109 protein-coding genes (2 of these 109 running past the window's edge) are annotated in these 113278 nt (G+C 71.7%); 70 read left to right on the forward strand and 39 right to left on the reverse strand.

What is annotated here, in order from left to right; translation table 11 throughout:
- From AS850_RS06045 to AS850_RS06055, 3 genes are all read left to right on the forward strand, one after another.
- Positions 1 to 193: the 3' portion of an SOUL family heme-binding protein gene (locus AS850_RS06045; RefSeq protein WP_119868303.1), read on the forward strand. 368 nt of this gene lie to the left of the window's left edge; only the last 193 of its 561 coding nucleotides appear in the window; its start codon lies beyond the left edge, outside the window; the stop codon is at positions 191 to 193.
- A 116-nt stretch (positions 194 to 309) separates the two neighbouring features.
- A complete protein-coding gene (locus AS850_RS06050; RefSeq protein ID WP_119868304.1) occupies positions 310 to 1299 on the forward strand; it encodes a cytochrome b/b6 domain-containing protein in 990 nt (329 codons plus the stop codon).
- A gap of 16 nt (positions 1300 to 1315) precedes the next feature.
- A complete protein-coding gene (locus AS850_RS06055; protein ID WP_119868305.1) occupies positions 1316 to 1729 on the forward strand; it encodes a GtrA family protein in 414 nt (137 codons plus the stop codon).
- A gap of 315 nt (positions 1730 to 2044) precedes the next feature.
- Here the strand turns inward: AS850_RS06055 and AS850_RS06060 are convergent, their stop codons facing one another.
- Positions 2045 to 3019 carry a squalene cyclase gene (locus tag AS850_RS06060; protein WP_119868306.1) on the reverse strand — a complete coding sequence of 325 codons (975 nt, stop codon included), beginning with the start codon at positions 3017 to 3019 and terminating at the stop codon, positions 2045 to 2047.
- 32 nt (positions 3020 to 3051) lie between these two features.
- Positions 3052 to 4011, reverse strand: coding sequence for an EamA family transporter (locus AS850_RS06065; protein WP_119868307.1), 960 nt, complete (start codon positions 4009 to 4011; stop codon positions 3052 to 3054).
- Positions 4012 to 4084: 73 nt separating this feature from the next.
- On the opposite strand from AS850_RS06065, the gene AS850_RS06070 reads away from it, so the two are divergent.
- Positions 4085 to 4648, forward strand: coding sequence for a CGNR zinc finger domain-containing protein (locus tag AS850_RS06070; RefSeq protein WP_119868308.1), 564 nt, complete (start codon positions 4085 to 4087; stop codon positions 4646 to 4648).
- A 60-nt stretch (positions 4649 to 4708) separates the two neighbouring features.
- Here the strand turns inward: AS850_RS06070 and AS850_RS06075 are convergent, their stop codons facing one another.
- Together AS850_RS06075 and AS850_RS16280 are read right to left on the reverse strand one after the other, a co-directional pair.
- Positions 4709 to 6808: a GMC oxidoreductase gene (locus AS850_RS06075; RefSeq protein ID WP_236940848.1), complete on the reverse strand. Its 2100-nt coding sequence runs from the start codon at positions 6806 to 6808 to the stop codon at positions 4709 to 4711.
- Positions 6809 to 6960: 152 nt separating this feature from the next.
- Positions 6961 to 7992: a LacI family DNA-binding transcriptional regulator gene (locus AS850_RS16280; RefSeq protein WP_164088402.1), complete on the reverse strand. Its 1032-nt coding sequence runs from the start codon at positions 7990 to 7992 to the stop codon at positions 6961 to 6963.
- 81 nt (positions 7993 to 8073) lie between these two features.
- On the opposite strand from AS850_RS16280, the gene AS850_RS06090 reads away from it, so the two are divergent.
- From AS850_RS06090 to AS850_RS06110, 5 genes are all read left to right on the forward strand, one after another.
- On the forward strand, positions 8074 to 9681 hold the full coding sequence (locus AS850_RS06090) for a molybdopterin-dependent oxidoreductase (RefSeq protein WP_119868309.1): 1608 nt from the start codon (positions 8074 to 8076) through the stop codon (positions 9679 to 9681).
- 91 nt (positions 9682 to 9772) lie between these two features.
- On the forward strand, positions 9773 to 10150 hold the full coding sequence (locus AS850_RS06095) for a hypothetical protein (protein ID WP_119868310.1): 378 nt from the start codon (positions 9773 to 9775) through the stop codon (positions 10148 to 10150).
- A 153-nt stretch (positions 10151 to 10303) separates the two neighbouring features.
- Entirely contained in the window at positions 10304 to 10918 is a 615-nt protein-coding gene (locus AS850_RS06100) for a PadR family transcriptional regulator (protein WP_119868311.1), read from the forward strand.
- 35 nt (positions 10919 to 10953) lie between these two features.
- Positions 10954 to 11640 (forward strand): ABC transporter ATP-binding protein, encoded by a 687-nt coding sequence (locus AS850_RS06105; protein ID WP_173795215.1) that lies wholly within the window; start codon positions 10954 to 10956, stop codon positions 11638 to 11640.
- The gene (locus tag AS850_RS06110; protein WP_119868312.1) at positions 11637 to 14405 is read left to right on the forward strand and encodes an FtsX-like permease family protein; all 2769 of its coding nucleotides are present in this window, start codon (positions 11637 to 11639) and stop codon (positions 14403 to 14405) included. Before AS850_RS06105 ends, AS850_RS06110 begins: the two co-directional genes overlap by 4 nt.
- Positions 14406 to 14489: 84 nt before the next feature.
- Here the strand turns inward: AS850_RS06110 and AS850_RS06115 are convergent, their stop codons facing one another.
- Positions 14490 to 15296 carry a FadR/GntR family transcriptional regulator gene (locus AS850_RS06115; RefSeq protein ID WP_236940849.1) on the reverse strand — a complete coding sequence of 269 codons (807 nt, stop codon included), beginning with the start codon at positions 15294 to 15296 and terminating at the stop codon, positions 14490 to 14492.
- Between the two features lie 85 nt (positions 15297 to 15381).
- On the opposite strand from AS850_RS06115, the gene AS850_RS06120 reads away from it, so the two are divergent.
- The 3 genes from AS850_RS06120 to AS850_RS06130 all read left to right on the forward strand — a co-directional run bounded on the left by AS850_RS06120 (position 15382) and on the right by AS850_RS06130 (position 18708).
- On the forward strand, positions 15382 to 16290 hold the full coding sequence (locus AS850_RS06120; RefSeq protein WP_119870166.1) for a proline iminopeptidase-family hydrolase: 909 nt from the start codon (positions 15382 to 15384) through the stop codon (positions 16288 to 16290).
- Positions 16291 to 16354: 64 nt separating this feature from the next.
- Positions 16355 to 17770, forward strand: coding sequence for an APC family permease (locus tag AS850_RS06125; protein ID WP_119868313.1), 1416 nt, complete (start codon positions 16355 to 16357; stop codon positions 17768 to 17770).
- Positions 17767 to 18708, forward strand: coding sequence for an acetamidase/formamidase family protein (locus AS850_RS06130; RefSeq protein WP_119868314.1), 942 nt, complete (start codon positions 17767 to 17769; stop codon positions 18706 to 18708). The genes AS850_RS06125 and AS850_RS06130 overlap by 4 nt, the downstream gene beginning before the upstream one ends.
- A 109-nt stretch (positions 18709 to 18817) precedes the next feature.
- On the opposite strand, the gene AS850_RS06135 is transcribed toward AS850_RS06130, so the two are convergent.
- Together AS850_RS06135 and AS850_RS06140 are read right to left on the reverse strand one after the other, a co-directional pair.
- On the reverse strand, positions 18818 to 18997 hold the full coding sequence (locus AS850_RS06135) for a hypothetical protein (protein WP_119868315.1): 180 nt from the start codon (positions 18995 to 18997) through the stop codon (positions 18818 to 18820).
- Between the two features lie 149 nt (positions 18998 to 19146).
- Entirely contained in the window at positions 19147 to 22551 is a 3405-nt protein-coding gene (locus AS850_RS06140; RefSeq protein WP_216819862.1) for a glucodextranase DOMON-like domain-containing protein, read from the reverse strand.
- Positions 22552 to 22789: 238 nt separating this feature from the next.
- Between AS850_RS06140 and AS850_RS06145 the strand changes: the two genes are divergently transcribed.
- Positions 22790 to 23320 (forward strand): hypothetical protein, encoded by a 531-nt coding sequence (locus AS850_RS06145; protein WP_119868317.1) that lies wholly within the window; start codon positions 22790 to 22792, stop codon positions 23318 to 23320.
- A gap of 103 nt (positions 23321 to 23423) precedes the next feature.
- On the opposite strand, the gene AS850_RS06150 is transcribed toward AS850_RS06145, so the two are convergent.
- Positions 23424 to 24638, reverse strand: a complete 1215-nt coding sequence (locus tag AS850_RS06150; protein WP_119868318.1) for a hypothetical protein — start codon at positions 24636 to 24638, stop codon at positions 23424 to 23426.
- An 18-nt stretch (positions 24639 to 24656) separates the two neighbouring features.
- On the opposite strand from AS850_RS06150, the gene AS850_RS06155 reads away from it, so the two are divergent.
- Together AS850_RS06155 and AS850_RS06160 are read left to right on the forward strand one after the other, a co-directional pair.
- On the forward strand, positions 24657 to 24914 hold the full coding sequence (locus AS850_RS06155) for a hypothetical protein (protein ID WP_119868319.1): 258 nt from the start codon (positions 24657 to 24659) through the stop codon (positions 24912 to 24914).
- A gap of 165 nt (positions 24915 to 25079) precedes the next feature.
- Positions 25080 to 25706, forward strand: a complete 627-nt coding sequence (locus AS850_RS06160; RefSeq protein WP_236940850.1) for a G5 domain-containing protein — start codon at positions 25080 to 25082, stop codon at positions 25704 to 25706.
- A 268-nt stretch (positions 25707 to 25974) separates the two neighbouring features.
- Here the strand turns inward: AS850_RS06160 and AS850_RS06165 are convergent, their stop codons facing one another.
- Positions 25975 to 26406 (reverse strand): hypothetical protein, encoded by a 432-nt coding sequence (locus AS850_RS06165; protein WP_119868320.1) that lies wholly within the window; start codon positions 26404 to 26406, stop codon positions 25975 to 25977.
- 577 nt (positions 26407 to 26983) lie between these two features.
- Between AS850_RS06165 and AS850_RS06170 the strand changes: the two genes are divergently transcribed.
- The gene (locus AS850_RS06170) at positions 26984 to 27403 is read left to right on the forward strand and encodes a VOC family protein (protein ID WP_119868321.1); all 420 of its coding nucleotides are present in this window, start codon (positions 26984 to 26986) and stop codon (positions 27401 to 27403) included.
- A gap of 12 nt (positions 27404 to 27415) precedes the next feature.
- Here the strand turns inward: AS850_RS06170 and AS850_RS06175 are convergent, their stop codons facing one another.
- Positions 27416 to 28144, reverse strand: a complete 729-nt coding sequence (locus AS850_RS06175) for a hypothetical protein (RefSeq protein ID WP_119868322.1) — start codon at positions 28142 to 28144, stop codon at positions 27416 to 27418.
- Positions 28145 to 28295: 151 nt separating this feature from the next.
- Positions 28296 to 29732, reverse strand: coding sequence for an APC family permease (locus AS850_RS06180; protein WP_119868323.1), 1437 nt, complete (start codon positions 29730 to 29732; stop codon positions 28296 to 28298).
- Between the two features lie 140 nt (positions 29733 to 29872).
- Between AS850_RS06180 and AS850_RS06185 the strand changes: the two genes are divergently transcribed.
- Positions 29873 to 30391, forward strand: coding sequence for a DUF427 domain-containing protein (locus tag AS850_RS06185; RefSeq protein ID WP_119868324.1), 519 nt, complete (start codon positions 29873 to 29875; stop codon positions 30389 to 30391).
- A 57-nt stretch (positions 30392 to 30448) separates the two neighbouring features.
- On the opposite strand, the gene AS850_RS06190 is transcribed toward AS850_RS06185, so the two are convergent.
- On the reverse strand, positions 30449 to 30907 hold the full coding sequence (locus AS850_RS06190; protein WP_119870168.1) for an SRPBCC family protein: 459 nt from the start codon (positions 30905 to 30907) through the stop codon (positions 30449 to 30451).
- Between the two features lie 155 nt (positions 30908 to 31062).
- Between AS850_RS06190 and AS850_RS06195 the strand changes: the two genes are divergently transcribed.
- Positions 31063 to 31503, forward strand: coding sequence for an SRPBCC domain-containing protein (locus AS850_RS06195; RefSeq protein ID WP_119868325.1), 441 nt, complete (start codon positions 31063 to 31065; stop codon positions 31501 to 31503).
- Positions 31504 to 31509: 6 nt separating this feature from the next.
- On the opposite strand, the gene AS850_RS06200 is transcribed toward AS850_RS06195, so the two are convergent.
- Complete coding sequence (locus tag AS850_RS06200) at positions 31510 to 32034, reverse strand: hypothetical protein (RefSeq protein ID WP_119868326.1); 525 nt, start codon at positions 32032 to 32034, stop codon at positions 31510 to 31512.
- Between the two features lie 93 nt (positions 32035 to 32127).
- Positions 32128 to 33009 (reverse strand): patatin-like phospholipase family protein, encoded by an 882-nt coding sequence (locus tag AS850_RS16925; RefSeq protein ID WP_119868327.1) that lies wholly within the window; start codon positions 33007 to 33009, stop codon positions 32128 to 32130.
- A 147-nt stretch (positions 33010 to 33156) separates the two neighbouring features.
- Here AS850_RS16925 and AS850_RS06210 point away from each other — a divergent pair, with 147 nt between their 5' ends.
- Both AS850_RS06210 and AS850_RS06215 read left to right on the forward strand, forming a co-directional pair.
- Complete coding sequence (locus AS850_RS06210) at positions 33157 to 33672, forward strand: hypothetical protein (protein ID WP_119868328.1); 516 nt, start codon at positions 33157 to 33159, stop codon at positions 33670 to 33672.
- 102 nt (positions 33673 to 33774) lie between these two features.
- A complete protein-coding gene (locus AS850_RS06215; protein WP_119868329.1) occupies positions 33775 to 34695 on the forward strand; it encodes a hypothetical protein in 921 nt (306 codons plus the stop codon).
- A gap of 195 nt (positions 34696 to 34890) precedes the next feature.
- Here the strand turns inward: AS850_RS06215 and AS850_RS06220 are convergent, their stop codons facing one another.
- The 3 genes from AS850_RS06220 to AS850_RS06230 are packed head-to-tail and all read right to left on the reverse strand — an operon-like array spanning position 34891 to position 37620.
- Entirely contained in the window at positions 34891 to 36486 is a 1596-nt protein-coding gene (locus AS850_RS06220) for a long-chain-fatty-acid--CoA ligase (protein ID WP_119868330.1), read from the reverse strand.
- A gap of 49 nt (positions 36487 to 36535) precedes the next feature.
- On the reverse strand, positions 36536 to 36982 hold the full coding sequence (locus tag AS850_RS06225; RefSeq protein WP_119868331.1) for an acyl-CoA thioesterase: 447 nt from the start codon (positions 36980 to 36982) through the stop codon (positions 36536 to 36538).
- On the reverse strand, positions 36979 to 37620 hold the full coding sequence (locus AS850_RS06230) for a QsdR family transcriptional regulator (protein WP_119868332.1): 642 nt from the start codon (positions 37618 to 37620) through the stop codon (positions 36979 to 36981). Before AS850_RS06230 ends, AS850_RS06225 begins: the two co-directional genes overlap by 4 nt.
- Before the next feature lie 101 nt (positions 37621 to 37721).
- On the opposite strand from AS850_RS06230, the gene AS850_RS06235 reads away from it, so the two are divergent.
- From AS850_RS06235 to AS850_RS06255, 5 genes are all read left to right on the forward strand, one after another.
- Positions 37722 to 38915, forward strand: coding sequence for an acyl-CoA dehydrogenase family protein (locus AS850_RS06235; RefSeq protein ID WP_119868333.1), 1194 nt, complete (start codon positions 37722 to 37724; stop codon positions 38913 to 38915).
- Positions 38912 to 40138: an acetyl-CoA C-acetyltransferase gene (locus AS850_RS06240; RefSeq protein ID WP_119868334.1), complete on the forward strand. Its 1227-nt coding sequence runs from the start codon at positions 38912 to 38914 to the stop codon at positions 40136 to 40138. Before AS850_RS06235 ends, AS850_RS06240 begins: the two co-directional genes overlap by 4 nt.
- A 10-nt stretch (positions 40139 to 40148) precedes the next feature.
- Positions 40149 to 41249: an alcohol dehydrogenase catalytic domain-containing protein gene (locus AS850_RS06245; RefSeq protein ID WP_119870169.1), complete on the forward strand. Its 1101-nt coding sequence runs from the start codon at positions 40149 to 40151 to the stop codon at positions 41247 to 41249.
- A gap of 113 nt (positions 41250 to 41362) precedes the next feature.
- Positions 41363 to 42115 carry a 3-oxoacyl-ACP reductase FabG gene (gene fabG / locus AS850_RS06250; RefSeq protein ID WP_119868335.1) on the forward strand — a complete coding sequence of 251 codons (753 nt, stop codon included), beginning with the start codon at positions 41363 to 41365 and terminating at the stop codon, positions 42113 to 42115.
- Complete coding sequence (locus AS850_RS06255) at positions 42112 to 42576, forward strand: MaoC family dehydratase (RefSeq protein ID WP_119868336.1); 465 nt, start codon at positions 42112 to 42114, stop codon at positions 42574 to 42576. The genes fabG and AS850_RS06255 overlap by 4 nt, the downstream gene beginning before the upstream one ends.
- A 42-nt stretch (positions 42577 to 42618) precedes the next feature.
- Here the strand turns inward: AS850_RS06255 and AS850_RS06260 are convergent, their stop codons facing one another.
- Entirely contained in the window at positions 42619 to 44706 is a 2088-nt protein-coding gene (locus AS850_RS06260; RefSeq protein WP_119868337.1) for a S9 family peptidase, read from the reverse strand.
- A gap of 104 nt (positions 44707 to 44810) precedes the next feature.
- Here AS850_RS06260 and AS850_RS06265 point away from each other — a divergent pair, with 104 nt between their 5' ends.
- Positions 44811 to 46664 (forward strand): glycoside hydrolase family 2 protein, encoded by a 1854-nt coding sequence (locus AS850_RS06265; RefSeq protein WP_119870170.1) that lies wholly within the window; start codon positions 44811 to 44813, stop codon positions 46662 to 46664.
- Between the two features lie 39 nt (positions 46665 to 46703).
- The gene (locus AS850_RS06270; protein WP_119868338.1) at positions 46704 to 47249 is read left to right on the forward strand and encodes an MOSC domain-containing protein; all 546 of its coding nucleotides are present in this window, start codon (positions 46704 to 46706) and stop codon (positions 47247 to 47249) included.
- Positions 47250 to 47268: 19 nt separating this feature from the next.
- Here the strand turns inward: AS850_RS06270 and AS850_RS16475 are convergent, their stop codons facing one another.
- From AS850_RS16475 to AS850_RS06280, 3 genes are read right to left on the reverse strand one after another with little or no spacing between them, the layout of a single operon-like run.
- Entirely contained in the window at positions 47269 to 47421 is a 153-nt protein-coding gene (locus tag AS850_RS16475; RefSeq protein ID WP_164088403.1) for a hypothetical protein, read from the reverse strand.
- A gap of 5 nt (positions 47422 to 47426) precedes the next feature.
- A complete protein-coding gene (locus AS850_RS06275) occupies positions 47427 to 48440 on the reverse strand; it encodes an NADPH:quinone reductase (protein ID WP_119868339.1) in 1014 nt (337 codons plus the stop codon).
- A gap of 43 nt (positions 48441 to 48483) precedes the next feature.
- Positions 48484 to 50076: a Na+/H+ antiporter gene (locus AS850_RS06280; protein WP_216819864.1), complete on the reverse strand. Its 1593-nt coding sequence runs from the start codon at positions 50074 to 50076 to the stop codon at positions 48484 to 48486.
- A gap of 106 nt (positions 50077 to 50182) precedes the next feature.
- Between AS850_RS06280 and AS850_RS06285 the strand changes: the two genes are divergently transcribed.
- A complete protein-coding gene (locus AS850_RS06285) occupies positions 50183 to 50986 on the forward strand; it encodes an SDR family NAD(P)-dependent oxidoreductase (RefSeq protein ID WP_119868341.1) in 804 nt (267 codons plus the stop codon).
- Between the two features lie 28 nt (positions 50987 to 51014).
- On the opposite strand, the gene AS850_RS06290 is transcribed toward AS850_RS06285, so the two are convergent.
- Positions 51015 to 51518, reverse strand: a complete 504-nt coding sequence (locus tag AS850_RS06290) for a MarR family winged helix-turn-helix transcriptional regulator (protein WP_119868342.1) — start codon at positions 51516 to 51518, stop codon at positions 51015 to 51017.
- Between the two features lie 74 nt (positions 51519 to 51592).
- On the opposite strand from AS850_RS06290, the gene AS850_RS06295 reads away from it, so the two are divergent.
- Entirely contained in the window at positions 51593 to 52009 is a 417-nt protein-coding gene (locus tag AS850_RS06295; RefSeq protein ID WP_119868343.1) for a hypothetical protein, read from the forward strand.
- Positions 52010 to 52031: 22 nt separating this feature from the next.
- On the opposite strand, the gene AS850_RS06300 is transcribed toward AS850_RS06295, so the two are convergent.
- The gene (locus AS850_RS06300; protein ID WP_216819866.1) at positions 52032 to 52772 is read right to left on the reverse strand and encodes an HNH endonuclease family protein; all 741 of its coding nucleotides are present in this window, start codon (positions 52770 to 52772) and stop codon (positions 52032 to 52034) included.
- 120 nt (positions 52773 to 52892) lie between these two features.
- Here AS850_RS06300 and AS850_RS06305 point away from each other — a divergent pair, with 120 nt between their 5' ends.
- Positions 52893 to 53435 (forward strand): DUF2127 domain-containing protein, encoded by a 543-nt coding sequence (locus AS850_RS06305; RefSeq protein ID WP_119868344.1) that lies wholly within the window; start codon positions 52893 to 52895, stop codon positions 53433 to 53435.
- An 8-nt stretch (positions 53436 to 53443) separates the two neighbouring features.
- Here AS850_RS06305 and AS850_RS06310 read toward each other — a convergent pair whose 3' ends face one another.
- Complete coding sequence (locus AS850_RS06310; protein ID WP_236940851.1) at positions 53444 to 54775, reverse strand: MFS transporter; 1332 nt, start codon at positions 54773 to 54775, stop codon at positions 53444 to 53446.
- A gap of 141 nt (positions 54776 to 54916) precedes the next feature.
- Here AS850_RS06310 and AS850_RS06315 point away from each other — a divergent pair, with 141 nt between their 5' ends.
- The 3 genes from AS850_RS06315 to AS850_RS06325 are packed head-to-tail and all read left to right on the forward strand — an operon-like array spanning position 54917 to position 58514.
- Positions 54917 to 55774 carry a LysR substrate-binding domain-containing protein gene (locus tag AS850_RS06315; RefSeq protein ID WP_119868346.1) on the forward strand — a complete coding sequence of 286 codons (858 nt, stop codon included), beginning with the start codon at positions 54917 to 54919 and terminating at the stop codon, positions 55772 to 55774.
- A gap of 20 nt (positions 55775 to 55794) precedes the next feature.
- Positions 55795 to 56208, forward strand: coding sequence for a DoxX family protein (locus AS850_RS06320; RefSeq protein WP_119868347.1), 414 nt, complete (start codon positions 55795 to 55797; stop codon positions 56206 to 56208).
- Between the two features lie 50 nt (positions 56209 to 56258).
- Positions 56259 to 58514 (forward strand): alpha-galactosidase, encoded by a 2256-nt coding sequence (locus AS850_RS06325; RefSeq protein ID WP_236940852.1) that lies wholly within the window; start codon positions 56259 to 56261, stop codon positions 58512 to 58514.
- Positions 58515 to 58533: 19 nt separating this feature from the next.
- Here the strand turns inward: AS850_RS06325 and AS850_RS06330 are convergent, their stop codons facing one another.
- Positions 58534 to 59745, reverse strand: a complete 1212-nt coding sequence (locus AS850_RS06330; protein ID WP_119868348.1) for an ROK family transcriptional regulator — start codon at positions 59743 to 59745, stop codon at positions 58534 to 58536.
- A 63-nt stretch (positions 59746 to 59808) separates the two neighbouring features.
- On the opposite strand from AS850_RS06330, the gene AS850_RS06335 reads away from it, so the two are divergent.
- Positions 59809 to 61260 carry an NCS2 family permease gene (locus AS850_RS06335; protein ID WP_164088404.1) on the forward strand — a complete coding sequence of 484 codons (1452 nt, stop codon included), beginning with the start codon at positions 59809 to 59811 and terminating at the stop codon, positions 61258 to 61260.
- Between the two features lie 70 nt (positions 61261 to 61330).
- Positions 61331 to 61987 (forward strand): DUF1345 domain-containing protein, encoded by a 657-nt coding sequence (locus tag AS850_RS06340; RefSeq protein ID WP_236940853.1) that lies wholly within the window; start codon positions 61331 to 61333, stop codon positions 61985 to 61987.
- A gap of 27 nt (positions 61988 to 62014) precedes the next feature.
- Here the strand turns inward: AS850_RS06340 and AS850_RS06345 are convergent, their stop codons facing one another.
- Entirely contained in the window at positions 62015 to 62788 is a 774-nt protein-coding gene (locus tag AS850_RS06345) for a tyrosine-protein phosphatase (RefSeq protein WP_216819868.1), read from the reverse strand.
- A 9-nt stretch (positions 62789 to 62797) separates the two neighbouring features.
- Here AS850_RS06345 and AS850_RS06350 point away from each other — a divergent pair, with 9 nt between their 5' ends.
- Positions 62798 to 63367, forward strand: a complete 570-nt coding sequence (locus AS850_RS06350; RefSeq protein ID WP_123955463.1) for a hypothetical protein — start codon at positions 62798 to 62800, stop codon at positions 63365 to 63367.
- 18 nt (positions 63368 to 63385) lie between these two features.
- Here the strand turns inward: AS850_RS06350 and AS850_RS06355 are convergent, their stop codons facing one another.
- Positions 63386 to 64267: an aldo/keto reductase gene (locus AS850_RS06355; protein ID WP_119868351.1), complete on the reverse strand. Its 882-nt coding sequence runs from the start codon at positions 64265 to 64267 to the stop codon at positions 63386 to 63388.
- Between the two features lie 52 nt (positions 64268 to 64319).
- A complete protein-coding gene (locus tag AS850_RS06360; RefSeq protein WP_119868352.1) occupies positions 64320 to 65291 on the reverse strand; it encodes an aldo/keto reductase in 972 nt (323 codons plus the stop codon).
- Positions 65292 to 65392: 101 nt separating this feature from the next.
- Between AS850_RS06360 and AS850_RS06365 the strand changes: the two genes are divergently transcribed.
- Positions 65393 to 65761, forward strand: coding sequence for a TIGR02611 family protein (locus AS850_RS06365; RefSeq protein ID WP_119868353.1), 369 nt, complete (start codon positions 65393 to 65395; stop codon positions 65759 to 65761).
- 21 nt (positions 65762 to 65782) lie between these two features.
- Here AS850_RS06365 and AS850_RS06370 read toward each other — a convergent pair whose 3' ends face one another.
- Positions 65783 to 66355, reverse strand: coding sequence for a hypothetical protein (locus AS850_RS06370; RefSeq protein ID WP_119868354.1), 573 nt, complete (start codon positions 66353 to 66355; stop codon positions 65783 to 65785).
- Positions 66356 to 66445: 90 nt separating this feature from the next.
- On the opposite strand from AS850_RS06370, the gene AS850_RS06375 reads away from it, so the two are divergent.
- On the forward strand, positions 66446 to 67378 hold the full coding sequence (locus AS850_RS06375) for a DnaJ domain-containing protein (protein ID WP_119868355.1): 933 nt from the start codon (positions 66446 to 66448) through the stop codon (positions 67376 to 67378).
- 38 nt (positions 67379 to 67416) lie between these two features.
- On the opposite strand, the gene AS850_RS16480 is transcribed toward AS850_RS06375, so the two are convergent.
- The 3 genes from AS850_RS16480 to AS850_RS06390 form a co-directional block, all read right to left on the reverse strand.
- A complete protein-coding gene (locus AS850_RS16480; protein WP_164088405.1) occupies positions 67417 to 68283 on the reverse strand; it encodes a M15 family metallopeptidase in 867 nt (288 codons plus the stop codon).
- A gap of 2 nt (positions 68284 to 68285) precedes the next feature.
- Positions 68286 to 68993 carry a hypothetical protein gene (locus AS850_RS06385; RefSeq protein WP_119868356.1) on the reverse strand — a complete coding sequence of 236 codons (708 nt, stop codon included), beginning with the start codon at positions 68991 to 68993 and terminating at the stop codon, positions 68286 to 68288.
- Between the two features lie 71 nt (positions 68994 to 69064).
- A complete protein-coding gene (locus AS850_RS06390) occupies positions 69065 to 69769 on the reverse strand; it encodes a hypothetical protein (protein WP_123955464.1) in 705 nt (234 codons plus the stop codon).
- 99 nt (positions 69770 to 69868) lie between these two features.
- Here AS850_RS06390 and AS850_RS06395 point away from each other — a divergent pair, with 99 nt between their 5' ends.
- Complete coding sequence (locus AS850_RS06395) at positions 69869 to 70249, forward strand: VOC family protein (protein WP_119870175.1); 381 nt, start codon at positions 69869 to 69871, stop codon at positions 70247 to 70249.
- An 11-nt stretch (positions 70250 to 70260) separates the two neighbouring features.
- A complete protein-coding gene (locus AS850_RS06400) occupies positions 70261 to 70848 on the forward strand; it encodes a dihydrofolate reductase family protein (protein WP_119868358.1) in 588 nt (195 codons plus the stop codon).
- Here AS850_RS06400 and AS850_RS06405 read toward each other — a convergent pair.
- Complete coding sequence (locus AS850_RS06405) at positions 70812 to 72083, reverse strand: aminotransferase class I/II-fold pyridoxal phosphate-dependent enzyme (RefSeq protein WP_173795180.1); 1272 nt, start codon at positions 72081 to 72083, stop codon at positions 70812 to 70814. The genes AS850_RS06400 and AS850_RS06405 overlap by 37 nt on opposite strands.
- Before the next feature lie 100 nt (positions 72084 to 72183).
- Here AS850_RS06405 and AS850_RS06410 point away from each other — a divergent pair, with 100 nt between their 5' ends.
- The 3 genes from AS850_RS06410 to AS850_RS06420 are packed head-to-tail and all read left to right on the forward strand — an operon-like array spanning position 72184 to position 74741.
- Entirely contained in the window at positions 72184 to 73377 is a 1194-nt protein-coding gene (locus AS850_RS06410) for a N(5)-(carboxyethyl)ornithine synthase (protein WP_119868359.1), read from the forward strand.
- Positions 73378 to 73393: 16 nt separating this feature from the next.
- Positions 73394 to 73798 carry a hypothetical protein gene (locus tag AS850_RS06415; protein WP_119868360.1) on the forward strand — a complete coding sequence of 135 codons (405 nt, stop codon included), beginning with the start codon at positions 73394 to 73396 and terminating at the stop codon, positions 73796 to 73798.
- A 43-nt stretch (positions 73799 to 73841) separates the two neighbouring features.
- Positions 73842 to 74741 (forward strand): NUDIX domain-containing protein, encoded by a 900-nt coding sequence (locus tag AS850_RS06420; protein WP_119868361.1) that lies wholly within the window; start codon positions 73842 to 73844, stop codon positions 74739 to 74741.
- Positions 74742 to 74871: 130 nt separating this feature from the next.
- Here AS850_RS06420 and AS850_RS16930 read toward each other — a convergent pair whose 3' ends face one another.
- Positions 74872 to 76521 (reverse strand): S1C family serine protease, encoded by a 1650-nt coding sequence (locus AS850_RS16930; RefSeq protein ID WP_173795181.1) that lies wholly within the window; start codon positions 76519 to 76521, stop codon positions 74872 to 74874.
- A 175-nt stretch (positions 76522 to 76696) separates the two neighbouring features.
- On the opposite strand from AS850_RS16930, the gene AS850_RS06430 reads away from it, so the two are divergent.
- The 3 genes from AS850_RS06430 to AS850_RS06440 all read left to right on the forward strand — a co-directional run bounded on the left by AS850_RS06430 (position 76697) and on the right by AS850_RS06440 (position 78676).
- Entirely contained in the window at positions 76697 to 77185 is a 489-nt protein-coding gene (locus AS850_RS06430; protein WP_119868363.1) for an FHA domain-containing protein, read from the forward strand.
- Positions 77185 to 77883 carry a transcriptional regulator FtsR gene (gene ftsR, locus AS850_RS06435; protein WP_119868364.1) on the forward strand — a complete coding sequence of 233 codons (699 nt, stop codon included), beginning with the start codon at positions 77185 to 77187 and terminating at the stop codon, positions 77881 to 77883. The genes AS850_RS06430 and ftsR overlap by 1 nt, the downstream gene beginning before the upstream one ends.
- 307 nt (positions 77884 to 78190) lie before the next feature.
- A complete protein-coding gene (locus AS850_RS06440) occupies positions 78191 to 78676 on the forward strand; it encodes a MerR family transcriptional regulator (RefSeq protein ID WP_236940895.1) in 486 nt (161 codons plus the stop codon).
- Positions 78677 to 79285: 609 nt separating this feature from the next.
- On the opposite strand, the gene AS850_RS06445 is transcribed toward AS850_RS06440, so the two are convergent.
- Complete coding sequence (locus AS850_RS06445; RefSeq protein ID WP_119870177.1) at positions 79286 to 80098, reverse strand: ParA family protein; 813 nt, start codon at positions 80096 to 80098, stop codon at positions 79286 to 79288.
- A 111-nt stretch (positions 80099 to 80209) separates the two neighbouring features.
- On the opposite strand from AS850_RS06445, the gene AS850_RS06450 reads away from it, so the two are divergent.
- Positions 80210 to 83608, forward strand: a complete 3399-nt coding sequence (locus tag AS850_RS06450) for a pyruvate carboxylase (protein ID WP_119868366.1) — start codon at positions 80210 to 80212, stop codon at positions 83606 to 83608.
- 91 nt (positions 83609 to 83699) lie between these two features.
- Positions 83700 to 84191, forward strand: a complete 492-nt coding sequence (locus tag AS850_RS06455; RefSeq protein WP_119868367.1) for a peptide deformylase — start codon at positions 83700 to 83702, stop codon at positions 84189 to 84191.
- A 12-nt stretch (positions 84192 to 84203) separates the two neighbouring features.
- Here the strand turns inward: AS850_RS06455 and AS850_RS06460 are convergent, their stop codons facing one another.
- Entirely contained in the window at positions 84204 to 85628 is a 1425-nt protein-coding gene (locus AS850_RS06460; protein ID WP_119868368.1) for an AMP-binding protein, read from the reverse strand.
- 63 nt (positions 85629 to 85691) lie between these two features.
- Here AS850_RS06460 and AS850_RS06465 point away from each other — a divergent pair, with 63 nt between their 5' ends.
- The 3 genes from AS850_RS06465 to AS850_RS06475 all read left to right on the forward strand — a co-directional run bounded on the left by AS850_RS06465 (position 85692) and on the right by AS850_RS06475 (position 88833).
- Positions 85692 to 86642 (forward strand): ROK family glucokinase, encoded by a 951-nt coding sequence (locus AS850_RS06465; protein WP_119868369.1) that lies wholly within the window; start codon positions 85692 to 85694, stop codon positions 86640 to 86642.
- A gap of 64 nt (positions 86643 to 86706) precedes the next feature.
- Entirely contained in the window at positions 86707 to 87396 is a 690-nt protein-coding gene (locus AS850_RS06470) for a lysophospholipid acyltransferase family protein (RefSeq protein ID WP_119868370.1), read from the forward strand.
- 102 nt (positions 87397 to 87498) lie between these two features.
- Entirely contained in the window at positions 87499 to 88833 is a 1335-nt protein-coding gene (locus AS850_RS06475; RefSeq protein ID WP_119870178.1) for a class II 3-deoxy-7-phosphoheptulonate synthase, read from the forward strand.
- An 87-nt stretch (positions 88834 to 88920) separates the two neighbouring features.
- Here AS850_RS06475 and pknB read toward each other — a convergent pair whose 3' ends face one another.
- Positions 88921 to 90867 carry a Stk1 family PASTA domain-containing Ser/Thr kinase gene (gene pknB / locus AS850_RS06480; protein ID WP_442856910.1) on the reverse strand — a complete coding sequence of 649 codons (1947 nt, stop codon included), beginning with the start codon at positions 90865 to 90867 and terminating at the stop codon, positions 88921 to 88923.
- Between the two features lie 91 nt (positions 90868 to 90958).
- Positions 90959 to 92266 carry a muramidase family protein gene (locus AS850_RS06485; protein ID WP_236940854.1) on the reverse strand — a complete coding sequence of 436 codons (1308 nt, stop codon included), beginning with the start codon at positions 92264 to 92266 and terminating at the stop codon, positions 90959 to 90961.
- A gap of 221 nt (positions 92267 to 92487) precedes the next feature.
- On the opposite strand from AS850_RS06485, the gene AS850_RS06490 reads away from it, so the two are divergent.
- Positions 92488 to 92844, forward strand: a complete 357-nt coding sequence (locus AS850_RS06490; RefSeq protein WP_236940855.1) for an Rv2175c family DNA-binding protein — start codon at positions 92488 to 92490, stop codon at positions 92842 to 92844.
- A 261-nt stretch (positions 92845 to 93105) separates the two neighbouring features.
- Here the strand turns inward: AS850_RS06490 and AS850_RS06495 are convergent, their stop codons facing one another.
- On the reverse strand, positions 93106 to 94227 hold the full coding sequence (locus tag AS850_RS06495; RefSeq protein ID WP_119868372.1) for a polyprenyl synthetase family protein: 1122 nt from the start codon (positions 94225 to 94227) through the stop codon (positions 93106 to 93108).
- 110 nt (positions 94228 to 94337) lie between these two features.
- Between AS850_RS06495 and AS850_RS06500 the strand changes: the two genes are divergently transcribed.
- The 18 genes from AS850_RS06500 to AS850_RS06585 all read left to right on the forward strand — a co-directional run.
- The gene (locus AS850_RS06500; protein ID WP_119870181.1) at positions 94338 to 94751 is read left to right on the forward strand and encodes a DUF3040 domain-containing protein; all 414 of its coding nucleotides are present in this window, start codon (positions 94338 to 94340) and stop codon (positions 94749 to 94751) included.
- Positions 94752 to 95000: 249 nt separating this feature from the next.
- The gene (gene mraZ, locus AS850_RS06505) at positions 95001 to 95432 is read left to right on the forward strand and encodes a division/cell wall cluster transcriptional repressor MraZ (RefSeq protein WP_119868373.1); all 432 of its coding nucleotides are present in this window, start codon (positions 95001 to 95003) and stop codon (positions 95430 to 95432) included.
- 101 nt (positions 95433 to 95533) lie between these two features.
- Positions 95534 to 96487, forward strand: coding sequence for a 16S rRNA (cytosine(1402)-N(4))-methyltransferase RsmH (gene rsmH / locus AS850_RS06510; protein WP_119868374.1), 954 nt, complete (start codon positions 95534 to 95536; stop codon positions 96485 to 96487).
- Entirely contained in the window at positions 96484 to 97083 is a 600-nt protein-coding gene (locus AS850_RS06515) for a hypothetical protein (RefSeq protein ID WP_119868375.1), read from the forward strand. The genes rsmH and AS850_RS06515 overlap by 4 nt, the downstream gene beginning before the upstream one ends.
- 93 nt (positions 97084 to 97176) lie before the next feature.
- Complete coding sequence (locus tag AS850_RS06520; RefSeq protein WP_119868376.1) at positions 97177 to 98958, forward strand: peptidoglycan D,D-transpeptidase FtsI family protein; 1782 nt, start codon at positions 97177 to 97179, stop codon at positions 98956 to 98958.
- 46 nt (positions 98959 to 99004) lie between these two features.
- Complete coding sequence (locus AS850_RS06525) at positions 99005 to 100552, forward strand: Mur ligase family protein (protein WP_119868377.1); 1548 nt, start codon at positions 99005 to 99007, stop codon at positions 100550 to 100552.
- Positions 100549 to 101982, forward strand: a complete 1434-nt coding sequence (locus tag AS850_RS06530) for a UDP-N-acetylmuramoyl-tripeptide--D-alanyl-D-alanine ligase (RefSeq protein ID WP_119868378.1) — start codon at positions 100549 to 100551, stop codon at positions 101980 to 101982. Before AS850_RS06525 ends, AS850_RS06530 begins: the two co-directional genes overlap by 4 nt.
- Complete coding sequence (gene mraY, locus AS850_RS06535) at positions 101979 to 103073, forward strand: phospho-N-acetylmuramoyl-pentapeptide-transferase (RefSeq protein ID WP_119868379.1); 1095 nt, start codon at positions 101979 to 101981, stop codon at positions 103071 to 103073. Before AS850_RS06530 ends, mraY begins: the two co-directional genes overlap by 4 nt.
- Positions 103070 to 104611 (forward strand): UDP-N-acetylmuramoyl-L-alanine--D-glutamate ligase, encoded by a 1542-nt coding sequence (murD, locus tag AS850_RS06540; protein ID WP_119868380.1) that lies wholly within the window; start codon positions 103070 to 103072, stop codon positions 104609 to 104611. Before mraY ends, murD begins: the two co-directional genes overlap by 4 nt.
- The gene (ftsW, locus tag AS850_RS06545) at positions 104568 to 105866 is read left to right on the forward strand and encodes a putative lipid II flippase FtsW (protein WP_119870182.1); all 1299 of its coding nucleotides are present in this window, start codon (positions 104568 to 104570) and stop codon (positions 105864 to 105866) included. The genes murD and ftsW overlap by 44 nt, the downstream gene beginning before the upstream one ends.
- The gene (locus tag AS850_RS06550; RefSeq protein WP_119868381.1) at positions 105863 to 106969 is read left to right on the forward strand and encodes a UDP-N-acetylglucosamine--N-acetylmuramyl-(pentapeptide) pyrophosphoryl-undecaprenol N-acetylglucosamine transferase; all 1107 of its coding nucleotides are present in this window, start codon (positions 105863 to 105865) and stop codon (positions 106967 to 106969) included. The genes ftsW and AS850_RS06550 overlap by 4 nt, the downstream gene beginning before the upstream one ends.
- Complete coding sequence (gene murC, locus AS850_RS06555) at positions 106966 to 108396, forward strand: UDP-N-acetylmuramate--L-alanine ligase (protein ID WP_119868382.1); 1431 nt, start codon at positions 106966 to 106968, stop codon at positions 108394 to 108396. The genes AS850_RS06550 and murC overlap by 4 nt, the downstream gene beginning before the upstream one ends.
- A gap of 4 nt (positions 108397 to 108400) precedes the next feature.
- Positions 108401 to 109486 carry an FtsQ-type POTRA domain-containing protein gene (locus AS850_RS06560; protein ID WP_119868383.1) on the forward strand — a complete coding sequence of 362 codons (1086 nt, stop codon included), beginning with the start codon at positions 108401 to 108403 and terminating at the stop codon, positions 109484 to 109486.
- Positions 109487 to 109673: 187 nt separating this feature from the next.
- A complete protein-coding gene (gene ftsZ, locus AS850_RS06565) occupies positions 109674 to 110825 on the forward strand; it encodes a cell division protein FtsZ (protein WP_119868384.1) in 1152 nt (383 codons plus the stop codon).
- 3 nt (positions 110826 to 110828) lie between these two features.
- Positions 110829 to 111515, forward strand: a complete 687-nt coding sequence (locus AS850_RS06570) for a YggS family pyridoxal phosphate-dependent enzyme (protein WP_119868385.1) — start codon at positions 110829 to 110831, stop codon at positions 111513 to 111515.
- A gap of 34 nt (positions 111516 to 111549) precedes the next feature.
- A complete protein-coding gene (locus tag AS850_RS06575; protein WP_119868386.1) occupies positions 111550 to 112110 on the forward strand; it encodes a cell division protein SepF in 561 nt (186 codons plus the stop codon).
- 74 nt (positions 112111 to 112184) lie between these two features.
- Entirely contained in the window at positions 112185 to 112490 is a 306-nt protein-coding gene (locus tag AS850_RS06580; RefSeq protein WP_119868387.1) for a YggT family protein, read from the forward strand.
- A 223-nt stretch (positions 112491 to 112713) separates the two neighbouring features.
- Positions 112714 to 113278, forward strand: partial view of a DivIVA domain-containing protein gene (locus AS850_RS06585; RefSeq protein WP_119868388.1) — the 5' portion only. It continues 296 nt past the right edge of the window; the window shows 565 of its 861 coding nt (coding positions 1-565); the start codon lies at positions 112714 to 112716; its stop codon lies off the right edge, out of view.

Genomic DNA, 113278 nt, shown 5'->3' on the forward strand with positions numbered 1-113278 from the left:
CCTCGTGGCGGCGTCCACCTACTCGGGCCGGTGGACGCAGGCCCGCTACGACGAGCACTGCGCGGACCTCCTCGCGGCAGTGGCCTCGGCCGGGCTCACCACCCTCGCCGCACCCCGCTTCGCCCGCTTCGACCCGCCCTACAAGCCCTGGTTCCTGCGCCGCAACGAGGTGCTCGTCGACGTCGCCGGCTGACCGGGGCCGACGCCTGAGCCGAGGCCCGTGCGGCGGCGGGTACCGAGCAGGGAACTTCGGTATCGTCGTCGGGTGTTCACCGCCCGGCCGACCCCGACCCCGACGCACCGCGCCTCGTGAGCGAAGCGACCCGCCCCGCGGCTCCTGCGGGCACCGAACCGTCCCGCCATCGGAAGCTGCTCTGGCTCGTCCCCCTCGCCGTCGTGGGGCTCGCGCTGATCGTGGTCGCGGCCCGGGCTCTCCGCGAGTCGGGCGGCGGGCAGGCGTTCCTCGAGACGTACCCGGGGCGGTCCGCGCTGCCCTCGTTCGCGCCGGTCGGGTTCCCCGCGTGGCTGGGGTGGCAGCACGGGCTGAACGCGTTCCTGATGCTGTTCGTCCTCCGATCGGGGTGGCAGGTGCGGCTGACGAAGAAGCCGGAGACGTTCTGGATCCGGGACAACACCGGCCGCGTGAAGACGAAGGGCGCTCCAGTCCGGATCACGCTCGCGACCTGGTTCCACATCGCCGTCGACATCCTCTGGCTGCTGAACGGCGTCGTCTTCTACGTCCTGATCTTCGCCACCGCCCAGTGGACGCGCATCGTCCCGACCCGGTGGGACATCGTCCCGAACGCGCTCTCCGCCGCACTCCAGTACGCCTCCCTCGACTGGCCGACCGAGAACGGCTGGTCGAACTACAACGCGCTGCAGACACTGAGCTACTTCGGGATCGTGTTCGTCGTCGCGCCGGTCGCGCTCGCCACGGGCATCCGGCTCGCCCCGGGCTTCTCGGCCCGCTTCCGGCCCCTCGACCGCGTCTTCCCCGTCGCCGCGACGAAGCGCGTGCACTACTGGACGATGCTCGTGTTCGCGGTGTTCATCGTGATCCACGTGACGCTCGTCCTCGCCACGGGGGCGCTCAACAACCTCAACCACATGTACGCGGGCAACAACGGCGTCGGATGGAGCGGGGTCGTCGTCTTCGCCGCCTCCGTCGTCGTGATGGTCGCCGCGTGGTTCGCGCTCACGCCGCGCGTCCTCCGGGCGCTCGCCGGCCGGACGGGCACCATCCGGCAGCGACCCGCGCGGCCGCACCGGCCGACACCGCCCGCGCCGCCCGTCGCGTGATGCGGCGCCTGCTGCCGTGAGGCGGCTCCTGCGCGCCCTCGTCGCCGACGAGAGGTTCCGCTTCCTGGTCGTCGGCGGCATCAACACCGTCGTCGGGTACGGCCTCTTCGCCCTCTTCGAGCTGACGATCGGGCGCGTCGTCGGCTACCTCGGGAGCCTGTACCTCTCGTACGCGATCGCCATCGTGCTGGCGTTCGTGCTGCACCGGCGGTACACGTTCCGGGTGGCGGGGAGCGGTCGTGTGCTCGTGGACTTCCTGCGGTTCTGCAGCGTCTACGTCGTGTCGCTCGCGGTCAACACGCTGGCGCTGCCGCTCCTGGTCGAGGTGGGCGGGCTCGTGCCGCTCGTCGCGCAGGCGCTGATCGTCGTGGTCACCACGCTGATCAGTTTCTTCGGGCACAAGTTCTTCTCGTTCCGTCGTCGACCCTGACGCGCACAGCTCGCCCCCGCCCCGCCCGCCCGCTCCGCCCCCGCCCCCGCCCGGCGCCTCACCCCACCCACCCCGGCGGCGAGTGGACAGTTGCCGACGTTTTCCGGGCGTGAGGCGTCGGTAACTGTCCACTCGGGGAGGGGCTGCGGGGTGGGTCTCAGCGGTGGGCCGCTTCGGCGAGTGGACAGTTGCCGACGTTTTCCGGGCGTGAGGCGTCGGTAACTGTCCACTCGCGGAGGGGGTGGGGGGAATGCGGGGAGGGGGAGTGCGGGGGAGGGCACGGGTGGGGCGGGGGCTAGCGGGGGAGCGCGGGGGCTAGCGGGGGAGCGCGGGGGCGGCGTCGGTCCAGCGGAGCACCCGGCGGGCGGAGAACGTCAGCCATGGCGACGGCTCGCCCGGGGGCACGTCGACCTCGAACCAGACGCGGCCCGGGTCACGCAGCCCCTGATGCCACGTCCCGTCGGGGTGCCGCGCGGCGCGCACCGCCTCGACCGCCTCCGCGAGGCGCGGATCCGGGTCGCCGCCGTCGTGGATCGTCGCCCGCCGGAAGTACTCCGTGGCCCGCAGGACGTCGAACCGCCACCGCTGCGGGGAGGCCAGCCGGGTCGTCCACTCACCGAGCGGCTCGCCGGTGCGGAGGCCCCGCAGGAGTCGCCGCTCCAGCAGGTACTCCTCGCCGGCTCGCCGCGCGGCCCGGGTCGCGGCCGTGCCACCCGTCGCCTCCTCGTGGTCGAGCAGCGCTCGCAGCACGTTCAGCGTCGAGTGGAACGACGACCTCGTCGACCCCTCGACCCACTCGCAGTTCCAGCCGCCGTCCGCCTGCCGGTGCTCCACGAACCAGGTCGCCAGACCCTCCACGTCGGCGCCGAGCCAGAGGCCGTTCGACAGCGTCGACGCGTTGATGCAGCAGTCGACCTCGCCACCCCAGTAGGGCGAGCCGTCGTACTCCCAGCGGCTGCTGGCGGCGAGGCGCTCCGCGGTGCCGTCGAGGGCCGACGCGTCGACGCCCCACTCGCGGAGGGCGTTGAGGCTCCAGGTCGTCGCGGTCCAGGGCTGCCCGGGCTCGGCGCGCGCCTCCTCGTCGTCGAAGAACCCGGCCGGGAAGAAGGCGCCGCCCGCCCACTGGCCATCGGCGTCCTGCAGAGCGAGGAGCCTGGCCCCGAAGCCCTCGGAGGCGACGCGGCGTCGCGTCGCCCGCCAGACCTCCTCCGGCTCGTCGAGGAGATCCCGCTCGACCTGCCAGGCGAGCGACGGATCCGACTCCCTCAGCCAGCGATCGATCGCGTCCATGCCGACACGGTAGCCCCGCCGGGCCGTCCGAGCTACGGCACGTGCTCCGGCAGGGGCGAGCTTCCGGGCGCCTCGACCGGGAGCGACCGACCGCGCGCGAGCCGCACCAGCACGATCCCGCCGAGGATGAGCGCTCCGCCGAGGAGCTGCGGCACGGTCAGCCGCTCGCCGAGCAGGAGCCACGCGTAGAGCGTCGCCGCGATGACCTCCAGCAGCCCGGCGAACGACGCCAGCCTCGACCCCAGCAGCTCGCTCGCGGTGATGTTCGCGGTGTACGCCACGGCGGTCGAGACGATCCCCACCAGGAGGATCGGCAGCCACCACGGTGCCGAGGCGCCGAGCAGCGCGACGTCCCGGGTCGACGTCGTGAACGGCAGGATGCCCGCGGCCCCCGTCACGCCGAGGGCGGCGCCGCCCAGCACCAGCCCGAACGCGGCCAGTGCCACCGGGGGCAGCCCGTCGCTCGGCCGAGCGGCGAGCACGTAGTAGAACGCGCAGCCGACCATCGCGGCGACGCCGAGCAGCAGCCCGAGGGCGTCGAGCGTCGCACCCCTGGCGGGAGCGACCACGAGGACGAGGCCGAGGACGGCGACGACGCTGCCGGCGAGGATCACCAGCTCGGGCCTCCTGCGCGACAGGGCCCATGCGACGGCCACGAGCAGGATCGGGGCCATGTACTCCAGCAGGATCGCGGTCCCGACGGGGATCCGCTGGAGGGCGCCGAAGTAGGCGAGCTGCGTGGCGGCCACCCCGACGAGGCCCATCGCGGCGACCCGGTACCGGCCGCGCCAGAGGGCGTCCCACCGGCCGCGGAGCGACAGCAGGGCGATGGGCATCAGGACGATCCCGCCCACGAGGGCGCGGAGGGTGACCGCTGCCGCGGGGCTCCAGCCGGACTCCAGCAGCGGCTTGACGAGCGCGCCCGAGGTGCCGAAGGTGAACGCCGCGACGACGGCGACGACGAGGCCTCGGGAGGCGGAGGAACGGCGCACGGGGAGCTCCTGGGGAAGGGGTGTCGAGACGAGACGCTCCTGACGCTAGTGTGGTCGCGAGTAAGGAGTCAATTTGCATTTCGCCCCTGACGTCGACGAAAGCCTGGCGTTCGCCGTCGCCCTGGCCAACACCGTTCCCGAGGCGACCGCGAGCGGGGTCGACGAGCTGCCGGATCCTGCCGCCCTGCGAGGGTTCCTCGACGCGCAGGGGTTCTCGGGCCGCTTCGATCGCGACGACGGCGAGCTCCGCCAGGTGCTGTCGGTCCGGGAGGAGATCCGGCGGCTCTGGGGGCTGGAGCGCGATCCGCTGGTCGACGAGATCAACGTGCTCCTCCGCGAGGCCCGGGCCCTTCCGCAGCTCATCCGGCACGACCGCCACGACTGGCACATCCACGCCGTGTCGCAGGAGGCCCCGCTCGCCGTCCGCATCCGCGTCGAGGTGGCCCTGGCCCTCGTCGACGTGATCCGGTCCGACGAGCTCGGCCGGCTGCGGAGCTGCGCGGCGCCGGACTGCGCGGGAATTTTCGTCGACCTGTCGCGGAACTCCTCGAAGCGCTTCTGCAGTGTGCGCTGCGGCAACAGGATGAACATGGTGGCGTTCCGCGAGCGCCGGGGCGCGGCGGACGACGCGCGGTGAGGTACGCGGTGACGCGGCGGGTCGGCGGTGGCCGATCCGGCCGGGCGGGACGCGCGCTCCTCAGACCGCGCGCCAGCCGCCCGCCATGTCCTCGATCGTGCGGAGGGCCGTCGCGAAGACGGTGAGCACCGGGTTCACGCCGCCGTTCGTGACGTGGACCGAGGCGTCGGCGATGCGCAGGTTGTCGTGGCCCCAGACCCGGCCCAGCGGGTCGACGACGCTGGTCGCGGGGTCGGTGCCCATGCGGCAGGTGCCGGCCTGGTGCTGGCCGCCGCTCGGGCCGCCGCCCTGACCGGTGTTCTGGCCGGTGCCCGGGGCGCTCGCCGAGGGCGCGCCCACGGGGACGACGGCACGGGCGCCGGCGGCTCGGAGCCACTCGGCGCTCCGGGCGCTGAGGAAGTCCCGCGCCGCGACGTCCTGGGGGAGGAGCGAACCGCTCAGGTGCGCGACCGGGACCCCCGTGGCGTCCACCACCCCGGGGTCGACCCGGACGCGCGACTCCGCGGAGGTCAGCTCCTGGATCGGTCCCATCAGCCGGATCATCCGCCGGGCGAGGTCGCGCATCCCCTGCTTGGCGACGAGCCCCGAGACCGGCAGGAGCCCGGCCGACGTGAGGTAGCGGTACGTGTTGGCCGGGAGGGGCACGAACTCGTTGGCGATCATGCCGCCGCCCGCGAGCCCCTCGTTGCCGTGCCGGAAGTCGGTCGTGGCGATCGACGGCCCGGGCCCGATCAGCTCCTCGATCTCCTCGTCGAAGACCGCGGTGGCGCCGCCGTAGACGTGCCCCTGCAGGTGGCGCCCGACCTGGTCGCGGTTGTTCCCGACGCCCTGCGGCTCTCGGTCGCTCCGGCTGTTGAGCAGGAGCCGCGCCGACTCGATCGCCCCGGCCGCGACCACGACCTCGTCCGCGTCGACGTCGCTCTGCCACGCGACCCCGTCCACGGAGCCGACGAGCGTCGCCCCCACGATCCGGCCGGCTCCGTCGGTGCGGAGCCGCGCCGCCCGCGTCTCGAGGACGATCGAGCAGAGCCCGGTCTCGAAGGCCCTGGTGAGGAGCGTGTTCTGACTGCCGTTCTTGGCGTCGACGGGGCAGGCGAAGCCGACGCACATCGAGCACTGCGCGCAGGAGCCCCGGCCGAGGTACGGCGTGGAGTTGATGAGCAGGGGCACGGAGACGGTCGACCAGCCGAGCGACGCGGCGGCGTCGGCGAGGCGATCGCGCTGCCGTCCCGCGGGGAGCGGAGGCATCGGGTAGGGCCTCGACCGGGGACCGGCGTTGGGCTCGTGCGGCGAGCCGCTGACGCCGACCTCCCACTCGGCGCGCGAGTAGTACGGCTCGAGGTCGTCGTAGGAGATCGGCCAGTCGGCCAGGGAGCTGTCGTCGGGCGTTCCGTAGGTCGACGCCATCCGGAAGTCCTCGGGCGTGAAGCGCCACGCCTGCGCCCCGTAGACGCGCGTGCCGCCCCCGGCCGTCTGGGCGTTGTTGCTCCAGCCGCCCTCGGTCGAGTGGAGGACCACGCGGGTCCGTCCGTCGTCGAGCACGCGCGGGTTTCCGTCGGCCCGGGGGCCGGACAGCGGGGCGACGCCCCAGTCGGAGCGGGGGTTGCGGAGCTGGTCGGTCGCGAGGATCGCCGTGTCGGGCCACGACCCGGCCTCCACGACGAGGACGCGCCGCCCGGCCTCGGCGAGGCCGCACGCGGCGACGCCTCCGCCGGCGCCCGAGCCGATGACGATCGCGTCGTAGCGGGAGACCAGATCCTGCGGGCCGACGACGGTCCGCGGAGCGGGGGCGACGGGCGTGCCGGCGGGCCAACCGCCCGCGGGGCCGGGGCGCCACCCGATCATGCGCCACGAGGCGGCGTCGTCGTTGCCGCCGTTCGCGGGGTCGGCGTAGTAGCCCGCGGAGACGATCCCGGCGAACCAGTTCCAGTCGGTGCTCGACGCGGGGTCGGCCTCGTCCAGCAGGGCGGCGACGCGGGCGGTCCAGTCCGGGCGCTCGGCGAGGAGGCGCCCGAGGTAGCGCAGGGAGCCGGCCTCGGAGGCGGAGGGGAAGTCGTCGGCGGGGACGACCCGGTCGACGAGTCGGGTCAGCGCTTCGGCGTTCACGTCGAGGAAGGCCCTGACGGTGCCGACGGGGTCTGGGTCGGGGGTGGTGGTCACTCGGGTCTCCGGAGGTCGGGTGCCCGGGGTGTCCTGCACCCGGAGGACACGGGATCGGGTGCAGGGCCTCGAGAGCGGATCAGAACCCTCGAGGCCCTGCTAAACCGGTTTAGCGGTTTCCCGGGAAAAGTAGCACGCGCCGCGCGGACGAGTCAACGATCCGACGGGGGACCGATGCTGGCCCGGGCCTCCAGCACGAGCGCCGGGAGGACGACGTCGGGTTCGTCGCGACCGTCGAGCGTGTCGAGCAGGCGCCGGGTGAGGCTCCGGCCGAAGCCGACGATGTCGTGGCGCAGGGCGGTGACCGGCGGGACGGAGATGGCGCAGAGCTCGCTGTCGACGAAGGAGGCGACCGAGAGGTCGCGCGGAACGCCCAGGCCGAGCTCGTGGCAGGTCGACAGCCCCGCGAGCGCCATCCGGTCGTTGTCGAAGACGAGGAGGGTCGGGGCGGAGTCGCCCGACAGCAGGCGCTTGGCGGCGGCGGCCCCCTGCGCGGGGCCGTAGTCGGTGTAGACGGTGGTCACGATGGCGCCCGTCCGCGCCGCCCAGGCCAGAGTCGCCTCCTCCCGCAGGAGCACGGCCCGCTTGTCGCCCGGGCCGGTGATCCAGCCGATCCGGCGGTGGCCGCCGGCGAACGCGTGGTCGAGAAGGGTGCCGACGGCCGACCCTTCGTCCTGCCACACGGCGGGGACGGCGCCTCGTCCGGGGTCGCCGCCGACGAAGTTGCTCATCGCCGCCACGGGCAGCTCGAGGTCGCGGAGGAGGTCGAGGCGCCGGTCGCCCGCGTCGAACTCGGTCAGGAGCACCCCGTCGACGCGGCGCTCCGAGGCCCAGCGGCGGTAGAGGAGCTCCTCCTCCTCGCGGTCGCCGACGAGCTTCACGACCAGGGCGAGGTCCGTCTGCGCGAGTTCCAGCTCGATGCCGGCGAAGAGCTCCGTGAAGTAGGGATCGACCGACGCGGACTTGCCGCTCTTCAGGATCGCCCAGCCGACGGCTCCGGCCCGGGCGCCCGAGAGGGCCCGCGCCACCCCGTTCGGCGACCAGCCGAGGGCCGCCGCGGCGGCCTTGACACGCTCGCGGGTCTCCTCGGAGACGCCCCGGCGCCCGTTGAGGGCGTGCGACGCGGCACCCTTGCTGACGCCGGCCGCTCGCGCGACGTCGACGATCGTGGTGCGACCCGGCACGCTGCTCCTCCCCGTTCCCTCGATCTTAGGCCGGAGGGGGTGCCCCAGGATTCGCCGTGGTTCAGGACGTAACCTCGCACCATGACGCTTCGCGAGACCCCCGTCGACGAGGCCGCGGCCACCCCTGCGCCGAGGCCGCGCGTCCGGCTGTGGGCCGCGGCGACCGGGATCGTCGCGCTGCTGGCGTTCCTCGGCTCGGCCGAGGTCGCAGCCCTCTTCTTCGGCGCCGCGTCGAGCCCGTTGACCGCGGTCGGCTCGGCCGTGATCGATCTCGCGCCGCCGGGAGCCAAGCAGGTGATGGTCGCGCTGTTCGGCGTGGGCGACAAGGCCGCGCTGTTCGTCCTGATGGGCATCCTGCTGGTCATCATCACCGGGCTGGCCGGGCTGCTGGAGCACCGGCGGTCGGCGTGGGGGCGCTCGATCTTCCTGCTCGGCGGCGTCCTCGCGGTCGCAGCGGTCGTCACGCGGTCGGACGCCAGCGAACTCCAGTCGATCCCGGCCCTCGTCGGAACGGTGGTCGCGGTCCTCGTGCTGGGGCGGCTCGCGCAGCGGCTGCAGCGCTGGGAGCGGGCGACGTCGGGAGGGGGTCCGGCGGTCCCCGCTCTGCGCTCGCCGGGGCTCGAGCGACGCGACTTCCTGCGCCTCGCCGGGGTCGCCGCCGCGGCCGCGGTGGTTCTCGGGGCCGGCGCGCGGGTGATCCAGGCCGCCCAGGTCAACGCCGCTGCCCTCCGGGCGAGGATCCGGCTCCCGCGCGCGGCGGTCGCCGAGGAGGCCGTCCCCTCGGGCGCCTCGCTCGACGTGGCGGGCATCACCCCCTACGTGACGCCGACGAGCGACTTCTACCGGATCGACACGGCCCTCTCCATCCCGCAGATCGACCCCTCCTCCTGGACGCTCGAGATCACCGGCATGGTCGAGAAGAAGGTCTCGCTGACCTTCGACCAGCTCCTCGCCAAGCCGCTGGTCGAGCACATGGCCACTCTCAGCTGCGTCTCGAACGAGGTGGGCGGCGACCTCGTCGGCAACGCCCTCTGGCTCGGCTACCCGATCCGCGACCTCCTGGCGGAGGCGAAGCCCCGAGCCGGAGCCGACATGGTGCTCTCGCGGAGCATCGACGGGTTCACGGCGTCGACCCCGCTCTCGGTCCTGCAGGATGCCGGGACCGATGCCCTCCTCGCCGTCGGCATGAACGGCCAGCCGCTCCCGCTCCAGCACGGCTTCCCGGCGCGCCTCGTGGTCCCGGGTCTCTACGGCTACGTGTCGGCCACGAAGTGGGTGGTGTCGCTCGAGGTCACGACCTTCGCGGCGACCACCGCGTACTGGACCACGCGCGGCTACTCCGCGAAGGCGCCCGTGAAACTCCAGTCGCGGGTCGACACCCCGACGCAGGGCGCCAGTCTCCGCGCGGGCACCATCGCCGTCGCGGGAGTCGCCTGGGAGCCTCACGTGGGCGTCGCCAAGGTCGAGGTCAGGATCGACGAGGGCGACTGGGTCGAGGCCACGCTCGCCGACTCCGTCTCCGACGACACCTGGCGGCAGTGGGTCTACCGCTGGGACGCCACCGCCGGCAGCCACGGCATCGAGGTGCGCGCCACGAACAAGGACGGCGTGACCCAGTCGAGCACCCCTGTCGCTCCCGCGCCGAACGGCGCCGAGGGCTGGGACGGCGTCACCGTCAGCGTGAGCTGATCCCGGGGCTTCCGTCCCTGGTGCGCGCACAGGATCGCGCGAGACAATACCCGGAAGCCCACGACCGCCCGGCGCGAGCGAAAGGACCGTCATGGTTGTTCTGAGCTACGTGTTCTCGATGGTCCTGTTCGCCGTGATCCTTCTCGAGACCATCGTCAGCATGCGCGCGCGGCAGGCCGTCCTCGGCTCGCGGGAGCGGTACGTACTTCTGACGCAGCGTCGCATCCTGAGCTGGACCGTCAACGTCGGCTTCGCGATCCAGGGCGTCATCGGCCTCGTCACCGGCCAGTCGCTCGCGACCCTCAGCCTCGCCTTCGCCGTCTACCTGTCCTGGGTGGAGGTCAAGAACCACTCCGACGACGACGACTGGTTCAACGGCCGGATGAAGAAGATCGGCCGGGGCCTGAAGAAGGCGTTCACCGTCCGCGTGCGGGTTCCCGCCGTGGCTCCTGCCCCCGCCTTCGGCTAGCGCCGCCCGCTGCACCCTCGTGTTCGGCCGTCGCGGTGGTCCTAGGACCACCGCCGCAGCCGAACACACGGGTGCAGCGGATGCCGCACGCGGGTTACCGAGTATGCAATACTGGGTAGGCAGGCCACGGTGGCCGGCAGATGCGGGGGTCGCATGTCGATTCGTCAGAGCTTTCTCGCCATTCTCGATCAGGGGGCGTGCTACGGCTATCAGCTCCGCTCCGAGTTCGAGCGGCGGACCGGTTCCACCTGGCCGTTGAACATCGGCCAGATCTACACGACGCTCGACCGGCTCGAGCGCGACGGCCTCGTCGAACGAGACGACGCCTCCTCCGGCGATCACGTCTACTACCGCATCACCGCGGCGGGCCACGCCGAGGTCACCGGCTGGCTGACCTCGCCGGTCGAGCGCAGCACCGCCGCTCCGCGCGACGAGCTGGCGATGAAGCTGGCCATCGCCGTGACGCTGCCCGGGGTCGACATCGTCGAGCTCATCCAGGTGCAGCGGCGGGCGACCTTCCGTTCGCTGCAGGAGCTCACCCGCTCGAAGGTGGCCAGCGGCGAGCCGACCTCGGCCGAAGACCTCTCCTGGCAGCTCGTCGTCGACTCGATGATCTTCGCGGCCGAGGCCGAGGTCCGCTGGCTGGACCACTCGGAGACCCGCCTCGTGCAGGCGCGCGCCGCGGGGGTCGCCTCGCCCGTGGCCATCGACGCCACCCTGCCGAAACGGGGCCGGCCGGCCGCCGCACCGACGGGGGTGGAGTCGTGATCGGCGACGAGCTGCTCCGGCTCGACGGCGTCTCGATGCAGTACGGCCGTGGCGAGACGAGCGTCACGGCGCTCTCCGGGGTCGACCTGACGGTGACGCGCGGCGAGCTCGTGGCCGTGATGGGCGCCTCCGGGTCCGGTAAATCGACTCTCCTCACCGTCGCCGGGGGGCTCACGACGCCCACGAGCGGTGAGGTGATCGTCGAGGGCCACTGGCTGAGCCAGCTCTCGATGCGAGACACCGCGGCCCTCCGGCGCAGGAGCCTCGGCTTCGTCTTCCAGGACTTCAACCTGGTGCCCAGTCTCACCGCGATCGAGAACGTGGCGCTGCCCCTCGAGCTCGACGGGCTTCCCCTCCGACGGGCCCGCCGCCCCGCCCTCGACGCCCTCGCCCTCGTCGAGCTCGCCGACCGGGCCGACCGCTACCCGGCCGACCTCTCGGGCGGCCAGCAGCAGCGCGTCGCGATCGCGCGCGCCGTCGTCGGCGGCCGGGCGCTCATCCTGGCCGACGAGCCGACCGGGGCCCTCGACTCGACGACGGGGGAGGTGGTCCTCCGGATGCTGCGCTCCCGCGTCGACGCCGGGGCCGGCGGCATCCTGGTCACCCATGACGCCCGGCACGCCGCCTGGGCGGATCGCATCGTCTTCCTCCGCGACGGCCGCATCGTCGACCAGTCGCAGAGGGACACCGCGTCATCGCTGCTCGAGGGGGCAGGGCGGTGACGCGCCGGGGGGAGCGGCCGTCGCGCGGGGGACGCGCCGAGGGGAGGCCCGCGGGCCGCCGCTCAGCGCTGCGCGGCGGCCGCCAGGCGGTCACGGTCGCGATCCGGCTCGCCCGGCGGATGGCGTGGCAGTCGCGGGGACGCAGCGTCCTCGTGGTTCTGTTGATCGCCCTGCCGATCATCGGTCTCGCGGGCATCGACACGGTGCAGGCCAGCCGCACGGCCTCGCCGGCCGACACGGTGCGGCTGCAGCTCGGGCGGTCGGAGGCCCGGCTGCAGGTCGTCTCGGCGCCGGATCCCCAGCTCCGGCAGGATCCCCTCACCGACGACACCGTCCAAAGCGGCGACCCGACGGGGGAGAGCCGCGACCCGGCGGACGTCCTCCCGAAGGGCACCGAGATCCTGCGGGTCACCCAGACCACCGTGGTGGCGAAGACGGCCGGCGGCATCGGCTCGCTCTCGGCCTTCGAGGGGTCGGCGTGGGACAGGCGCCTCGTCGGGAAGTTCACCCTGGTCGACGGGCGTGCCCCGAACGCTGCCGGCGAGATCCTCGTCAGCCCCGGAGCGCTCGTCCGCCTCGGCGTCTCTCTCGGAGCGACGGTCGCGATCCAGGCGCCCCGCGCGGAGACCGTCCGGGTGGTCGGAGTTCTCCGGGACGCCGACGTCGGCGATTCCGAATCCGTCCTCTACGGGCGGGACGGTGCCTTCGGCGGCGTCTCGGCGCAGGATGCGCTGTCGTCGTCGAAGTTCTACCTCCCGAGCACGGTGCTCACCTGGCCCGACGTGAAGAAGCTGAACGCGCAGGGCATCGTGGCCCTCTCCCGCGCGGTCGTCCTCGATCCGCCGTCGGCGTCGGAGGCGCCACGGAGCGACAACGGCTCGGGCCCCGACGTGACGCTTATCCTTTCGGTCGCGCTTCTGGGCGCGTTCGCCCTGTTCGAGGTCTGCCTCCTCGCCGGAGCAGCCTTCGCCGTCGGTGCCCGCCACCGCCAGCGGAGTCTCGCGGTTCTCAGCAGCGTGGGCGCCGACCGGCGGACGATCTTCGCCGTCATGACGACGGAGGGTGCCGTGCTGGGGCTCCTCGGCGGACTCCTCGGATCGGGGCTCGGCATCGTCCTGGCTGCCCTCGGCGAACCGCTGATCAGCGGAGGGCGGGCGGCGCAGTACCCGGCGTTCCGCGTCGATCTGCTCGGGCTGTCCGGCATCGTCCTGGCGGCCGTCGTCTCGGGCCTCCTCGCGGCGGCGTTCCCCGCCCGGGCGGCCTCCCGGGTCGACATCGTCGCGGCGATCCGCGGCGCGCAGCGACCCCCGAGGCCGTCGTTCCGCCGGCCCTTCGTCGGAGTGTTCGTAGTGGCTGCGGGGTCGGTCCTCTCCCTGGCCGGGGGGATCGTCATCATCGCCAGCCGACAGACGGCCGACACTCCGCAGGCGGTGACGAACACGGGCATCGGGCTCCTCATCGCGGGACCGATCACGATGCAGATCGGGGCGATCCTGATCGCGCCGCTGCTCCTGCGCTGGGTGATGGCGGCCTTCTCGAGGCTCGGAGCGGGAGCCCGGCTCGGTTCGCGCGACGCCTCCCGCAACCCGTCGCGGACGGTCCCCGCCATCGCCGCGATCATGAGCACGGTCTTCGTCTCGGCGTTCAGCATGTGCCTGCTCGCCGGGAGCCAGGCCATGGGGATCCGCGACCATTTCTGGTCCGCGCCGCTCGGCCAGGTGCAGGTGGGGCTGACGCTCTACGACGCGACGGGGGCCCCCAGGGTCGACGCCGACCGGGGCGAGAGGGTCGCGTCGGTCCTCCAGTCGACGTTCCCCGGCACCACGGCCCGCATCGTCTCGACGTCTCCGTCGGCGTCGCCCGACGCGGACCCGTCCACGACGTTCGCGGCGCCGCGGCTCCGAGGGGTCGAACCCGGCCAGACGAGCGGCGACGGTCTGACGAACGGCGACCACATCGTCGTGGGCTCGGTCGACGATCTGGCCACGCTCCTCGACGCCCCCGTCACGGCCGAGGCGCGAGCGATGCTGGCCTCGGGCGGAGCGGTCGCCACATCGCCGATCTACGCCTCGGGCGGGCGCCTGACCATCGACACGTTCGCCTCCAGGGAGGATCTCGACTTCTCGAAGGCCGAGTCGCTCCGGACCGTCCAGGTCAACACCGCGCTGCAGCGACCCGTCCGGGCACCGGACTTCGGGCTCTTCCTCCTGCCGGAGACGGCCCGGTCGCTGGGGATCCCGTACCGGGCGACCGTCGTCATCGACCAGGTGGGCACCGGGGTCGCGCAGGCGAAGCAGGATCAGCTCGCCGCCGCCCTCCAGGTCGTCGACCCGGGACTCTACGCCGGCTACGAGACGGGTCCCGACCGGTCCGCCGCGAACTGGTCGTGGGCGCTCCTCGGTCTCACCACGGTGATCGCGCTGGGGGCGTCGATCGTCGCGATCGCGCTGGCCCGGGCCGACGGACGTCGGGACGACGAGACGCTCGCGGCGCTCGGGTCGCCGCCGCGGATCCTGCGGTCGTTCGGATTCTGGCAGGGGATCATCATCGCCGGGCTCGGTGCGGTGATCGGGGTCGCGTTGGGCCTCGTGCCGGCGTTCGCGCTCGGGCTGCATCCCCCCGGCGTGACGCACGGATTCGTCCCGTTCGACCCGCCGTGGCTGCAGCTCGCGGCGACCGCGCTGGCGATGCCGCTGCTGATCGCCCTCGGCGGCTGGCTGACGGCGCGGACCTCGAGGCCGCGGGTGTCGCTCCGCACCCGCTAGACCGGCCTGCTCCGCACCCGCTAGACCCTCGCGCTCGGCCGTCGCACCCCGCCTAGGACCACCGCCGCAGCCGAGCGCGAGGGTCTAGCGGCCAGGGCCCTCGAGGGCGGAGCGGGTGAGCGCCGCCTCGAGCAGCTCGAAGTCGATCTTCGCGTGCTCGCGGGCGATGGAGCCGGCGTCGTCGGGGAGGCCATGCACGATGGCGCCGACGAGGGCCTCGTGCTCGCGGAGCGCGCGGGCCTCCATGGCCGCCATGCCCTCCGGTTCGCCCCAGAGGTGGGCGGGAGCGGTCATGCTGATGCGCGACTCGAGATCGAGCAGGACGTCGCGGAGCGTGTCGTTCCGTGCCGCGGTGGCGATCGCCACGTGCAGGAGCGAGTCGGCCCGCTGCTTCGCGAGGCCCGACTCCGCTCCACGGAACGCCTCCAGCCGACCCTCGAGGTCGTCGACGTCGGCCGGCGTACGGTTCTCGGCGGCGGCCCTCGCGATCGTCCCGTGCAGGCGGCTGATCGCCTCGCAGGTGTCGCGGAGGGACGCCCACCGCGCCGACAGGGTGCGCTGGACGGAGTCGGTCGACGACACCGGCCACTGCGCGCGCACGAACGACCCGCCGCCGCGCCCCCGCTGGGTCTCGAGGAGCCCCCGCTCGACGAGGCGCGCCAGGGCGGCGCGCACCGTCATCCGCCCGGCGCCGAGGGAGGCCGCGAGCTCGCGTTCGGTCGGGAGCCGCGACCCGGGCAGGTACTCGCCGATCGCGATGGCCGTGACGAGGCGGTCGGTCAGGTCGTCGACCCGGGAGGTGGTGGCGAGCGGCCTCCTTAGCGCGCCGCCGCCCAGCGCGCCGAGCGCCGTCTCCGACTCGCTCGCCCCGGAAGTCGCCTCTGAAGTCACCTCACCCCGCCCTTCGTGTTACACCCACGTTAAGACACGAAGAATGGTCTTGTCATGAGACCTTTCCGTGGTCCACACTCTCGCCATGTCAATCGTCACCGAAGACACGATGCCGTTCCACGAGGGTGAGACCTGGCTGCGCGTCACCGAACCCGAGACCCCGACCCCCGGCGCTCTGCCCCTGATCGTCCTGCACGGCGGTCCGGGCATGGCCCACGACTACGTCAAGAACCTCGCCGCCCTCGCCGACGAGACCGGCCGGACGGTCGTGCACTACGACCAGTTCGGCTGCGGTCGCAGCACGCACCGGCCCGAGGCTCCCGCGTCGTTCTGGAACGCCGACCTCTTCGTCGAGGAGTTCGCCGCCCTCGTGGAGCACCTCGGGTTCGCCGAGTACCACGTGCTCGGGCAGTCCTGGGGCGGGATGCTCGGGGCCGAGATCGCCGTCACCCGCCCTGTCGGCCTCCGCTCGCTCGCCATCTGCAACTCGCCCGCGTCGATGCAGCTCTGGGTCGAGGGGGCCGCCGAGCTCCGTTCCGCGCTGCCCGCCGAGACGCAGGAGGCGCTCGACCGTCACGAGAGCGCCGGAACCACCGACGACCCGGAGTACCTCGCGGCGACCGCCGTCTTCTACGAGCGCCACGTCTGCAGGATCACCCCCACGCCGCAGGACTTCGCCGACAGCGAGGCGCAGATGGAGCACGAGCCGACGGTCTACCACACGATGAACGGCCCGAACGAGTTCCACGTGATCGGGACCATGCGCGACTGGACCATCGTCGACCGCCTCGGCGAGGTCACCGCGCCGACCCTCGTCGTCGCCGGCGAGTTCGACGAGGCCACGCCCGCCACCTGGCAGCCCTTCGTCGACGGGATCGCAGGAGCCACCTCCCACGTCTTCCCGGGCGCCAGCCACTGCACGCACCTCGAGCAGCCCGAAGCCTTCCGCGACGTCATCTCCGGGTTTCTCGCCCGGAACGACGCCACCGCCTGATCCCGCCCCTCCCTCCCGCGTCCCCACCGCACTCCCCACCCCCACCACACCCGAAGGAAGACCCATGACCCTCCGCGAAGAGTCCACGACAGGCGCAGGTCAGCCCGCGTCGGGCGAGCTGTCGAACCAGGAGCAGCTCGAGAGCTTCGGCTACAAGCAGGAGCTGAAGCGCTCCGTCTCCACCGCCGACCTCCTGATCTACGGCCTCATCTTCATGGTGCCGATCGCCCCCTGGGCGATCTTCGGCACCGTCTTCAATGCCTCGCAGGGCATGGTGCCCCTGGTCTACCTCGTGGGCCTCGTCGCCATGATCTTCACCGCGCTGGCGTACTCGCAGATGGCGAAGTCGATCCCGCTCGCGGGCTCGGTCTTCTCCTACGTCGGCCGAGGGATCCACCCCATCGCCGGCTTCTTCGCCGGCTGGGCGATCCTGCTCGACTACCTCCTCGTGCCGACCCTGCTCTACGTGTTCGCGGCCGAGTCGATGATCGGCATCTTCCCCGGCACGGCCCGCTGGATGTGGGCGCTCATCTTCGTCGCCATCAACACGGTCATCAACCTCCTGGGCGTGCAGTCGCTGAAGCTCATGAACCGCGTGTTCCTCGCGATCGAGGTCGTCTTCATCGTCATCTTCGTCATCATCGCGGTCGTGGCCCTCAACAACGGCACCGTTCCCGGGGCCGAGTTCACGACCGCTCCCGTCTGGGACTCGAGCAAGGTGACGGCGCCGCTGATCGCCTCCGCCCTCTCGATCGCCGTGCTCAGCTTCCTCGGCTTCGACGGCATCTCCACGATGGCCGAGGAGTCGACCGGCAAGCGCAACGGCGCCGGCAAGGCGATGATCATCGCGCTCTTCATCGTCGCGTTCTGCTTCGTCCTCCAGACCTGGCTCGCGTCGGCGCTCGCTGCCGGGCGCTCGTCGTTCCCCGACTCCGAGGCCGGAAACGCGTTCTTCACGATCGTGCAGCAGGCCTCGTCGAGCGGCTGGTCGACCGCATTCTTCGTCGTCAACGTCCTCGCCGTCGGCATCGCGAACGCCATGGCCGCCCAGGCGGCGACCTCGCGCCTGCTCTACTCGATGAGCCGCGACCGCCAGCTGCCGAGGTTCCTCTCCGTCATCAACAAGCGCCAGGTGCCGCAGGCCGCGATCCTCGTCGTGTCCGGCCTGTCCGCGATCCTGGTCATCGGTTTCGTCGGCCAGATCGACCTGATCTCGTCGCTGGTCAACTTCGGTGCGCTCTTCGGGTTCATGCTGCTGCACCTCTCCGTGATCGTCCACTACGTCGTCCGCAAGAAGTCGCGGAACCTCCTGCTCCACCTGGTCGTCCCCGTCATCGGGTTCCTGATCATCGGCTACGTGCTGCTGAACGCGGCTCCGCAGGCGAAGATCGGCGGGGTCGTCTGGCTGATCCTCGGCGCCGGCGTCTTCCTCTACTACCGGCTCACCGGCCGGAAGACCGTCGTCGGAGAAGAAGCGTGAGCGACCACGCGGCCGGCCTCGACCACTTCCTCGGCAAGGAGCTCGGGAGACCCGGGTTCTCGGCCCCCGACGAGCCGGTGCTCCGCATCCTGCCGGGAACGGGCGAGCGAATCGGGTTCGAGACGAGCGACGCCGTGTACGAGGAGCTCCACGGGCACCACGACATGGCAAAGCTCCAGGCTCAGATCAACCCCGTCACGGGTCCGGTCTACGTCGAGGGCGCGGAGCCCGGGGACGCCCTCGCGGTCACCGTGCACGAGATCCGGCTCAAGGAGTACGGCTGGTCGGTCAGCCTCCCGGGCTCCGGGGCCCTGCAGCACGTGATGGGCGATGAGATGTTCACGCGGCGCGTCCCCATCGACGCCGACGGCGTGCACGTCACCGAGCGGCACGTCTTCGCGCCGCAGCCGATGATCGGGTGCATGGGCACGGCACCTGCGGAGGGCGCGAACTCGACCATCATGCCCGCGTACCCGCAGGGCGGGAACATGGACGTCACCGAGAACCGGGTCGGCTCCACCGTGTACCTCCCGGTCATGGTCGAGGGCGCTTACCTCGCGATCGGAGACATCCACGCGATCATGGCCGAGGGCGAGTCGTCGTTCGTGGCGATCGAGGCGGAGGGCGTCGCCGTGGTCTCGGTCGACCTCGTGAAGGGTCTCGATCTCCGCGCCCCGCGGATCGAGACCGACGACGAGTGGATCTTCGTCGGCCTCGGCGCCCCGGTGCAGGAGAGCATCCGCCGCGGGTACGAGGACGCCTTCGCGTTCCTCGTCGACGACCACTCGTGGGATCGCGGCGACGCCTATGCCGTGCTGAGCGCGGTGGGGCACTCGCGCCTCGGCGGCCCGACCGGCTCGGAGGCACCCGACCCGCTGCACCCGTTCGACGCCGTCGGTGCGGTCACACTGCACCGCGTCCCGAAGTCGGTTCTCTAGCTCCAATCCACTGCACCCTCGTGTTCGGGCGTCGCAGTGGTCCTAGGACCACCGCGGACGCCGAACACGAGGGTGCAGCGGTGTGCGGGTGCAGCGGCAGGTGCAGGCGCTAGCCGAGGGTGACGAGCATTTGCCCGAAGGCGAACGTGCCCGCCCCGGCCACCATCACGAGGGCCGTCGTCAGGAGGCTGATGACGCGCTCCCGGTGGCTCTCGTCGCGGTACGCAGGAGCCACGGCCGACGCGACGCGCTGGCAGAGGTCGTCGGCCGGGAGTGTCGACTCGGTCATGAAGCCCCTTTGGAAGTGATCGGAGTGGTGACGGGTGTTCGGAGTCGCCGGCCGGACGGATTGCCGGAGTTCCCCGACGACCCGCCCGGACGGCGACGCGCCGACCCGACCGGAGTCGAGCCGACGCGTCGGACATCGTCACCGCGGCGTCAGGGCAGCGGCACACCCTGCAGTTCGGCGGGCTGCGCGGACAGCTCGGCCTGCTGGGAGACCCCCGCGGGCGTGAGCGTGTCCATCACCTTGGGCACCGCGTTCGGGTCGGCGGAGCATGCCGCCGATGGCACGGCACCGTCCGCGCAGACCCCGAACGTGTAGCCGCCCGGCGTCGCCGTGAACGCGCGGGTCTGGTCGGCGCCGTGGGTGCCGTCCTGACCCGTGAGCGCGACCGCGAACGACCAGCCCGCCGACGGCGTTCCGCCGAGGGCCGTCTTCGGCACCACGACCGTGATGTACCGGGACACGGAGTTCGCGGTGCTGGTGGCCGTCCCGGCCGAGGCGCCCTGCGCGTCGAGGACCTTCGGGGCGGAGAACCCCTGGACCTCCACGAGCCTGGACCACGCGGATCCTGCGGCCACGCGGTAGTTCATGCCCGGGTACGCGGAGGCCGTCGACGTCGACGCGGCCGCCGGGTCGTGCACGTAGACGTCGAGCAGCTGCGCGCCGTTCGTCGACCCGAAGGTCGGCGTCAGGTCGCGCGTCTGCGCGCGGAGCGTGACGGTGGAACCCGTGTCGTAGACCTCGAACCGGGTGAGGTCGAAGGCGCCGGCGTGGAAGTCGGACGCCGTCGGGTACGCGTACGTCCCCGGTCCGCTGTCGTCGCCCGACGGGTCGTCCTGCGCGAACAGGAGCGTGCCCGAGACGGAGTCGTTCGTGACGGTGCGCGTCGCCTGCGCGGTGCCCGCGGAGGTCGTCGCCGTGATGACGAGGGTGTTGGTCCCGCTCACGGTCGGCACGGCCACGGTGAACGCGCCGTCCGCGCCGGCCGTGGTCGTGGCCGTCGTCGTCGCCGAGTCGGCGTCCGCCACGCTCGCGACGTCGACCGTCGCGCCGGGAGCCGCGGTCCCCGTGACGGTGACGCTCGCCCCCACCGACGTCTGATCGGCCGGGGAGGTCACGGTCAGCGGTGTCGAGCCCTGCGCATGCCGGACGTAGCGGTCGGCCACGATGCTCGGCGTCTCGAGGGAGCGCCCGGCGGCGAGGTCGGCGGTGAGCCGGACCTGGCTGGCCGAGCCCCAGGTGAGCGGGGACGCGGATCCTGCGGCCTTGCCGTTCCGGAAGCCGATCGAGGCCACGTTCGGGTCGGTCCCGAACGGCGAGGCCGCGAGGTCCGGTCCGTCCCAGACCTGCTCGGGAACGAGCCCCGGGCCGGAGTTCTCGGCGTTGATCGTCACGAGCTGCTTCGCGGCCGCCGCGGCGTCGCCGGTCGTGAGGGACTGCTGTGCGCGCTCCGCTCCGAGGACGGGCCACGGGTGACCGGTACCGGTGAACGTCGCCGCCCACGGAGCACCCGTCGTCGTGCACGAGCTGGCGGATCCTGCGAGGCAGTCGCCGTAGCCGTCGCCGTTGTACCGCAACCAGCCCTCGCCGCTGGCCGTCGTCCTGCCGAGCGTCGTGTCGGCCACGACGAGCGAGTTCGCGACGACGGGGTCGGTGGCGGGCAGGATGCCCAGGCGGACGTACTCCAGGAAGCCGAGGTCGACCACGTCCCGCTGGTCGAGCGTCGGACCGCCGTTGCCGAGGTTGTAGGAGATGGCCGCGTTCGGGTCGCCCGTCTTCGAGAGACGGATGTAGTACGGCTTCGCACTCAGCGACCCGGTCGTCGTGACGCCCCAGGTCGCGATCGTCCGCTGGTACCGGTCGGCGGTGGCGGCGTAGATCCGCGCGCTCGCGGCGTCGCCGTTCGCCAGAGCGATCCGGTTCGCGCTCACGAGGCCCGCGATCTCGGCCGCGATCGTGGACGGCGAGTACCCCGACTGCTCCTCCCAGCGCTCCACGCCGAAGCTCGGCCCGTGGCTGACGAGGAAGTCGGCGGCGCGCTTGACGTGCGGCCAGAGAGTCCTGTCGGACGCCAGGCCGGACTGCCAGGCCATCAGGATCGGGTACGCGCTCTCGTCCAGCTGGTCGTTGAACGAGTCGGCGGCCTTGGTCCCGTCGAGGAGGGAGTTCCGCGGCTGGGAGCCGTTCGCCTGCTGCGACTTCGTCAGCAGGTAGCGGACGGTGTCCTGGGCCGTGGCGATGTCGCCGTCGGTGTAGAGGGCCGTCCACGCCTCGTAGAGGTCGCGCGCGAACACCTCGCGGTACCCCGAGTGGAACTGGTCGGCCGGGTCGTTCGCGACGACGTCCTGGCCCCACGGGGCGTCGAGACCCGCGACGATCGCGCCGGGGTAGGTCTTGTCCTCCGACGCCTTCACGACGTTCGCCGACTGGTAGTACTTCCCGAGCGCGGTGAGGCGCTGGGCCGTCGTCAGCTTCGTGCGCGACAGATTCGGGAACCGCAGGTGCGCGTCGTAGCCGAGCCACTGCGCCTCGTAGGTGGCGAGCATCCTCGCCGTCGAGGTGCCGCTCGTCGCGGACGCCGTCTTCACGGCGTCGGCCTGCGACGTGCCGAAGCCGAGCGAGAGCGTGGTCGTGCCCTCGCGGTCGAGGGACAGCGCGGCCGTCTGCTCGGTGTTGCCGCCCGTGGCGGTCGCCGTGCCTCCTGCGCCGCCGAGGGTGTGGGCCTGATCGAGCTTCGAGAGGCCGTCGCTCGGTGTGCCGACGAAGCCGCTGTCCACGGCGCCGAACGGGCGGTCGGCGCGGAGCGCGAGGTAGCTCGGCACCGCGTAGGCCGTCCGGGGCGACTGGCTCGTCGCGACCGTGTCGAAGGTCACCGGGATCGGCTGCCCCGTCGACGTGTCGACGACGGACGTGTCCCCGCCCGCGTTCGCGGAACCGCCGCCGCCGTTCCCCCCGGCGTTCGCGTCGAGACGCACGTAGAGGTGGAACGACTTCGCCTTCGAGGTGAGCGGCTGGTAGCGCGTGCGCGCGACCACGCTGTTGCGGGCCGGGTCGGTGAAGTACGTCGTGACGAGCCGGTAGGCGCCGCTCTTCGCGGTCGCCGTCACCGTGCACACCATGCCGGTCGGGTCGCCCTGGGCCGTGTACGTCATGTCGCGCGTCTGCAGGTCGGTGAACGTGCTCCCGTCCGTGACGAGGTACTGCATCGTCTCGACGTTCGTCGCGTCGACCGTCGGCGCGTAGACGTCGGAGAGGACGCCGTTCGCGACCGTGAACCAGATCTTGCTCGTGGTGGTGCGGGCGGTGCCGACGCAGTCCTTGCGCGACAGGGCCTGGTGCGAGGTGGCGCCGGGGGCGCCGTCGGCTGCCGGCCCTGCGGCGGCGGGGGTGCCGGCCGCGGGTCGCAGGATCGGGGTGGCCGCGGTGGCGGGCGACGCGCCGAACGCGAGGGTCGCCGCGAGGGCCGTGGCGGTGAGAAGGGGGAGGGAGGTGCGGATCGGGTGGTGGTGGCGGGGTGTTTCTCGTGGGTCTCGTGGGTCTCGTCGTCGAGTGGGCACGGTTGCTCCTGGTTCCTGCAGGGCACGCATCTTTGCGGGCGCTGTGGGGAGCCTATGGAGCGGCGGGGGGTGCGGCAAGTCGGCACTTCTGCGGGTGCGGTCCGTGGCTCCTGCGGGCCGGCGTCCTTTGCCGCTGCACCCTCGTGTTCGGCTGTCGCGGTGGTCCTAGGCCTCGTGCGACGGCCGAACACGAGGGTGCAGCGGGTCGGAATCGCCCCGCGCCGCCGTACAGTGGGCCATGGCCGTTCAGAACGCAACCATCGTCGCCGTCGTCGGCGACGGCGCAGCAGAGGTGATCGCGGAGCTCTCCGTGCTGCGCGGGGTCGACGCCCTCCGGCTCGGCGAACCCGACGCGGACAGCACCCGCAGGATCAGCGCGTCGCAGGCTCCCTACGTCGTCCACGACGCCGACCCGCTCGGACACGTCGCTCACGCCTGGGTCGAGTTCTTCGACGACAGGTCGACCGCCGGCACGCTCGAGATCGAGGTGTCGACGGCGCTCGCCGCCTTCCGGGCGGGGGAGCGCGTGATGCCCGACTACTACATCGTCCTCGACCCGGAGTCGCTCGAACCGACCTGGCGGCACTGGTGGTTCGGAGCGCTCGCCTCGCACGGGACACGGCGCGTGCTCCCGCAGCCCGCCGCAGCAGGATCGGTGCGACGGCTCCTGCGACAGCTGCCGACGGGTCCGGGCTGGGTCGCGCCGAGCACCTGGTTACCGGACCTGGCGTTCACCCTGCCCGACGGCGCCTGGCCGATGCGCTTCTGACCGCGCGAGGCGGATCGCTCCTAACCGCTCGGGTCGGATCCTTTCTGGCCGCGCCCGCGCCACGCCGGGCACGCCGCGGGCCCGCGCGGGGTGCGACTCGCGATCAGGAGCGGACGCAGAAGCTCTCCAGGCGCGCCGTGACGCGCCCGTCTCCTCCGCGGACGGACAGCCGCGCCGCCGGGAGGTCAGTCCGCGAGGGGGAGCGGAGGTCGGCGCCGAGTGCGCGATCCGAGGTTCGGTAGCCGGCGCGTTCCCACGTCGACAGGATCGCTGCGAGAGCCGCTGACGGGTCGACAGGTTCGACCGAGACGGTGACGATCCAGCGGGATCCGGGCCCGGCGGTGCTCTCGCACGCCTCCGCGTCGTCGACGGCGGGCTTCTCACCACCGCCCGTGAACAGCGTGGACCCGAGCGCGCCTCGAGCCTCGGCGACTCCGGCCGTGCGGGAGGCGAGCGCGCCGAGTCCCGTCCGGACGCGCGTCGACTCGAGCGAGGTGGCCGTCGCGGGCTGCGGGTTGCCGGGCGCCCCGGGGGCGGGCGCGGCGACCTCGCCGGGGGCGGGGCGCTGGGTCTCGTGCGGCGGCGTCGGCTCTGGCGAGGAGAGCAGCAGCGGGTCGATGCCGGAGCGGCCGGTGCCTCCTGCGGTCGCGACGACGAGAAGCGCCACGACCACGGGCACGACGACGAGGAGGGAGGCGTCGTCGTCCCGGGCCCGGACGACGACGTGCACGAGGAGCCCGACGAGGGCGGTGGCGGCGAGAGTCACGGGGAGAATCGGCCCCGTGACTCCTGCGCCCGCTCGAAGCGGGACGACGACGACGAGGAGAGCGGAGGCCGCCAGGAGCGCCGAGGTCGCCGCCACGGTCCGGGTACGCTCACGGGGGCGCCGCGCGCGCCGCAGTCCGATGACGGTCGCGGCAACGGCGTTCACGACGACGCCGAGGATCCCCAGGTCGAGCCCGAGACCGAGGACGAAGGCCGCGTCGGTGAAGGGCAGCACCTCGCCGCGCGTCGGGTAGAGCCGCCCGAACGACGGGGCCGCGTGCAACCACCACGCGAACAGTCCGGCGGCCAGTGCGAAGCCGGACCAGGCGACCGGGGCGAAGCGACGGGGGCGCAGGATCCCGACCGCCACGGCGACCAGCACCACCGCCATCGGGGGCCCCGCCGCGAGGGCGAACGCCTGGAGGTCGACGACGGAGGCGGAGGACGGCACGTTCCGACCGTACGGGCCGGCGCTCACGCGCCGCTTCGCCCCGAAGTCGCGACGGGATCGGCCGGGCGGACGACGCGCCCGCGACGACGTGACGACCAGCACGTCGCCTAGGATCGCCCCGTGTTCCCCTCACCCAGCGGCGCCCCCGGCGCAGGAGCCCCGGCCTTCCTGTCGACGGTCTCTCGGGCGCTGCACGGGCTGTCGCTCCGCCTGGCGGAGCTGCCGTGGTGGGCGTGGCTGATCGTCCTCGGGCTCGTGGTGGCCGTACTCCTGCTGCGGTTGCAGCGCTCGGACGAGGCGGCCGCGCGGGCTGACGGAGCCTCCGAGTCGGGCCACGCGCCCGCAGAGCCCGAGACGGACCCCACGACCGGAGGGTGACGGCGCTCCCACCCGCAGGTGGCACCGCGGCGACGAAGACCGTCCGTCGGGCTATGGACCGCCGCCTCCCATCTGGCGAGACTGAGCGGGCACGATGTCGTGCTCGAAACGTGATGGGGGAGTCGTATGCGTTCCTGGTGGAATCGCTTGAGCAACACGGGGCGAATGCTGGTCTACGGCGGCGTCATGGCCGTCCTGATCTTCGGGGTCGCACCCGCCGTGTGGGCCGGCACCGTCGACTCTGCCCAGCGTGGGGCGGACGCCACGTCGTCGGCCGTCGAAGTGATCGAGACCACACCGCGCCCGACCACCGCTTCGACACCGGAACCCACCGCCACGCCGGTCACCGTCGTGAGAACCGAGCAGACTCGACGGGCCCTGGGTTTCACGACGCGAAACGTCGATGATGCGCGGAGAGCGGTCGGGACGAAAGCCGTCACGCAGGCCGGGGTCGCCGGTCGAGAGGTCACGACGGTGGAGGTGACGCTGGTCGACGGCGTCGAGAAGTCCCGACGTGTTCTCAGTGTCATCACGGAGGTCAAGCCCGTCGAGCGAATCGTGAGCGTAGGCACGAAGCAGCCCGATCCCGCCCCGGTCGCGCCCGCACCCCAGGCGGCCGCCGGCGGTTGTGACACGAACTACTCGGGCGCTTGCGTGCCCATCGCCTCGGACGTCGATTGCGCCGGCGGAAGTGGGAACGGGCCGGCCTACGTGCAGGGCCCGGTCACTGTGGTGGGATCCGACATCTACGGCCTCGATCGTGACGGCGATGGTGTCGGCTGCGAGAGCTGAGCCACAGCCGCAGGGAAACCCCTAGCGGCAGCGGCCCCGCGGGCGTACCATCGCCTCACACGGCACGAACCGCAGCCCGACCAGATGGACTCACCTCACCGGGAGCTCGACTCTCCGCTCAGCCATCTGCCGCATCCGGTTCGTGCCGCTCTGGTTAACGGCCGTGCCGTCAGACCCTCGCGGTCGGCCTCCGCGGTGGTCCTAGGCGGGGTGCGGTAGCCGAGCGCGAGGGTTTAGCGGGCGGAGCCGGAACGGAGGCGCTACGCGGCTAGCGTGACGCGCGACGCAGCTGAGCGGCCTTGAACGACAGCCACGCCGTCAGGCCGAACACCACGAACGCGACGGGCACGTGGACCGGGATCCACGCATCCTGCCCCAGGTCGGTGATGAGGTGACCCATCCCGGTCTGACCCAGGGTGAGCACGAAGAGAACGACCGTCAGCACGGTCAGTCGCGGCTGCGCCTTCCGCAGGGTGACGAGGGCGAAGATCGCAGTGACGAGGGCGAAGCCCCACGCCACGTCGGCGATCACGCCGTGGGCCTCGACCCACGCTTCGTTGCCCTCCTGCTGGAGGAACTGCCCGGCCGTCACGGCCTGCAGGAAGATCGCGAGGGAGGTGATCCCCGTGAGAGCGGCGAACCCGCGGAGGGCGCCGGTCGAGGCGGTGGTGCGGGTGGTGCTTCTGTCGTAGGTCGTCATGTGGGGGTCCTTCCCTAGCCGGGCCGTGAGCGACTCCAGGCCTCCACTCTCCGGAGCGCCGCCGCCCGGGTCAAAACGATGCGCCGTCGCTCACGAAGCCCCGGGTACTGTGTCGTCCGGCCCCGGTTACGGGAGTGTGAACGGGGGCTGTGGGTCCGCCCCGAGCCGCGGGGCGCAGGATGCCCGGGGCCACGTAATCCCTGGTCAGAGGCCTTTCGCGGCGCCGTGTCCGCCGAAGCACGGACCGCGGTCGGCAGGGGGCGCGACGCCCGCCCGCGGTCCGCTCTTGTGCCGACAGGAGCGTCGGGTCGGGCATCCTGCGGGCCCTCGTCACTCCCAGGAGAATCGCCGCCCGGGGCCCGCGCGGTGAGAATCCTCACACGCCCCGCGTGCGCCCGACACGCCCCGGTCGTCCGCGTCTCGCCGCGCGCGCCCTGCCCGAGACTCCACGACTCGCCGCTCACTTTCGCTGAACGACGCACATCGTGGAGTTTCACGCGCGAGTGCTCGGGAGGGCTGTCGCTCACCGGCCGCACGCGGGATACTCGGACCCACGACGTCGACGAAGGAGCCGATCATGTCCACAGTGCTGTGCCCGTACCTCAACTTCCGCGGCGATGCCCGGGAGGCCATGGAGTTCTACCGGAGCGTCCTCGGCGGCGAGCTCGTCGTCAGCACGTTCCGCGACTTCGGCATCACCGACTGGCCCGACCAGCTCGACAAGGTCATGCACTCGCGCCTCATCACGGAGCACGGCCTCGTGCTGATGGGGTCCGACGTCCCGGAGACGATGGAGGTCGTCTTCGGCGACAGCATCTCCGTCCTCCTCGGCGGCGAGGACGAAGCCGGCCTCACCTCCTGGTACGAGGGGTTGTCTCAGGGCGCCACGATCTCCCAGCCGCTCGGGAAGGCGCCGTGGGGAGACAGCTTCGGCCAGCTCACCGACCGCTTCGGCGTCAAGTGGCTCTTCAACATCGCGGCCCCGACGGCCGCCTGACGAGGCTCCCGCTCAGCCCGCAGGATCCAGGGCGGAGACGACCGCGACGGCGGCCGGCCAGTAGGGCGCGTAGTGGTTCGGGTCGGCGTTCACCTGCACGCGGTGCGCGGCCTGGGTCGGCGTGAGCGACTTCCAGCCCGGCACGCGCACGAGCCGGTCGAAGAAGTGCGTCGCTGCGATGTACGGGGTCATGCGGTCGGTGTAGCTGCCCCAGGCGCCGTTGTCGCGCTGCTGGAAGAGGCCGCGGCTGTCGGGCCCGACGGCGTCGCCGTGGTCGACGTTCACGAGACTCGACTCGCCCATCGCGGTCATCACGCCGATCGCCTGCGTGTGCGGACCGATGCCCTGCGCCTTCGCGGCGTTGATGATGTGGGCCGCGTTGATGAGGCGATCCTGGCAGTAGCCGGCGATCGGTCCGGCAGGGACGGTCACGGAGCCCACGACCACCGGAGCGACCCTCGGGCACGACACGGTCCCGGCCCGCTGAGCCGTGCCGGGCGCCGAGGAGTCGCCGAGCCCGCCGACGATCGTCGTGATCGGGGATCCTGCGGCCGAGAGGGCGACCGAGGCGCCGAGCGCCACGACGGCTGCCACCCCGAGGGCGACCACCACGCCGAGGAGGCGCGCGCCCGGCCCGGGGTCGCGCCGCCGCTGCCGCTTGCGCCGACGCGTCGGCGTCGCGCGAGCGCGCCCGGGCGTCGCGCGGCCACGCGCGGGCGTCGGGCGGGTGGGGGCGGGCATCCCCCGAGGCTAGCCGAGCGCGGGGGAGTCGAGGCTGGGCATCCTGCGGGAGGGTCCGGCAGCTCCCTCGCGAGACTCCACGATGTGCGGCGTTCTCCGAACGTGAGCGGCGAGTCGTGGAGTCTCGCGCGGCCTGCCGCGGTGCGGCGTCTTACGAACGCGGGCACCGAGGCCTGGAGTCTCGCGATGCCGAACCGCGCACCCGCCGCGTCACGAACGTCGCCAGCCACAGCACCACCCCGATCGCCAGCAGCGCCCCGGCGATCTGGTACTGCTCGATCCCGCGACCCGACGACACCGGCAGCACCAGCCAGACGCAGGCGATCACGCCGATGACGGGAAGCACGGTCCCCGCGCGAAAGTGCTTGTGCCCTACGAGATCGCGCCGCAGGACGAGCACGACGACGTTCACGACCGCGAACACGGCGAGCAGCAGGAGCGACGTCGTCCCTCCCAGCACGGCCACGATCGGCGATTCCGGCGAGAGCGACACGTAGCCGATCAGCAGCAGGGCGAGGCCGGTCGTGAACAGGATGGCCGCCCACGGCGTCCGCCTGGCCGAGTGCACCTTCGAGAGGAACCCCGGGAGGACGCCCTGCTTGCTCATCCCGTAGAGGAGTCGGCTCGCCATCATCATGTTGATCAGCGCGCTGTTCGCCACGGCGAACAGGGAGATGAACGGCAGGAGGCTCCCGATCGGGAACCCGGGCGCGGCCGTCTCGACGACGGTGACGAGCGGCGTCTCGTTCCCGGCGAGCTCGCCGACCGGGACGATGGCGACGGCGCAGATCGACACGAGGACGTAGATGACCGCGGTGATCCCGAGCCCCGTCAGCATCACGCGCGGGAAGATGCGGCTGGGGTCCTTCGTCTCCTCGGCCATGTTGACACTGTCCTCGAACCCGACCATCGCGAAGAACGCCAGCGACGTCGCCGTGCTCACGCTGAGGAGGAGGGACTTGTCGCCGGGCGTGTCGAAGAGGACGACGCGGGAGAGGTCCGCGTTGCCGCCCGCGATCGCCCAGAGCCCGATGAGGATGACCATGACGAGGCCGGAGAGCTCGACGAGCGTCAGCACGACGTTCGCCTTGACGCTCTCGCTCACGCCGCGGAAGTTCACCGCCATGACGAGCAGGAGGAACATCATCGCGACGGCCATGATCGTCCCGTTCGAGAGCTCCGTGCCGATGCCGGCCGCCAGGTTCGCGGCGAAGGCGCGCGAGGCCGTCGCCGCGGACGTGATCCCGGAGCACATGACGACGAACGTGACCAGGAAGGTGACGAAGTGCACACCGAACGCCTTGTGCACGTAGAGCGCGGCTCCTGCGGTCTGAGGGTATTTCGTGACGAGCTCGAGGTAGGAGAACGCGGTCACGAGGGCGACGGCGAAGGCGACGAGGAACGGCACCCAGGCCGCCCCGCCGACCTCGGCGGCCACCTGCCCGGTGAGCGCGTAGACGCCCGTCCCGAGGATGTCTCCGACGATGAAGAGCAGCAGGAGCTTGGGGCCGATGACCCTCTTCAGCTCGGTCGGGTGCTCGCCCGTGGGCGACCCCGTGGGCGATGCGGTGCTGATCGATTGGGCCATGGGTCCTCCCGGAGGACGTCGTGGTTCACGGATCGGGTGTCGTCCGATCCTGCCGGTTCCGGGGGACAGATGCAACGCGGGTCCGCGATCGTCATCCCGCGCCGCGGCGTTCTCGGAGCCTCCGGGAGGACGATGGAGCCATGCCGCGCCTGCCAGGAAGAAACCGTCCCGTCGTCCCCGAGAAGCCCGGTCCCGGGCAGGAGTCGGTGTGGGAGTACCCCCGCCCGCCACGCGTCGAGAAGACCTCCGATCGCGTCGTCGTGCGCCTCGGCGGCCAGGTGATCGCCGACACCACGCGGGCTCTGCGGGTTCTCGAGACGAGTCACCCGCCGGTGTACTACCTGCCGCCGGAGTCGTTCGCCGACGGGGTCCTGCATCCGGCTCCCGGGCGGAGCCTCTGCGAGTTCAAGGGGCAGGCGAGCTACGTCGACGTGCGGGGTGGGAACGTCACCGCCCCGCGAGCGGGCTGGTACTACCGGGAACCCTGGCGCGGCTACGAGAGCCTTTCGGGGTACATCGCGCTCTACCCGGGGGCGATGGACTCGTGCGAGGTGGCGGGCGAGACGGTCCGCGCGCAGGAGGGCGACTTCTACGGCGGCTGGATCACGTCCGCGATCGTCGGGCCGTTCAAGGGCGCGCCCGGCACGCTCGGGTGGTGACGGCCCCCCGATCCTGAGTCGTTCCGAACGCCGCCGATCGGAGCCGTCGCTCCGGGGTCAGCCCTCGACGACGGTCTTGAACTTCGCGAGCCCCTTCTCGAAGTCGGTGCCGATCAGCGTGTCCATGTTCAGGAACACGCCCATGACGCGCGACTGGACCGTCTTCGGGCTGCGCATGCTCCAGACGACCGTCGTGGAGCCGTCGGCCTCCTCGAGGTCGAAGCGGATCGCACTCGTCGATTTGAACGGCCTGGTGAAGTGCAGGTCGACGTCGAGGGCGTGGGGATCGACGTGCGTGACGGCCATCGTTCCCGCTCCGGCCTTGCGGTTGCCGTTCCAGGCGTAGGTCGACCCCGTGGCTCCGGGCGTTCCCGCGTAGCTGCGCTTCATCTCCGGGTCCTGCCCCTCCCACGGCGACCACGCCGTCCACTTCGAGAAGTCGGTCAGATGGGGCAGGATGCTCGCCGCCGGCGCCGCGATGACGGTGGAGCGCTCCACGGTGCTGAACTCGGTCACGGTGTTCTCCGATCGGTGTCCGCGGAACCCGGGCGGCTCGCGGTGCCCCACGGTAGCGCTCGGGAACCGCGCGCGACAGGGGACAGGGTCGTTCGGCCCTTGTCGGACGAGGACGGGGCGAGGAGGATGGCGCCCACCGATGAAGGAAAAGCCCCATGAGCGACGTCGCCACCACCCACATCGCCACGGCGAGCCTGACCGTGAACGCCGGCCCCGACCAGGTCTGGCGCGCGCTCACCGACCCGGACCTCGTGAAGGACTACTTCTTCGGGACGACCGTGACCTCCGACTGGCAGGTCGGCAGCACCGTGACCTACGCCGGTGAGTGGGACGGCCAGCCGTACGAGGACCGCGGCGTCGTCGTCGAGGCGGATCCGCCGCTCCTGCTCATCACGACGTTCTTCAGCCCGGCGAGCGGCAAGGCCGACGTCCCGGAGAACCACCAGCGGGTCACCTACCGGATCCAGCCGATCGACGGCGGGTGCCGCGTCTCGGTCGAGCAGGACAACAACGACAGCGAGGACGCGGCCGAGCGGTCGTCGAGCAGCTGGATGACCATCCTCGAGGGCCTGGCCACGGTGGCGCCGAGCGCCTGAGCGTCGTCAGCCCTCGACGAGGAGCGCGGCCCGGTCGGCGAGGTAGGCCGCCAGCGGCCGCACCTCGTGGGCGGCGGGGCCCCACCGGACGAGGACGGTCTCGCCCTCGAGCGACAGCAGGCCGGAGCCGAGACGCAGCGAGCGAGCATCCTGCGCGACCTCGCCGAAGGCGTAGTCGACCACCTCGCCCTCGGCGAAGCGCCCGCGGCTCGCGGCGAGACGGTCGGCACGTCGCTGCTCGACCGACCGCGACAACCCCTGAGGCCGCGTCGGGACGACGGCCCGGGTGATCTTGCCGGTCGAATGCAGGGTGCCGTCCGCCTCCAGCAGGAGCACGCCGAGTCGCCACGCGTGCCCGACCGGCGCCATCGAGACGGCCGTCTTGAACGGGCCGAAGCCGCGGGGGTCCTTGACGACGGCCAGGGTCTCCTGGGGTGCGCCGTCCGCACGCAGGCGCTCGACGGTCTCGCTGAGGAGGTCGCGGAGGGCGGTGGCCGCGGCCTCGGCCTCCCGGTCGTCGTCACGCTCCATGCGGCCAGTATGCCCCCGCCGTCCGTGTCACGGTCCGTGCCTCACGGTCCGTGCGTCGCCGACGGGCCGGGCCCGTCCGTCAGGAGCCGACGATCACGACCAGAACGCCCGGACCTCCTCGGCACGGGCGGCGGCCTGAGCGCGACCGGCGAGTGCCGAGGGGATCCGGGTCGTCCCGGCCAGCGAGTTGGCGCCGAACGCCTGGAGGCTGGCCTCGTCGGCGCTGAGGACGAGCACGTCGGCCGACTCGGAGAGGGTCGAGACCGCGCGGTCGAGCTGCGGGCCGAGCGGGCTCGCGGGATCCTCGGGGCCGCAGGCGAGGACGAGCACGCGGTCGTAGTCGCGGGCGACGTCGGCGTTCGTCGCCGACCGGGCCCCGCCGTCGACGTAGGTCGCGCCGTCGATCTCGACGGGCGGGAAGACGAGGGGGACGGAGCAGCTGGCGGCCACCGCGCGGAACAGCTCGACGCCGTCGGAGGCGTCGATCACGCGGAAATCGCCCGTGTGGGCGTCGACGACGGTCACGCCGAGCGGCGCCTCCGGCCACCCGACGGCCGGCGGGAACTGCTGCGCCATCGTGGGCAGCAGCACGGACTCCGCGCCCTGGGCCGCGTCGACGGCGGCACGGCCGAGGCGTGCCCGGGCATCCTGCTCGCTCGTCGCTCCCGAGATCGCGGCGACGACGCGCTCGCGGAACGTCGACATGTCGGCCGGGGCGACCGACGGGTCGCCGGCGGGGAGGTCGGGGACCTCCTCCGAGATCTGCACCCGGTAGGTGGCCGGGACCTGGCCGAAGCGCAGGATGCTGCCGGCCACCGAACCGGCGCTCGTCCCGATCACGAGATCGGCCCCGTCGACCGGGATGCCCTGCTCGAGGAGCTCCGCCAGCATGCCGAGATGCCAGGCGATGCCGGCGACTCCACCTCCCCCCAGGACGAGAGCGCGACGGGGGGACTCGAGGGGAGCACTGGTCATTCCTCGACCTTAGTTCTTCCGTCCGACACGCGTTCCGTCTCCGGGATGACCTTCGCCGACGGTCAGCAGGATCGGGGCCGGTTCGTGCTTTGATGTCGGCGGGGGACGGCGATCCGGACCCCCAGGCCGACACGAAGGACTCCGACCATGATCACCACCCGCCCCCTCGGCGCCGTCGCCGCGACGGCGGCCCTCGTCGCAGGCCTCGCCCTCACGCTGGCCGGCTGCACGGCCGTCGGCCCCGACGCCTCGCGCTCGTCCTCGGCCGCCGCCGGATCCTCCGCGCCCGCGTCGTCCGCGGCCGCGGCTCCGGCAGCCGGGTCGTCCTCGCAGACGAAAGCTCAGGCCTGCCAGATCCTCACGTCGTCGCTCAAGGACGTCTCGACGCGCATGTCGTCCTCCTACGAGACGCTCGCGAAGGACCCGAAGGCCGCTGCGGCCGTCCTGAACGAGCTGTCGTCCACGCTCGACGGAGCCGTTGCGAAGGTGTCGAACGTCGACGTGCGCTCCTCCGCCGACAAGGCGAACACCGACCTGAAGGCGTTCGTCTCCACCGTCCAGGCGGCCGTCTCCGACCCGTCGGCGACCTCCGCCGCGAAGGTGCAGTCGCAGGCCGGAAAGATCCAGGCCGACTTCCAGGAGATCGGGACCGCCTGCGCGTAGCGCGGGAGCGGCGAGTCCTCCACCGGCGCGGCGGGCGGCGGTCTCCTCGCCGGGACCGTCGTCATGTCGGTCCGACCGCTCTGGACCGGCCAGGATCGCAGGATGCCATCGCCCCTGCTCCGCACCTCCGACCTCGTCCTCGCCGACCTCGACGACTCCGCCCTGAGGAGCGCTGCTCGTCGCGGAGAGATGCACCGCATCGTCCGCGGGGCCTATCTCCCTGCCGCGGACTGGGCCGCGCTCTCGGCCCGTGGGCGCTACGCCGAGGTCGTCCGCGCCCGGGCCGAGCGGCTCGGACCGCGGCTCGTCCTGAGCCACGACTCCGCGGCGGTGCTGTGGGGGTATCCGACGCTCGACCCGTGGCCCCCCGAGGTACACGCGCGGCATCGGGGACGGAGCACGGGGAAGCGGACCGCGACACTGGTCGTGCATCCTGCGCCCCCGTCGCTCGAGTCCGTGGACGTCGACGGGTTTCCGTGCACAACGGCCGCTCGCACGTCCGTCGATCTGGCGCTGGCCGGAGGCTTCGCTCGGGGTGTCCTCGCGTTCGACCACGCCCTCCGCGCGGGGATCGCGACGCGGCAGGAGTGCCGCGACCTGCTCGCCAGGCAGCCCCGCGCGCGGAACGGTCGGAACGCGCGCGTCGCCCTCGACCTCGCGACGCCTGCGTCGGAGTCGCCGGGGGAGTCGATCAGTCGAGCGGCGCTGCACGAGGCGGGCTTCGAGGCGCCCGAGCTCCAGCGGACGTTCGCCTGGGGGAACGGCCGGGCGTACCGGGTCGATTTCTGGTGGCCGTCGGTCGGCGTCGTCGGCGAGTTCGACGGCGAGGTGAAGTACCTCGACGAGGCGCTTCGCCGTGGACTCTCGGCGGAACGGGTCGTCCTCGAGGAGAAAAGGCGCGAGGACGCTCTGCGCGCGCATCCGGAGGTCCGCGGTCTCGTCCGCTGGGACTACGCCACCGCGCGGTCGCCGCAGAGGCTGGCCGCGGTGCTCCGGGCGGCCGGCGTTCCCCGTCGTCGCTGACGTGCACCCCCGTCCGGCTCGGCCGCACCCCCGTCCGGCCGAGCCGCACCCCCATCCGGGCGAGGCGCACCCCTCTCCGGGCGAGGAACCCGCCCGCGGGAGGGTTCCTCGCCCCGTGAGGGGGTGCGGCTCACGTGGCCCGCGAGCCGGGTGGGCAGCAGGAGGCGGGCGTGAGGCGCGCCGGCAGCCAGCGGCTCAGCTGGCGGGGGCAGGAGCCGGGGCGAACTCGGCGACCAGCTCGCGCTTCAGCACCTTGCCGCTCGCCCCGATGGGGAACGCCTCCAGGACGTGCACGACGCGCGGGAACTTGTACGCGGCGAGGTGCTCCCGCACGAACGCGATGAGGTCCGCCTCGTCGACGGTCTCGCCGGGTCGGGCGATGACGGCGGCGTGCACCTCCTGGCCGTGGAGGTCGTCCGGCACCCCGAAGACGGCGGCGTTGGCCACGGCTCCGTGCCGCATGATGACGTTCTCGACCTCGCTCGGGTACACGTTGTAGCCGTTGCGCACGATCATGTCCTTCTTGCGGTCGAGGATCGTCACGAGCCCCTCGTCGTCCTTGCAGCCGAGGTCGCCGGTGTGGAACCAGCCGTCGACCATGGCGGCGTCGGTCGCCTCTGGCCGGCCGAGGTACCCCTTCATCAGGTTGTGGCCGCGGATGACGATCTCGCCGAGCTCGCCGTGCGGCAGGAACTCGACGGTGTCCTCGACGTCGGGGTTCGCGATCTCCACGTCGACACCCCAGATCGCCTTGCCGATCGTCCCCGGACGGGGATCGGCGATGTCGTTCACCGTCGCCACCGGGCTCGTCTCGGTGAGGCCGTAGCCCTCCTGCACGACCGTGTCGAAGGTGGCCTGGAAGCGCTCGAGGACGGCCACGGGGAGCGCGGAGCCGCCCGACACGCAGTAGCGGAGGGGCGGACGGACGTCCGTCGCTCCTGCCGCCTGGAGGAGGCCGATGTACATCGTGGGCACGGCGGTGAAGATGGTCACGCCGTGCTCGACCATGAGCTGCAGGGCCTGCTGAGGGTCGAACTTCGGCAGGAGCACGATCGACGCACCGCGCCGGAACACCGTGTTGAGCACGGCCGTCTGCCCGAAGGCGTGGAAGAAGGGCAGGCCGCCGAACACGACGTCGTCGACGCGCATGTCGGCGCAGTCGATCAGTTCGGCGCTGACCTGCTCGATCATCGCGAGGTGCGAGCCGACGGCGCCCTTGGGGTGGCCGGTGGTGCCCGACGTGTACAGGATCGTGGCCGAGGCGAGCGGGCTGACCGACTCGTAGCGCTCGATGGGCGCGGCGTGCGCGGCCTCCACCTCGAGGCGGTCGACCGGGACGGGCGTGGGCGCGTCGGCCGGCAGGAGCACGGACACGACGGGGACGCCCGCGGCGGTCGCGGCCGGAAGCGCCTCGGCGAGCTGCGGGGCCGCGACGATGGCGAGCGTCGCACCGGAGTCGCGGAGCACGTACTCGATCTCCTCCGCCTTGAAGAGCAGGTGGATCGGCACCACGACGGCGCCGAGCGCGAGGACGGCGTAGTACGTGCGTGCGAAGTCGGGCACGTTGGGGACGATGATCGCCACGCGGTCTCCGCGGCCGATGCCCCGTGCACGGAGGGCACCGGCGTAGGCGCGGGTCTCGTCCCAGAGCTGTCCGTAGCTGGTCGTCATCCCGGCGAAGTGGAGGGCGGGCCGGTCGCGGTGGCGGGTGGCGCTCTCGCTGAGGATCGCCGCGATCGAGAGGGTGCCGAGGCCGGGGCCGTCGAGGAGCTCCTGGGTGGTGAACGTCATCGTTCGTTCCTTTCGTGAAGGGGGTGAGGCGCGGGCTGCGGCGCGCGCGTCAGGGCTGGGGGACCGCGAACTCGCTCTCGATGGCGATGCGGATGCCGGTCGGGATGGGGACGGTGCTCCTGCGGTCGGTGCGGTCGACGAAGACCGTGACGAACTCGCCGCGGGCGAGGTCCGTGCCGTCGGAGGCCCGCAGGATGCGCGGGGCCCAGACGACGCTGGTCGTCCCGATCCGGCTGACGGCCAGCTCGACGGCGATCTCCTCGGGGAAGCCCGCGGAGGCGAGGAACTGGCACGACGACGCCACGCACACGCCGATCGCGGGACCGGCGAGGGGGTCGAGCCCGGCCTCCTCGATCATCCACGTGTTGATGACCGTGTCCATGGCCTGGTAGTACACCGTGTTGTTGAGGTGGCCGTACATGTCGTTGTCGTTCCAGCGCGTGGGCACCGTGCGGCGGTAGGCCGGGACGCGGAAATCGGAGGTGTCGGTGGTCATGGCTCCCTCAGGACGTACTCGAAGGCGGCCCGGGCGCGCTCCGCGCTCGGCGTCTCGCCCGTGATCAGGTCGGCGTAGGTGAACGACTCGGAGATGCGGACGAGAAGGTAGGCGAGGTCGTGCACGGTGAGGGCGAAGTGCATCGTGCCCCTTCCGACCTCGATCTCGAGCATCGCCTCGACGGCGGCGAGGTAGCGCTGCTGGACCTGGGAGTCCTTCGTCGTCAGCAGGCGGAGCGCTCTGGCCGGCTCGCGCTTGAGGAAGCCCTGGAAGTAGGGCGCCTCGATCAGCGTCGCGACGAAATCGCCCAGGATGCCCGTGATCCGCGCCGCGCCCGTGAGCGTCGTCGCCCGCTCGATGCGCGTCAGCGTCGGCTCGGCGAGCGACCAGAGGACCTCGCTGAGGACCGCGTCGCGGTTGCCGAGCCAGCGGAAGAGCGACGTGCGGTCGATGCCCAGCGACGCGGCGAGGACGTTCGAGTCGACGCGTTCGCCGGCGAGGAAGGTTCGGCGCGCGAGGACGAACGCCCGGACGGTGTCGGGGTGGGTGCCCGCAGCCAGGCGCGACGCGAGCTCGGACGGCACCCGCGCTGTGGCGGTCGCCGCGCACGAGGCGGCGGGTGCGGTCTGCATCGACATGCCAGCACTCTACGTCTCAGGATTCTCCCTGTGCAACATTTTGGAAAACGATGCATGATGGAGGCATCGGTTGTCTCACATCGATCAATGGAGCTCAGAAAATGACCGTCAGCACCCACGTGAAGAATCTCTCTTCCGACTTCTACTTCGTCCAGGACTCCCTCACCGACCGGGAGAACGAGTCCATCCACGACCTCCGCGACTACTTCGACTCGGAGGTCGCCCCCATCGCCGACGACTACTGGGAGCGCGCCGAGTTCCCCATGCAGGTCATCAAGCCGATGGCCGCGCTGGGCGCCTACGGGCCGCTCTGGGAGGAGTCGCGCCTCTTCGAGAACAGCGCGCGCTACCGCGGCTGGGCCGCCCTCGAGTCCGGTCGCGTCGACGCCGGCGTCAGCACCTTCATCGGTGTGCAGTCCGGTCTCGCGATGGGGTCGATCGGCGTGGCCGGGAGCCCGGAGCAGCGGGCCGAGTGGCTGCCCAAGCTCGCGTCGGGTGACCTGATCGCCGCGTTCGGGCTCACGGAGCCCCTCTCCGGCTCCGACTCCTCGGGCGGCCTCAGCACCTCAGCGACCCGCAAGGGCGACACCTGGATCCTGAACGGCGCCAAGCGCTGGATCGGGAACGCCACGTTCGCCGACGTCGTCGTCATCTGGGCGCGCGACACCGCCGACGGCCAGGTCAAGGGCTTCCTCGTCACCCGCGACACCCCCGGCTTCGTCACCAGCAAGATCGAGCACAAGCAGGCGCTCCGCTCCGTGCAGAACGCCGACATCGTCCTCACCGACGTCGAGGTCCCGGAGGAGCGCCGGCTCCAGAACGCCAACTCGTTCAAGGACACCGCCCAGGTGCTCCGCCTCACCCGGGCCGACGTCGCCTGGCAGGCCGTGGGCAACTCTATCGGTGCCTACGAGGCCGCCGTCAAGTACACCCTCGAGCGCGAGCAGTTCGGCAAGAAGCTCTCCTCGTTCCAGCTCGTGCAGGACCTCCTCGCGCGCTGCCTCGGCAACATCTCCGCCAGCATCGCCCTGTGCATGCAGACGTCGCAGCTCCTCGACGAGGGGCGCCAGAGCGACGCCCACTCCGCCATGGCCAAGTCGTTCGCGACCAGCAGGATGCGCGAGACCGTCGCCTGGTCGCGCGAGGTGATGGGCGGCAACGGCATCGTCCTCGAGTACGGCGTCGCCCGCCGCTTCGCCGACGCGGAGGCCCTGTACTCCTACGAGGGCACCCGCGAGATGAACTCCCTCATCGTGGGCCGTGCCATCACCGGCAAGAGCGCGTTCGTCTCATGACCGAGGCCGTCATCGTCGCGACCGCCCGCACGCCGATCGGTCGCGCGTTCAAGGGATCCCTGCGCGAGATGCGCGCCGACGACCTCGCGTCGTTCATCGTCCGGGACGTCCTCGACCGGGTGCCGGAACTCGACCCGCGCGAGATCGGCGACCTGATGATGGGCTGCGGCATGCCCGGCGGCGAGCAGGGCATGAACATCGCCCGCATCGTGGCCGTCGCCCTCGGCTACGACTTCCTGCCGGGGACGACCGTCAACCGCTACTGCTCGTCGAGCCTGCAGACGACCCGCATGGCGTTCCACGCCATCAAGGCGGGGGAGGGCGACGCGTTCATCTCCGCCGGCGTCGAGTCGGTCTCGGGCGCGCGCCGCGGCTCCAGCGACTACATCCCCGGTGAGGACCTCACCAACCCGCTGTTCCACGACGCCGTCGCCCGCGCGGCGAAGCGCCAGGAGGGCGGCCAGGGGGTCTGGCGCGATCCCCGCGAGGACGGCGAACTCCCCGACCCCTACATCGCGATGGGCGAGACGGCCGAGAACGTCGCCGGGCTCATGGGCGTCACCCGGAGCGACCAGGACGAATTCGCGGCGCTCAGCCAGAACCGCGCCGAGCAGGCCATCGCCGACGGCTTCTGGGCCCGCGAGATCACGCCGATCACGCTGCCCGACGGGAGTGTCGTGTCGGTCGACGACGGGCCGCGGGCCGGAGTGACGGTCGAGACCCTCTCGTCGCTCAACCCCGTGTTCCGCCCCGACGGCACGATCACGGCCGGGAACGCCTGCCCGCTCAACGACGGTGCCGCCGCCGTCGTGATCATGAGCGACACGCGGGCCGCCGAGCTCGGACTCACCCCGCTGGCGCGAATCGTGTCGACGGGCGTCACCGGGCTCTCCCCCGAGATCATGGGTCTCGGCCCGGTCGAGGCCTCTCGTCAGGCGCTCGCTCGCGCCGGCATGACGATCGACGACATCGACCTGGTCGAGATCAACGAGGCGTTCGCCGCCCAGGTGATCCCGTCCGCGCGCGAGCTGGGTGTCTCCTACGACAAGCTCAACGTGCACGGGGGCGCGATCGCGGTCGGCCACCCGTTCGGCATGACCGGGGCGCGGATCACCGGGACGCTCCTCAACGGTCTCCGCACGAAGGACGCCCAGTTCGGCCTCGAGACGATGTGCGTCGGGGGCGGGCAGGGCATGGCGATGATCGTCGAGCGCCTCTCGTGAGGTGCCGTTCGTGAACGTCGAGGGGGTCGTCCTCGAGACGACGGAGGCCGAGCGGCCCTTCGCGTCCTCGCGACCGCTGACGCTCTTGACCCTCGAGCTCGATCCCCCCGGTCCCGGCGAGATCCTGGTCAGGATCGAGGCGGCGGGCGTCTGCCACAGCGATCTCTCGGTCGTGGACGGCAATCGCGTCCGACCGGTGCCGATGCTCCTCGGACACGAGGCCGCAGGCATCGTCGAGGAGCGGGGCCCCGGGGTCACTGCCCTCGACGTCGGCGACCGCGTCGTGATGACCTTCCTCCCGCGGTGCGGCCGGTGCGCCAACTGCCGCACCGACGGGCGCCTCCCGTGCTCCGTCGGCAGCGCGGCGAACAACGACGGCACCCTGGTCGGCGGCGGCGTACGCCTCCACCGCGACGGAGTCGACGTGAACCACCACCTCGGCGTCTCCGCGTTCGCGACGCACGCCGTGGTGAGCGAGACGAGCGTCGTCCGGGTCGATCCCGACGTGCCTCCTGCGGTCGCCGCCCTCCTCGGGTGCGCCGTGCTCACCGGTGGCGGCGCGGTCATCAATGCGGGGCGACCGCGCGAGGGCGACGACGTGCTCGTGGTCGGCCTCGGGGGAGTCGGGATGGCCGCCGTCCTCGTCGCCCGGGCGCTGGGGCACCGCGTCATCGGTGTGGACGCGCTCGAGAGCAAGCTCGCCGTCGCGCGCGAGATCGGCGCGGACGCCGTGCACACGCCGGACTCCGCACGCGAGGCGGGGGTGCGTGCGCCGCTCGTGATCGAGGCGGCCGGGCATCCTGCCGCCTTCGAGACGGCCCTCGACCTCACGGCCCTCGGCGGGACCACCGTCACCGTGGGGCTGCCCCGGCCGGACGCGCGCTCGTCGATCGCGCCGCTGACGCTCACCGCCGAGGCGCGCACGGTCGTCGGGAGCTACCTCGGCTCCTCCGTCCCCGCGCGCGACATCCCGATCTACGTCGATCTCTGGCGGCGGGGGCTCCTGCCGGTCGAGAAGCTCGTCTCCGCGCAGGTCGGGCTCGACTCCCTCAACGAGGCGATGGACGCGCTCGCCTCGGGCTCCGCTCTGCGGCAGCTCGTCGTCTTCTAACACCCCCGCTGCACCCTCGTGTTCGGCGTCCGCAGCGGTCCTAGGACCACCGCGGACGCCGAACGCGAGGGTGCGGCGAGCACGGGGTGAAGCACCCACACGAAAGGAACACCATGTCCCAGAAGGTCGCAATCGTCACCGGCGGAGGCCGCGGCATCGGCCGCGCCGTCGGCACCCGCCTGGCGGCCGACGGTTTCGCCGTCGCCCTCCTCGACCTCAACGAGCAGGATGCGTCGTCGACCGCCGCCGACCTCGAAGCCGCCGGCCACCGCGCGATCGGCGTCGGGGCCGACGTCGCGGACGAGGACGGCGTCGCGGCCGCGGTCGCGCGCGTCGTCGAGGAGCTCGGTGCTCCGACCGCGCTCGTGAACAACGCGGGAGTGCTCCGCGACAACCTCCTCTTCAAGATGAGCGTCGACGACTGGGACACGGTCCTCGACGTGCACCTCCGCGGGGCGTTCCTCATGAGCCGCGCCGTCCAGGCGCACATGGTGGAGGCCAAGTGGGGTCGCATCGTGAACCTGTCGTCCTCGTCGGCGCTGGGGAACCGCGGCCAGGCGAACTACTCGGCCGCCAAGGCGGGGATGCAGGGCTTCACGAAGACCCTCGCGATCGAGCTCGGCCCGTTCGGGGTCACCGCGAACGCGATCGCCCCGGGGCTCATCCAGACGGCCATGACCGAGGCGACGGCGGCGCGGCTCAAGGTGCCGTTCGAGACCTTCCTCGAGGAGGCGGCGAAGCAGATCCCCGTGCGTCGCATCGGACAGCCGGAGGACATCGCGGCGCTCGCGTCGTTCTTCTGCTCGGAGGAGTCCGGCTTCGTCTCCGGACAGACGGTGTACGTCGCTGGCGGGCCGCTCGCGTGACCGCCGTCGTCTTCGCGTCGCCCGCCGATCTCGCGGACGCCGTCGGCACGGCCCTCGGGCCGTCGTCCTGGATCGAGATCGACCAGGAGCGCATCACGGCGTTCGCGGAGGCGACGAACGACCGGCAGTGGATCCACGTCGATCCGGAGCGCGCGGCCGTCGGCCCCTTCGGCGCGACGATCGCTCACGGGTTCTTGACGCTGTCGCTGGTGTCGTCGATGGTGATGGAGCTGCTCGACGTGCAGAACACCTCGGCGGTCGTCAACTACGGCGCCGATCGCCTCCGCTTCGTCAAGCCGGTCGTCGTCGGCAGCCGCGTGCGTGCCGTCGGCGAGATCACCGGCGTCGACTCCGGCGCCTCCGGCGTCAAGCTGGCCTACCGGCTGACCGTCGAGATCGAGGGATCGGACAAGCCGGCGCTCGTGCTCGACGCGCTGACCCTGTTCGTGCCCCAGACGTAGTCGACCGGGGCCCGCACGCGACGCGCGCGGGCCCCGGCGGCGTCAGCCGAGGAGGCGCGGGCGCTTCCAGTCGGCTCCGTGCACGTGCTCGTCGAGGAACGCGAATACGGTCTCGTACCAGAGCACGGCGTGCTGCGGCTTGAGCACCCAGTGATTCTCGTCGGGGAACAGCAGGAACCGGTGCACCGTCGACCCGTCGTCGGCGGCGTGGTGCTCCGCGAGCTCCGACCAGAGGCGCAGGCTCTCGCCGATCGGTACCCGGTAGTCGCGGTCGCCGTGGATGACGAGCATCGGCGTGACGATGTCGCGCACGGCGAGGTGCGGGGAGTTCTCGCGCATCCCCTCCTCGGAGAAGATGCTCTGCCAGTACCAGGACGAGTCGGTGGTGCCGGCGAACTGGTCGAGGGCCCACAGGCTCGCGTGCGACACGATCGCGCGGAAGCGGTCGGTGTGTCCGGCGACCCAGTTCGCCATGTACCCGCCGAAGGAGCCACCCATCGCGGCGGTCTTCGTCTCGTCGATGTCGTCGCGGCGGACGACCTCGTCGGTGATCGCCAGCAGGTCGGTGAACGGCGCCTTGCCCCAGGCGTTCCAGCCGCGGGCGATGAAGTCGAGCCCGTAGCCGGTCGAGAGCGCCGGGTCGGGCAGCAGCACCGCGTACCCGCGCGCGACCGCGAGGTTCGGGTTCCAGCGCCAGCTCCACGCGTTCCAACTGCCGAGCGGACCGCCGTGGATCCAGAGCAGCAGGGGCGCAGGATGCTCGGGGTCGGCCCCCTCGGGAAGCAGCAGCCAGCCGTGCACCCGCGCGCCGTCCTCCGCCGTCGCCTCGACCTCGGTGATCGTGCCCGGCGTCTCCGGCAGGGCGACGGGCGAGGCGAGCTCGACAACGACGCCGTCCCGGTCGAGGCGGACGGCGTGCGACGGCCTCGTCCACGAGCTGCGGAGCGCGACGAGGTCGCCGGTGTGCTCGTCGACGGCGACGTCGGTGTACGCGAACTCGTCGTCGGTCAGGAGCTCGACGGGCGACCCGTCGAGCGGGATGCGGAAGATCGGGCCGCGGCCGTCGTGGTCGGCCGTCGCGACGAGGGCGTCGTCGCCGAGGTCGAAGAGGAGCGTGGACGCCCAGTGATCCCAGTCGGCGGCGATCCGGCGGACGCCGCTGCCGTCGATCGCGGCGACGCGGATCTCGATGTCGAGGGGCCCGTCGGGCGTCGAGCGCGGCTCCGCCTGGAACGCGATCGTCGTGCCGTCGTGGCTGATGACGGGGCCGGAGAGATCCACGCCGGGCTCGTCGACGAGCACCGTGAGGCGACCGGTCGCCACGTCGATGGAGGCGATCACCGAGCGCGTCGTCCGCTGCTCGGGGAGCTTGACCGCGGCGATCAGCTTCGACCCGTCGGGGGTCAGCGCCTGACCCTCGGTGTCGGCGAGCACGCCGGGGTGCGAGGTGAGATCGACCGGGCGGGGGAGCTCCGCGGGGTAGGGGGTCGCGGCGTCGTCGCCGCCGGTCTTCTCGCCGGGGGCCGTCGACCCGACCTCGAGTGTCTCGGCGAGGTCGGTCAGGTCGAGGGCGAGCAGGTGCGCCTCCTCCGGGCCGAGATCGTGATCCCAGTAGCGGACCGGGTAGCGCTCGTGCAGGACCGCGGCGATCTTCTTGTCGGTGCGCTCCTTCCGGAGCGTCGCCTCGCTCTCGAGCGTGTCGGCGCCGGGCAGGAGCTGCGTGGCCAGGACGACCACGTCGCGACCCGTGGCCGACGCGGCGATGCCGCCCGCGCCTCCTGCGAGCCGCGTCACGGCCCGGGCCTCGCCGCCCTCGGCGGGAAGGAGCCACAGCTGCGCGCTCTCGGCGTCGTCGCCGGCGCCGGCGTCGGGGCGGCCCGACACGAACAGGATGTCGCCCGAGGCGGTGAACGCCGCGCCGGCCTCGCCCTTGGCGCTGCGCGTCAGGCGCGTCGCGCGGCCGGAGCCGTCGGCCGGCGCCGACCAGAGGGCCCGCGTGTACGAGGTGCGCGCCCGGTCGAGGGTCGCCACCGTCAGCACGACGCTCTGCCCGTCGGGCGAGAGAGTCAGGCTTTCGACGCGGGGGAGCGCGATGTAGTCGTCGAGGTCGTGGAACGGAGTGTCTGCCATGCGTCCACGTTAGGCCGTGCCCCCGACGTCCGGTCGGGTGGCGGGCCCCGCTTACATCGTTGTAGCGTGGAGCGTCAGCCCGCAGACCTCGAGGACGAGTGCTCATGACCACTGCCATCACCCCGCCCCGGCCGGAGTACCCGCGCCCCCAGTTCACCCGCGAACGGTGGCTGAACCTCAACGGGCGGTGGCAGTTCGAGTTCGATCCGGGCGACTCCGGTCTCGAGCGCGGGCTCGTCGACCGTCCCCTGGCGGGCGAGATCACGGTGCCGTTCGCGCCGGAGTCGACGCTCTCGGGGATCGGCGACACCGACTTCCACGAGGCCGTCTGGTACCGGCGCGCGGTGACCGTCCCCGGCGACTGGGCGGGAGACCGGATCCTGCTGCACTTCGGCGCCGTCGACCACGACGCGACCGTCTGGGTCGAAGGCCGGGAGGTCGGGCGGCACCGCGGCGGGTTCACGAGCTTCACCGTCGACCTGGGTGACGACGTGCCCGCCGGCGACGAGGTTGTGATCGTCGTGCGCGCCCGCGACTCCAAGCACGGCCCGCAGGCGCGCGGCAAGCAGTCGACCGAGTACGCGAACCACGACGCCGACTACACGCGGACGACCGGCATCTGGCAGACGGTGTGGCTGGAGCCCGTCCCCCGGGTCTCGCTGGGGCGGCCGCGCATCACGCCCGACCTCGGCTCGCGGTCTTTCACCGTCGAGACACCGCTGTCGACCGGCCTTCGGGGCGGGGCCGTCCGCGTGACGATCGCCGACGACGACGGCGACATCGACGCGCAGGAGGCCCGGGCCGATCTCTCGCTGACCCCCCGCGTGACCCTGCGGCTGCCCGAGGGCCGCACGCGCCCGTGGTCGATCGACGATCCGCACCTCTACAGCCTCCGCCTCGACCTCCTCGGCCCCGACGGGGACGTCGTCGACCGGGCCGAGAGCTACGCGGGCCTCCGGAGCGTCGGGATCGTTGGGCAGGAGGTCCGGATCAACGGCGAGACGGTGTTCCAGCGTCTCGTGCTCGACCAGGGGCTCTACCCCGGCGGGCTCCTCACGGCGCCGAGCGACGCCGATCTCGTCCGCGACATCGAGCTCTCGATGCGAGCCGGCTTCAACGGGGCGAGACTCCACCAGAAGGTCTTCGAGGAGCGGTTCCTCTACCACGCGGACCGCCTCGGTTATCTCGTGTGGGGCGAGTTCGGCGACTGGGGCTGCCTCACGGGAGGGCACCCGGACGACCGGCAGCAGCCGACCGCCTCGTACGTCACCCAGTGGCTGGAGGCTCTGGAGCGCGACTACTCGCACCCGGCGATCGTCGGCTGGTGCCCGCTCAACGAGACGCGGCAGTTTCTGGCCGACCGCATCACGGTCCTCGACGACGTCATGCGAGGCATGTTCCTCGCGACGAAGGCCATGGACACGACCCGGCCCGTCCTGGACACGTCGGGCTACTCGCACCGCGTCCCGGAGACCGACGTCTACGACTCGCACAACTACGACCAGAACGTCGTGACGTTCCGGCAGACCCTCGGGATCCTCGATCCGGCGTCGAAGACGGCCTACGTCAACACGGAGGACGACGGCGACCTGCAGGTCGACGACGCCCGCCCGTGGTCGCTGCCGTACGCCGGGCAGCCCTACTTCTGCAGCGAGTTCGGCGGCATCTGGTGGAACCCGTCGCCGGACGCGCCCTCGCAGAGCGGCACGACGTCGTGGGGGTACGGCGAGAGGGTGCGGTCGGTCGAGGAGTTCCACGACCGGTTCGAGGGGCTCGTCCAGGCCCTTCTCGACAACGAGCACATGTTCGGCTACTGCTACACCCAGCTCACCGACGTGTTCCAGGAGCAGAACGGCGTGTACGCGTTCGATCGCTCGGACAAGTTCGACGTCTCCCGGGTCCGAGCGGTCCAGACCCGGGCGGCGGCGATCGAGGAGGCGTCCCGAGCTCTCCGCTAGGGTCTCGCGCGGGGGACCCGGATGCGGCAGGGTGGGGTCATGACGAGCGCGACAGTGGTGGCCGTGAGCCGGGACGGGAAGCACCGATTCAGCAAGCCGGAGGTGCCGAGCATCCTGCTCCGCGAGGGTTGGGGAATCGAGGGGGATGCGCACGCCGGCGTCACGGTGCAGCACCGCTCGCGCCTGCGGCGCGATCCGGACGCGCCGAACCTCCGCCAGGTCCACCTGATCCACGCGGAGCTCCTCGACGAGGTCGAGGCGGCCGGCTTCCCCGTCGAGCCAGGACAGCTCGGCGAGAACGTCACCACGCGCGGGATCGACCTCCTCGGGCTCGCGACCGACACGCTCCTGCGGATCGGACCGGAGGCCGTCGTCCGTGTCACCGGCCTCCGCAACCCGTGCGTGCAGATCGACGGCTTCGAGGCCGGGCTGCTCAAGCAGCTCGTGGGCCGCGACGAGACCGGGGCCGTCGTCAGGAAGGGCGGGGTCATGAGCGTCGTCGTCGCGGGTGGCGCGATCACGCCGGGCGATGCGATCGTCGTCGAACCGCCCGAGGGCGACCCGCGCCCGCTCCTGCCGGTGTGACGGGAGACGTGCCGAGGGGTCAGCGCCCCTCGCGCGGGTCCTTCCGCCGGGGCGGCTCGTAGGAGTCGCCGCCGGCCGCCCGGTTCACCGAGGAGAGGCCGGCCGTGATCGCCGTCGCGATGGCGACGACGACGGTGCCGAGGACGCGCCAGGCGCCGGATCCCTGAGCCACGGTGCCTACTCGGCCACGTCGACGAGGACCTTGCCGACGACGGCGTCCTCCACGGCCTGGTGCGCCTTCGCCGTGTCGGCCAGGGCGAACCGGTGCAGCGGGAGGCCGAACTCGGCTCCCACCGGCAGCGCGCCGTCGATGAGCGCCGCCGTCACGTCCTCCGCCGCGGCGCGGAGAGCGTCGGCACCGACGGTGTAGAGCAGCACGAACTGGTAGCGGATGTTCTTGGACATGTTCGGGCGGATGTCGAGGGAGGCCTCGTCGCCGCCGTCGTTCGCGTACATGGCGACGACGGCGTTCGGGGCGGCGACGGCCGCGTCGAGGGCGGCGTTCTTCGGGATCGAGACCTCGACGATGATGTCGACGCCGTCCGGCGCGATGCGCCCGATGACCTCGGCCGCGTCCTCCGTGCGGTAGTTGACGACGTGGTGCGCACCCGCGCGGGTGGCGAGGTCGGCCTTCTCGTCGCTCGAGATCGTGGAGATCACGGTCGCGCCCGCCCAGCGCGCGAGCTGGATCGCGGCGTGCCCCACGGCTCCTGCGCCGCCCTGGACCAGGACGACCCGGCCCTCGAGCGCCCCGGGCGAGAGTCGGGTCGGGCCGAACTCGTGCACGGTGAGAGCGCGGTGCGCCGTCATCGCGGGAACGCCCATCGAGGCGCCGACGTCGTGGCTCGCGGAGGCGGGGAGCTTCACGACGTGCTCGGCGAGGACATTCGTGAATTCCTGGGCCGTTCCGGTCGGGCGCTGGTAGGCGGAGATGAAGGTCCAGACGCGGTCGCCGACCTCGAAGCCCGTCACGCCGTCGCCGACCGCGTCGACGACGCCCGAGCCGTCCTGGTTCGGGGTCACCTCGGGGAAGGCGAGGTCGCCCCCGCTGCGAGACTTCCAGTCGGTGGGGTTGACCCCGGAGACGACGATGCGCACGCGCATCTCGCCCGCCGCGGGCTCCGTCACCTCGCGTTCGACCAGTTCGAGGACGTCGGGGGAGCCGGTGTGCGTGTAGACGATCGATCTCATGTCACCAGTCAACGCCCCCGGAGCCGTACTTCTTCCCGGTGGCTCAGTCGTCGTCCTCGACCTCGGCGAGCCGCAGCTCCTCGACGTCGAGGCGGGCCTGGTAGCGGCGGAGGACGGTGTCGTCGATCCGACGCTCGTCGCGGAGCTTGACGACGGTCTCGCGCTTCACGCCGAGGAGGGCCAGCCGGAGCCGTTCCTCCTGGTCGACCTGCTCCTCCTCCGCGTCGTCGTCGGCCTCGGAGTTCTCCTCGTCGCGGTCCAGCCGCTCGAGGCGCTCGCGGTACGAGGCGCGGACCACCTCCTTGGCCTTTTCGGAGGTCTCGAGCCCTCTCGCCACCTCGTCCAGCTCGTCGAGGGCCGTCTCGAGGGCGGACCGCTCGGCCAGCACGAACTCGTCCGCCTCGGTCGGATCCGGAGGCAGATCCGCGAAGCGGATCACGGCGGGCAGGGTGCTCCCCTGCACGATGAGGGTGACCAGGATGACGGCGAAGGTCGACGCGATGATGAGGTCGCGCATCGGGAACGGGTCGCCGTTCGCCGTCTCCGCCGGGAGCGAGAGCGCCGCCGCCAGGGAGACCGCGCCGCGGAACCCGGCCCAGGCGATCGGGGTGCGCTGGCGCCAGTGGATCCGTCGGGCGCGCTGGGCGGGCCGGCGGTCGAGGAGTCGGATGACGACGGGGGCGACGTTCACCCAGAAGATGCGCGTGAGGACGACGGCCACGACGAGGAGGGCCGCGAGCAGCGCTGCGGGCCCGAGGCGCCCCCCGGCGAGGTCGGTGACCACGCGGTGGAACTCCAGCCCGAGCAGCACGAAGAGCGAGCCGTTGAGGAGTTGGACGGCGACCTCCCAGAAGCCGAAGCCCTGGATCCTGCCCCGCGCGGAGATGACCTTCGGGCCGCCCTGGCTCAGAACGAGCCCGCAGGTGACGACGGCCACGACGCCGGAGACGCCGAGCGCCTCGGCGGGCAGGTAGGCGAGGAACGGGGTCAGGACGCTGAAGACGCTCTCGAGGCGCTCGTCGTGGAGGAACCGGCGGAGGAACACGACGGCCAGGCCGACGGCCAGGCCGATGGCGATCCCGACGCCGTAGGAGGCGACGAACTGCAGCGCGGCGGGGCCGAAGGTCACGTCGGTGCCCGAGGTCGCGGCGGCCACCGCGACGGCGAACAGCGTGAGCGCCGTGCCGTCGTTCACGAGGCTCTCGGTGTGCAGGATCGTCATGGTGCGTCGCGGGAGGTCGTGCGCGACCGCCGTCACGGCCGTCGCGTCGGTCGGGGCGAGGATCGCGCCGAGGGCGATCGCCACGGCCCACGGCATGCCGAAGGCGTGTCCGACGACGGCCACCACGGCCGCGGTCGCGAAGACGAGCACCGTCGCCAGCAACGTGATGCTGCGGAGGTTCGCCCGGATCTCGCGCAGCGAGGTGTTCAGCGACTCCCAGTAGAGGAGCGCCGGCAGGAACAGCAGGAGCACGATCTCCGGGGGGAGCTGCACGCCGCCGAGGCCGGGGACGAAGCCGAGGGCTCCGCCGAGCAGCAGGAGCACGATCGGCGTCGCGACGCGGGTCTTCTCGCCGATCCAGCCACCGACGAGGATCGTCGCCCCGAGGACGACGAGGAGCTCGAGAACCTGCACGGTGCGCTCCTCTCCGTCGCTCCGGCCGAGCGGCATCCGAACTGTACTCGGTTCCGCCCTCCGCTCCGAACCCGGATCCTGCCGGGGAGACGCCTAGGGTGGAGCGATGAACCACGACCACGTCGCCCTCGTCACCGGGGCCAACCACGGTATCGGCGCCGCCCTCGCCGAGCGTCTCGCCGCGGACGGACTCGCCGTCCTCCTGACCTTCTGGAGCTTCGAGGAGCCCGCGGACGAGGGCACCCCCGAACGTCAGCGCGAGAACCACCGCTCGGACGCCTCCGCCGTCGTGGAGCGCATCCGTGCGGCCGGTGGGCGCGCCGTCGCCGTGCGGGCCGACCTCACTGACGCCTCCGTGATCCCCGCGCTCTTCGATCGGGCGGAGCAGGAGTTCGGCCCCGTCGACGTCCTCGTGAACAACGCGACCGCGTCGCTGAGCGACACGTTCCGGCCCGTCGAGCGCGACTGGGCGGGCCGCACCCTGGGGCCCGTCACGGCCGAGACCTTCGACCGGCAGTTCGGCGTCGACGCCCGCGCGGGGGCACTGCTGATCGCCGAGTTCGCGGGGCGCCTGCAGCGTCGCGGCGGCTCCTGGGGCCGGATCCTCGGCCTCACCTCGGGCGGCGAGCGCGGATTCCCGCAGGAGGTGTCGTACGGGGCGGCGAAGGCGGCGCTGGTCAACTACCTGATGTCGGCGAGCCTCGAGCTGAGTCGCTTCGGCGTCACCGCGAACGCGATCCACCCGCCCGTCACCGACACCGGCTGGGTGACCGACGACGTGCGCGCGTCGGTCGCGACGAACGACGCGTTCTTCAGCGTCGCCGAGCCCGACGAGGTCGCCGATCTCGCGTCGTTCCTCGTGTCGGACGCGGGGCGTCGCGTGACCGGCAACGTCATCCGCATGGGCTGACTCGGCGTGGCGGCGCGCACGCGCGTCGTCAGGAGGCGGCGGTGCCCGGAGGAGGGGTGTTCGCGAAGAGCCGCGACTCCGGGTCGAGCCGAGCCAGGAGCGCCGCGCTGATGTCGTCGAGCTGCGCCACCTGCTCCTGCGTCAGCACGTCGATCACGGCGCCGCGCACGTTCTCGACGTGGCCGGGTGCCGCGTGTACGACCTTCCGCCAGCCCGCGTCGGTCAGCGTCGCGTTCGTCGCGCGGCGATCCTCGACGCACGGCGAGCGTTCCACGAAGCCCTGGCCCTCCAAGCGCGACACCACGCGCGAGAGCCGGGGGAGCGTCGCGTTCGTGCGCGAGGCCAGGTGCGTCATGCGGAGCGTCCGCCCGGGCGTCTCGGAGAGCATCGCGAGGACGAAGTACTCGAAGTGGGTGATCCCCTCGTCGCGGTCGAGCTGCGAATCGAGCACGCCCGGGAGGAGCTCGAGGACGGCGGCGAACCGCACCCACGCCCGCCGCTCGTCGTCGGTGAGCCAGCGCGTGTCGTCCATCCCCCGAGTCTAGCGATTGGTTGTCGATACAACCGATGGGCCGACGGCTCCGCGGGCGCGCCTACGCTCGGACAATGGAGAACCGGTTCCGGATCGACGGCCACGACCTGGAGGTCGATGCGCGCCGCTCCGTCGTGAACGTCGACGTCGACGGCGTCCTCGACGCCACGATCGCGGCCCGCAGGATCCCCGGCGAGGTCTCGCACTGGGCCACCGTCGCCCCTCGGCTCCACTTCGCCCGCGTTCCGCTGCGTTTCGACGGCGAACGCCTGGGCGCCACCGTCGACCAGGAGTTCCTCGACTCGCTGCTCCTGGAGGACGGCGGCGTGACCTTCGCCCTCAGCTCGCGTTTCGACGCCTTCGGCACGCTCACGAGCCACGCCGGCGACCGGATCCGCTTCACGGGGCGGGTCGAGACCCCGTGGTCGGACGAGCCGTGGCGGCTCGACGTCGCCTGCGGATTCGGTGGTCGGCGGCGCGCGGAGATCTGACGGGGTCGGCGTCCCGGTCGCGTCACGGGCAGCCGGAGAGGACGCGCAGCAGCGCGCCGCGCTCCGACGCCGTGACCCAGAGCCGGTACTTCGCCTTGACCCGGATCTGGCGGGTGACGTAGGCGCAGCGGTAGCCGGCGTCCGCGGGGAGCCAGGCCGAGGCATCCTGCGAGCCCTTGTCGTCGTTGGAGGCGCCGTCGACCGCGAGGAGTTCGAGCGGATCGTTGGCGAAGGCGACCCGCTGCTCCGGGGAGAGGTTCTGGGCGCCCGTCCGCCAGGCGTCGCTCAGGGCGACGACGTGGTCGATCTGGACGAGCTCGGACGTCCGCGGCCCCTTGACGAAGGAGATCCGGGCACCGCTGTAGGGCGACGTCAGAAGCCCGGACAGGACCTTGCACGTCGACGACCGCCTCACGCCGGAGAGGTCGCGGGCGAGCACGTCGTTGCGGGTGTCGCAGCCGTTGCGGTCGACGTCGATCCACGCGTCGCCGAAGTCGGCGGTCCGGTCGTAGCGCGCGCCCGTCGCCCACGGGCGCACGGCGAGGCCGCCGAGGAGCGTGCGCGCGGCGGCCGCGTCGACGGACGCCGGCGCCGGGGGAGCGCCGGACGCCTCGGCCGTCGGTGCCGCCGCGCTGGACGTCGCCGTGCCCGCGGAGCCCGGATCGACGGATGCGCCGCGCCCCGACGCCACGAACAGCGCCACGGCGACGGCCACGACGACGAGGGTGCCGAGGGCGGCGCCCCGTCCGCGTCGGCGCGTCACCGGAGGCCCTTCCCGGGAGTCGGCTGCGAGTCGGAGGGCATCCCTCCATTCTGGGGCGTTCCTGGGTCGCGGGCGATCAGCGTGGGCGGCAAGCCTCCTCGACCCGCGGAACGGAGCACCATGGCCCCCGAGTCAGCGACCCGCACCCCGACCCCGCTCGACCGGGTCTTCCTCTGGTTCGTCGTGATCAAGGGGGTGGACGGGCTCCTCGAGCTCGTCGGCGGGACCGCGCTCCTCGTGATCGGCCCCGGCGCCCTCGGGACGCTCGCGCGCTGGGCCCTCGGGCAGGTGCTCGCCGCCGATCCCGACAACGCTCTGGCGGAGTCGCTCCGGCCGGGCGTCGCGCACCTCACGGCCGCGACGACGGTCTTCGCGGGGGTGTACCTGCTGATCCACGGCGTCGTGAAGGTCGTGCTCTGGTGGGCGGTCGCCCGCCACCGCTACGGCCTCTACCCGTGGATGATCGCCGTGCTCTGCATCTTCATCGGCTACCAGGTCTACGAGCTCGCGGCCTCGTGGTCGTGGGCCCTCGCCGCCCTGACGGTGTTCGACGTGGTGATCGTGTGGCTGACGGTGATCGAGTACCGGCGGCACCGGCATCCTGCCCGGGTCGTCGACGGGGCGGACGAGCGTTCGCACCGCGACCAGGAGCTCGTCGGCTGAGACGCCCCTCAGGCGGCGAGCCGGTGCTCGATCCGCAGGAGCGGCACGTGGTGCTTCATCACGACGTGCAGGGTGAGCTGACCGCGCCGCGCGAGGGCGATCCCCGCGACGAGCGCCGCGAGCGCGGGAAGGCCGCCGGAGACGACCATGCCCGCCTGCACGCCGAAGGTCGACACGATGCCGCCCATGAGCGGCCCGCCGATGGCCTGACCGCCCAGCAGCACCAGGATGTAGAGCGACATGACGCGACCGCGGATCGCGATGTTGCTCGACATCTGCACGAGCGAGTTGGCGGCCGTCAGGAACAGCAGCGACGCGACTCCGACGGCGACGAGGAGAACCGCGAAGGGAACGATCGAGGGCATCAGCCCGGCCGTCGCCTGCAGGAGCCCCGTGGCCCCCACGGCGACGACGATGGTACGGAGCCGCACGGTGGCGCGCCGGGTCGACAGGAGCGCGCCCGCGAGCGCGCCCACCGCGATCATCGAGTTGAAGAGGCCGTAGCCGCCCGCGCCGACGTGGAAGACGCGGTCGGCGTAGGACGCGAGCAGCACGGGCATGGTGAGGCCGAACACGGCGAAGACGGCGACGAGGAAGACCGGCCAGACGATGGTCGGCTTGCCGATCGCGTAGCGGAGGCCCTCCCGGAGCTGCCCCGTGGCGCGGGGCGGCGGGGCGAGCCTCGTCATCTGCGAGGTCCGCAGGAGCCCCAGCATCACCACCACGAGCACGCACGCCACCCCGTTCACGGCGAACGCCCACCCGGCTCCGACCGCCAGGAGGAGCACTCCCGCGATGGCCGGACCGATCATCCCGCCGAGCTGGAACACGGAGGAGTTGATGCTGATCGCGTTGCGGAGGTTCTTCTGCCCGACGAGCTCGGTCACGATGACCTGCCGGGCGGGGTTGTCGATCACGGTGACGAGGCCCGTGACGAAGGCGATCGCCCAGACCATCCACGCCTCGACGTTGCCGGTCAGGGTGAGGGCGGCGAGCCCCAGGCTCAGCACGGCGAAGGTCGACTGCGTGATCATCATCAGGAGGCGCTTGGAGAACCGGTCGACGATGACGCCGCCGAAGAGGCCCAGGAAGAGCATCGGCGCGAACTGCATGGCGACGGTGATGCCGACCGCGGTGGCGCTGCCGGTGAGCTCGAGGACGAGCCAGTCCTGCGCGACGCGCTGCATCCAGCCCGCCGTCATCGCCACGAGGTTGCCCGCGGTCCAGATCCGGAAGTTGGGGACGGCCAGGGCGATGAAGGTGTGTCGCCAGGGCGGTCGCTGGGTCGTGATCGTCAGGGGTTCGGTGGGTGGGAAGGCGGTCGACGTCGACGAGGTCACGCGGGGATCCTGAGGTTGGAGAGGGAAGTCATCTGACTCCACCGTAAAGTGAGCGCTTCCATTTGGTTCCCGAATGGGCATAATCAGTGCTATTGGTTTTCGTGATGAGCGGGCCGCGGCCGGCGCAGAACAGAGGTGGCGATGTACGACCCGGTGCTCCTGCGGACCTTCCTCGTCGTGGCCGAGACGCACAGCTTCACGCAGTCGGCGCTCCGCCTCGGGATCAGCCAGCCGACCGTGAGTCAGCACGTGTCGAAGCTGGAGAAGGCCGCCGGTCGGACGCTCGTCGCGCGCGACACCCGCGAGGTCGCCCTGACCGACAACGGCGACGCCATGGCCGGCTTCGCGCGGACGATCCTCGCGGCGCACTCCGCGGCGGAGAGCTACTTCTCCGGGTCGGCGATGGCCGGTCGGCTGAGGTTCGGGGCCGCGGACGACCTCGCGATCACGCAGCTCCCGCGCATCCTGCGCCACTTCCGGCAGCTCTACCCGCAGATCAACCTCGAGCTCACGATCAACCAGTCGACGCCGCTCCGTCGGCGGCTCGCCTCCGGCCACCTCGATCTCATCTTCGTGAAGCAGAACGCGGGCGAATACGACGACGGCACCCGGGTCGCGGGCGACACGATGGTGTGGATGGCGCAGGAGCGGATGCGGCTCGAGCGCGACGAACCCGTCCCCCTCATCACCTATCAGGCACCGAGCCTGAGTCGCCAACTCGCGATCGACGCGCTCGAGAAGGCGGGGCGCACCTGGCGCATCACCTGCAACACGCGCGACGTCAACGGGATCCTCGCGGCCGTGCGCGCGGGGATCGGGGTCGCCGTCTTCCCGTACTCGCTCATTCCGAACGACCTCGTCAAGGTGTCGGTCCGCTTCGAGCTGCCCGAACTCGGCGCGGTCGACTACGTCCTCGTCGCGAACCCGGCGTCGGCCCGCGAGCCGGTCGAGGCGCTCACGAGCGCGATCATGAGCCGGGGCGTCAGCCGGGCGGAGTGACGAGGCGGCAGGATGGAGGGATGACCACGGCTTCGAAGCAGACCCTGACCCTCGTCGGAATGACCTCGGCGCTCGCGCTGTCCGGAACGCTCCACCTCGTGCGGCCCCGGACCTTCGACGGCATCGTGCCGAGCATCCTGCCGGGTCGTGCCCGGACCTGGACCCTGCTCTCCGGCGTCGCCGAACTCGTCACCGCCGGTGCGCTCGCCGTCCCCGCGACGCGACGGCTCGGCGGGGGACTCGCCGCGGCGCTCTTCGTCGCCGTCTTCCCCGCGAACGTCGAGATGGCGAGGAAGTACGTCCGCAGCTCGCGGACCAGCCCCGTGTCCAAGGCGATCGCGGTCGTCCGGCTGCCGCTGCAGATCCCCCTCGTCACCACCGCCCTCGCCATCCGGCGCGCAGCCGGGGTGGCCGGGCGCCCGGAGAACCGCTAGCGTTCCTTTCTGTACAAAAGTAATTCGTTGACGACCACGATGGAGTTCCCGTGACGAACCACGACCAGCCCCTGGGCGCCGCCCCCTCGACCGCGGTCGGAGACGCCCCCGACGCCTTCGTGCACCTGGAGGCGGCTGGCGTCGGCGTGGTCCTCGACCTCACCGCCGGTCGGCTCCCGGCCGTCATCCACTGGGGGCGGGCCCTCGGAGCCCTGAGCCTCGACGATCTCCGGTCGCTGACGACGGCCAACGTCGAGCCGCTGGCGGGCAACGTCGTCGACGAGCCCGTGCGGCTCGCGATCCTGCCCGAGCACCACGAGGGCTGGGTCGGCAAGCCCGGCGTCGCCGGCCACCGCGACGGCGCCGACTGGTCGCCGAAGTTCGTCGTCTCGCGCATCGACCTCGTCCGCGACGACGCGGCCGAGGGTGAGACCGTGATCGACGCCGGATCCGCGACCCGCGTCCTCGACGCCGGCCCGGCGCTCCTCACCGTCACGGCCCACGACGCTTCGGCCGCGCTCTCGCTGCGCCTCGAGATCGAGCTGCTGGCGAGCGGCCTCCTCCGCGCCCGCGCCGCCCTCACCAACGAGGGCGACGACCTCTACACCGTGACGGACGTCGCCGTGGCCCTGCCGGTCCCGCCGCAGGCCCGCGAGATCCTCGACTTCGCCGGCCGCTGGGGCAAGGAGCGGACACCGCAGCGACGCGAACTCGTCGTCGGCATCCACGAGCGCGAAGGGCGCAAGGGCCGCACCGGCGCCGACGCCGCGACGGTCCTCAGCGTCGGCCGCCCCGGCTTCGGCTTCGAGTCGGGCGAGGTGTGGGGCGTGCACGTCGCCTGGAGCGGCAACCACCGCCACTACGCCGAGCGGCTCTTCACCGGGTTCCAGGTGATCGGCGGCGGCGAGCTGATCCTGCCGGGCGAGGTCCGCCTCGCCGCGGGGGAGGAGTACCGCGGGCCCTGGGTCTACGGCGCCTACGGCGACGGCCTCGACGAGCAGGCGCACCGGTTCCACCGGTTCCTGCGGGCTCGCCCCGGGCATCCTGCGCGCCCCCGCCCCGTGACGCTCAACGTCTGGGAGGCGGTCTACTTCGACCACGACCTCGACCGGCTCCTCGACCTCGCGGAGCGCGCGGCGGCCCTCGGCGTCGAACGGTACGTGCTCGACGACGGCTGGTTCCGCGGGCGACGCGACGACTTCGCCGGTCTCGGCGACTGGTACGTCGACGAGGACATCTGGCCCGACGGCCTCTCGCCGCTCATCGACCGCGTCACCGCGCTCGGCATGGAGTTCGGCCTCTGGTTCGAGCCGGAGATGGTGAACGAGGACAGCGACCTCGCGCGCGCCCACCCCGAGTGGATCATGCAGACCGGCGACCGGCTGCCGGTGCGGAGCCGCCACCAGCAGGTGCTGAACCTGGGGATCCCCGCGGCGTTCGCCCACGTCCTCGAGCGCATGTCGGCGATCCTGACGGAGAACGACATCGCCTACATCAAGTGGGATCACAACCGCGACCTGATCGACGCGGGCACCGCCCCGCGCGGCGCGGCCGGCGTGCACGAGCAGACGCTCGCCACCTACCGCCTGATGGACGAGCTGAAGGCGCGATTCCCCGGTCTCGAGATCGAGTCGTGCTCCTCCGGTGGAGGGCGCGTCGACCTCGGGATCATCGCGCGCACCGACCGCGTCTGGGTGAGCGACTGCATCGACCCGCTCGACCGCCAGCAGATGAACCGCTGGACCATGCAGCTCCTGCCGCCCGAGCTCCTCGGCTCGCACATCGCCTCCGGCGTGAACCACACGACGGGACGCTGGCACGAGCTGTCGTTCCGGGCCGGGACGGCGCTCTTCGGCCACCTCGGCATCGAGTGGGACCTCGCGAAGGCCACCGACCGGGAGAACCGCGACCTCGTCGACTGGATCGTGCTCTACAAGGAGCAGCGCCGCCTCCTGCACACCGGCGACCTCGTGCGCGCCGACGAGACCGACCCCACCCTCCTCGTCTACGGGGCGGTGGCCGGCGACCGGCGCGAGGCCCTGTTCTTCCTCGCCTACGTCGGCCGCTCCGAGGTGTCGCCGCGCGGACGCTTCACCCTGCCGGGACTCGACCCGGAGACTCGCTACCGCGTCGCCCCCGTCGTCGTCGGCGAGCCCGACTCCGGTATCGGGGTCGTCCCGCCGGCCTGGTGGGGCGCGGATCGGTCGGGTGTCGTCCTCAGCGGCCGGGCGCTGGCCGCGGCGGGCCTCCAGGCACCCGCGTCGTTCCCGGAGCGCGTCGTCGTCCTCCGGGTGACCGCCGAGTAGAGCGGCCGCGTCGCGACCGTCAGCGCGAGAGCGCGTGCTGGCGGATCGCGACGGCCGCGGCTCCGCGCGCCCACGCCGTGAACCGGAACGGCTGCACGACGATCGCGGGAGTCGGCGTCGCCCAGTGGGTGGCCCTCCGCAGGGCGTCGTCGAGGGCCGTGGCGCCCACCGTGCCGAGGGCGGCGCACTCGCCGGAGAGCAGCACGACCTCGGGATCGAACACGTTCACCACGTCGGCCAGCAGGATCCCCAGCGCCGACGCCGCCCCGTCGACGACGCGCCTCGCCTCGCCGTCGCCCGCCCCCGCGAGCCCGAGCAGCTCGTCGAAGCCGACTTCGCGTCCCAGCGCCGCTCGGGCCCGCGCGAGGACGGCGCCCTCGGAGAGGGCACCGCGGGCGCAGCCGCGATGGCCGAGCTCGCACGGGGCGTCGGCCGCCGCGGCGGCCGTCGCGGCACCCGTGGCGGCACCCGTGGCCGCGCCCGCGGCGTCGTCGACCCGCCCGAGTCGCTGGTGGCCGATGCTCCCCGCGGACGAGTGCGCCCCCGCGATGATCGCGTCGTTCGCCACGAGCCCGAGACCGATGCCGGCGCCGACCGTGACGAGCGCGAAGGAGCGGTGGCCGCGCCCCGCACCGAACCAGTGCTCGGCCTGCGTCAGGGCGCGCACGTCGTTCTCGACCCACGAGGGCAGGCCCGTCGCGTCGCTCACGAGGCGGCCGAGCGGCACGTCGGTCCAGTCGAGGAACGCCGCGCGGCGGACGTGCTCGCGATCGACGGTGGAGCCGCCGAGCGCGATGCCGGTGGCGCGGATTCGCGGGTCGTCCGCGGCGAGCCGGGTCGCGGCTCCTGCGATCTGCTCGACGACCGAGGCGACGCCCCGCCCGAGCAGCTCCTCGTCGTGCTCGCGGAGGATCGCTCCGCGCTGGTCGGTGACGACGGCGAAGAGCCGGTCGCGGGTCAGCTTGACACCGAGGAAGTGGTGCTTGCCGGGGTCGAGATCGAGGGGGACGGCGGGTCGGCCGAGACCCGCGGAGCCGGTGGAGGGCGCCTCCACGAGGAGTCCGGAGTCGATCAGCGGCTTCGTGATGCGGGTCAGGCTCGGCCCGGAGAGCGAGAGCCGGGCGGCCAGCTCGCTGCGGGAGAGCGGCCCGTGCACGAGGACCTCGAGCACGACGGCCTGCGCGCTGCCCACGAGGGGCTCCCGGGCGGGAGTCGACGGGGCATCGGGCATCCTGCAACCCTACCGATCGGCTTAAGCTGGATGCCTCCCCCCTGGCTCTTCCGAAAGTGACGTATGTCCAGCACGACCCGCACCGGCTTCGCCCCCACCGTCGACCGCTTCTTCGAGATCACGAAACGGGGGTCGACCTGGGCGCGCGAGATCCGCGGCGGCCTCGTCACCTTCGTGACGATGGCGTACATCGTCATCCTCAACCCGCTCATCCTGGGCGGGTTCTCCGGCGACCAGGCCGCGAAGGACGTCGCCGGCCACTGGCTGCAGAACGCCCAGGTCGGTGCCGTGACGGCTCTCACCGCGGGCGTCATGACGATCCTCTTCGGTCTCGTCGCGCGGCTGCCCTTCGGGCTCGCCGCGGGCCTCGGCATCAACTCGTTCCTCGCCGTCAGCGTCGTGAAGGACGTCACCTGGCCGGAGGCGATGGGGCTCGTCGTCATCGAGGGCCTGGTCATCGTCGTCCTCGCCGCGACAGGGCTCCGGAGCCTCATCTTCCGGGCCGTGCCCCAGGCGCTCAAGACGGCGATCACCGTCGGCATCGGCCTCTTCATCGCCTTCATCGGCCTCGTCGACTCGGGCTTCGTCCGCACCTCGGGTGCCGACTCCCCGCCGGTCCAGCTCGGCACGGCCGGCTCGATCACGACGCTGCCGACCATCGTGTTCGTCATCGGGCTCGTCATCATCGGCGTCCTCATGGCGCGCAAGGTCAAGGCCGCCCTCCTCATCGGCATCGTGGCGACGACCGTGATCGCGATCGTCCTCGAGGCGATCTTCCGGGTCGGGCCGTCGCTCGGCACGAACCCCGCGGGCTGGAACCTCAACGCCCCCGTCCTCCCGACGGCGCTCGTGTCGCTCCCCGACCTGTCGCTCGTCGGTCAGTTCTCGTTCGGCTCGTTCCACCGGATCGGCGTGCTGGCCGCGACGATGCTCATCTTCACGCTCGTGTTCACGAACTTCTTCGACGCCATGGGCACGATGACGGGCCTCGCTCGGCAGGCGGACGTGGCGGACGACGACGGCACGTTCCCGCGGCTCCGGCCCGCCCTCATCGTCGAGGGGATCGGTGCGGTCGCGGGCGGTGCCACGAGCGGTTCGTCCAACACGGTCTTCGTCGAGTCCGCCGCGGGCATCGGCGAGGGGGCGCGCACCGGGCTCGCCTCCCTCGTGACCGGGGTGCTCTTCCTGCTGGCGATGTTCTTCACGCCGCTGACGCAGGTCGTGCCGCTCGAGGTGGCCGCTGCCGCCCTCGTCGTCGTCGGTGCGCTGATGGTGTCGCAGATCCGGTTCATCGACTGGAGCGAGTTCTCGGTCGCGCTGCCGGTGTTCCTCACCGTGATCGTCATGCCGCTGACCTACTCGATCTCGAACGGGATCGGCGCGGGCTTCATCTCCTGGGTCCTCGTGCGCTCGCTGTCGGGCAAGGCGAAGGAGATCAGCCCGCTGCTGTGGGTGGTCGCGCTCGGCTTCCTCGTCTACTTCGCGCGCGGTCCGATCCAGCTCTGGCTCGGCTGAGCTGATCTCCGGGCGCCCGCGCGGCGTGGCGTGCCCGCAAGGAGGGTGCGAGAGGCGCGACCATGGGGCCGTGCACCCACTCGTCGTCGACGCCCGCGCGGGGCGCTCCCGGATCCGCCTCGTCGTCATGACCGTCGTGGGGATCGCGGCGGGCACCCTCGCCGCGGTGCTGGGCTGCGGCCCGGCGTCGCTCGTCGTCGGCTGGGCCGGGGCCGCGCTGACGTACCTCCTGTGGGTCTGGATCGTCGTGAGGCGCTTCGACGGGGAGAGCACCCGCGCCCACGCCCTCCGGGAGGATCCGACCCGGAGCACGTCGCAGCTCCTGCTGATCCTCGCGAGCGTCGCGAGCCTCGTCGCCGTGGGCGTCGTCCTCGTGCAGGCGAACCAGGCCAAGGGGGTCCAGGCGGATGTCCTGGCGGCGCTCGCCGTGACGAGCGTCGCGCTGTCGTGGTTCCTCGTCCACACCCTGTTCATGCTGCGGTACGCGGTGCTCTACTACTCCGGCGCGTCGGAGGGCGGTATCGACTTCAATCAGCAGGAGCCGCCCGACTACGGCGACTTCGCCTACCTCGCCTTCGACCTCGGCATGACGTTCCAGGTCAGCGACACGACCGTCACCTCGAGCGCGATCCGCCGCGTCGTGCTCCGTCACTGCCTGCTGTCGTACCTCTTCGGCTCGGTCATCCTCGCGTCGCTGATCAACCTCGTGGCGGGCCTCGGCGGCTGAGCCCCGGCGGCCTCTCCGCGCGGCGCCTCAGGCGTCGGTGAGTCGGGAGCGCAGCGCCTCCACCTCGTCCTCCGAGAGGCCGGCGCGCAGGAGGTACGCCTCGGCGTCGAAGCCGGAGGCAAGACCCGACACCACCTCCTGCGTCGACGTGCCCTCCCGGGCGAGGATCGCGTCGATGAGCGGTTGCTCGTCGCGCCCGCCCACGACCCGGGCGCGCGCCGACACGGCGGGCGCGCTCCGGGCGTAGTCGTCCGCGATCTCGGCGGGCGACGCTCCGGCGAGGGAGAGGAGGACCACGGCGACGATGCCGGTCCGGTCGCGCCCCGCACCGCAGTGGAAGACGACGGCTCCGGGATCCGCGTGCGCGATGCACCGGACGGCCGCGGCCACGCGCTCGGGCTTCCCGCGGAGGAACGGGCCGAGGACGAGCGGGGTGCCGTCGATCCGGTCGGCGTCGGCCCAGAAGGCCTCGTCGGAGCGGTCGTCGAGATCGACGTGGACCACCCGGATCGAAGCGGGAGGGTCGGCGACGGGCCGATCGGCCGCCACCTCGTCGTCGTCGCGCAGGTCGACGACGGTCGTCACGCCGGCCTCGACGGCCTGCTGCCATCCCGTCGAGGTGACGGCCTCGACCGTGCCGGCCCGGTAGATCCGGCCGGGAGAGGCGGACCCGAGACCCCCGAGGTCTCTCGTGTTGAAGAACCCCTGCCAGTCGACGTCCCGGGTCTCGTCCATCGAACCAGTCTGCTGGATGCGAGGCTCCTGCCCGGGGCGGTGCTCGCCGTCGGTGGCGGGTGGCATGCTCGGTGCATGACCGGAGACGCCTTCGCCAACACCGTCCAGATCGTCGCGACGCTCATCGCCCTTGCCGGTCTCGCCGTGTCGTTCGAGTTCTCGCGACGGGGCCAGAAGCTCCAGCGCGAGGCGTCCGCCGAGGCGGCACGGCAGGCGGAGGAGTCCAATCGCGCCGCACAGGCCGCCGCGCAGAGGGCCGCGGCGTCGGCGGCGCTCACGATCGACGATCTGGCACGGATCGCAGGAGCGCTCGAGGCGATCGCAGCGCGCCGACCCACCGGCGCGGGCTTCGAAGCGCGGGCGGAGGCGGTCGGGGTGTCGTGGCGGCTCGAAGCCACCGGCGGTGCCGGCTACCGGCTCACCAACACGGGATCGACGACGGCCCGCGACGTCTGGGTCGGCGGTGCCCCGTCGCTGGAGGGCCCGTCGGGAATCGCCGGCCACCCGGATCTCGCCCCCGGCGCCTTCGTGGCGTTCCGGGCGACCGTCCTTCCGGTGACGACGGATTCGACCATCACGGTGACGTGGGCCGAGGCGCCGGGGGCGGAGCGCTCGTCGTGGCGCTATCCGCTCCCCGGCGCCTGAGGGCGCGAGCCCGAGCGACTACTCGGCGGTCGCCGTCGCGAGTCGCGCGATCTCGTCGTCGCTCAGCTTGAGCGTCGCCGCCGTCGCGGAGTCCATGATCGACTGCGGGCGCGACGCTCCCGGGATCGGGATGACGGTCGACGACTTCGACAGCTCCCAGGCGAGGCAGAGCACCTGGGGCGAGACCCGGCGGGCGTTCGCGATCTCGGCGAAGACGGCGTGGTTGGCACCGAGGTCGGCCGCGTTCGTGATGCCGCCGAGGGGGCTCCAGGGCAGGAACGCGATGCTCATCTCGTCGCAGAGCTCGAGCTCCTTCGTCGACGACAGGAACGCCGGCGAGAACTGGTTCTGCACCGACACGAGGCGCCCGGAGAGCACGTCGTCGGCCTCGCGGATCTGGTCGACGTCGGCGTTCGAGATGCCGGCCATGCGGATGACGCCCTCGTCGAGGAGCTCGACGAGCGCTCCGATGGAGTCGGCGTAGGGCACGTTCGGGTCGGGCCGGTGGAACTGGTAGAGCCCGATGGTCTCGACCCCGAGGCGCTTCGCCGAGGCCTTCGCGGCCTCCTTGAGGTGCTCCGGTCGGCCGTCCTGGTCCCAGCCACCCGACGTGTTGTGCACGCGGGTGTGTCCGCCCTTGGTGGCGACGAGCACGTCGTCGGTGCTGCCGTGCCACGCCTTCAGCGCCTCGGCGACGAGCGTCTCGTTGTGGCCCTCGTCGTCGGGCTTCCCGGCGAGGCTGTAGGCGTCCGCCGTGTCGATGAGCGTGACGCCGGCCTCGAGGGCGGCGTGGATGGTGGCGATGGAGCGCTTGCGGTCCGGTCGGCCCTCGATCGACATGGGCATGGCGCCCAGGCCGATCGCGCTGACGGTGACGTCTCCGATGGTGCGTGTCTTCATGCGGTCCGTGCTTTCTGTCGGGTCGGGTCGAGGGGCTGCAGGATCCGCGGGCTCACCACGCGTAGTCCTCGGGCGCCGGCTTGTGGCCGGGGAAGATCGCGTCGAGCTTGTCGAGGGCGTCCCGGTCGAGTCGGATGTCGACAGCGGCCACGGCCGAGTCGAGCTGCTCCATCGTGCGCGGACCGGTGATCGGCCCGGTGACGCCCGGCTGGTGCAGGAGCCACGCCAGGGCGAGTTCGCCGGGGGCGTGACCGAGGTCGCGCGCGAGGTTCTCGTACGACTCCAGCTGCTCGCGGTGCTCGTCGACGTACTCCTTGGAGCGGCCCTCGAGGCGGCGCTTGCCCTCCTGCTCCTTGCCGATGATCCCGCCGAGGAGACCGCCGTTGAGCGGCGACCACGGGATAACGCCGAGGCCGTACTGCTGCGCGGCGGGGATCACCTCGAGCTCGACCTCGCGCTTGATGAGGTTGTAGATCGACTGCTCGCTGACGAGCCCGGTGAAGTGGCGGGCCTTGGCCGCCTCCTGCGCCTGGGCGATGTGCCAGCCGGCGAAGTTGCTCGATCCGGCGTAGAGGATCTTGCCCTGCGCGACGGCGACCTCGATGGCCTGCCAGATCTCGTCCCAGGGGGTCTCGCGGTCGATGTGGTGGAACTGGTAGAGGTCGATGTGGTCGGTCTGCAGGCGCTTCAGGCTGGCGTCGAGAGCGCGACGGATGTTGAGGGCGGAGAGCTTGCCCTCGTTGGGCCAGTCGCCCATGTCGCCGTAGAGCTTCGTCGCGAGGACGGTCTTCTCGCGGCGCCCGCCCCCCTTGGCGAACCACCGTCCGATGATCTGCTCGGTGATGCCCTCGCCCTTCTCCCAGCCGTAGACGTTGGCGGTGTCGAAGAAGTTGATGCCGGATTCGTGAGCCCTGTCCATGATCGCGTGCGAGTCGTCTTCGCTCGTCTGCGGGCCGAAGTTCATCGTGCCGAGAATGGCCCGGGAGACGGACAACCCCGTGCGTCCCAAATGCGTATAGTCCATGCTCCCTGCTTAGACCTCTCCCAGCGTCCGCGTCCATCGCATTCAGGAAGCTGCCACGGAGCGCGCCGTGGGCTCCCATGCCGCGTCGCTACCATCGACGCATGCCGGCCGCCGACGAGACTCTCCACGACGCCGAGGTGCGGCGGCATCAGCATCGCTTCCGCACCTCGCGGTTCGCCAAGCGCGCGCGGCTCCTGCGGGCCCGTCTCAACGCCTACCCGAAGCTCCGCGTCGCCTACAAGGTGGTCGTCGGGATCGTCGGCGTCGCCGTCGTGATCGCGGGCGTGATCCTGATCCCGCTCCCGGGGCCGGGCTGGCTCGTGGTGTTCCTGGGGCTCGCCATCCTCGGCACGGAGTTCCCCGCGGCGCACCGGCTCAACCAGTGGGTGCAGCGGCAGGTCCGCGCCGGGCTCGCCTGGCTGCGCGAGCGACGTCGTCGCCGTGCTGCCAGGGCCTCCGTGCCGCGCTAGCCCGGGCCGGTCGACCGAGGGTCAGACCTCGGCCAGGGCCTCGCTGCCCCACGTCGTGATCTCCTTCGGCACCGCGATCTCGTGCGACCCCGCGGCCTCGAGGACCTCGACGGCGCGGACGCGCTCCGCCAGGACGCCTTTCGTCGCGACGATCCACGAGCCGACGAGGACGCTGTCGTCGACGGCGGAGTGCACCGCGACTCCGGCGACGTCGAAGACGCCGTAGGCGGGCTCCGACACCGTGGCGCGGACGAGGTCGCCGTGGGCGATGGTCGCGGATCGGGAGCCCGAGGTCGCAGCGGTCTCGGACGCCTCGGCGGACGCGCGTTCCGCCGAGTGGAAGGTCCGCAGGAGTCGCAGCGTCTGGGCCGGCTTCTTGTTCGCTTCGAGAGGGTGGCTGCCGAGGGCGAAGGAGCCGAGGATCGTCGACGCGGTGACCTCGCCTCGCACGACGAAGATCCCGTAGCGCTCGGTCGCGAACGTGGCCGCGACCGCGTCGCCCGGCTGGAGGTCGGCGAGGGCCGCGGTCAGGGCCTTCACGTTGCGCTTCGCCGGGGGAGTGAGATCGGTGAGGATGCTGTCGTCGTCTGCCACCCGTCGAGCGTATCGGGCGGAGGCGTCCGGCGAGTTCCGAGCGGGCCTCGGCCGTGTTCTCAGCCCCCTCCCGGTAGTCTCGTCCGACAGATGAGCGAGAGTCCGGCCGCCGCCACGCCCTACGAGGTGCTGGGCGTCAGCCCTGCCGCCAGCCAGGACGACCTCCGCAGGGCCTACCGCCGACTGGCCCGCGTCACGCACCCCGACCTCGGCGGGAGCCCCGAGAAGTTCCGACGAGTGCAGCTGGCCTGGGAGCGAATCGGCACGCCGGAGGACCGCGCCCGCTACGACTCCGCGAGCCGGAGCGGGACCGCGCCCGGCTCCTCCGACTCGACGGGACGCACCTGGGCTCCCGCCGCTCCTCGCCGTCGGCCCGAGACGAAACCGCGCGCACGCGCCTTCGGGCACCCGGGCGGGCAGGAGCGGGTGCTCTTCCTCGACCTGATGCGCGAGTGGGTGGGCCGCGGGGAGGACCTCGACGACCCCTACGATCCCGTCCTCGTGCGCTCGGCGCCGCCCGAGATCCGCCGGACCCTGGCCAAGGCGATCGCGGAGGAGTCGACGGCGACCGCCGTCGTCGAACTCGGCATCGGCTACACGATCTGGAGCAACGTCGCGGCCGGCCGCGAACCCGAGCTCGACCACATCGTCCTGGGGCCGACCGGGCTCTACGCCGTCAACTCCGAAGACTGGGGCGCCCCGATCCGGCTCGTCAAGGGCGAGATCGAGGGGGAGACCGTCGGCCACGACGAGCAGCCGGCGAAGCGTCTCGCCCGGAGCGCCCGCGCCTTCCAGAAGACCAGCCGGGTGCCGTTCACGGCCCAGCTCATCGTCGTCCCCGACTCGTCGCTCGAGGAGCCCGTCGCGCCCGTCAGTCTCGGTTGGCGCAATCAGGCGTTCGTGGTGCGGCGCTCCGTGCTGCCGTTCGTCCTCCGTGGCGGACTGACCGGCGGGGCGAGCACGAGCACCATCGACGTCTTCGAGGTGCGAGACCGCCTCCAGCAGGCCGTCCGCTTCGTCTGACGCACGGACCCGCCGTGGGAGCGGCATCCGCCATCGGGTCAGACCTGCGGGACCTTCAACGCCGCCGAGATCTTCGCGAGCTGCGCGTTCGCCTTCTGGGCCTCGATCTCGGCGCGCCGGGCGATCTGGCGGGTGTCCCGGAGAGCCTCCCACGCCCGGCCGGGCATGTCCGCGGTTTTGTACGACCAGACTCGCGTCGCCAGGGCGTCCGCGTTGAACTCGGGGGCGCGCAGGATCCCGATCATCGCGTCGCGGATGATCAGCTTGAGCTGGGCTTCGGAATAGGGCATGTCGTCCTCCGGGAGTGTGGGGGGTGGTGAGTAGGAGCCGGTGAATTCGAAGTGCCACGCTTCGCGCCACGCGAAGGTGTTCCCTCGGGGAGACCAGCCGAAGCGAGGTGCGTTGGCGTCCATCCAGATCTTCTGGGGCGATCCGTAGCGTTCGACCCCGGATCCGAAGTCGCAGGCGAGAGCCCACCCGTGCACGGAGGTGCCCGGCGGTGCCGCGAGGGCGAAGCCCGGCCGGTGGTTCGTCCAGCCCTCATAGAGGTACTGCTGTCGCGCGAAGTCCCGATACCCCTCGCTGATGCTGAGGCTCGATCCGAAGCGCTGGTGGAAGGCGGTCGAGAGGTCGAGGTAGGCGACGGCGGCGTCGGACCGCAGCCGGGGACCGAGGCGGGCCGGCACGGGCGAGAGCGCCGAGGCGGGAATCCTGCCGTTCGCGTGCCCGCCCCAGCCGGCGGCCCGGGCCACCGGCGCGACGAGGGCTCCGTCGGCGAGGGCCGCGAGCGTCGCCGCGCCTGCCGCGGCCAGGACGAGGAGGGTCCGGCGGGAGAGGTGGGAGGTCGCCTCGAGGAACTCCTCGTCGTGGGCGAGGAACAGGTTCCGGGACGGCTGGTTCGTCACGATCAGCAGTCGCCCGCACCGTGGACGATCACCGGCCAGGCGATCGCGGTGACCGTCGTGCCGCGGAGGACTGCGGCGACTCCGCGCCTCCCCGGGGTCTCGCCGGCCGTCGCCTCGGCGGGGCCGATCAGAGCCGTCGTCACCGTCTCGCCCCCGACCTCGTGGCTCTCCGTCAGCGAGTCGGGCAGCGCTGCGAGGAGGGCTCCGGCGTCGTCGCCCACCTGGACGCCCTCGGGGCCCTCGAGTTCGACGGACGCGCCGTCAGCCGAGGCGACCGCAGGAGCCCCGAGGCGCGTCTCGAGGGGAGCCCCGCCCTCGGGTGCGAACACGGTCAGCGCCCCGTCCCAGTCGTAGGCTGTGCCGGGCGTCACGCAGTGATCCTGACCGGTCGTCGTCACGGTCGGTGCCCCCAGGAGCTCGGTCAGTTCGGCCACGCTGCGGGCGGCGTCACCGCCGGGAGTCCGCGTGGAATCCGGCCCGGTGATCGTGAGGTGGCCCGGGCCCAGAACGATGGACGGCGTGGTCGCGGCGGGGGACGTGGACGGGGTGGGGCTCGCCGTCGGTGTACCCGTGGCGGTCCGCGCGACGGCGGTGCCGGTCGTCGCCTCGCTGGGATCGACGGTGGAGGCGCAGCCGACGAGTGCGCCGACAGCGGCGATCGCGCCGAGTCCTCGCGCGAGGCGTGCCCGTCGTATGAGGTGTAAATACATGAGGCATTTATACACCAGTCAATCATCGGGCGCTGAGGAGGACGGCGTGTCCCCTCGAGGAGAGGTGCCCGTCAGCGCCCGACGACCGCCGCGGGGATGCCGTCGGGGAGCGCTCCGAACCCGGCGAAGACGACGTCCGTCCCGGTGAGGAGGGCCGCGCGGACGAGCGCGCTCGTGGCCGGCGCCGCAGCGATCACCGTCGCCCCGCTCGGTTCCGGCCCCGCGTCCGCCCGCGCGGGGAGCGCCACCCACGGCGCCCCGCCGAGGGCGACGAGCGTGCGACCCTCGAGGGAGTCCGCATCGAGGACGACGGCTTCGGCGCGCTGCGAGCGGAGCGCGCCGACGGCGGCCTCCACCCCGGTGTCCGCGAACTCCAGGTCGTGGTCGGCGGGCAGCCGGTGGCCGAGGTGACGGATCAGCGGTGACAGGTCGGGGACGAAGCCGTGCCCGGTGACCTCGCCGCCTTGGAGGGGCCCCAGGAGGAGCTCGGACAGCAGGATGCGGCCGCCCGACGCGAGCACGTACCGGCTCACCCGTCCCGCCACCTCGAACGGCGAGGCCAGCGCCTCGTCGATCGCGAGGATGTCCTCCTCGGGGGTCCCCTCCGACCAGAGATCGACGCGGAGCCGCTCCCGCCGGTCGTCGAGCCAGGACTCCGAGCGGGCCCTCTCGCCCTGCACCGTGACGAGAACCCAGGTCGACAGCGGACCCCCCACGCAGGCCTCGGCGGCTGTGCGGAGGAGTGCGGCCGGGAGGGAGACGCCGACGTCGGTCACGGGCATCCTGCGGTCGAGGAGAGGGAAGACATTCTGGACATGCTTGCATTCCCGTCAGCGAGAGGCAATATGGGTGCACCGATCGAAGGAGACGGGATCATGATCACCACCCGACACGCATTCAGCGGATTCGCCGTGAAAGACGTCGAGGAGGCGAAGCGGTTCTACCGCGACCGCCTCGGCCTGACCGTCACGGACGGGATGATGGGCAACGCCGACATCGTGCTCCCCGGCGGGGCGACGGTGCTGATCTACCCCAAGGAGGACCACGTCCCCGCGGCCCACACCGTGCTCAACTTCGTCGTGGACGACATCGACGCGGCGGTCGACGAACTCGCCGAAGCAGGCGTCGCCATCGAGGACTTCGGCGGCTACGCCGACGAGCGGGGCATCGTCCGCGGTCGCTCGGTCGATCGCGGCCCCGACATCGCCTGGTTCCGCGACCCCGCGGGCAACATCCTCTCCGTCCTGGCTCTCTGAGCGGCATCGTCGTGCGGACGCTCGTCGCGCTCGTCTTCAACTACTCCCTCAACGGCCTCCTCGCCGACGAGGGCACCGACTTCTACCGGTTCTGCTTCGAGCTCCTCGACCGGCACGGCGGACCCGACCACGACGACGCGTCGCTCGACTTCCTCCGCACCGCGGACGCCCACCTCATGGGCAGGAGCGCGTACGAGGGGATGGCCGCGAACCTGCCGCAGGCGACGGACCACCCGTGGTCGGCGATCATGAACGCGGCCCCGAAGATCGTCTTCTCGACGACCCTCGACAGGGCGGACTGGGAGAACACGATGATCGTGTCCGGCGGCACGTCGGAGGAGGTCGAGCGGATCCGCGACGGCGGCGACGGCCACGTCGTCGTGTGGGGCGGCGTCCGCCTCTGGCGCTCCCTCATGAGGCTCGACCTCATCGACGAGTTCGCCATCGGGCTCCACCCCTACGTCACGAACGAGGGCACGGTCCTCTTCGATGACGTTCCCGACGACTACCGACTCCTGCGCGTCTCCAGCGACGCCACCGGTCCGGGAGTCCTCGAACTGCGCTACCGCCGCGACCGCGGACCGTCGGCGACCCGCTGACCCTCGGCGGCCCGCTGACCCTCGGCGGCCCGCTGACCGTCGGCGACGTCGGCCCGGGCCGCCCCGAGGCCCGCGACGAAGACACCGAGCCGACGCAGCCCCTCCGCGAGCGTCTCGCGCGAGGCGGCGTAGGAGAGCCTCACGTGCGAGTCGGCCGTCGAGAAGCCGAAGTCGCGCCCCGGCGTGAGCGCCACGTGCGCCTCGTGGAGCGCGCGCTCGCAGAACTCCCACGACGAGATCCCGGTGCCGGTGACGTCGAAGTAGACGTAGAACGCGCCGTCGGGGACGACCGGAACCGGCAGCCCGATGCGCGAGAGGCCGTCGAGGACGAGCGCCCGCCGGGCGAGCAGTTCGAGACGACGCTCCTCGGAGAGCGCGAGCGACTCCGGCGTGAAGCACGCCAGCGCCGCCTGCTGCGCGGGGGAGGAGGCGCAGAGGAAGTAGTTCGTCGCGAGCTTCTCGACGGCGGGCAGGAGAGCCTCGGGCAGGATGCACCAGCCCAACCGCCACCCGGTCATGCCGAAGTACTTCGAGAAGCTGTTGATCACGATGGCGTCCGGGTCGACGCCGAGCACCGAGCGCTGGGGGGTCCCGTCGGGAGCGTGGTCGCCCAGGTCGAGGTAGATCTCGTCGACGATCCGCCACAGCCCGAGCGACCGGGCCTCGGCGCACACGGCCTCCAGCTCGGCGAAGGGGATCGACGTGCCGGTGGGGTTCGACGGGGTCGCGATCATGACCGCGGTGGTGGCGTCGGTGACGGCCTCCCGCATACCCCGCAGGTCGAGCTGGTAGCGGGTCTCCGGCGACGACGCGACCGCGCGGATCCTGCCCCCGAAGGTCTCCACGAGCTGGCGGTTGCACGGGTACGAGGGATCGGCCAGGATCACCTCGCTCCCCGGGTCGACGGTCGCCGACAGCACGAGCAGGAGCGCGGCCGATGCCCCCGACGTGATGACGATGCGCGCCGGGTCGACCTCGACGCCGTGCCGGTCCCGGTAGAACCCGGAGATCGCCCGACGGAGCGCGGGCAGGCCGAGAGCCGAGGTGTAGGGCAGGGGCCGCCCGTCCATCACCTCGCGCATCGCCGCCCGGACCGCGGGTGGCGCACCGAAGTCGGGCTCGCCGATGCTGAGCTTGACGACGTCGTGCCCCTCGGCCTCGAGGTCGGCGGCCTGCTGGCCGAATGCCATGGCGTGGAACGGCTCCACGTTCCGCGCTCGCTGGGACAGCTTCACCGCGTGCTCACTTCCGGTCGGGACGGGCGGTGCGGGCGGGATCCGGGTGGGATCCGGCCGACCGGTGATCGCACCGCGCGCTCGCCGCCTAGAGTCCAGTATGAGCGAAACCGAAACGACGCCCGCGCTGCTGCTCCTCGGAGTCCTCGCCACGTCCCGCAAGGTGGACGAGAGGCGCGTCCCGATCCATCCCGCGCACTTCGAACGGATCGACGCCGACCTCCGGGCGAAGATGATCCTCGAGCGCGGCTACGGCACCCGCTTCGGCATCGGCGACGACGAGCTGGAGCCGCTGGTCGGGGTGATGGCGGACCGCGACGAGATCATCGCGCGCGCGGACGTCGTGCTCCTGCCCAAGCCGCAGGCCTCCGACCTCGAGGATCTCCGCGACGGACAGACGCTCTGGGGCTGGCCGCACTGCGTGCAGGACCGCGCGATCACCCAGCTCGCCATCGACAAGAGGCTCACCCTGATCGCCTGGGAGGCAATGAACCACTGGCAGGCCGACGGCGGCTTCGGGCTGCACGTCTTCCACAAGAACAACGAGCTCGCCGGCTACTGCTCCGTCCTGCACGCCCTCCAGCTCTGCGGGTCGACGGGTGATTACGGCCGCCGCCTCAGCGCCGTCGTGATCGGCTTCGGGGCGACGGCGCGCGGCGCGGTGACAGCCCTCAACGCGCACGGCGTCCACGACGTCCGGGTGCTCACCAACCGGGGGATCGCCGCGGTCGGATCCCCGATCCCGTCGGTCGACATCATCACGTTCGAGCACGACCCCGCCGCGCCCTTCGCGAGCACGGTCCACGCGGAGGACGGCCCGGTGCCGCTCGCCCCGTACCTCGCCCAGAACGACATCGTCGTCAACTGCACCCTGCAGGATCCGAACGCCCCCCTCACCTACCTCCGCACCGAGGACCTCGGGGCGTTCCGACCCGGAAGCCTCATCGTCGACGTGTCCATCGACGAGGGGATGGGCTTCTCCTGGGCCCGAGCGACGACGTTCGCCGACCCGATGTTCACCGTCGGCGAGACGACGAACTACTACGCGGTCGACCACAGCCCGTCGCTGCTCTGGAACTCGACCTCCTGGGAGATCAGCGAGGCGCTGATGCCCTTCCTCCGCACCGTGATGGAGGGGCCGTCCTCGTGGAGCGCCTCGGAGACGATCGACCGCGCGGTCGAGATCGAGTCCGGCCGGGTCCGCAACGACGCGATCCTGACCTTCCAGGGCCGCAGCGCCGACTACCCCCACGCGGCAGCCGGCGTCCACGAGGCCGGTATCCTCGAGGGGTGAAGCAGGAGCCCCGCGCGTGAGCGACGACGACCAGCGCCCCGCGCGGCCGGTCACGTCGATGTCGCTCCGCGCCGAGCGGCTCCGCGCGAGCATGGCCAGGGCCGCCGGGTCCCAGCCGCACCGGGACGACCCCGGCCTCTCCGCGCCGCGCCGGCCCCCGCTCGCCCGCGCCGACCAGAACCGCTGGGCCGTCGCCGCCCTCGCCGTGGGCATCGTCGCCGTGCTCCTCAACCCCGTCTACCTCACCTGCGCCGCCGGCCTCGCGCTCTCGCTCCTCGGGCTCCGGCGGGCGAGAGCGCTCCGCGCTCGCGGCGTCCTGCCCGGCGGGCGCTCCCTGGCGCGCTGGGGGCTGGGGCTGTCGCTCTTCGCCGCCGCCCAGTTCACCTTCTACCTCGTCGTCGCACCCCTCCTCGGCCGGTGACACACGGCGTCGTCGGCGCCCCGAACGTGGCAAGCTCGATCCCGTGACCATCCACGGACCCGCCGACGGCTGGGTCGTCGCGCCCGACGGCCGGAAGTTCTGGGGGCGGGCGGGAGCCGCCGGCCTCCTCGTCGTCGACGAACGCGACCGCGTCCTCCTGCAGCACCGGGTCGAGTGGAGCCACTTCGGCGGCACCTGGGGCATCCCCGGGGGTGCCCGGCAGTTCGACGAGTCCGCCGTCGACGGAGCCCTGCGCGAGAGCGCCGAGGAGGCGGCCGTCCCGCCGGAGGCGCTCCGACTCGTCTTCACGAGCGTGGTCGACCTCGACGTGTGGACCTACACGACCGTCGTCGCCCGGGCGACCCGCGCTTTCGAGCCGGTCATCTCCGACGGCGAGAGCGAGGCCCTCACCTGGGTGCCCTGGCACGAGGTCGACTCGCTGCCGCTCCACCCCGGGTTCGCCGCGACCTGGCCGCGGCTCGGCCGGACCCTCCGGGAGCCCCTCCACCTCGTCGTCGACGCCGCGAACGTCGTCGGATCGAGGCCGGACGGCTGGTGGCGCGATCGCGCCGGAGCCACCGACCGGCTGGCCTCGTCGCTCGGCCGTCTCGCCGAGACGGGCGTCCGCGCCTCCGACTTCGGCCGCCCCGGCGACGAGGTCGAGACCTGGTGGCCGGAGGTGACGCTCGTCGTCGAGGGGAAGGCCACGGCCGCGCAGGAGCCGCCCCTCGCGTCGCGCCTCGACCTCCGTCGTGCGGAGGCCGACGGCGACCAGGCGATCGTCGACCACGTCCGGGCGCTCGGCGGGGCCCCTTCCGGCCCCGGGCCGCTCGTCACGGTGGTGACGGCCGACCGCGGCCTCGCGTCGCGCGTGGAGGCGCTCGGGGCGCGGGTCGTCGGTCCGCGCATCCTGCTCGAGAGCCTCGACGGCCTCGGCGCCTGACGTCGGCTCTCCGTCGCCGGATGCCGGGCTCGTCCAGCACAGCCGGGTAGGGCGAGAAGCACGGGGTACCCCCGACGCACGGAACGCCGGCCACCCGCGAGGCGGGCGACCGGCGTTCGTCGTCGTCGGATCAGGCGGCGGGACCGGATCCCAGCGTGACCGTCACCGTCTGGCTGGCGCCCGAGGAGTCGGTGTAGGTGATCGTCACGCGGTCGCCGACCTGGTGCGACCGGATGGCCGCGGTCAGGGCGGAGGCGTCCGCGACGGGCGTGCCGCCGACGGCCGTGATGGTGTCGCCCGCGACGAGGCCGGCCTTGGCGGCGGCGCTCCCCGTGACGGTCCCGGCGATGGGGACCCCGGCCGTGGCCTGCGTGCCCGTGCCCTGACCGGAGCCGCTGCCCGACCCGCTGCCCGTCGACGCGATCTCCGCGCCGAGGAAGGCCGGGAGGCCGATGACGATGGTCGAACTCGACTCGCCCGCCGTGATCTTGTCGGCGATCGAGAGGGCGGTTGCGATCGGGATCGCGTATCCGGTCACGTCGGCGGTGCCCGAGGATGCGGCGGTCACGATGCCGATCACCTTGCCGTCGGCGTTGCGGAGGGGACCTCCGGAGTCGCCCGAGACGACGTCGGCGCTGATCTCGATGAGGTTCGACAGCGACTCCTGCCCCGACCCCGAGTCGCTCTGGACCGTGATCGACTGCTTGGTCGCGAGGACGGTGCCCTTGGCGGTGACGAGGCTGCCGGTGCCCTCGGCGTTGCCGGTGGAGTGCACCTGGTCGCCGGACGCGACACTCGCGGACTTCGCGAACGACACGGTCTGGAGACCGCTGGCGTCCTGCAGCTTCAGCACGGCGACGTCGTTCGTGGCGTCGGTGCCGACCACGTCGGCGGTGTAGGTCTTGCCGGTCGACTCGACGGTGACCTGGATGCTGGTCGACCCCTGGACGACGTGGTTGTTCGTCAGGATCTCGCCGTCGCTCGTCATGATCATGCCGGTGCCCGCCGACTTGGAGGACTCGTCGTAGTTGAGGGTCGACACGATCGTGACCAGGCCGACCTTCTCGGCCGCGGTGGCAGCGGTCGCGTCGGTCGGGACGGTGCCCGTGCCCGAGCCGGAGCCGCCCGAGCCGCTGCCGCCCTGGCCGCCGCCGAACGTCCCCGTGCCGCCCTGGCCGTAGCCGTAGCCGCCGAAGGAGCCGCCGCCCGAACCGCTGCCGGGGATCTGGAGCGTCTGCGTCTGACCGGCGGCCAGCGCCTTCTCGGTGTTGTACTGCGCGAGGGCGTAGGCGCCGCCGGCGGAGGCGCCGGCGACGAGGAGGCCCGCCGCCGCGATTCCGGTGATCGCCAGCCAGCGCTTCGAGCGCCGGGGGGTGCCGCCGAAAGCCGGCGGGACCTCGCCGGGCCGCGAGGAGCCGCTCTGCGCGGCCGTGGCGTAGTCCGAGGATCCCGGGTGCGCGGATCCGGACGGGTCGTACGCCTGGTAGTCGTCGTTGCTGGTGACGAGGTGAACGGGCTTGCCACCCGTGATGTAAGGCAGGGTGTGGGCCGTCGGGGCGGGTCGGGTCGGCTCGCCGTCCGGAACGCTCGTGGCGGACTCGCCGCTCGCGGCCGGAGCCTCGTCGAAGAGCGGCTGGGGGACGGTCGGCTGGTCGTCGGCGCTCGTGGGCCGGGCCTCAGCGCTGTCGGGCGCAGGGGACGACGGTGTCGTGCGCTCGTCGCCCGCTCCGTCGTTCTCGGGAGAACCGGAGACGCCGTGGGGGTGTGTGCTGTCGTTCATGAGGGCCTTCCTGGGGCTGTGCGGTGACGTGTGTCCATGAAAGGCGCGCCGCCAGAGAAATCCCTATGACGAGTCTGAGCGCCGGTGGTGAAGAAGGTAATAACCAGCTAGAGACAAATCCGTGCTGACCCCCGGTAACGATTCCGCTACGCTTGGGGGCCACAGGAGGTCCACGATGGCAGAGCACGCCACCCCGGCTAATGGCGCCGGGGCGCCCCACGAAGGCGCCCACCACGAGGTCGACACGACCCTCAGCTTCAACGAGGAGTTCCAGGCCCAGCTCGCCGCCCTCGAGGGCGGAGTGTCGACCGACGAGCGCGAGGCCGTTTCGGCCCTCCCGTCCGGTTCGGCTCTCCTCGTGGTCCGTCGCGGCCCCAACATCGGGGCCCGCTTCCTGCTCGACGCCGACGTCACGCTCGCCGGTCGCCACCCCGACGCGGGCATCTTCCTCGACGACGTCACCGTGAGCCGTCGCCACGCGGAGTTCCACCGCCACGGCACGTCCTTCAGCGTCAAAGACCTCGGCTCCCTCAACGGCACCTACTTCGACGGTGTCCGCATCGACGAAGCGCTCCTCAGCGACGGCGCCGAGGTGCAGGTGGGCAAGTTCCGACTGACCTTCTACGCGTCGCGAGTCGATCTCGCCAACCTGGCGATCAAGTAGTGCCTCGTGCACTCGCCCGGGCGTCTCACGCCCCGGGTGTCTCCGAGCTCTTGACCATCGGTCAGGTGCTCGCGCGTCTGAAGCCCGAGTTCCCGGACCTCAGCAACTCGAAGCTCCGGTTCCTCGAGGAGCGCCAGCTGGTGACCCCGGTGCGGACCGAATCCGGCTATCGCAAGTTCTCCGCCTCCGACGTCGAGCGACTCCGCTTCATCCTGGCGCTCCAGCGCGACCACTACCTGCCGCTCAAGGTCATCCGCCAGCACCTCGACGACCTCGATGCCGGCCGTCCGTCGACGCTCCCCACGGGGACGGCACCGACCTCGATGCTGACGGGTGCCCGGCGCCTCAACCGCGAGGAGCTCCTCGCCGAGGCCGGTGCCAGCGCGGCGCTCCTCGACGACGCGATCGGCACCTCGCTCGTCCCGGCGGGCGAGTTCTTCGGCGACGAGGCCGTCCAGGTCGTCTCCGCGCTGGTCGAGCTCAAGAAGTCCGGCATCGAGCCGCGGCACCTGCGTGCCGTCCGCGCCGCCGCGGAACGCGAGATCGGCCTCATCGAGAGCGCCGTCGCTCCTGCCGCCCGACGTCGCGACGCGGCCGGTCGCGCGCGCGTGGCCGAGCTCGCCCGCGAGATCGCCGACCAGCTCGAGATCGTGCGCAGCAGCATCATTCGCTCCGAGATCGGCCGCCTCGAGTCGTAGACTGCCGGAGGGGTCGAGCAATCTGATCGACACGCCGGACGACGAAGTCGAATGTCGCGAGGAGACCCCGGGGATGTGGGTACCGTTGACCCCGGTACAACCATCAACCCAGTGTTGAAACTTTCACCGGTTTCGACGGCATCCTGGGAGGCCGGTGTCGCTTCCGACACCGTGCCGGGGCGGGTCTCGAAGAATAACGCTTGGAAGGCATTCGATGAGTGAGTCAGGTTCCCCCACGGGTTCCCTCGATGACGGGCCCCGCGCCTCGTCCTCTGCCTACGGCGAAGAGCTTCTGTTCACCGACGGGATGGTCGAGCTCGAAGACGACCACGGCTACCGCGGCACCGCCGCCGCCCGCGCCGCCGGCATCAGCTACCGCCAGCTCGACTACTGGGCCCGCACCGGCCTCGTCGAGCCCACCGTCCGCGGCGCCGCGGGCTCGGGCACGCAGCGCCTCTACGGCTTCCGCGACATCCTCGTGCTGAAGCTCGTCAAGCGCCTCCTCGACACCGGGATCTCCCTCCAGCAGATCCGCACCGCCGTCAACCAGCTCCGCGAGTCCGGCGTCAACGACCTCGCCCAGACGACCCTCATGAGCGACGGCGCCTCCGTCTACCTCTGCACGTCCAACGACGAGGTCATCGACCTCGTCTCCCGCGGCCAGGGCGTCTTCGGCATCGCCGTCGGCAAGGTCCTCCGCGAGGTGGAGCACTCCCTCGTCGAACTCGACTCGACGCCCGCCGTCGACCCCGCCGACGAGCTCGCGGCCCGCAGGAGCACGCGCGCCAGCTGACGCCGCCGCGCGCCGCGCCACGGGCGCGTGTTGCTCGCGTGGCTCAACCGCGACCCCGCCCAGCCTCCGCGCCCCCCGTCCCCGCTTGCGAGTCCCGCCCTGCCCGTCCGACGCTTACTCAGGACGTGCCGTCGCTTCTCAGGAGTCGCCTTGCGGGTGGGGACCCATTTCAGGAGAACACGGCGCTTCATGCCGCTTCAGCAAGAGCCGCGGCGCGGTTCTCCTGATTGACGTCGGGCACGGACCCCGCCGATGAGCCACCGTCGGTGGGCCTTCTCCTCGCCCGCCCGCCGCTCTCCCTTTCAGGAAGGGACTGCGCTTCCGCAGGAGCACACCCCGCACGCGGCACCGTCTTCAGGAAAACACGGCGCTTCAGACGGCGTCGGCGGGAGCCGCGGCGTGGATCTCCTGAATGAGGTCGCGCATGCAACCTGCCGATGACACGCCCCCCGAGATTGTGGCTCACCCGCCCGGCGCTCGCCTTCCGAGGCGAACACGCCGCTCGGCGCGGGAACGGGAGGAACGGCGGGTAACGCGGGCACCGCAGGATCCGCACCGCAACCGTTCTGATTCACGAACCGCGGAGGCCTCCGGGCCTCGAGCGAACCGTCAGCGGACGGCGGGCTCCGCGTAGTCGCCGATCTTGGCCGTGCGCATGATGCGCTCGAGCAGCTGGTCGAAGTTGCGCGCCATCTCCTGCGCGCTCTCGCCCGGCCAGACGTGGAGGGGCTTCGCCGCTCCCTGCGCCTGCTGGAGGGAGGTCCGCTCGGGCAGCTGCGGCGAGAGGACGAGCGGCCCGAACATGTCGCGGAGCTCCTTGATGCGGAACTGGTGCTCGAGCGACTGCACGCGGGCCCGGTTGACGATGATGCCGAGGGGCTGGAGCCGCGGCGAGAGACCGCGACGGATCTCCTCGATCGCCCGCAGCGCGCGGTCGGCGGCGGCCACGGAGAAGAGACCGGGCTCGGTGACGACGGTGACCCGGTCGGAGGCCGCCCACGCCGTGCGGGTGAGGGCGTTGAGCGAGGGGGCACAGTCGATCAGGACGAGGTCGTAGTCGGCCTCGACGTTCGCGAGGGCCTCCTCGAGCTTCCAGATGTCGCGGATCGACGGGTGCGGTCCGTCGAAGTTGATGGCGGAGGGGCTGCCGATCATGACGTCGATCTTGCCGGTGCGACCCTTCGTCCAGCCGGAGGGGGCGATGGCCGCGCGGACCGTCTTCTCCTTCGGGGAGGCGAGCACGTCGGCGACGTTGAGGTGGCCGGCCACGGTGATGTCGAGACCCGTCGACACGTCGGACTGGGGGTCGAGGTCGACCACGAGGGTCCGGAGACCCTTGGCGAAGGCTGCCGACGTGAGTCCGAGCGTCACGGTCGTCTTGCCGACGCCGCCTTTGAGAGAGCTGACGCTGAGTACATGCACGAACAAGACGATACCTTCACTACTGTTGAGACACCTAAAAGCTGACCGCCAACCGTGTGCCGCGGTGTGTCACGGCCGGCGACCAGAGGTCGACAGAAAGGCACTCCCGACGTGTTCTCGAAGATCCTCGTCGCCAACCGCGGTGAAATCGCCATCCGGGCGTTCCGCGCCGCGTACGAGCTGGGGGCCCGCACGGTCGCGGTCTATCCCTGGGAAGACCGCAACTCCCTGCACCGACTGAAGGCCGACGAGGCGTACCAGATCGGCGAGATCGGGCATCCCGTGCGCGCCTACCTCGACGTGCAGGAGATCGTCCGGGTCGCCGTCGAGTCCGGGGCCGACGCCATCTACCCGGGCTACGGGTTCCTCTCCGAGAACCCCGAGCTCGCGCACGCGGCGAAGGCCGCGGGCATCACCTTCATCGGCCCCGGGCAGCACGTCCTCGAGATGGCCGGCAACAAGGTCACGGCGAAGGAGAAGGCGATCGAGGCGGGCGTCCCCGTGCTCAGGTCGACGCCGGCCAGCCGCGACATCGAGGAGCTCATCGCGGGCGCCGACGACATCGGCTTCCCCGTCTTCGCCAAGGCGGTCGCGGGAGGCGGCGGTCGGGGCATGCGCCGCGTCGACACCCCGGCCGACCTCCGTCCGGCCCTCGAGGCCGCGATGCGCGAGGCCGACAGCGCGTTCGGCGACCCCACGATGTTCATCGAGCAGGCGGTCGTCCGACCGCGGCACATCGAGGTGCAGATCCTCGCGGACGCGACGGGGGAGACGGTCCACCTGTTCGAGCGGGACTGCTCCGTGCAGCGTCGACACCAGAAGGTGGTCGAGATCGCCCCGGCGCCGAACCTCGACGAGGGCATCCGGCAGGCCATGTATCGCGACGCGATCGCCTTCGCGAAGTCGATCGGCTACGTGAACGCCGGCACGGTCGAGTTCCTGCTCGACACGGCGGGCGAGCGGAAGGGCCAGCACGTCTTCATCGAGATGAACCCGCGCATCCAGGTCGAGCACACCGTCACCGAGGAGGTGACGGACGTCGACCTCGTCCTGTCGCAGATGCGCATCGCCTCCGGCCAGACCCTCCGCGAGCTGGGTCTTGCGCAGGAGCAGATCCACCTCCGCGGCGCCGCCCTGCAGTGCCGCATCACCACCGAGGATCCCAACGCCGGATTCCGCCCCGACACCGGCCGCATCACGACGTACCGCTCGCCCGGCGGAGCGGGGATCCGCCTCGACGGGGGCACGGTCAACCCCGGCACGCAGATCAGCCCGCACTTCGACTCGATGCTCGCCAAGATGACGGCGCGAGGACGCGACTTCCCGGCAGCCGTCGTCCGGGCCAAGCGAGGCCTGGCCGAGTTCCGGATCCGCGGCGTCTCGACGAACATCCCCTTCCTCCAGGCCGTCCTCGACGACCCGTCCTTCGCGGCGGGCGACCTCAGCACCTCGTTCATCGAGGAGCGCCCGTCGCTCTTCGAGGGGCACGTGTCGAAAGACCGCGGCACGAAGATCCTGACCTGGCTCGCCGACGTCACCGTCAACCAGCCGAACGGCCGCGGCGAGGGCGCCATCGACCCGGCGCTCAAGCTTCCTGCGGTCGACCTCGAGAAGGCTCCGCCCGCAGGATCCCGGCAGCGCCTCCTCGAGCTGGGTCCCGTCCGCTTCGCCCAGGCCCTCCGCGCCCAGACCGCTCTGGCCGTCACCGAGACGACCATGCGCGACGCGCACCAGTCGCTCCTGGCCACGCGCGTGCGGTCGAAGGACCTCCTCGCCGTCGCGCCCCACGTGGCGCGGCTCACCCCCGAGCTCCTGAGCGTCGAGGCCTGGGGCGGCGCCACCTACGACGTGGCCCTGCGCTTCCTCGGCGAGGACCCCTGGCAGCGGCTGGCGTCGCTCCGCGAGGCGCTGCCGAACGTGGCGATCCAGATGCTGCTCCGCGGCCGCAACACCGTCGGCTACACGCCGTACCCGACCGAGGTGACCAGCGCGTTCGTCAAGGAGGCCGCCGACACGGGGGTCGACATCTTCCGCATCTTCGACGCGCTCAACGACGTGTCGCAGATGCGCCCGGCCATCGACGCGGTCCTCGAGACGGAGACGACGGTGGCCGAGGTGGCCCTCTGCTACACGGCCGACCTCCTCGACCCCGACGAGACGCTCTACACCCTCGACTACTACCTGAGGCTCGCCGAGCAGATCGTCGAGGCCGGGGCGCACGTCATCGCGATCAAGGACATGGCGGGGCTCCTGCGCGCCGGAGCCGCCGAGAAGCTCGTCGGCGCCCTGCGGCAGCGGTTCGACCTGCCCGTCCACGTCCACACGCACGACACGGCCGGTGGGCAGCTCGCCACGCTCCTCGCGGCCGCCCGCGCCGGCGCCGACGCCGTCGACGTCGCGAGCGCTCCGATGGCGGGGACGACCTCGCAGCCGTCCGCCTCGGCCCTCGTGGCGGCGCTCGCGCACACGGAGCGCGACACGGGGCTCTCGCTCCTGGCCGTGTCCGACCTCGAGCCGTACTGGGAGGCCGTCCGGCGGGTCTACCGACCGTTCGAATCCGGTCTGCCGGGCCCGACGGGTCGCGTCTACAAGCACGAGATCCCCGGCGGGCAGCTCTCGAACCTCCGCCAGCAGGCGATCGCACTCGGCCTCGGCGACCAGTTCGAGAAGGTCGAGGACTGGTACGCGGAGGCGAACCGGATCCTCGGTCGGCCGACGAAGGTCACGCCGTCGTCGAAGGTCGTCGGCGACCTCGCGCTGCAGCTCGCCGCCGCCGGCGCCGACCCCGCGGAGTTCGAGGAGCACCCCGAGCGCTTCGACATCCCCGACTCCGTCATCGGGTTCATGGCCGGGGAGCTCGGCGACCTGCCGGGGGGCTGGCCGGAGCCGTTCCGCACGAAGGTGCTCGCGGGTCGCGACGTCAAGGTGGGCGTCGAGCCCGTGGATCCTGCCGACCTCGAAGCCCTCGCCGTGCCCGGTCGTGCGCGGCAGGAGCTGCTGAACCGGCTTCTCTTCGCCGGGCCGACGAAGCAGTACCGCCAGGTCGTCGACACCTACGGCGACCTCTCGGTCGTGTCGACCCCCGACTACCTCTACGGGCTTCAGCAGGGGATCGAGCACACGGTCCCCGTGTCGCGGGGCGTCAACCTCTACATCGGTCTCGAGGCGATCGGCGAGGCCGACGAGAAGGGCGTGCGTACCGTCATGACGACGATCAACGGCCAGCTCCGCCCGGTCTTCATCCGCGACCGCTCGATCGAGGTCCAGGCGAAATCGGCCGATAAGGCCGACCGCACCGTGCCCGGCGAGATCGCCGCCCCGTTCTCGGGCGTGGTCACGCTGAAGGCGGCCGTCGGCGACCGGATCGAGGCGGGAGCCCCCGTCGCGTCGATCGAGGCCATGAAGATGGAGGCGGCGATCACCTCGCCCGTCGCGGGCACCGTGACGAGACTCGCCATCCCGTCCACCCAGCAGGTGGACGCGGGCGACCTCCTCGTCGTCGTCTCGTAGGCTGTCCTGTCGGCGCGGTCGCGCGGCGCACCCGTCGGCGCGATCGCAGACCGCACCTCCCTCACCCGTCACCACCAGGAGAACCACCGCAGTGAGCGAAAGACCCATCCGGCTGTTCGGCGATCCCGTGCTCCGTTCGCCGTCCGACCCGGTGAAGCTCGACGATCCGGGGCTGCCCGGCCTCGTCCACGACCTCATCGACACGGTGACCGTCCCCGGCCGCGCCGGAGTGGCGGCGTGCCAGATCGGCGTCGGTCTCCGCGCGTTCAGCTACAACGTCGACGGCGAGATCGGCTACCTCCTCAATCCGGAGATCGTCGAGCTCCGAGGCGAGCCCGAGCTCGTCGACGAGGGCTGCCTGTCGGTGCCGGGATTCTTCTTCCCGCGCCGCCGCTACCCGTTCGCCCGCGCCGTCGGCGTCGACCTCGACGGGAACCGGGTCGAGCTGGAGGGCGAGGGTCTGATGGCCCAGGCGCTGCAGCACGAGACCGACCACCTCGACGGCACGCTGTACGTCATGGGCCTGGAGCCCGAGACGAAGCGCGACGCCATGCGGAGGATCCGCGAGAGCGACTGGTTCTAGGGGCGAACGGCCCTAGTCGGCCTGGGCCTCGGAGCCCGACGTCGGGTTCGGAGCCCGGCCCCGGATCCGGACGCGGCCCTCGTCGAGCGACGCGGGGAGACCCGTGTCGACGGAGCCGTCTCCCGCCGAGGCTCCGGAGACTCGCGAGGCCGCCGAGGACTCGACCGGCACCGCTCGCGCCACACCGAGCCCGGCGAGGACGAGGGTGCCGGCCGGCGAGATCGACGCCTCGACCCCGTCGAGGGGACGGCCGATCGTGCCCTCGGGGCGCCCGAAGGGATCGCCCGGGCGCTCGACGATCGCGATGCCGGCCGTCTCGGCCGACCCGTAGGCCTCGAGCGGGCGGGCCTCGAGAGCGCGCATGAGCAGGCGGAGCCGCGGTGCGAGCGAGGTCTCGTCGGCGATGGACACGATGTCGACGAGGCGGCCCCCGGCCGTCCGGCGGAGTCCCCGCAGCACGAGGGCGTCCGCCACGGCGAATCGCGTGCGGAGGCCCCTCGACACCGGGCCGTCGAGAGCGCCCGCGTACTCGTCGGCCACCTCGAGGGCCTGTCGGACCGCCGGTGCGCGCCCGGCCGACTGCGCACGCTCCTGGGCGGCGTGGTCGAGCGCTTCGAGGAGCGGCGGTCGCGCCACGAGCAGCGTGGGGCGGAAGCTCGCGAGGGTCGCGACGAGTCGCGCAGGATCCGCGAGGTGACCCATCCGCGCCCCGAGCGTCACGGCCACGAGCGCCGTGATCCGCGAGGCGACGTCGGTCGCGGGCAGGACGAGGAGCGCGGCCGGCTCTGCGATCTCGGGGCGGTCGCGGTCGCCGGCGGGGCGGGCGAGCACCCCCGCCAGGGCCACGGCGCGCGAGGCCGCGACGCCGTGCGTGAGGGTCGTGCGTCGCAGGACGCCGCCGTCCTGGCCGAGGTAGTGGTCCGCGAGGGGCGTCTCGGCGCCGATCTCGACGATCCGGGCGCCGAGCTCCGCGTCGGAGACGCCGCCGCGGCCTCGGAGGGCGAGCTTGTCGAGGTCGGCCAGGGCGATCTGCCACACCTGCTGCACCGAGGGGAGGTCGCTGTGCAGCTCGTCGAAGCGGGCGAAGTCGCGGGCGGTCTCGACGACCACGCCGACCGCTCGCGCGTCGTCGAGGACCGCGAGCAGCGACTCCTGCGCGATGTCGGCGTCGAGCGGCACGGTCGCGATGCCGACCATCGCGGCGGCGAAGTCGACGAGGGTCGCCTCGAACCGATTGGAGCACAGCACGCCCACGCGATCGCCGACCCGGAGACCCTCCGTGAGGAAGCCCTTGGCCAGCGCGCGGACGCGATCGAGGAACTCCGCGGCGGTGAGGTCGAACCAGCCGCCGAACGTGTCGGGGAGGGAGATCAGACGCGACGCGGGATCGAGCGCCACCCGCTCGAGGAGCAGCGCTGTGGTCGTCGAGGCGGACATGCCCTCACCCTATCGAAGGGGCCGTGGCGGGTCGCCCGGAGCACGGCAGTACACTGAATCCTCGTGCAGGCCATCGGAATCGACATCGGCGGAACCAAGATCGCGGGGGGCGTGGTCACCGAACTCGGCGAGATCGTCGCGGAGCGTCGGGTCCCGACCCCGGGCGACGACTCGGAGGCCATCGTCGCCGCCGTCGTCCGGATGATCCGCGAGCTCCAGAGCGAGCACGACGTCGTCGCCGCCGGAGTCGCGGCGCCGGGATTCATCGACGCCGCGCAGTCGACGGTCTACTACACGCCCAACATCCCCTGGCGGAACGAGCCGCTCCGGGCCCGGCTCAACGACGAGCTCGACCTCCACATCACCATCGACAACGACGCCAACGCCGCCGGGTGGGCCGAGTTCCGTTTCGGGGCCGCGCGCCTCGTGAGCGACATGGCGATGCTGACCATCGGCACCGGCGTCGGCGGCGCCATCGTCGCCCAGGATCGCCTTCTCCGCGGCGGCTTCGGCACGGGCGGCGAGCTCGGGCACCTCCGGGTCGTGCCGAACGGCCTGCCCTGCGGCTGCGGCGCCTTCGGCTGCATCGAGCAGTACGGCTCCGGCCGGGCCCTCCTCCGCATGGCCGGCGAGGTCGCCGACCGCGGGGGCGCCACGGGCAAGGCCCTCGCCGACCTCCGGTCGGCCCACGGCGCGCTCTCCGGGCACGACGTGGCGGGGCTCCTCAGCGCCGGCGACCCGGGCGCCCTCGAGGCGCTCCGCGAGCTCGGCTCCTGGATCGGCCAGGCCTGCGCGTCGCTCAGCGTCGTGCTCGACCCCCAGCTCTTCGTCATCGGCGGCGGGGTCGCGCAGTCGGGGGAGCTGCTGCTCGCCCCGATCCGCGAGGCCTACCTCACGCACCTGCCGGCGCGCGGCTTCCACCCGGAGCCCGACTTCGTCATCGCCGAGCTCGTGAACGACGCGGGCGTCGTCGGGGCGGCCGACCTGGCGCGGCTCCACGTCGCCGCGCTCTGACCGCCCTCTGCCGCGCCCTTCCGGGCCGCCACTAGAATCGACGAGCCGAGCGGAGGGAACAGCCTTGTTCTACTGGATCATGAAGACGTTCCTGTTCCGCCCGATCCTGCTGTCGATCTTCCGACCGTGGGTCGTCGGCAAGCAGAACGTGCCCGAGTCCGGTCCCGTCATCTTCGCGAGCAACCACCTCTCGTTCGTCGACTCGATCTTCCTTCCGCTCGTCCTGGAGCGTCGGATCTCGTTCCTGGCGAAGAGCGACTACTTCACGGGCCGGGGAGTCCGCGGGCTCGCCACGCGCCTGTTCTTCAACGCCACCGGGCAGCTCTCCATCGACCGCTCCGGCGGCAAGGCGTCGGAGGCCTCCCTCGCGACGGGCCTCGGCGTCCTCGCCCGCGGGGAGCAGCTCGGCATCTACCCCGAGGGCACCAGGAGCCCCGACGGGCGCCTCTACCGGGGGCGGACCGGCGTCGCACGGATGATCCTGGAGGGGCGGGTGAAGGTGATCCCGGTCGCGATGATCGACACGCAGAAGGTCATGATCACCGGTTCGAAGAGGCCGCACCTCCACCGCATCGGGGTCGTGTTCGGGGAGCCGCTCGACTTCAGCCGGTTCGAGGGGCTGGAGGGCGACCGCTTCATCCTGCGGTCCATCACCGACGAGATCATGCACTCGCTGAACACTCTCGGGGGCCAGGAATACGTCGACGTCTACGCGTCCTCGGTCAAGGAGAGGCGCGCCGTCCTTTCGCGATAGGCTCGATTCTCGTGGCCGCAAGGCCGTCGAACAGCCCCACGATCTGAACGAGGACACCAGGTGCTCCAGCCCGAATTCCCAGTCGTCACCGCCGATCCCGACGTGATCGCAGGGCTGGACTATTGGCGGACCCTCCCCATCAAGCAGCAGCCGTCCTGGCCCGACCCGACCGCCGTCGCCGCGGCGTCGGCCGAGATCGCGACGTACCCGCCCCTCGTCTTCGCGGGCGAGGTCGACACGCTCCGCGAGCGGCTCGCCTCGGCCGCGGCCGGCGAGGCGTTCCTCCTGCAGGGCGGCGACTGCGCCGAGACCTTCGCGGACGCCACGGCCGACAACATCCGCAACCGGGTCAAGACGATCCTGCAGATGGCGGTCGTGCTCACCTACGGCGCCTCCGTTCCCGTCATCAAGATGGGCCGCATGGCCGGGCAGTTCGCGAAGCCCCGCTCGAGCGACGTCGAGACCCGCGACGGCGTCTCGCTGCCCGCGTACCGCGGCGACATCATCAACGGCTACGACTTCACGCCGGAGTCCCGGCAGCCCGATCCCCAGCGGCTCGTCCGCGGCTACCACACGTCCGCGTCGACGCTGAATCTCATCCGGGCCTTCACGCAGGGTGGCTTCGCCGACCTCCGCCAGGTGCACTCCTGGAACAAAGGCTTCGCGTCGAACCCGGCGAACGTCATGTACGAGCACCTGGCCAAGGAGATCGACAAGGCGGTCCGCTTCATGGAGGCGGCCGGAGCCGATTTCGACGAGATGCGGCGCGCCGAGTTCTACACCTGCCACGAGGCGCTCCTGATGGACTACGAGCGGCCGATGACCCGCATCGACTCGCGGACGGGCACGCCTTACGCGCTGTCGTCGCACTTCCAGTGGATCGGCGAGCGGACCCGCGACCTCGACGGCGCCCACGTCGACTTCCTCTCCCGCGTGCGCAACCCGATCGGCGTCAAACTCGGCCCCACGACGACGCCCGACGACATGATGCGCCTGATCGACAAGCTCGATCCCGAGCGCGAGCCCGGCCGACTCACCTTCATCACGCGGATGGGCGCCGGGAAGATCCGCGACGCCCTGCCGCCGCTCCTGGAGGCCATCAAGGCCGCCGACGCCACTCCGCTGTGGGTCTCCGACCCGATGCACGGGAACGGCATGACGACGCCGTCCGGCTACAAGACGCGTCGCTTCGAGGAGATCGTCGACGAGGTCAAGGGCTTCTTCGAGGCGCACCGCGCCGCGGGGACGCACCCGGGCGGCATCCACATCGAGCTGACCGGCGACGACGTCACGGAGTGCCTCGGCGGTTCCGAGCACATCGACGAGGCGACTCTCGCGACGCGCTACGAGAGCCTCTGCGACCCGCGGCTCAACCACATGCAGTCGCTCGAGCTCGCGTTCCTCGTCTCCGAGGAGCTGTCGCTGGCCCAGGCCTAGTCCGGCGCGAGCCCGCACGGCTCGACAAGGGCACTGTTCACGACGCCGCCGCGCCTCTTCGAGGGTGCGGCGGCGTCGTCCGTCGGATCAGCCGACCAGGCTCCAGGTGAGGGCGATCGTGTCGTTCCGGTAGGCCGTGGCGCCGCCGGCGGGCGTTGTTGCCGTGACGTTGGCGACGCTCTTCCAGTCGCCGAGATCGCAGAGCGCCCGCGGCGTGCACGCGTCGTAGGAGACCTTGAGGCCGAGCTTGGAGATGTCGGCGATCGCCTGCTTCATCGACTTGCCCCGCTCGTCGGGGACGGTGATCGGCGTCGGCCCCTTGGAGACGACGAGGTTGATCGTGGCGCCCGGCGTCACCGGCCCCGAGGCGGCCGGTGAGGAGCTGATGACGGCCCCGGAGGCGACGGTCTCGCTGAACTCCGAACCCGTCTGGGTGCCGGTGAGGCCGACGGCGGAGAGGGCCGCCTGCGCGTCACCGAGGGACTTCCCGGCCACGTCGGGGACGGGGCCGAGCGACACCGTGAGGGTGACCGGCTGCTTCTCGCCGTAGGTGGAGGCGTCGGCGAGGTCGACCGCGGCGCCCGCGGCGTTCGTGCCGGCCACGCCGATCACGACCCCCTTCGCCTGATCGCCGAAGCGCGACACCGAGTCGCGGACGACGAAGGCCGAGAGGGCCGACTTCGCCGCCGACTCCTGCTGGCCCACCACCTCGGGGAACGGCAGGAGCCGCGGCCCCTGCGAGACGAGGAGGGCCACCCGCGACCCCTTGGGCACGCTCGCTCCCGAGCCGGGACGCGTGCCGGTCACCTGCCCCGCCTTGATGACGGCGTCGTTGACCTTGATCTGCTGCGGAGCCACGGTGAAGCCCTGGGCGGTCAGGGCGGCGGTCGCCTCGGCGACGCTCCGGTTGGCGACACCGGGGACGGCCGCCTGCGCGCCCGGGCCGGTCGAGAACCACCACGCCGTGCCTCCGGCGATCAGGGCCAGGACCACGACGAGCACGAGCAGCACCGCGCCGCGACGACGCCGGACGGCCGCCTTGCGCCCGAGCGCGTCGGCGTTCGCCGAGCTGGTCGCAGGAGCCACGGGTCCGGTTCGGTGCCGGGCCTTGGGCAGGATCGCGGTGTCGCCGGTCCGCCCTCCCGGTGCCGGCGGCACGGGGGCCATCGCGGCCGGCAGCACAATCGTCTTGTGGACGCCCGTGGTCTTCGGTTCGGCGACGCCTCGCTGGAGGTCGTAGAGGTGCTCGAGCATCGCCCGGGCGTCGCGCGGACGCTGGTCGGGGTCGCGCGCGGTCGCCCAGAGGACGAGCTCGTCGAGCTCGGGTGGAACCCGGGGGTTCACCGCGCTCGGCATCGGCACGGTGTCGTTCGCGTGCTGGTAGGCGATCTGCATCGGCTGCTCGCCCTTGTAGGGCTGCTCGCCGGTGAGCATCTCGTAGAGCATGATGCCGAGCGCGTAGATGTCGCTGCGGGTGTCGGCGATGCCGCGGGTCACGAGCTCGGGGGAGAGGTAGGCGATCGTGCCGAGGAGCGCGGCGCCGGTGGCCGTGTTCGCGCTGGCGGCGCGCGCGAGGCCGAAGTCGCCGATCTTGATCCGGCCGTCGTCGGCGAGGAGGACGTTCTCCGGCTTGAGGTCGCGGTGGACGATGCCCGACTTGTGAGCGGCGGCGAGGCCCGCGAGCACCGCCTCGAGGATGTCGGTCGCCTGGTCCGGCGTCAGCACCTTGTGCTCCTGGAGGAGCTCGCGCAGCGTGATGCCGGGGAGGTACTCCATGACGAGGTAGGCGGACTCGTCGTCCTGGCCCTGGTCGAACACGTTGACCACGTTGGGGTGCGCCAGCCGAGCCGCGGACCGCGCCTCCTGGATGAAGCGCTCCTTGAAGTTCTCGTCGTCGGCGAGGTGGCCGTGCATGATCTTGACGGCGACCGGCCGTTCCAGCCGGAGGTCGGAGGCGAGGTAGACCGTCGCCATGCCGCCGCGGGCGATGCGTGAGCGCACCTGGTATCGGCCGTCGATGAGGCGGCCGATCATCGGGTCAGTCTGGTTGGCGCTCACTCGAGGGATTTTACGGTCGGAGCGCTGATCGGAGAGGCCAACTCACCGCCGCGGGCCAAACCGTTACTCAGAGGGAGGCGAGCCAGACGCGGGCGGGGCGCTCCCACTTGGCGTAGGCGGTCGGGTAGGCGGACACCTGGACCGCCTGGGCGGCCTGGGTCACCGTCATCCGCGACCAGCCGCGGAGGTCGAGGAGCCCGCGCGTCTTGCCCGCGTTGGGGTTGTGCAGGCCGCCGAAGAACAGTCGGGCGGCGTGCGCGGTGTCCATCAGCTGGGCCTTCTTGCCCCAGCCCGTGCTCGGCCGCTGCTGGAACAGGCCGACGGAGTCGCGGTCGCCGTGGGAGAGGTTGCGGAGCCCCGACTCCTGCGCCGCGGCGGAGAGGGCGATGACGATCCCGTAGTCGCTGACCCCGAGCGATCGGCCCACCCGGATGATGGTGCGCGCGTTGGCGGCCTGCTCCGCGTTCAGCGAGCTCGACGGGACGGGCGTGGCGCTCCCGGTCGACGCGGCGCTCACCGCGTGGGCGGCGGACGGGATCGTGAGGCGCTTGCCGGCGTAGATGGTGCTGGTCCAGCTCAGGTGGTTCGCCGCGAGGAGCTTCTCGACGGAGACCGAGTGCGCCTTGGCGATGGAGGAGAGCGTGTCGCCGGTGCGGATCACGTACGTCGACGCCTTCGAGGGCGAGGCGGCCACGGTGCGGACGGGCGCCGGAGCCGGGGCCGCCTTCGCTCCCGGGATCGTGAGGTGCTGGCCCGGGTAGATGATCGTGGTCGGCCCGAGGTGGTTCGCGGCCAGGAGGGCTGACGTCGAGACGCCGTGCCGCGCCGCGATCGACGAGACGGTGTCGCCGCGGACGATCGTGTAGCCCGTGGCGCGGGCGGGCGCAGGAGCCGCGGGTCGCGCCGCGGCCTTCGTCACGGTGTGCGTGAGGTGCAGCGTCTGCCCGGGGTAGATGGTCGACTTCCAGCTGAGTCCGTTGAGCGCGAGGACGCTCGCCGTGGAGAGGCCGAAGCGGCCCGCGATGCTCGACACCGTGTCTCCGGCGGCGACGCGGTAGGTCGTGGGGGCGGCGGCCGACTCGATGACGCCGTCGGTCGTGACGGAGGCGGTGCGGATCTCGGGCGCCGAGAGCTCGGGGGAGACGTCGATCCGGGTCTCGGGGAGCGGACTCACCCCGGGCTTCTTCAGCTGCGGCTGGACGTGGGCGGCGGCGAAGAGCGGGCCGGTCATGTTCAGGGACACGGCCATCGACGACGCCAGGACGATGGGCACGGTCCCCAGCATCGACCGGCCGATGCGATACGCCGCGCTGCGATTCGGGGTCCGGTCAGTCCCGGTCGGTGCGTCGCCGTTCAGCGAATCAGCGCCGGTCATGGATTCTGCGTCGTTCATGGAGCTTCCCCGCGAAGGTCGGTGACGGTGGTCGGCACGGCGACGGCTGAAAGCCGCCTGGTTGCGGGCGGCGTGTCGTCGGTGTCCACGCTGACACAGATGTATAGGCAAGTCAATTAACGGGGCGGGTGTGACGGGTGTGACGACCACCCGAGTTCGGGGGGCGAGCGCGCGGGGGAGCCAACTCGTGGCACAGTGGAGGAGTGACTGAGCTCTCGACGCGGCCGTGGTTCGCGAACATCTCCTGGCTGACCCTCCCCGATGCGGCCGAGCTGCTCGGCACCACCGCCAGCAGGGTCCGGCGCCTCCTCGAGGAGCGCGTCCTCCTCGCGACGCACGTCGACGGCGTCCGCAAGATCCCCGCGCAGTTCGTCGTCGACGGCGAGCCGATGCACGAGCTCCGCGGCACGCTGACCGTGCTCGCCGACAACGGTTTCACCGACGACGAGGCGCTCGACTGGCTCCTGTCCGACGAGGAGTCCCTCGGCACGAGCCCCCTCGCGGCTCTCGAGGCCGGCCGCAAGGCCGAGGTGCGCCGCGTCGCCCAGTCCCTCTTGTAGGACGCTCCGTCGGGCAGTGCGGCCGCAAGGCGGAGGAGGACGGTGATAGCGGCGCTATCGCCGACGACGACGAGGCCGCGGACGCTCCGTCGGGCAGTGCGGCCGCAAGGCGGAGGAGGACGGTGATAGCGGCGCTTTCGCCGACGACGACGAGGCCGCGGACGCTCCGTCGGGCAGTGCGGCCGCAAGGCGGAGGAGGACGGTGATAGCGGCGCTATCGCCGACGACGACAACGCCGCGGACGCGCCGCCCGACGGAGCGTCAGTAGGTGCGGCGGGTGACGGTGTCGGCGAGCTGTGACAACTGCGATCGCGCGCTCGACGCGAGCGGAGCGGACGTGATGGCCGCCTTGGCCTTCGCCACCTGGTCGGCGATCGACTCCTCGATCGCCTCGACGGCGCCGGAGTCGCGGATCGTCGCCTGCAGCATGGCGACCTGGTCGTCGTCGAGCTCGGGGTCGCCGAGCAGCTCGTCGAGCAGTCGGACGGCGTTGCCGGGCAGGGTGGCCCGGGCGGTGGCGATCAGCACGGTGCGCTTGCCCTCCCGGAGGTCGTCCCCGGACGGCTTGCCGGTGACGGAGGGGTCGCCGAAGACCCCCAGCAGGTCGTCGCGGAGCTGGTACGCGATCCCGAGGGGGAGGCCGAAGTGCCGGAGCGCGTCGAGGTGCTTCGTCGTCCCGCCGGCCATGGCCGCGCCGATCGTGAGGGGCGCCTCGACGGAGTACTTCGCCGACTTGTAGACGATGACGCGCTGCGCCCGGGTGAGGAGCTGATCGTCGTCGACGCTGCCCCACGCGTTCTCCTCGAGGATGTCGAGGAACTGGCCCGCGGTGACCTCGGTGCGCATCCGGTTGAACTCGCGCCTCGCGGCGCGGGCGGCCTCGCGGGAGGGCAGAGAGTCGAAGGCCTCGGAGATCAGCTCGTCGCTCCAGCTCAGCAGGAGGTCGCCGAAGAGGAGGGCTCCGGAGGTCCCGAAGGAGGCGGCGTCGCCGAGCCAGCCGCCGTCGCGGTGCAGTTCCTCGAAGCGTCGGTGCGCGGCGGGCATGCCGCGGCGGGTGTCCGACCTGTCCATGATGTCGTCGTGGACCAGGGCGGCGGCGTGGAAGAACTCGAGACCCGCCGACGCGGTCATCACCGCGGCGAGGCCGTCGCGGTCGGGTGCCGTCGCGAGCGGGTCGAAGGACTGCTCGAGCCCGGCCACCGACTGCCAGCCCCAGTAACAGAACAGGGCCCGGAATCTCTTGCCCCCGCGCAGCAGATCGGCCGAGAATCGCGCGAACGATTCGACGTCGGGAGCGATGGCCAGCAGCTGGGGTCGCTGCTCGCCGAGAAAGGTGTCGATCCGCTCTTGAACGACGTCTACTAACCGCGTACTCTCAGCCACGCCGCCTAGCCTATCCAGTGCTTGCGGTCGTAGTATCGGAAGCTACTCACCACGCGTGGATCCCAAGCGTGAAGGGCCCGATCAGTGGGCTGAGCCTGAAGGGAACCAAGATGCCTCTTTCCGAACAGGAGCAGCGGCTGCTCGAAGAGATGGAGCGCAGCCTCTACAACAACGACTCCGATTTCGTCACCACCATGAGCTCCGGTCGAGGACGACCGAGCTACACCATGGTGGTCCTCGGAATCCTCGGGTCGCTCGTCGGCATCGGGATCGTCATCACGGGCGTGGCTCTCCGCCAGCCCCTCATCGGGGTGGCCGGCTTCATCGTCCTCCTCGCGGGCGCCCTCTTCGCCATCGCTCCTCCCCGTCGTCGTCGTGGTCTCCTCGGCCCGGCCCCGGTCCCTCCCCGTTCCTCCACCGGCGGTGCTCCGCGGGGTCGCGGCAGGGGCGCCTCCAAGGGCGGCAGCATGATGGACCGCCTCAACGAGCGCTGGGACAAGCGGCAGGGCGGCGACGGGCGCTAGCTCGAGTTCAGCGCCACTCGCACCCACAGAGACAGGGTCGACCCTCGGGTCGGCCCTTTTTCGTGCGCTCATTCGCTCTCGGCCGTCTCTTTTCACTCCCTTTTCCTCCACCCCGCCGATCCCCGGAACGGCGGGTTTTTCTCGTCCCCGACGGCCCCCGTTCGGGGCATTTTCGTTGTTTGGTGGTGCGTTGTGGAGTAAAGTGGAGGAACAGCCACCGAGTGGGGCCGTAGTGAGCGGGGGTGCAACGTGTTCCTCGGTACATACGCGCCCCGGCTCGACGAGAAAGGGCGCATCATCCTCCCCGCGAAGTACCGTGACGAACTGGCCGCCGGCCTCGTCATGACCCGGGGCCAGGAGCGGTGCGTCTACGTCTTCAGCCAGCGCGAGTTCGAAGACCTCCACTCCCGCATCCGGCAGGCGCCCGTCACCAGCAAGCAGGCCCGCGACTACCTGCGACTGTTCCTCTCCGGCGCCTCCGACGAGATCCCCGACAAGCAGCACCGCGTGACGATCCCCGCGAACCTCCGCGAGTACGCCGGGCTCGGCCGCGACCTCACGGTGATCGGCGCCGGCAACCGCGCCGAGATCTGGGACACCGAGGCGTGGAACACCTACTACTCCGAGCAGGAGGAGTCCTTCGCAGACACCACGGAGGAGGTGATCCCCGGGCTCTTCTGACCCTCTGGCCCTGACTCCCAGCCGTCCACCCCTGGCGCACCTTCCCCGGTGCCAGGTGGGATGGATGGGGATCAGGGCCCGAGGATCCGGGCTCCGTCACCATGGCAGACGACCAGATCCACACCCCCGTCCTCCTCGATCGCTCGCTCGAGCTGCTCGAACCGGCGATCTCGCGCCCCGGCGCCGTCGTCGTCGACGCGACACTCGGCATGGGCGGACACTCCGCGGCCATGCTGCAGCGCCACCCCGAGCTCACCCTGGTCGGGCTCGACCGCGACACCGAGGCGCTGGGCATCGCGGGGGAGCGGCTCGCTTCCTTCGGCGACCGCGCGAAGCTGGTCCACACCGAGTACGACGGGATCGCCCGCGCCCTCGACTCGCTCGGCATCGACGAGGTCGACGGCGTCCTCTTCGACCTCGGCGTGTCCTCGCTCCAGCTCGATCGCGTGGAGCGCGGCTTCTCGTACTCGAAGGACGCCCCGCTCGACATGCGCATGGACCCCACGCAGGGCGTCACCGCCGAGACGGTCCTGGCCACCTACTCCGAGGCCGAGCTGCGCCGGATCTTCTACCAGTACGGCGAGGAGAAGCTCGCTCCGCGCTACGCGCGCCGGATCGTGGAGCGCCGCATCGAGACCCCCCTCGTCCGGAGCGGGCAGCTCGTCGACCTCCTCAGCGACGCGACGCCGGCGGCGCTGCAGCGAGCCGGGCATCCTGCGAAGCGCGTCTTCCAGGCCCTCCGCATCGAGGTCAACGCCGAGCTCGCCTCCCTCGAGTCGGCGCTGCCCGCGGCCCTCGACCGTCTCGCGATCGGCGGCCGGATCGTCGTGCTCGCCTACCAGTCGCTCGAGGACCGCCTCGTGAAGCGCGAGTTCGCGGCCCGGTCGCAGTCGACGGCTCCCGCCGGTCTCCCGGTCGAGCTGCCGGAGCACCGCCCCGAGTTCCGACTCCTGGTCCGCGGAGCGGAACTCGCGAGCGACGACGAGAAAGACCTGAACCCCCGAGCGAAACCCGTGCGTCTGCGCGCCGCCGAACGAATCCGGAGATCAGCATGAGCGACAACCTCGCCTACGCCCTGCCCCGTACGACGGGGCCCGACGTCCTCGGGGAGCTCGGCGGGCGCCCCGGCCCGATCGAGATCGTCACGAGCCGCAGCCAGCGCCGCGCCCGACCCCGGATCGTCTACGCTCTCGTGGCGACGGCGGCGCTCTTCGTCCTCCTGCTCACGCAGCTCGGTATCAGCATCGCCCTGAGCGACGGCGCCTACCAGATCTCCGCCCTGCAGAACACGCAGACGGAACTCGGCCGGTCCCAGCAGAAGTACTCCGAGAAGCTGCAGGTGCTCTCGTCGCCGCAGAACGTGGCCAACAACGCCGCCGCGCTCGGCATGGTGCGCAACCAGAACCCGGTCTACCTCGACCTCGCGAGCGGCGCCGTCTTCGGCACGCCGCAGGCCGCAGCACCCGAGGCCAGCGCATCGGGCAACCTGATCGCGAACAGCCTCCTGGGCGGAGTCCCCGTCGTGACGAAGAGCGCGAAGGATGCCGCGGCCGGAGCCGCTTCGTCCGCTCCGGGCGCGGCAGCACCGAAATCGACCGGCACCTCGGTACCGTCGACAACGAACCAGCTGGCGGCTCCCGAGACCCGCTAGCGGCGTCCGCGCGAGGGCATCGAGACCGCCCGGCGAACGTCAGCCGTCGAATGCCCGCCCCAGCCCGTCGGGGCGCGCAGTGAGGAACCTCTCGTGAGACCAACCGCTTCCGCCGCCGTCCGGGCCCGTCGCCGACGCGTGTCGATCACGGCCATCGCGATCTTCGCGCTCGTCGCCGTGTTCGTCGTGCGACTCGTCGACATCCAGGTCGTGCAGGCGCAGTCGCTCAACACCGACGCCGTCGGCAAGAGGTCGATCTCGACGACGGTGTACGGCGACCGGGGCGATATCGTCGACGCGAACGGCAAGGTGCTCGCCGGAACGGTCCTCCGCTACGACATCACGGCGGCGCCGCGCTTCGCGACGGGGTACTCGACGATCGACCCGAAGACGAAGAAGAAGACCACCTACTCGCTCGAGCAGACCGTCGCGCAGATCGCGAGGGCCACGCACTCCGACGCCGGGTCGCTGATGAAGAAGCTGAAGGCGAACCCGGACTCCGACTACGCCCTCCTCGTGCGCGCCGTCGACATCGACGCGTACGACGCGATCGTGAAACTCGGCATCTCCTGGATCTACCCGCAGCGCGTCACGTCGCGCACCTATCCGGCGGGAGCCGTCGCGGGCAACCTCGTCGGCTTCGTCGGCACGGAGGGCGCGCAGGCGGGGCTCGAGTACGCCTACGACTCCTGCCTGGCCGGGACGAACGGCTCCGAGACCTACGAGCGCGGTGCCGACGGGGTCAAGCTCCCGGGGAGCACGACGACGACGAAGAGGTCCGTCGCGGGAGGGACCCTCGAGACGACGATCGACTCCGACCTCCAATACCAGGTCCAGCAGGATCTCGACGAGCAGGTCAAGGCTCTCGGGGCGACCTCGGGCACCGTCGTGGTCATGAAGGCCTCCGACGCCTCGCTCCTGGCCGTCGCCGACTCCGACACCGTCGATCCGAACGACGTCGGCGCGACGCCCGCGGCCGACCGCTTCTCGAAGGCGTTCACCGACAGCTACGAGCCCGGCTCGACCTTCAAGGCGATGGTCGCCGCGGCCGCCATCGACAAGGGCGTGGCGAGCACGGGCACGAAGGAGAGCGTCGCCGACTCCCGCACCTTCCCGTGGGGCGGTCGCATCGGCGACGCGGAGTCGCACCCGGTCGAGAACCTCACGCTCGCGGGCATCCTGGCGAACTCGTCGAACGTCGGCATCTCGCAGGTCGGCGAGCTCCTGTCGAAGCAGACGCGCTACGACTACATGAAGAAGTTCGGCCTGGGCACGCAGACCGAGGTGAAGTTCCCCGGCGAGTCGAACGGCCAGCTGGGCACGCCGCAGTCGTGGGATCAGCAGACGAACATCAACAGCATGTTCGGCCAGGGCGTCGGAGCGACGGCGATCCAGACCGCGAGCATCTACCAGACCCTGGCCAACGGCGGGGTCAGGATGCCCGTCAAGCTGGTCAAGGGCTGCCGCCAGGCCGACGGCACCCTGACCGACGTCCCCTCCTCGACCGGCACGAGGGTCGTCTCCCCGCAGGCGGCGACGGACGTCGTCCACATGCTCGAGAACACGATCCCGGACGGCACCCTCAAGGGCATGCAGCCGATCTCCGGCTACAACGTCGCCGCCAAGACGGGCACGGCCCAGATCGCCGACGCGCCCGGGGGCGGCTACGGCAGCGACTACATCATCTCCGTGGCGGGCGTCGCTCCGGCGGAGAATCCGCAGTACGTGGTTCTCGTGACGTTCACGAAGCCGACTACGCTGAAGACTTCGTTCGCGGCGGCTCCGGCCTTCCGCGAGATAATGTCCCAGGTCCTGGAGACGTACCGGGTGAAGCCGTCGACGACGGCACCGACCCACCTGCCCGACACGTGGTGAGCAGTCCCGCTCCCGCCCGACCAGCCTGGTTAGAAATGAGGATTCTTTGAGTGCCCGGATCCCCCCGGTCCTTCGTCCGGAACATCCCTCGGCGAGATCGCTCGGCCAACTCGCCAGCGAGTTCGGCCTCGAGCACATCGGCTCGCTCGACGGCATCGAGATCACGGGCGTCACGCTCTCCACGGGAGACCTGCACCCCGGCGACCTCTACGTCGGCGTCCCGGGCGCGAACCGCCACGGCGCCGAGTTCGCCGCCCAGGCTCGCGAGGGCGGCGCCGTCGCGCTCCTGACCGACCGCCGCGGCGCCGAGATCGCAAAGGGCTCCGGCCTGCCGGTCGTCCTCGTCGACTCGCCGCGCGCCGCCCTCGGCGACGTGTCCGCGTGGGTCTACCGCACGGGCGAGCACGGCCCCCTCCTCTTCGCGGTCACCGGCACCAACGGCAAGACCTCGACCTCGTACCTCCTCGAGGGCATCCTCAAGCAGCTCGGCCTCGTGACGGGGCTGTCGTCCACCGCGGAGCGCCACATCGGCGATCTCACCGTCGTCTCCCGTCTCACGACGCCGGAGGCCAGCGAGATGCACGCCCTCCTCGCGCGCATGCGCGAGAGCGAGGTGCGCGCCGTCGCCGTCGAGGTGAGCGCCCAGGCGCTCAGCCGCAACCGCGTCGACGGACTCGTCTTCGACGTGGCGGGGTTCACGAACCTCAGCCACGACCACCTCGACGACTACCGCGACATGGAGGAGTACTTCCAGGCGAAGCTCCCGCTCTTCCAGCCCGACCGCGCCAAGCGCGCCGTCGTCTCGCTAGACTCGCCCTACGGCGAGCGCGTCGTGGAGGCGAGCCGCGTCCCCGTGACGACCATCTCGATCCTGCCCGACGTCGACGCGGACTGGAAGGTCGAGCTGCTCGACGAGCAGGCCGCGTACACCGAGTTCCGGCTCGCGGGGCCCGAGGGGCGCACCCTCACGACGCGGGTCCCGATGATCGGCTGGCACATGGCGGCCGATGCGGCCCTCGCCATCGTGATGATGGTCGAGGCCGGTTTCGAGCTCGAGGCGATCGGCCAGGCGCTCGATTCCGACGGCGGGATCGTCGCCTACCTGCCGGGACGCACCGAGCGGGTCTCGGGCGAGCGCGGGCCGAGCGTCTTCGTCGACTTCGGCCACAGCCCCGACGCCTTCCTGAACACCCTGGGCGCCGTCCGGCGCTTCACGCCGGGCAAGGTCATCATGCTCTTCGGCGCCGACGGCGACCGCGACACGACGAAGCGCCCCGAGATGGCTCGGGTCGCCGCGGCCGGATCGGACATCCTCGTGGTCACCGACCACCACCCGCGTTTCGAGGATCCCGACGCGATCCGGAAGACGCTCGTCGACGCCGCTCGCGAGGCCTACCCGGATCGCGAGATCCACGAGGTGAGCCCGCCCGAGGCGGCCATCCGCAAGGCCGTATCGCTCGCGGGCGAGGGCGACTCGATCCTCTGGGCCGGCCCGGGGCACCAGGACTACCGCGACATCCGCGGCGTCCGCACGCCCTACTCGGCGCGCGAGGAAGCCCGCGACGCCCTGCGCGAGGCCGGGTGGGCCGAGTGATCGCGCTCACGCTGGCCGAGGTCGCCGACGTCGTCGGCGGCCGGCTCCTGCTCTCCGACCCGTCCCTTCCGACCGACGTCGTCTCGGGGTCCGTCGAGACCGACTCCCGGCTCGTCCGCGAGGGCTCCGTCTTCTTCGCCCTGCCCGGCGAGGTCACCGACGGACACGTCTTCGTGCCGTCCGCCATCTCGAACGGCGCGGCGCTCGTCGTCGCCGAGCGCGAGCCCGACGCCGGGACGACCGTCCCGGTGATCGTCGTCGAGAACGGCGTCGACGCGCTGGCCGCGCTCGCCACGGCCGTCGTCGAGCGCGTGCGCTCCTCGACCCCGGAGGGCGGCGAGGGCAGGATGCGCGTGGTCGGCATCACCGGCTCCAACGGCAAGACGAGCACCAAGAACATGCTCCGCGCGATCCTCTCCGACGTCGGCCCCACGGTCGCCCCCGAGGGCTCGTTCAACAACCACGTCGGCGCTCCGATCTCGATGCTGCGGATCGACGACGCCACGAAGTACCTCGTAGTCGAGATGGGCGCGTCGGGCTCCGGCGAGATCGCGCGTCTCGTGCGGGTCGCCCGACCCGACACGGGTGTCGTGCTCAAGGTCGGGCTCGCCCACGCCGGCGAGTTCGGCGGAATCGAGAAGACGCGCGAGGCGAAGGCGGAGATGGTCACAGACCTCCCCGAGTCCGACACCGCGATCCTCAACGTCGACGACTTCCGCGTCGCCTCTATGCGTGACGACACCCGGGCGCGCGTCGTGACCTTCGGGTTCGGCGACGAGGCCGACTACCGGGCCGAGGACATCGACGTGACCGCCTCGGGCACGTCGTTCACGCTGCACGCACCGTCCGGCCTCACCCGCCGCGTCGCGCTGCGCATCCTGGGCGAGCACCACGTCATGAACGCCCTCGCCGCCCTCGCGGTGACGGGGGAGTGGGGTCTCGACCTCGACCGCGCCGCCACCGTCCTCGAGAGCGTCACGCGCGCCGAGCGCTGGCGGATGGAGGTCCTCGACGCGGGCGACGGCGTCACCGTCATCAACGACGCCTACAACGCGAGCCCCGACAGCGTCGCCGCGGCGCTCAAGACCCTCGCGCAGGTGGTCGGCCCCGACCAGCGCTCCGTCGCGGTCCTCGGCGAGATGGCCGAGCTCGGCGAGTTCGCCCTCGAGGAGCACGACCGGATCGGCCGCCTCGTGGTCCGCCTCAACATCCACAAGCTCGTCGTCGTCGGCGACGCCGCCCGTCACATCCACATGGCGGCGGGGCTCGAAGGATCGTGGGACGGCGAGTCCGTCCTCGTCCCCGACATCGACGCCGCGTACGATGCGCTCACGTCCGATCGTCGAGAGGGAGACGTGGTCCTGGTCAAGTCGTCGAAGTCCGCGGGCCTGCGGTTCCTCGGCGACCGCCTCGCGGGGGTGACGGAGTGATCGCGCTGCTCGTCGGCGGCGCCGTGTCGCTCGTCTTCACGCTCCTGCTGACGCCCGCGTTCATCCGGCTGTTCCACCGCCTCGGCTGGGGGCAGTTCATCCGGTCCGACGGGCCGCAGTCGCACCACACCAAGCGCGGCACGGCGACGATGGGCGGCATCGTCCTCATCATCGGCTCCGTGCTCGGCTACTTCGTCGGGCACGTCGTCGGGCGCGACCACCTGACGGCGAGCGGCCTCCTCGTCCTGCTGATGATGGTGGGGCTCGGATTCGTCGGCTTCCTCGACGATTTCGCCAAGGTCCGCAACCAGCGGAGTCTCGGCCTGACGGGCTGGGCCAAGATCCTCGGCCAGGTCATCGTGGCCGTCGTCTTCGCCGTGCTGGCCCTGACGATCCCGGACCGTGCCGGGCAGACCGCCGCGTCGTCGATGATCTCGGGCGTACGCGACATCACCTGGCTCGACCTGGCGATCTTCGGACCCATCGTGGGGGTCGTCCTGTTCGCGATCTGGACCATCATGATCACGACGTCGGCGTCGAACGCGGTCAACGTGGCGGACGGCCTCGACGGCCTCGCCGCGGGAGCCTCGATCCTGGCCATGGCCTCGTACATCTTCATCGGCTTCTGGAAGAACAACCAGATGTGCGGCAGCGCCCGGGCCGTGGCGAACGCCTGCTACACGACCACCAATCCGCTCGACCTCGCGGTCGTCGCCGCGTGCATCTCCGGCGGCCTGATCGGCTTCCTCTGGTGGAACACCTCGCCGGCGCAGATCTTCCTCGGCGACACCGGTTCGCTCGGCCTCGGCGGGGCTCTGGCCGCGCTGGCCATCCTGAGCCGCACCGAGCTGCTCCTCATCCTGATCGGCGGGCTCTTCCTGGTCGTCACCGGCTCCGTCATCCTGCAGCGCGCCTATTTCAAGATCACGCACGGGAAGCGCATCTTCCTGATGAGCCCCCTCCACCACCACTTCGAGCTCAAGGGCTGGGCCGAGGTGACGGTCGTGGTCCGCTTCTGGATCATCGCTGGGCTCTTCGTCGCCGCCGGCGTGGGCTTCTTCTACCTCGAGTGGATCAGCCAGGTCCCGTGACCGAGCGCCTCGACTCCCTGACCAGCTGGCACGCCGACTGGCGCGGCCTCCGCACGGCCGTCCTCGGCCTCGGCGTGAGCGGCTTCTCGACGGCCGACACGCTCGCGGAACTCGGCGCCGACGTGCTCGTCGTCGCCCCCGACGTCTCGTCCGGAGCCACGGCCGAGCGCGCCGAACTCCTCCCGCTCATCGGCGCGCGCCTCATCGTCGAGAGCGACCTCGACACGCCCCCCGACGCCCTCGTCGCCTTCGATCCGGAGGTCGTCGTCGTGAGCCCCGGCTTCGCGCCGCACCACCCGCTCGTCCGCTGGGCGGTCGAGTCCGGAGCCGCCGTGTGGGGCGACGTCGAACTCGCCTGGCGCGTCCGCGACAAGACCGAGCGCGTCGCGGACTGGCTCCTCGTCACGGGGACGAACGGCAAGACCACCACGACCCAGCTCGCCGCGGCCATGGTCGCCGCAGACGGCCGCTCGGTCGCCGCCTGCGGCAACATCGGCCTTCCGGTGCTCGACGCCGTGCGGGAGCCCGAGGGCTTCGACGTGTTCGTCGTGGAGCTGTCGAGCCACCAGCTGCACTACCTTCCGATCGAGGGGCCGGGTGCCCTGCATCCTGCCGCGAGCGTCTGCCTCAACGTCGAGAACGACCACCTCGAGTGGCACGGCGGCCTGGACGCCTACCGCGCCGCCAAGGGGCGCGTCTACGCGAACACGCGCATCGCCTGCGTCTACAACCGGCAGGATGCGACGACCAGGCTCCTGGTCGAGGAGGCCGACGTCGAAGAGGGCTGCCGCGCCGTCGGATTCGGTGTCGACGCCCCGCCGATCAGCGATTTCGGCGTCGTCGAGGGGCTTCTCGTCGACCGCGCCTTCCTCGCCGAGCGCCGGACCCGGGCGCTCGAGCTGACGACGGTCGCCACCCTGACGGAGTCGGGACTCGGCGCCCCGCACCTCGTGGCCGACGTCCTCGCGGCGGCGGCCCTGGTCCGCGCCGTCGACGTCGAGGCCGACTCGATCCACCTCGCGGTCTCGGCGTTCCGCGCCGACCACCACCGTTCCGAGCGGGTCGCCGAGCGCGACGGGATCGCCTGGATCGACGACTCCAAGGCGACCAACCCGCACGCGGCCCGCGCCTCGCTGACCGCCGGCGCACCCGTCGTCTGGATCGTCGGCGGGCTCTTCAAGGGCGTCGACGTCGGTCCGCTCGTCCGCGACGACACGGCGGGCGTCAAGGCGGCCGTGCTGATCGGAGCCGACCGGCGGATGCTCAGGGAGGCCTTCGAGCGACACGCGCCCGGCATACCCGTGTTCGAGGTCGACGAGCCCGACACTGAGAGGGTGATGCCGCGGGCTGTGCAGCTCGCAGCCTCGGTCGCCGAGACGGGAGACACCGTCCTCCTCGCGCCGGCCGCGGCATCCTTCGATCAGTTCGCCGACTACTCCGCCCGGGGCGATGCCTTCGCCCGGGCGGTGCACGACCACCTGGGAGGTGACGCCGATGGCCTTCACTCCATCGAGCCTCCCGCGCCGCCTGCGGGCTAAGGCCGGTTCCCTGCGGACCGCCTCCCGCGAGCAGGGCGCGGCCGACACCCCGGGGGAGCACGACTCCCGGGCCGCGGGAGCGGTGGTCCGGGTCAAGAGGCTGTTCGCGGCCGAGACGTCGACCTTCTTCGTCATCCTCGGCACGACGCTCTTCCTCGTCGTCTTCGGCCTCGTGATGGTGCTGTCGTCGTCGAGCGTCGAGCAGTACGTGGCGACCCACGACTTCTTCGGCGCCTTCCTCCGACAGGGCATCTTCGCCGCGATCGGGGTGCCGCTGATGCTCATCGCCTCGCGGATCTCGATCGCCACCTGGAAGCGGCGGGCCTGGGCGATCCTCGGCACGGCCATCGTCCTGCAGCTCCTGGTCTTCTCGCCGCTCGGCGTGACGATCGGCGGAAACCGCAACTGGATCCACATCGGCTCGTTCAGCGCGCAGCCCTCCGAGGGCCTGAAGCTCGCGCTGGCCGTCTGGCTCGGCATGATCCTCGTGAAGAAGGGCGACAAGCTCGACGACTGGCGACAGGTCGCCGTGCCGCTCGTCCCGGTCGTGGTCGTGGCGCTGGGCCTCGTCGTCCGCGGCGGCGACCTCGGTACGACGATCATCATGCTCCTGCTGGTGTTCGCCGCCGTCTTCTTCGCCGGCCTCAAGATGCGCTTCTTCCTCGCGCCCCTCGCCGTCATGGCCGTGGCGATCCCGATCATCACGATGAGCGCCTCGTCGCGCACCTCGCGGATCTCCGCGTGGCTGGCCGGCTGCCAGGGCAGCGACTCCTACCAGAGCACCTGCTGGCAGACCACTCACGGGCTCTGGGCCCTCGCGTCCGGAGGGGTCTTCGGAGTGGGACTCGGCAACTCCAAGGCCAAGTGGTCGTGGCTGCCCGAGGCCGACAACGACTTCATCTTCGCGATCGTCGGCGAGGAGCTCGGGCTCATCGGGGCCATCGTCGTGCTCGGCCTCTTCATCGTGCTCGCCGTGTCGTTCGTCAAGATCATCCGTCGCTCCGACGACGCCTTCGTCCGCATCACGACCGGCGCGATCATGACCTGGATCATCGGCCAGGCGCTCGTCAACATCGCCGTGGTCCTCGGCCTCCTGCCCGTCCTCGGGGTGCCTCTCCCGCTCATCAGCGCGGGCGGATCCTCGCTCATCTTCACCCTCATCGGCATCGGGGTCGTCCTGTCGTTCGTGCGCCAGCACGCCGCCGACGAGTCACCGGCGCGGGTCGTCCGCGAGCGGGTAGGGTCTCTCCGGTGACGACGTACCTCCTCGCCGGCGGCGGCACCGCCGGGCACGTGAACCCGCTGCTCGCGACGGCCGATCGGCTCCGTCGCCGCGACCCCGGCGCCGTGATCCTCGTCCTCGGCACGGCCGAGGGCCTCGAGGCCCGCCTGGTCCCGGCGCGCGGCTACGAGCTCCTCACCGTTCCGCGCCTGCCCTTCCCTCGACGCCCCAACGCGCAGGCCCTCCGCTTCCCGCAGCGCATCGCGGGGTCGGTGCGGGGTGTGCGGAAGCAGCTGGCCGACCGCTCGGTCGACGTCGTGGTGGGGTTCGGCGGCTACGCCGCGGCTCCCGCCTATCTCGCCGCCTGGCGCTCGAAGGTGCCGATCGTCGTGCACGAGGCCAACGCGAAGCCCGGCATCGCCAACGTGCTGGGATCGTTCCTTACTCGCCACGTCGGCGTCGTCTTCGCCTCCACGAAGCTGCGGCACTCGCGGCAGGTGGGGATGCCCCTCCGCGACGAGATCGAGAACCTCGACCGGCGGTCGACGCAGTCCGAGGCGCTGCAGTTCTTCGGGCTCGACCCGGCCAAGCCGACCCTCCTCGTGACGGGGGGATCGACCGGTGCGAAGCGTCTCAACGAGACCGTGTCGCGTGCGGCCGACGTCGTGCTCGGCGCCGGCTGGCAGATCCTGCACATCACGGGCGAGAAGTCCGACCTGGCGGCGCCTCCGCAGGCCGACTACCACCTCGTCCGCTACTGCGACCGGATGGACCTCGCCCTGGCCGCGGCCGACTTCGTCGTGTCCCGCTCCGGGTCGGCGACGGTGAGCGAGCTCACCGCGCTCGGTCTCCCGGCCGTCCTGATCCCCTATCCCGTCGGCAACGGCGAGCAGCGCTTCAACGCCTCCGACGTCGTCGCGGCCGGAGGCGCGGAGCTCGTCGACGACGCCGCGTTCACCCCGTCGTGGGTCCGGTCGCGCCTGGTGCCCCTGCTCCTCGATCGCGCCCGCATCGCCGACATGGCGGCCCGCTCGGCCTCGGTGGGCGTGCGCGACGGCGCCGACCGCACGGTCGACCTCGTCCTCGAGGCCGCCGCTCCCACGACCACCCACGAAAGCATCGGCCGTCCCTCATGATCAAGCCCGATCTCACCCAGCCCCTTCCCGACGAGCTCGGTCGCGTCCACTTCGTCGGCATCGGCGGCTCCGGCATGAGCGGGATCGCCCGCGTCTTCCTCGCCGCGGGTCAGCGCGTCACAGGCTCCGACGTCCGCGACAGCGACAACGTCCAGGCGCTCCGCGAGCTCGGCGCCGACATCGCCATCGGACACGACGCGGCCAACGTCCGCGACGCCGACACGCTGGTGGTCACGGGCGCCCTCTGGCAGGACAACCCCGAGTACGTCTACGCGCTCGAGCACGGCCTCACCGTCCTGCACCGCTCGCAGGCCCTCGCCTGGCTCATCGCGGGGCAGAGACTGGTCTCGGTCGCCGGAGCCCACGGCAAGACGACCTCGACGGGCATGGTGGTCACGGCCCTCCTCGACGCCTCCCGCGACCCGAGCTTCGTCAACGGCGGCGTCATCCAGTCCCTCGGCGTGAGCGCGAAGGGCGGTTCCGACGACCTCTTCGTCATCGAGGCCGACGAGTCCGACGGCTCGTTCCTCCTCTACGACACCTCCATCGCCCTGATCACGAACGTCGACGCCGACCACCTCGACCACTACGGGTCGCGCGAGGCCTTCGACCGGGCCTTCGTCGACTTCGCCTCCGGCGCGAGCGAGTTCGTCGCCATCTCGAGCGACGACCCGGGCGCGGTCGCCGTCACGGCGTCGCTCGACCCGGCGAAGGTCGTCACCTTCGGCGAGGCGGAGGGGGCCGACGCCCGCGTCTCGGACGTCACGACCTCCGGCCCCGTCGCCTTCACCCTCACCCACTCGGGCGTCAGCCGCCGTATCCAGCTCGCCGTCGCCGGGCGTCACAACGCCCTCAACGCCGCCGGCGCCTACGTCGTGCTGACCGGCCTCGGCCTCACCCCCGAGGAGGCCGTCGCCGGCCTCGAGCTCTTCGGCGGCACCGTGCGTCGCTTCGAGCTCCACGGCATCGCGCGCGGCGTCAGCGTCTACGACGACTACGCCCACCACCCGACGGAGGTGCTCGCCGCCCTCGAGGGAGCGCGGAGCGTCGTCGGCGAGGGGCGGCTCATCGCCGTCCACCAGCCGCACCTCTACAGCCGCACGCAGCTCATGGCGGGCGAGTTCGCCGACGCCTACGAGTCGCTCGCCGATCACACGGTCGTGCTCGACGTCTACGGCGCCCGCGAAGATCCGGTGCCCGGCGTCACCGGCGCGCTCGTCTCCGAGCGCTTCCACGACCCGTCCCGCGTCGACTACGTGCCCGACTGGCAGGAGGCGGCCGACCGGGTCGCCGAGATCGCCCGCGACGGCGACTTCGTCATCACGCTCGGCTGCGGGGACGTCTACCGGATCGTTCCGCAGCTCCTCGGCAGCCTCGAGAGGACGACGGCCGCGCCCGCCCCGACCGTCGCGGACCCCAGGCCCTGAACCGATGAAGCGCCCGGAGGGTTTCGACAGGATCCCGGTGCGACCCCGGCCGCCGGTCGAGGAGCGGTCGACCGGAGCGTCGGCGGTCGACGAGGTGTCTGCCGCGACAAGACCCGAAGAGGGCTCGTCGGCAGGACGCCGGTCGGGAGACGCCGCGTCGACCGCGCGCCGCGCGTCGTCGGGCCGGGTGACCGTCTCGACGTCGACGGCGGAGCGGCCCGCCGTCACCGAGGCTCCTGCGCGCGAGCGGCGCGAACCCGCCCGACTGGAGGCGCCCGCCACGACGCCCGCCGAAGCGCGGCAGCGCGCGCGCGACGCCCGCCGCGGCGCCCGGCGCGCAGCGGCCGCCCGTCGAGCGGTCGAGCGCACCGAGGTCCGGCGCTTCACCCGGCGCACCCGGCACCGCCGTGCGGCCTGGATCACCGCGGGAGCCGTCACGGTCGCCCTCGTCGGGTCGGTCGCGGTCAGCGTCTTCTCGCCGCTCCTGTCGCTGCAGACGATCACGGTCGAGGGCACGTCGCGCGTCGACCGGACGGCCGTCCTCGCCTCGCTCGACGGCCAACTCGGGAAGCCGCTGGCCCTCGTCGACTTCTCCGCCGTGCGGAAGGACCTGTCCGAGTTCCCGCTGATCGAGTCCTACGTCACCGAGACCCTGCCCCCGCACACCCTCGTGGTGCGGATCACCGAGCGTCAGCCGATCGCGTCCGTGCGGGTCGGGAAGAGCTTCGAGCTCGTCGATCCCGCCGGCGTGGTCATCGCCACCTCGACCGCTCAGCCCAAGGGCTACCCCGTCGTCGACATCAAGGGGGCGACGGTCGACGGCAAGGTCTACCGGTCGACCGCCGAGGTGCTCCTGGCGCTTCCCGCGGCGCTCCGTCAGCAGGTCACGAACGTCTCGGCGTCCACGGCCGACGACGTCGCGCTCCGGCTGAAGACGGGTGAGCAGGTCGTCTGGGGGAGTGCCGACGCCTCCGAGCAGAAGGCGCAGCTCCTGTCGGGGCTCATCCGCGACCACACGGCGCGGAACCCCACGCAGTCGGTCGAGTACGACGTCTCGGCCCCCGACAACGGCATCATCCGTGCCAAGTGACGCGCGGTGCCGAGCAATTCCCGTGGCACTTTCGCGACACGCGGCGCGCATCGACCCGGGGCCCATCCGGCGCCCCTACTTTGTGACTGCAGATATGCATACCGAGCATAACTTTAAGCCTCAAGTAGAAGTTTAGGCTTAGAGACACGCACAGCTCGGACACAAGCAATTCAGGCGGAGGCCGGACGTGACAACGAACCACAATTACCTTGCCGTGATCAAGGTCGTCGGCGTCGGCGGCGGCGGCGTCAACGCGGTCAACCGCATGATCGAGCTCGGCCTTCGCGGCGTCGAGTTCATCGCGATCAACACCGACGCCCAGGCGCTGCTCCTGAGCGACGCCGACGTCAAGCTCGACGTGGGTCGCGAACTGACGCGCGGCCTGGGCGCCGGAGCGGACCCCGAGGTCGGCCGACGCGCCGCCGAGGACCACGCCGAGGAGATCGAGGAGGCCCTGGCCGGCGCCGACATGGTCTTCGTCACCGCCGGAGAGGGTGGCGGCACCGGCACCGGCGGCGCTCCCGTCGTCGCCCGCATCGCCAAGTCGATCGGCGCCCTGACCATCGGCGTCGTCACGAAGCCCTTCGGCTTCGAGGGCCGTCGCCGCCAGGCGCAGGCCGAGGCGGGCGTCGCGCAGCTCAAAGAAGAGGTCGACACCCTCATCGTCGTCCCCAACGACCGCCTGCTCGAGATCTCCGAGCGCGGCATCTCCATGGTCGAGGCCTTCGGCACCGCCGACCAGGTGCTCCTCGCGGGTGTCCAGGGCATCACCGACCTGATCACCACGCCCGGCCTCATCAACCTCGACTTCGCCGACGTCAAGAGCGTCATGCAGGGCGCAGGATCCGCGCTCATGGGCATCGGCTCCTCCCGCGGGGCCGACCGCGCCATCAAGGCCGCGGAGCTCGCCGTGGCGTCCCCCCTCCTCGAGGCGTCGATCGACGGCGCCCACGGCGTCCTGCTCTCCATCCAGGGTGGCTCGAACCTCGGCATCTTCGAGATCAACGACGCCGCGCGCCTCGTCCAGGAGGCCGTCCACCCCGAGGCCAACATCATCTTCGGTGCGGTCATCGACGACACCCTCGGCGACGAGGTCCGCGTGACCGTCATCGCGGCCGGGTTCGACGGCGGCGAGCCGACGACGAAGACCAAGGAGCGTCGCGCGAGCTTCGTCGAGACCGAGGGCCCCGCCACCACCACGGTCGCGGGCGTCAGCGCGATCGCCGACAGCGGCGCGATGCCGACCTACCAGCGTCCGGAGGAGCCGGCCTCGCCCCGCAAGGATCCCGTGTTCGACGACGGCGACGACGACCTCGACGTCCCCGACTTCCTCAAGTAGGCCGTGACGCCCCCCGACGAACTGCGGGCGCGGGTCGACGACGTCCTCGGACGCATCGACGACTCCGCCCGCTCGGCCGGCCGTGACCCCGACGAGATCACCACCATCGTCGTCACGAAGTTCCACCCCGAGCAGCTCGTCCGCGACCTGCACGCCCTCGGCGTGCGCGACGTGGGCGAGAACCGTCACCAGGAGGCCCAGGCCAAGGCCCTGGCGACGGCCGACCTCGACGGGCTGCACTGGCACTTCGTCGGTCAGCTGCAGTCGAAGAAGGCCCGGCAGGCGAGGGCCTACGTCCGCGCCGTCCACTCGCTCGACCGCGACAGCGTGGTCGACGCGCTGGGGGTCGACGACGGGACGACCATCGACGGATTCGTGCAGGTCAACCTGACCGACGACCCCGGGCGCGGGGGAGTCGCGGAGAGTGGTCTGGAGGCCCTCGTCGAGCGCGTCGTCGCCACCCCGGGCATCCTGCTCCGCGGCGTCATGGCCGTCGCGCCGCTCGAGGGCGACCCGCGACCCGCCTTCGCCCACCTCCGGTCGCTCTCCGATCGCGTCCGGCGCCTCGCACCCGAGGCCGACCGGATCTCGGCCGGCATGTCGCACGACTTCGCCGAGGCCATCGCCGAGGGCGCGACACACCTACGAATCGGCACGGCAATCACGGGAAACCGGCCGGAGCCTCGTTAATGTCGAGGCAGACGCGCAACCACCGGAGGAACACATGGCGAACCCGCTGAAGAAGAGCCTGATCTACCTGGGTCTGGCCGACGAAGAGCTCGAGTACGACGACGAGCCGCAGAAGGCCGCCCCGCAACCTCGCGCCGCGCAGGCTCCGGCCGCCGCGCACCAGACGGCGCCGCAGCCGAGCGCCGCACACATCCCCCAGAAGCACGCCTCCGTGTCGCCCGTGCAGCCCGTCGCCGCCCCCGCGCCGACGCGTGCCCCGGTGACGCCGCTGCGTCGCCCCACGTCCACGAAGAATGCGGCCCCCACCGACATGAACGAAATCCTCACCGTCCACCCGCGCGAGTACAAGGACGCCCAGGCGATCGCCGAGAGCTTCCGCGACGGGATCCCGGTCATCATCAACCTGTCCCAGATGAGCGAGTCCGACGCGCGTCGGCTGGTCGACTTCGCCAGCGGCCTCTCGCAGGGCCTCTACGGGAAGATCGAGCGCGTGACCAACAAGGTCTTCCTCCTGTCGCCGGCTCACATCGCAGTGAGCGGTGAGGCGGCTGAGGTAGAGTCCGACATCGAGGCGTCGTTCTTCACCCAGTCGTGACGACCGCTCGAGTCGAGAACCTTCCCATCCGCGGGGCTGCCCGCGCCTGAGCCGTGCGAGTTGATGGCCCACCCATGATCGTCTCCCTGATCTTCACGATCGTCTACATCGCGCTGTTCATCTTCTTCATCCTGATGTGGGCCCGCTTCGTGTTCGATCTCACGCAGTCGGTCAGTCGCACCTACCGCCCCAAGGGGGCGCTGCTCGTGCTGGCCGAGGTCACCTACACGACGACCGACCCTCCCATCAAGGCGATCCGTCGCGTCCTGCCTCCCATCCGACTCGGTGCGGTGGCACTCGACTTCGGCTGGAGCATCGTAATGCTCGCGGTGGTCATCCTGATGAGCGTCGCGTCGGCGCTGTCGCGCTCCGGCTTCTGACACGCACCGACCTTCAGCCTTCGGGTCAGGTCGACTGTTGTCGTTGTAGGCTTGCTCGCGTAACGGCTCTAGGCTCAAGGGCAAGCCCCCGAGAGGGGTTCGCCCGGGCTCCGGCCCGAAACTGTCCAGCAATACCGCTCCGGGGGCATCGTCCCAAGAGCACGGTGTCTCCGCAGGGGGTGCCACCACAGACCACGATCCAGAGATTCACGAGGTGACGGCAATGGCTTTGACGCCGGAAGACGTAGTCAACAAGCGGTTCCAGCCGACGAAGTTCCGTGAGGGCTACGACCAAGACGAGGTCGACGACTTCCTCGACGAGGTCGTGGTCGAGCTCCGCCGACTCGGCCAGGAGAACGAGGAGCTCCGTCAGCGGCTCTCCTCCAGCGAGTCGCGCGTGGAGGAGCTCCAGCGCACCGCCTCCGAGGCTCCCGCTCCCGCAGCGGCCGCCGCCGAGCCCGCTCCCGTCGCCTCGGCGCCCGCCGCCGAGACCCCGGCCGAGCCCGTGGCCGCTCCCGAGCCCGCTCCTCAGCCGGCCGCCGTCGCCGCCGCTCCCGCCTACACGGCGCCGAGCGCCGACGAGACGACGAGCACCAACAACCTCCTGCAGCTCGCGCGTCGCCTCCACGAGGAGCACGTCCGAGAGGGCATCGAGAAGCGCGACGCGCTCATCGCCGAGGGTCACGCCACCGCCGCCCGCATCGTCTCCGAGGCGGAGACGGCGCAGAAGGCCCAGGTCGAGGCCTTCGAGAACGAGCACCGCGCCCGCGTCGAGCGTCTCGACGGCG

This window comes from Frondihabitans sp. 762G35 (genome assembly GCF_002074055.1).
Lineage (GTDB): Bacteria > Actinomycetota > Actinomycetes > Actinomycetales > Microbacteriaceae > Frondihabitans.

Excerpts from the sequence above, each read along its gene's own strand:
- AS850_RS06060 (WP_119868306.1), bottom strand. The coding sequence starts at position 3,019 with ATGGACGCGATCGATCGCTGGCTGAGGGAGTCGGATCCGTCGCTCGCC.
- AS850_RS06090 (WP_119868309.1), top strand. The coding sequence starts at position 8,074 with ATGACGCTTCGCGAGACCCCCGTCGACGAGGCCGCGGCCACCCCTGCG.
- AS850_RS06095 (WP_119868310.1), top strand. The coding sequence starts at position 9,773 with ATGGTTGTTCTGAGCTACGTGTTCTCGATGGTCCTGTTCGCCGTGATC.
- AS850_RS06100 (WP_119868311.1), top strand. The coding sequence starts at position 10,304 with ATGTCGATTCGTCAGAGCTTTCTCGCCATTCTCGATCAGGGGGCGTGC.
- AS850_RS06105 (WP_173795215.1), top strand. The coding sequence starts at position 10,954 with ATGCAGTACGGCCGTGGCGAGACGAGCGTCACGGCGCTCTCCGGGGTC.
- AS850_RS06120 (WP_119870166.1), top strand. The coding sequence starts at position 15,382 with ATGTCAATCGTCACCGAAGACACGATGCCGTTCCACGAGGGTGAGACC.
- AS850_RS06125 (WP_119868313.1), top strand. The coding sequence starts at position 16,355 with ATGACCCTCCGCGAAGAGTCCACGACAGGCGCAGGTCAGCCCGCGTCG.
- AS850_RS06135 (WP_119868315.1), bottom strand. The coding sequence starts at position 18,997 with ATGACCGAGTCGACACTCCCGGCCGACGACCTCTGCCAGCGCGTCGCG.
- AS850_RS06145 (WP_119868317.1), top strand. The coding sequence starts at position 22,790 with ATGGCCGTTCAGAACGCAACCATCGTCGCCGTCGTCGGCGACGGCGCA.
- AS850_RS06160 (WP_236940850.1), top strand. The coding sequence starts at position 25,080 with ATGCTGGTCTACGGCGGCGTCATGGCCGTCCTGATCTTCGGGGTCGCA.
- AS850_RS06165 (WP_119868320.1), bottom strand. The coding sequence starts at position 26,406 with ATGACGACCTACGACAGAAGCACCACCCGCACCACCGCCTCGACCGGC.
- AS850_RS06170 (WP_119868321.1), top strand. The coding sequence starts at position 26,984 with ATGTCCACAGTGCTGTGCCCGTACCTCAACTTCCGCGGCGATGCCCGG.
- AS850_RS06175 (WP_119868322.1), bottom strand. The coding sequence starts at position 28,144 with ATGCCCGCCCCCACCCGCCCGACGCCCGCGCGTGGCCGCGCGACGCCC.
- AS850_RS06180 (WP_119868323.1), bottom strand. The coding sequence starts at position 29,732 with ATGGCCCAATCGATCAGCACCGCATCGCCCACGGGGTCGCCCACGGGC.
- AS850_RS06185 (WP_119868324.1), top strand. The coding sequence starts at position 29,873 with ATGCCGCGCCTGCCAGGAAGAAACCGTCCCGTCGTCCCCGAGAAGCCC.
- AS850_RS06195 (WP_119868325.1), top strand. The coding sequence starts at position 31,063 with ATGAGCGACGTCGCCACCACCCACATCGCCACGGCGAGCCTGACCGTG.
- AS850_RS06200 (WP_119868326.1), bottom strand. The coding sequence starts at position 32,034 with ATGGAGCGTGACGACGACCGGGAGGCCGAGGCCGCGGCCACCGCCCTC.
- AS850_RS16925 (WP_119868327.1), bottom strand. The coding sequence starts at position 33,009 with ATGACCAGTGCTCCCCTCGAGTCCCCCCGTCGCGCTCTCGTCCTGGGG.
- AS850_RS06210 (WP_119868328.1), top strand. The coding sequence starts at position 33,157 with ATGATCACCACCCGCCCCCTCGGCGCCGTCGCCGCGACGGCGGCCCTC.
- AS850_RS06215 (WP_119868329.1), top strand. The coding sequence starts at position 33,775 with ATGCCATCGCCCCTGCTCCGCACCTCCGACCTCGTCCTCGCCGACCTC.
- AS850_RS06220 (WP_119868330.1), bottom strand. The coding sequence starts at position 36,486 with ATGACGTTCACCACCCAGGAGCTCCTCGACGGCCCCGGCCTCGGCACC.
- AS850_RS06225 (WP_119868331.1), bottom strand. The coding sequence starts at position 36,982 with ATGACCACCGACACCTCCGATTTCCGCGTCCCGGCCTACCGCCGCACG.
- AS850_RS06230 (WP_119868332.1), bottom strand. The coding sequence starts at position 37,620 with ATGTCGATGCAGACCGCACCCGCCGCCTCGTGCGCGGCGACCGCCACA.
- AS850_RS06235 (WP_119868333.1), top strand. The coding sequence starts at position 37,722 with ATGACCGTCAGCACCCACGTGAAGAATCTCTCTTCCGACTTCTACTTC.
- AS850_RS06240 (WP_119868334.1), top strand. The coding sequence starts at position 38,912 with ATGACCGAGGCCGTCATCGTCGCGACCGCCCGCACGCCGATCGGTCGC.
- fabG (WP_119868335.1), top strand. The coding sequence starts at position 41,363 with ATGTCCCAGAAGGTCGCAATCGTCACCGGCGGAGGCCGCGGCATCGGC.
- AS850_RS06260 (WP_119868337.1), bottom strand. The coding sequence starts at position 44,706 with ATGGCAGACACTCCGTTCCACGACCTCGACGACTACATCGCGCTCCCC.
- AS850_RS06265 (WP_119870170.1), top strand. The coding sequence starts at position 44,811 with ATGACCACTGCCATCACCCCGCCCCGGCCGGAGTACCCGCGCCCCCAG.
- AS850_RS06270 (WP_119868338.1), top strand. The coding sequence starts at position 46,704 with ATGACGAGCGCGACAGTGGTGGCCGTGAGCCGGGACGGGAAGCACCGA.
- AS850_RS06275 (WP_119868339.1), bottom strand. The coding sequence starts at position 48,440 with ATGAGATCGATCGTCTACACGCACACCGGCTCCCCCGACGTCCTCGAA.
- AS850_RS06285 (WP_119868341.1), top strand. The coding sequence starts at position 50,183 with ATGAACCACGACCACGTCGCCCTCGTCACCGGGGCCAACCACGGTATC.
- AS850_RS06290 (WP_119868342.1), bottom strand. The coding sequence starts at position 51,518 with ATGGACGACACGCGCTGGCTCACCGACGACGAGCGGCGGGCGTGGGTG.
- AS850_RS06295 (WP_119868343.1), top strand. The coding sequence starts at position 51,593 with ATGGAGAACCGGTTCCGGATCGACGGCCACGACCTGGAGGTCGATGCG.
- AS850_RS06305 (WP_119868344.1), top strand. The coding sequence starts at position 52,893 with ATGGCCCCCGAGTCAGCGACCCGCACCCCGACCCCGCTCGACCGGGTC.
- AS850_RS06315 (WP_119868346.1), top strand. The coding sequence starts at position 54,917 with ATGTACGACCCGGTGCTCCTGCGGACCTTCCTCGTCGTGGCCGAGACG.
- AS850_RS06320 (WP_119868347.1), top strand. The coding sequence starts at position 55,795 with ATGACCACGGCTTCGAAGCAGACCCTGACCCTCGTCGGAATGACCTCG.
- AS850_RS06330 (WP_119868348.1), bottom strand. The coding sequence starts at position 59,745 with ATGCCCGATGCCCCGTCGACTCCCGCCCGGGAGCCCCTCGTGGGCAGC.
- AS850_RS06335 (WP_164088404.1), top strand. The coding sequence starts at position 59,809 with ATGTCCAGCACGACCCGCACCGGCTTCGCCCCCACCGTCGACCGCTTC.
- AS850_RS06345 (WP_216819868.1), bottom strand. The coding sequence starts at position 62,788 with ATGCCACCCGCCACCGACGGCGAGCACCGCCCCGGGCAGGAGCCTCGC.
- AS850_RS06350 (WP_123955463.1), top strand. The coding sequence starts at position 62,798 with ATGACCGGAGACGCCTTCGCCAACACCGTCCAGATCGTCGCGACGCTC.
- AS850_RS06355 (WP_119868351.1), bottom strand. The coding sequence starts at position 64,267 with ATGAAGACACGCACCATCGGAGACGTCACCGTCAGCGCGATCGGCCTG.
- AS850_RS06360 (WP_119868352.1), bottom strand. The coding sequence starts at position 65,291 with ATGGACTATACGCATTTGGGACGCACGGGGTTGTCCGTCTCCCGGGCC.
- AS850_RS06365 (WP_119868353.1), top strand. The coding sequence starts at position 65,393 with ATGCCGGCCGCCGACGAGACTCTCCACGACGCCGAGGTGCGGCGGCAT.
- AS850_RS06375 (WP_119868355.1), top strand. The coding sequence starts at position 66,446 with ATGAGCGAGAGTCCGGCCGCCGCCACGCCCTACGAGGTGCTGGGCGTC.
- AS850_RS06385 (WP_119868356.1), bottom strand. The coding sequence starts at position 68,993 with ATGTATTTACACCTCATACGACGGGCACGCCTCGCGCGAGGACTCGGC.
- AS850_RS06395 (WP_119870175.1), top strand. The coding sequence starts at position 69,869 with ATGATCACCACCCGACACGCATTCAGCGGATTCGCCGTGAAAGACGTC.
- AS850_RS06410 (WP_119868359.1), top strand. The coding sequence starts at position 72,184 with ATGAGCGAAACCGAAACGACGCCCGCGCTGCTGCTCCTCGGAGTCCTC.
- AS850_RS16930 (WP_173795181.1), bottom strand. The coding sequence starts at position 76,521 with ATGAACGACAGCACACACCCCCACGGCGTCTCCGGTTCTCCCGAGAAC.
- AS850_RS06430 (WP_119868363.1), top strand. The coding sequence starts at position 76,697 with ATGGCAGAGCACGCCACCCCGGCTAATGGCGCCGGGGCGCCCCACGAA.
- AS850_RS06440 (WP_236940895.1), top strand. The coding sequence starts at position 78,191 with ATGGTCGAGCTCGAAGACGACCACGGCTACCGCGGCACCGCCGCCGCC.
- AS850_RS06460 (WP_119868368.1), bottom strand. The coding sequence starts at position 85,628 with ATGTCCGCCTCGACGACCACAGCGCTGCTCCTCGAGCGGGTGGCGCTC.
- pknB (WP_442856910.1), bottom strand. The coding sequence starts at position 90,867 with ATGATCGGCCGCCTCATCGACGGCCGATACCAGGTGCGCTCACGCATC.
- AS850_RS06485 (WP_236940854.1), bottom strand. The coding sequence starts at position 92,266 with ATGACCGGCGCTGATTCGCTGAACGGCGACGCACCGACCGGGACTGAC.
- AS850_RS06500 (WP_119870181.1), top strand. The coding sequence starts at position 94,338 with ATGCCTCTTTCCGAACAGGAGCAGCGGCTGCTCGAAGAGATGGAGCGC.
- rsmH (WP_119868374.1), top strand. The coding sequence starts at position 95,534 with ATGGCAGACGACCAGATCCACACCCCCGTCCTCCTCGATCGCTCGCTC.
- AS850_RS06515 (WP_119868375.1), top strand. The coding sequence starts at position 96,484 with ATGAGCGACAACCTCGCCTACGCCCTGCCCCGTACGACGGGGCCCGAC.
- ftsW (WP_119870182.1), top strand. The coding sequence starts at position 104,568 with ATGGCCTTCACTCCATCGAGCCTCCCGCGCCGCCTGCGGGCTAAGGCC.
- murC (WP_119868382.1), top strand. The coding sequence starts at position 106,966 with ATGATCAAGCCCGATCTCACCCAGCCCCTTCCCGACGAGCTCGGTCGC.
- AS850_RS06560 (WP_119868383.1), top strand. The coding sequence starts at position 108,401 with ATGAAGCGCCCGGAGGGTTTCGACAGGATCCCGGTGCGACCCCGGCCG.
- AS850_RS06575 (WP_119868386.1), top strand. The coding sequence starts at position 111,550 with ATGGCGAACCCGCTGAAGAAGAGCCTGATCTACCTGGGTCTGGCCGAC.
- AS850_RS06580 (WP_119868387.1), top strand. The coding sequence starts at position 112,185 with ATGATCGTCTCCCTGATCTTCACGATCGTCTACATCGCGCTGTTCATC.